104 protein-coding genes and 1 pseudogene (1 of these 105 only partly in view) are annotated in these 112715 nt (G+C 71.2%); 41 read left to right on the plus strand and 64 right to left on the minus strand.

What is annotated here, in order from left to right; genetic code table 11:
- Positions 1 to 146: 146 nt before the first annotated feature.
- Complete coding sequence (ggt, locus tag ACFWYM_RS01285; RefSeq protein ID WP_384828602.1) at positions 147 to 1961, minus strand: gamma-glutamyltransferase; 1815 nt, start codon at positions 1959 to 1961, stop codon at positions 147 to 149.
- 104 nt (positions 1962 to 2065) lie between these two features.
- On the opposite strand from ggt, the gene ACFWYM_RS01290 reads away from it, so the two are divergent.
- From ACFWYM_RS01290 to ACFWYM_RS01305, 4 genes are all read left to right on the plus strand, one after another.
- A complete protein-coding gene (locus ACFWYM_RS01290) occupies positions 2066 to 2827 on the plus strand; it encodes a hypothetical protein (protein ID WP_384828604.1) in 762 nt (253 codons plus the stop codon).
- A 248-nt stretch (positions 2828 to 3075) separates the two neighbouring features.
- Positions 3076 to 3669: a snapalysin family zinc-dependent metalloprotease gene (locus tag ACFWYM_RS01295; protein WP_384828605.1), complete on the plus strand. Its 594-nt coding sequence runs from the start codon at positions 3076 to 3078 to the stop codon at positions 3667 to 3669.
- 211 nt (positions 3670 to 3880) lie between these two features.
- Positions 3881 to 5074, plus strand: coding sequence for an Ig-like domain-containing protein (locus ACFWYM_RS01300; RefSeq protein ID WP_384828607.1), 1194 nt, complete (start codon positions 3881 to 3883; stop codon positions 5072 to 5074).
- Between the two features lie 113 nt (positions 5075 to 5187).
- Positions 5188 to 6816, plus strand: a complete 1629-nt coding sequence (locus ACFWYM_RS01305; RefSeq protein WP_384828829.1) for an alpha/beta fold hydrolase — start codon at positions 5188 to 5190, stop codon at positions 6814 to 6816.
- A 57-nt stretch (positions 6817 to 6873) separates the two neighbouring features.
- Here the strand turns inward: ACFWYM_RS01305 and ACFWYM_RS01310 are convergent, their stop codons facing one another.
- The 8 genes from ACFWYM_RS01310 to ACFWYM_RS01345 all read right to left on the minus strand — a co-directional run bounded on the left by ACFWYM_RS01310 (position 6874) and on the right by ACFWYM_RS01345 (position 12125).
- The gene (locus tag ACFWYM_RS01310) at positions 6874 to 7755 is read right to left on the minus strand and encodes an amino acid ABC transporter permease (RefSeq protein ID WP_384828609.1); all 882 of its coding nucleotides are present in this window, start codon (positions 7753 to 7755) and stop codon (positions 6874 to 6876) included.
- On the minus strand, positions 7752 to 8396 hold the full coding sequence (locus tag ACFWYM_RS01315) for an amino acid ABC transporter permease (RefSeq protein WP_384828611.1): 645 nt from the start codon (positions 8394 to 8396) through the stop codon (positions 7752 to 7754). The genes ACFWYM_RS01310 and ACFWYM_RS01315 overlap by 4 nt, the downstream gene beginning before the upstream one ends.
- 11 nt (positions 8397 to 8407) lie before the next feature.
- On the minus strand, positions 8408 to 9328 hold the full coding sequence (locus ACFWYM_RS01320; protein ID WP_384828613.1) for a glutamate ABC transporter substrate-binding protein: 921 nt from the start codon (positions 9326 to 9328) through the stop codon (positions 8408 to 8410).
- A 16-nt stretch (positions 9329 to 9344) separates the two neighbouring features.
- On the minus strand, positions 9345 to 10088 hold the full coding sequence (locus ACFWYM_RS01325) for an amino acid ABC transporter ATP-binding protein (protein ID WP_384828616.1): 744 nt from the start codon (positions 10086 to 10088) through the stop codon (positions 9345 to 9347).
- A 172-nt stretch (positions 10089 to 10260) separates the two neighbouring features.
- On the minus strand, positions 10261 to 10698 hold the full coding sequence (locus tag ACFWYM_RS01330) for a DUF6278 family protein (protein ID WP_384828618.1): 438 nt from the start codon (positions 10696 to 10698) through the stop codon (positions 10261 to 10263).
- Between the two features lie 437 nt (positions 10699 to 11135).
- On the minus strand, positions 11136 to 11570 hold the full coding sequence (locus ACFWYM_RS01335) for a VOC family protein (RefSeq protein ID WP_384828620.1): 435 nt from the start codon (positions 11568 to 11570) through the stop codon (positions 11136 to 11138).
- 17 nt (positions 11571 to 11587) lie between these two features.
- Positions 11588 to 11713 (minus strand): hypothetical protein, encoded by a 126-nt coding sequence (locus tag ACFWYM_RS01340; protein ID WP_384828622.1) that lies wholly within the window; start codon positions 11711 to 11713, stop codon positions 11588 to 11590.
- A gap of 145 nt (positions 11714 to 11858) precedes the next feature.
- A complete protein-coding gene (locus ACFWYM_RS01345; protein ID WP_384828623.1) occupies positions 11859 to 12125 on the minus strand; it encodes a hypothetical protein in 267 nt (88 codons plus the stop codon).
- A 233-nt stretch (positions 12126 to 12358) separates the two neighbouring features.
- Between ACFWYM_RS01345 and ACFWYM_RS01350 the strand changes: the two genes are divergently transcribed.
- Positions 12359 to 14158, plus strand: a complete 1800-nt coding sequence (locus ACFWYM_RS01350; RefSeq protein WP_384828625.1) for an SGNH/GDSL hydrolase family protein — start codon at positions 12359 to 12361, stop codon at positions 14156 to 14158.
- 78 nt (positions 14159 to 14236) lie between these two features.
- Positions 14237 to 14458, plus strand: coding sequence for a hypothetical protein (locus tag ACFWYM_RS01355; protein WP_384828627.1), 222 nt, complete (start codon positions 14237 to 14239; stop codon positions 14456 to 14458).
- 122 nt (positions 14459 to 14580) lie between these two features.
- On the opposite strand, the gene ACFWYM_RS01360 is transcribed toward ACFWYM_RS01355, so the two are convergent.
- Entirely contained in the window at positions 14581 to 15699 is a 1119-nt protein-coding gene (locus tag ACFWYM_RS01360) for a serine hydrolase domain-containing protein (protein WP_384828629.1), read from the minus strand.
- Between the two features lie 238 nt (positions 15700 to 15937).
- On the opposite strand from ACFWYM_RS01360, the gene ACFWYM_RS01365 reads away from it, so the two are divergent.
- Entirely contained in the window at positions 15938 to 16945 is a 1008-nt protein-coding gene (locus ACFWYM_RS01365; protein WP_384828631.1) for a helix-turn-helix domain-containing protein, read from the plus strand.
- 32 nt (positions 16946 to 16977) lie between these two features.
- Here the strand turns inward: ACFWYM_RS01365 and ACFWYM_RS01370 are convergent, their stop codons facing one another.
- From ACFWYM_RS01370 to ACFWYM_RS01395, 6 genes are all read right to left on the minus strand, one after another.
- Positions 16978 to 19401 (minus strand): PQQ-binding-like beta-propeller repeat protein, encoded by a 2424-nt coding sequence (locus ACFWYM_RS01370; RefSeq protein ID WP_384828633.1) that lies wholly within the window; start codon positions 19399 to 19401, stop codon positions 16978 to 16980.
- 202 nt (positions 19402 to 19603) lie between these two features.
- Entirely contained in the window at positions 19604 to 20629 is a 1026-nt protein-coding gene (locus ACFWYM_RS01375) for a helix-turn-helix domain-containing protein (protein WP_384828634.1), read from the minus strand.
- A gap of 183 nt (positions 20630 to 20812) precedes the next feature.
- Positions 20813 to 21592 carry an exodeoxyribonuclease III gene (locus ACFWYM_RS01380; RefSeq protein WP_384828636.1) on the minus strand — a complete coding sequence of 260 codons (780 nt, stop codon included), beginning with the start codon at positions 21590 to 21592 and terminating at the stop codon, positions 20813 to 20815.
- A 37-nt stretch (positions 21593 to 21629) separates the two neighbouring features.
- The gene (locus tag ACFWYM_RS01385) at positions 21630 to 22265 is read right to left on the minus strand and encodes an MBL fold metallo-hydrolase (RefSeq protein WP_384828831.1); all 636 of its coding nucleotides are present in this window, start codon (positions 22263 to 22265) and stop codon (positions 21630 to 21632) included.
- A 33-nt stretch (positions 22266 to 22298) separates the two neighbouring features.
- Complete coding sequence (pcaC, locus tag ACFWYM_RS01390; RefSeq protein WP_384828638.1) at positions 22299 to 23597, minus strand: 4-carboxymuconolactone decarboxylase; 1299 nt, start codon at positions 23595 to 23597, stop codon at positions 22299 to 22301.
- 57 nt (positions 23598 to 23654) lie between these two features.
- Positions 23655 to 24761, minus strand: a complete 1107-nt coding sequence (locus ACFWYM_RS01395; protein ID WP_384828640.1) for a PP2C family protein-serine/threonine phosphatase — start codon at positions 24759 to 24761, stop codon at positions 23655 to 23657.
- Between the two features lie 343 nt (positions 24762 to 25104).
- Here ACFWYM_RS01395 and ACFWYM_RS01400 point away from each other — a divergent pair, with 343 nt between their 5' ends.
- Positions 25105 to 27213, plus strand: a complete 2109-nt coding sequence (locus ACFWYM_RS01400; protein ID WP_384828642.1) for a TerD family protein — start codon at positions 25105 to 25107, stop codon at positions 27211 to 27213.
- A gap of 157 nt (positions 27214 to 27370) precedes the next feature.
- On the opposite strand, the gene ACFWYM_RS01405 is transcribed toward ACFWYM_RS01400, so the two are convergent.
- From ACFWYM_RS01405 to ACFWYM_RS01420, 4 genes are all read right to left on the minus strand, one after another.
- A complete protein-coding gene (locus ACFWYM_RS01405) occupies positions 27371 to 28315 on the minus strand; it encodes an endo-beta-N-acetylglucosaminidase H (protein WP_384828644.1) in 945 nt (314 codons plus the stop codon).
- A gap of 156 nt (positions 28316 to 28471) precedes the next feature.
- Entirely contained in the window at positions 28472 to 29515 is a 1044-nt protein-coding gene (locus ACFWYM_RS01410; RefSeq protein WP_384828647.1) for a HEAT repeat domain-containing protein, read from the minus strand.
- Complete coding sequence (locus ACFWYM_RS01415; RefSeq protein ID WP_384828648.1) at positions 29509 to 30294, minus strand: HEAT repeat domain-containing protein; 786 nt, start codon at positions 30292 to 30294, stop codon at positions 29509 to 29511. The genes ACFWYM_RS01410 and ACFWYM_RS01415 overlap by 7 nt, the downstream gene beginning before the upstream one ends.
- 49 nt (positions 30295 to 30343) lie before the next feature.
- The gene (locus tag ACFWYM_RS01420) at positions 30344 to 30766 is read right to left on the minus strand and encodes a DUF4345 domain-containing protein (RefSeq protein ID WP_384828650.1); all 423 of its coding nucleotides are present in this window, start codon (positions 30764 to 30766) and stop codon (positions 30344 to 30346) included.
- Between the two features lie 95 nt (positions 30767 to 30861).
- Here ACFWYM_RS01420 and ACFWYM_RS01425 point away from each other — a divergent pair, with 95 nt between their 5' ends.
- On the plus strand, positions 30862 to 31497 hold the full coding sequence (locus ACFWYM_RS01425; RefSeq protein WP_384828652.1) for a TetR/AcrR family transcriptional regulator: 636 nt from the start codon (positions 30862 to 30864) through the stop codon (positions 31495 to 31497).
- Here ACFWYM_RS01425 and ACFWYM_RS01430 read toward each other — a convergent pair.
- Both ACFWYM_RS01430 and ACFWYM_RS01435 read right to left on the minus strand, forming a co-directional pair.
- The gene (locus tag ACFWYM_RS01430) at positions 31454 to 31861 is read right to left on the minus strand and encodes an antibiotic biosynthesis monooxygenase family protein (RefSeq protein WP_384828654.1); all 408 of its coding nucleotides are present in this window, start codon (positions 31859 to 31861) and stop codon (positions 31454 to 31456) included. The genes ACFWYM_RS01425 and ACFWYM_RS01430 overlap by 44 nt on opposite strands.
- Complete coding sequence (locus tag ACFWYM_RS01435; RefSeq protein ID WP_384828656.1) at positions 31858 to 32298, minus strand: hypothetical protein; 441 nt, start codon at positions 32296 to 32298, stop codon at positions 31858 to 31860. The genes ACFWYM_RS01430 and ACFWYM_RS01435 overlap by 4 nt, the downstream gene beginning before the upstream one ends.
- 267 nt (positions 32299 to 32565) lie before the next feature.
- Between ACFWYM_RS01435 and ACFWYM_RS01440 the strand changes: the two genes are divergently transcribed.
- Together ACFWYM_RS01440 and ACFWYM_RS01445 are read left to right on the plus strand one after the other, a co-directional pair.
- On the plus strand, positions 32566 to 33339 hold the full coding sequence (locus ACFWYM_RS01440; RefSeq protein ID WP_384828657.1) for an alpha/beta hydrolase: 774 nt from the start codon (positions 32566 to 32568) through the stop codon (positions 33337 to 33339).
- Positions 33340 to 33433: 94 nt separating this feature from the next.
- Positions 33434 to 34477 carry an alcohol dehydrogenase catalytic domain-containing protein gene (locus tag ACFWYM_RS01445; RefSeq protein ID WP_384828659.1) on the plus strand — a complete coding sequence of 348 codons (1044 nt, stop codon included), beginning with the start codon at positions 33434 to 33436 and terminating at the stop codon, positions 34475 to 34477.
- Here ACFWYM_RS01445 and ACFWYM_RS01450 read toward each other — a convergent pair.
- A complete protein-coding gene (locus ACFWYM_RS01450) occupies positions 34455 to 35354 on the minus strand; it encodes a sigma-70 family RNA polymerase sigma factor (RefSeq protein ID WP_384828661.1) in 900 nt (299 codons plus the stop codon). The two genes, ACFWYM_RS01445 and ACFWYM_RS01450, sit on opposite strands and share 23 nt — an antisense overlap.
- Positions 35355 to 35448: 94 nt before the next feature.
- Here ACFWYM_RS01450 and ACFWYM_RS01455 point away from each other — a divergent pair, with 94 nt between their 5' ends.
- A complete protein-coding gene (locus ACFWYM_RS01455) occupies positions 35449 to 35895 on the plus strand; it encodes a carboxymuconolactone decarboxylase family protein (RefSeq protein ID WP_384828663.1) in 447 nt (148 codons plus the stop codon).
- A 56-nt stretch (positions 35896 to 35951) separates the two neighbouring features.
- Here the strand turns inward: ACFWYM_RS01455 and ACFWYM_RS01460 are convergent, their stop codons facing one another.
- On the minus strand, positions 35952 to 37514 hold the full coding sequence (locus ACFWYM_RS01460) for an MFS transporter (protein ID WP_384828665.1): 1563 nt from the start codon (positions 37512 to 37514) through the stop codon (positions 35952 to 35954).
- A 25-nt stretch (positions 37515 to 37539) separates the two neighbouring features.
- Positions 37540 to 38586, minus strand: a complete 1047-nt coding sequence (locus tag ACFWYM_RS01465) for a DMT family transporter (protein ID WP_384828667.1) — start codon at positions 38584 to 38586, stop codon at positions 37540 to 37542.
- 84 nt (positions 38587 to 38670) lie between these two features.
- On the opposite strand from ACFWYM_RS01465, the gene ACFWYM_RS01470 reads away from it, so the two are divergent.
- The 4 genes from ACFWYM_RS01470 (at position 38671) to ACFWYM_RS01485 (ending at position 44054) form a co-directional block, all read left to right on the plus strand.
- Entirely contained in the window at positions 38671 to 39564 is an 894-nt protein-coding gene (locus tag ACFWYM_RS01470; RefSeq protein WP_384828669.1) for a LysR family transcriptional regulator, read from the plus strand.
- A gap of 208 nt (positions 39565 to 39772) precedes the next feature.
- Positions 39773 to 42025, plus strand: a complete 2253-nt coding sequence (locus ACFWYM_RS01475) for an MMPL family transporter (RefSeq protein ID WP_384828671.1) — start codon at positions 39773 to 39775, stop codon at positions 42023 to 42025.
- Positions 42026 to 42033: 8 nt separating this feature from the next.
- Entirely contained in the window at positions 42034 to 43365 is a 1332-nt protein-coding gene (locus ACFWYM_RS01480; RefSeq protein WP_384828673.1) for a sensor histidine kinase, read from the plus strand.
- Positions 43362 to 44054 (plus strand): response regulator, encoded by a 693-nt coding sequence (locus ACFWYM_RS01485; protein ID WP_384828675.1) that lies wholly within the window; start codon positions 43362 to 43364, stop codon positions 44052 to 44054. The genes ACFWYM_RS01480 and ACFWYM_RS01485 overlap by 4 nt, the downstream gene beginning before the upstream one ends.
- 40 nt (positions 44055 to 44094) lie before the next feature.
- Here the strand turns inward: ACFWYM_RS01485 and ACFWYM_RS01490 are convergent, their stop codons facing one another.
- The 4 genes from ACFWYM_RS01490 to ACFWYM_RS01505 form a co-directional block, all read right to left on the minus strand.
- Entirely contained in the window at positions 44095 to 45144 is a 1050-nt protein-coding gene (locus tag ACFWYM_RS01490; protein WP_384828677.1) for an aldo/keto reductase, read from the minus strand.
- Positions 45145 to 45687: 543 nt separating this feature from the next.
- Positions 45688 to 46305, minus strand: a complete 618-nt coding sequence (locus ACFWYM_RS01495; RefSeq protein WP_384828679.1) for a chemotaxis protein CheB — start codon at positions 46303 to 46305, stop codon at positions 45688 to 45690.
- A 35-nt stretch (positions 46306 to 46340) separates the two neighbouring features.
- The gene (locus ACFWYM_RS01500; RefSeq protein ID WP_384828681.1) at positions 46341 to 46589 is read right to left on the minus strand and encodes a hypothetical protein; all 249 of its coding nucleotides are present in this window, start codon (positions 46587 to 46589) and stop codon (positions 46341 to 46343) included.
- A 106-nt stretch (positions 46590 to 46695) separates the two neighbouring features.
- A complete protein-coding gene (locus ACFWYM_RS01505; protein WP_384828683.1) occupies positions 46696 to 47607 on the minus strand; it encodes an NAD(P)-dependent oxidoreductase in 912 nt (303 codons plus the stop codon).
- A gap of 64 nt (positions 47608 to 47671) precedes the next feature.
- Between ACFWYM_RS01505 and ACFWYM_RS01510 the strand changes: the two genes are divergently transcribed.
- Positions 47672 to 48088, plus strand: coding sequence for a MerR family transcriptional regulator (locus ACFWYM_RS01510; protein ID WP_384828685.1), 417 nt, complete (start codon positions 47672 to 47674; stop codon positions 48086 to 48088).
- 39 nt (positions 48089 to 48127) lie between these two features.
- On the opposite strand, the gene ACFWYM_RS01515 is transcribed toward ACFWYM_RS01510, so the two are convergent.
- Positions 48128 to 48787 (minus strand): TetR/AcrR family transcriptional regulator, encoded by a 660-nt coding sequence (locus ACFWYM_RS01515; RefSeq protein ID WP_384828687.1) that lies wholly within the window; start codon positions 48785 to 48787, stop codon positions 48128 to 48130.
- Between the two features lie 133 nt (positions 48788 to 48920).
- On the opposite strand from ACFWYM_RS01515, the gene ACFWYM_RS01520 reads away from it, so the two are divergent.
- The 3 genes from ACFWYM_RS01520 to ACFWYM_RS01530 all read left to right on the plus strand — a co-directional run bounded on the left by ACFWYM_RS01520 (position 48921) and on the right by ACFWYM_RS01530 (position 51404).
- Entirely contained in the window at positions 48921 to 50039 is a 1119-nt protein-coding gene (locus ACFWYM_RS01520; protein WP_384828833.1) for a serine hydrolase domain-containing protein, read from the plus strand.
- A 13-nt stretch (positions 50040 to 50052) separates the two neighbouring features.
- The gene (locus ACFWYM_RS01525; RefSeq protein WP_384828689.1) at positions 50053 to 50268 is read left to right on the plus strand and encodes a hypothetical protein; all 216 of its coding nucleotides are present in this window, start codon (positions 50053 to 50055) and stop codon (positions 50266 to 50268) included.
- A 167-nt stretch (positions 50269 to 50435) separates the two neighbouring features.
- Positions 50436 to 51404, plus strand: coding sequence for an SMP-30/gluconolactonase/LRE family protein (locus ACFWYM_RS01530; RefSeq protein WP_384828691.1), 969 nt, complete (start codon positions 50436 to 50438; stop codon positions 51402 to 51404).
- Positions 51405 to 51480: 76 nt separating this feature from the next.
- Here the strand turns inward: ACFWYM_RS01530 and ACFWYM_RS01535 are convergent, their stop codons facing one another.
- Together ACFWYM_RS01535 and ACFWYM_RS01540 are read right to left on the minus strand one after the other, a co-directional pair.
- Positions 51481 to 52938, minus strand: coding sequence for a catalase (locus ACFWYM_RS01535; protein ID WP_384828693.1), 1458 nt, complete (start codon positions 52936 to 52938; stop codon positions 51481 to 51483).
- 220 nt (positions 52939 to 53158) lie between these two features.
- Positions 53159 to 53599 carry a PRC-barrel domain containing protein gene (locus ACFWYM_RS01540; protein ID WP_384828695.1) on the minus strand — a complete coding sequence of 147 codons (441 nt, stop codon included), beginning with the start codon at positions 53597 to 53599 and terminating at the stop codon, positions 53159 to 53161.
- Positions 53600 to 53828: 229 nt separating this feature from the next.
- Here ACFWYM_RS01540 and ACFWYM_RS01545 point away from each other — a divergent pair, with 229 nt between their 5' ends.
- Together ACFWYM_RS01545 and ACFWYM_RS01550 are read left to right on the plus strand one after the other, a co-directional pair.
- Positions 53829 to 54617 carry a hypothetical protein gene (locus ACFWYM_RS01545; RefSeq protein ID WP_384828697.1) on the plus strand — a complete coding sequence of 263 codons (789 nt, stop codon included), beginning with the start codon at positions 53829 to 53831 and terminating at the stop codon, positions 54615 to 54617.
- Positions 54614 to 56788 (plus strand): DNA methyltransferase, encoded by a 2175-nt coding sequence (locus ACFWYM_RS01550; protein ID WP_384828699.1) that lies wholly within the window; start codon positions 54614 to 54616, stop codon positions 56786 to 56788. The genes ACFWYM_RS01545 and ACFWYM_RS01550 overlap by 4 nt, the downstream gene beginning before the upstream one ends.
- Here the strand turns inward: ACFWYM_RS01550 and ACFWYM_RS01555 are convergent.
- Together ACFWYM_RS01555 and ACFWYM_RS01560 are read right to left on the minus strand one after the other, a co-directional pair.
- Entirely contained in the window at positions 56763 to 58208 is a 1446-nt protein-coding gene (locus tag ACFWYM_RS01555) for a glutamate decarboxylase (RefSeq protein ID WP_384828701.1), read from the minus strand. The two genes, ACFWYM_RS01550 and ACFWYM_RS01555, sit on opposite strands and share 26 nt — an antisense overlap.
- A gap of 181 nt (positions 58209 to 58389) precedes the next feature.
- Positions 58390 to 59001 carry a TetR/AcrR family transcriptional regulator gene (locus ACFWYM_RS01560; protein ID WP_384828703.1) on the minus strand — a complete coding sequence of 204 codons (612 nt, stop codon included), beginning with the start codon at positions 58999 to 59001 and terminating at the stop codon, positions 58390 to 58392.
- A 108-nt stretch (positions 59002 to 59109) separates the two neighbouring features.
- Here ACFWYM_RS01560 and ACFWYM_RS01565 point away from each other — a divergent pair, with 108 nt between their 5' ends.
- From ACFWYM_RS01565 to ACFWYM_RS01595, 7 genes are all read left to right on the plus strand, one after another.
- Positions 59110 to 60054, plus strand: a complete 945-nt coding sequence (locus tag ACFWYM_RS01565) for a beta-ketoacyl-ACP synthase III (protein WP_384828705.1) — start codon at positions 59110 to 59112, stop codon at positions 60052 to 60054.
- A gap of 321 nt (positions 60055 to 60375) precedes the next feature.
- Entirely contained in the window at positions 60376 to 60717 is a 342-nt protein-coding gene (locus tag ACFWYM_RS01570) for an Lsr2 family protein (RefSeq protein WP_384828707.1), read from the plus strand.
- 499 nt (positions 60718 to 61216) lie between these two features.
- Positions 61217 to 62812 (plus strand): hypothetical protein, encoded by a 1596-nt coding sequence (locus ACFWYM_RS01575; protein ID WP_384828709.1) that lies wholly within the window; start codon positions 61217 to 61219, stop codon positions 62810 to 62812.
- On the plus strand, positions 62809 to 63957 hold the full coding sequence (locus ACFWYM_RS01580; protein WP_384828711.1) for a hypothetical protein: 1149 nt from the start codon (positions 62809 to 62811) through the stop codon (positions 63955 to 63957). The genes ACFWYM_RS01575 and ACFWYM_RS01580 overlap by 4 nt, the downstream gene beginning before the upstream one ends.
- Before the next feature lie 182 nt (positions 63958 to 64139).
- The gene (locus ACFWYM_RS01585) at positions 64140 to 64499 is read left to right on the plus strand and encodes an NUDIX hydrolase (RefSeq protein WP_384828712.1); all 360 of its coding nucleotides are present in this window, start codon (positions 64140 to 64142) and stop codon (positions 64497 to 64499) included.
- Between the two features lie 14 nt (positions 64500 to 64513).
- The gene (locus ACFWYM_RS01590) at positions 64514 to 65743 is read left to right on the plus strand and encodes an NUDIX domain-containing protein (protein ID WP_384828714.1); all 1230 of its coding nucleotides are present in this window, start codon (positions 64514 to 64516) and stop codon (positions 65741 to 65743) included.
- A 176-nt stretch (positions 65744 to 65919) separates the two neighbouring features.
- The gene (locus tag ACFWYM_RS01595) at positions 65920 to 66885 is read left to right on the plus strand and encodes an ornithine cyclodeaminase family protein (RefSeq protein ID WP_384828716.1); all 966 of its coding nucleotides are present in this window, start codon (positions 65920 to 65922) and stop codon (positions 66883 to 66885) included.
- Positions 66886 to 66953: 68 nt separating this feature from the next.
- Here ACFWYM_RS01595 and ACFWYM_RS01600 read toward each other — a convergent pair whose 3' ends face one another.
- The 7 genes from ACFWYM_RS01600 to ACFWYM_RS01630 all read right to left on the minus strand — a co-directional run bounded on the left by ACFWYM_RS01600 (position 66954) and on the right by ACFWYM_RS01630 (position 74568).
- The gene (locus tag ACFWYM_RS01600; RefSeq protein ID WP_384828718.1) at positions 66954 to 68186 is read right to left on the minus strand and encodes a sulfite oxidase; all 1233 of its coding nucleotides are present in this window, start codon (positions 68184 to 68186) and stop codon (positions 66954 to 66956) included.
- Between the two features lie 192 nt (positions 68187 to 68378).
- Entirely contained in the window at positions 68379 to 68963 is a 585-nt protein-coding gene (locus ACFWYM_RS01605) for a sugar kinase (protein WP_384828720.1), read from the minus strand.
- A gap of 2 nt (positions 68964 to 68965) precedes the next feature.
- Positions 68966 to 70120, minus strand: coding sequence for an ROK family glucokinase (locus tag ACFWYM_RS01610; protein ID WP_384828722.1), 1155 nt, complete (start codon positions 70118 to 70120; stop codon positions 68966 to 68968).
- A gap of 317 nt (positions 70121 to 70437) precedes the next feature.
- Entirely contained in the window at positions 70438 to 71382 is a 945-nt protein-coding gene (locus ACFWYM_RS01615; RefSeq protein WP_384828724.1) for an ATP-binding cassette domain-containing protein, read from the minus strand.
- Entirely contained in the window at positions 71379 to 72446 is a 1068-nt protein-coding gene (locus ACFWYM_RS01620) for an ABC transporter permease (RefSeq protein WP_384828726.1), read from the minus strand. The genes ACFWYM_RS01615 and ACFWYM_RS01620 overlap by 4 nt, the downstream gene beginning before the upstream one ends.
- On the minus strand, positions 72443 to 73459 hold the full coding sequence (locus tag ACFWYM_RS01625; RefSeq protein WP_384828728.1) for a sugar ABC transporter substrate-binding protein: 1017 nt from the start codon (positions 73457 to 73459) through the stop codon (positions 72443 to 72445). The genes ACFWYM_RS01620 and ACFWYM_RS01625 overlap by 4 nt, the downstream gene beginning before the upstream one ends.
- Positions 73460 to 73554: 95 nt before the next feature.
- On the minus strand, positions 73555 to 74568 hold the full coding sequence (locus tag ACFWYM_RS01630; protein WP_384828730.1) for a sugar ABC transporter substrate-binding protein: 1014 nt from the start codon (positions 74566 to 74568) through the stop codon (positions 73555 to 73557).
- A gap of 175 nt (positions 74569 to 74743) precedes the next feature.
- On the opposite strand from ACFWYM_RS01630, the gene ACFWYM_RS01635 reads away from it, so the two are divergent.
- A complete protein-coding gene (locus ACFWYM_RS01635) occupies positions 74744 to 75832 on the plus strand; it encodes an ABC transporter substrate-binding protein (protein WP_384828732.1) in 1089 nt (362 codons plus the stop codon).
- 64 nt (positions 75833 to 75896) lie between these two features.
- Here the strand turns inward: ACFWYM_RS01635 and ACFWYM_RS01640 are convergent, their stop codons facing one another.
- Positions 75897 to 76646: a GntR family transcriptional regulator gene (locus tag ACFWYM_RS01640; RefSeq protein ID WP_384828835.1), complete on the minus strand. Its 750-nt coding sequence runs from the start codon at positions 76644 to 76646 to the stop codon at positions 75897 to 75899.
- 128 nt (positions 76647 to 76774) lie between these two features.
- Here ACFWYM_RS01640 and ACFWYM_RS01645 point away from each other — a divergent pair, with 128 nt between their 5' ends.
- A complete protein-coding gene (locus ACFWYM_RS01645; protein WP_384828734.1) occupies positions 76775 to 77791 on the plus strand; it encodes a Gfo/Idh/MocA family oxidoreductase in 1017 nt (338 codons plus the stop codon).
- 76 nt (positions 77792 to 77867) lie between these two features.
- On the opposite strand, the gene ACFWYM_RS01650 is transcribed toward ACFWYM_RS01645, so the two are convergent.
- Positions 77868 to 78254, minus strand: coding sequence for a hypothetical protein (locus tag ACFWYM_RS01650; protein ID WP_384828736.1), 387 nt, complete (start codon positions 78252 to 78254; stop codon positions 77868 to 77870).
- Between the two features lie 108 nt (positions 78255 to 78362).
- On the opposite strand from ACFWYM_RS01650, the gene ACFWYM_RS01655 reads away from it, so the two are divergent.
- Entirely contained in the window at positions 78363 to 78956 is a 594-nt protein-coding gene (locus ACFWYM_RS01655; protein ID WP_384828739.1) for an exonuclease domain-containing protein, read from the plus strand.
- A 15-nt stretch (positions 78957 to 78971) separates the two neighbouring features.
- Here the strand turns inward: ACFWYM_RS01655 and ACFWYM_RS01660 are convergent, their stop codons facing one another.
- From ACFWYM_RS01660 to ACFWYM_RS01715, 12 genes are all read right to left on the minus strand, one after another.
- Entirely contained in the window at positions 78972 to 82634 is a 3663-nt protein-coding gene (locus tag ACFWYM_RS01660; RefSeq protein ID WP_384828741.1) for a hypothetical protein, read from the minus strand.
- On the minus strand, positions 82631 to 84373 hold the full coding sequence (locus tag ACFWYM_RS01665; RefSeq protein WP_384828743.1) for a TIR domain-containing protein: 1743 nt from the start codon (positions 84371 to 84373) through the stop codon (positions 82631 to 82633). Before ACFWYM_RS01665 ends, ACFWYM_RS01660 begins: the two co-directional genes overlap by 4 nt.
- Positions 84374 to 84383: 10 nt before the next feature.
- A complete protein-coding gene (locus tag ACFWYM_RS01670) occupies positions 84384 to 86351 on the minus strand; it encodes a hypothetical protein (protein WP_384828745.1) in 1968 nt (655 codons plus the stop codon).
- 61 nt (positions 86352 to 86412) lie between these two features.
- Complete coding sequence (locus ACFWYM_RS01675; RefSeq protein ID WP_384828747.1) at positions 86413 to 86649, minus strand: hypothetical protein; 237 nt, start codon at positions 86647 to 86649, stop codon at positions 86413 to 86415.
- Entirely contained in the window at positions 86633 to 88228 is a 1596-nt protein-coding gene (locus tag ACFWYM_RS01680; protein WP_384828749.1) for a hypothetical protein, read from the minus strand. The genes ACFWYM_RS01675 and ACFWYM_RS01680 overlap by 17 nt, the downstream gene beginning before the upstream one ends.
- A complete protein-coding gene (locus ACFWYM_RS01685; protein ID WP_384828751.1) occupies positions 88225 to 89736 on the minus strand; it encodes a hypothetical protein in 1512 nt (503 codons plus the stop codon). The genes ACFWYM_RS01680 and ACFWYM_RS01685 overlap by 4 nt, the downstream gene beginning before the upstream one ends.
- Complete coding sequence (locus ACFWYM_RS01690; RefSeq protein ID WP_384828753.1) at positions 89717 to 91678, minus strand: Hsp70 family protein; 1962 nt, start codon at positions 91676 to 91678, stop codon at positions 89717 to 89719. Before ACFWYM_RS01690 ends, ACFWYM_RS01685 begins: the two co-directional genes overlap by 20 nt.
- Entirely contained in the window at positions 91675 to 92178 is a 504-nt protein-coding gene (locus tag ACFWYM_RS01695; protein ID WP_384828755.1) for a hypothetical protein, read from the minus strand. The genes ACFWYM_RS01690 and ACFWYM_RS01695 overlap by 4 nt, the downstream gene beginning before the upstream one ends.
- A 149-nt stretch (positions 92179 to 92327) precedes the next feature.
- Positions 92328 to 93011 (minus strand): response regulator, encoded by a 684-nt coding sequence (locus ACFWYM_RS01700; RefSeq protein ID WP_384828757.1) that lies wholly within the window; start codon positions 93009 to 93011, stop codon positions 92328 to 92330.
- 46 nt (positions 93012 to 93057) lie between these two features.
- Entirely contained in the window at positions 93058 to 94155 is a 1098-nt protein-coding gene (locus ACFWYM_RS01705; RefSeq protein WP_384828759.1) for a hypothetical protein, read from the minus strand.
- A gap of 170 nt (positions 94156 to 94325) precedes the next feature.
- Positions 94326 to 95456: a hypothetical protein gene (locus ACFWYM_RS01710; RefSeq protein WP_384828761.1), complete on the minus strand. Its 1131-nt coding sequence runs from the start codon at positions 95454 to 95456 to the stop codon at positions 94326 to 94328.
- Positions 95457 to 95547: 91 nt separating this feature from the next.
- Positions 95548 to 96858 carry a sensor histidine kinase gene (locus tag ACFWYM_RS01715; protein ID WP_384828763.1) on the minus strand — a complete coding sequence of 437 codons (1311 nt, stop codon included), beginning with the start codon at positions 96856 to 96858 and terminating at the stop codon, positions 95548 to 95550.
- Positions 96859 to 97015: 157 nt separating this feature from the next.
- On the opposite strand from ACFWYM_RS01715, the gene ACFWYM_RS01720 reads away from it, so the two are divergent.
- Positions 97016 to 97225, plus strand: coding sequence for a hypothetical protein (locus ACFWYM_RS01720; RefSeq protein WP_384828765.1), 210 nt, complete (start codon positions 97016 to 97018; stop codon positions 97223 to 97225).
- A gap of 93 nt (positions 97226 to 97318) precedes the next feature.
- Here ACFWYM_RS01720 and ACFWYM_RS01725 read toward each other — a convergent pair whose 3' ends face one another.
- Entirely contained in the window at positions 97319 to 97768 is a 450-nt protein-coding gene (locus tag ACFWYM_RS01725; protein WP_384828767.1) for a ribonuclease, read from the minus strand.
- A gap of 231 nt (positions 97769 to 97999) precedes the next feature.
- Between ACFWYM_RS01725 and ACFWYM_RS01730 the strand changes: the two genes are divergently transcribed.
- A complete protein-coding gene (locus tag ACFWYM_RS01730) occupies positions 98000 to 99076 on the plus strand; it encodes a hypothetical protein (protein ID WP_384828769.1) in 1077 nt (358 codons plus the stop codon).
- Positions 99077 to 99153: 77 nt separating this feature from the next.
- On the opposite strand, the gene ACFWYM_RS01735 is transcribed toward ACFWYM_RS01730, so the two are convergent.
- Entirely contained in the window at positions 99154 to 99726 is a 573-nt protein-coding gene (locus ACFWYM_RS01735; protein WP_384828771.1) for a helix-turn-helix domain-containing protein, read from the minus strand.
- A gap of 159 nt (positions 99727 to 99885) precedes the next feature.
- Here ACFWYM_RS01735 and ACFWYM_RS01740 point away from each other — a divergent pair, with 159 nt between their 5' ends.
- From ACFWYM_RS01740 to ACFWYM_RS01750, 3 genes are all read left to right on the plus strand, one after another.
- Positions 99886 to 101010 (plus strand): aryl-sulfate sulfotransferase, encoded by a 1125-nt coding sequence (locus tag ACFWYM_RS01740; RefSeq protein WP_384828774.1) that lies wholly within the window; start codon positions 99886 to 99888, stop codon positions 101008 to 101010.
- Positions 101007 to 102344: a uracil-xanthine permease family protein gene (locus ACFWYM_RS01745; protein ID WP_384828776.1), complete on the plus strand. Its 1338-nt coding sequence runs from the start codon at positions 101007 to 101009 to the stop codon at positions 102342 to 102344. Before ACFWYM_RS01740 ends, ACFWYM_RS01745 begins: the two co-directional genes overlap by 4 nt.
- Before the next feature lie 224 nt (positions 102345 to 102568).
- Positions 102569 to 103222 (plus strand): hypothetical protein, encoded by a 654-nt coding sequence (locus ACFWYM_RS01750; protein WP_384828777.1) that lies wholly within the window; start codon positions 102569 to 102571, stop codon positions 103220 to 103222.
- Positions 103223 to 103270: 48 nt separating this feature from the next.
- Here ACFWYM_RS01750 and ACFWYM_RS01755 read toward each other — a convergent pair whose 3' ends face one another.
- Both ACFWYM_RS01755 and ACFWYM_RS01760 read right to left on the minus strand, forming a co-directional pair.
- Positions 103271 to 104197 carry a DMT family transporter gene (locus ACFWYM_RS01755; RefSeq protein ID WP_384828836.1) on the minus strand — a complete coding sequence of 309 codons (927 nt, stop codon included), beginning with the start codon at positions 104195 to 104197 and terminating at the stop codon, positions 103271 to 103273.
- Positions 104198 to 104328: 131 nt separating this feature from the next.
- On the minus strand, positions 104329 to 104943 hold the full coding sequence (locus ACFWYM_RS01760) for a dihydrofolate reductase family protein (RefSeq protein ID WP_384828779.1): 615 nt from the start codon (positions 104941 to 104943) through the stop codon (positions 104329 to 104331).
- Positions 104944 to 105137: 194 nt separating this feature from the next.
- Here ACFWYM_RS01760 and ACFWYM_RS01765 point away from each other — a divergent pair, with 194 nt between their 5' ends.
- Positions 105138 to 105869, plus strand: a complete 732-nt coding sequence (locus ACFWYM_RS01765) for an SDR family NAD(P)-dependent oxidoreductase (RefSeq protein ID WP_384828782.1) — start codon at positions 105138 to 105140, stop codon at positions 105867 to 105869.
- A 97-nt stretch (positions 105870 to 105966) separates the two neighbouring features.
- On the opposite strand, the gene ACFWYM_RS01770 is transcribed toward ACFWYM_RS01765, so the two are convergent.
- Positions 105967 to 106314 carry a phosphotyrosine protein phosphatase gene (locus tag ACFWYM_RS01770; protein ID WP_384828838.1) on the minus strand — a complete coding sequence of 116 codons (348 nt, stop codon included), beginning with the start codon at positions 106312 to 106314 and terminating at the stop codon, positions 105967 to 105969.
- Between the two features lie 48 nt (positions 106315 to 106362).
- Positions 106363 to 106744 (minus strand): annotated as a pseudogene (locus ACFWYM_RS01775) (ArsR/SmtB family transcription factor); the annotation flags it as partial.
- 122 nt (positions 106745 to 106866) lie between these two features.
- On the opposite strand from ACFWYM_RS01775, the gene arsM reads away from it, so the two are divergent.
- Complete coding sequence (arsM, locus tag ACFWYM_RS01780) at positions 106867 to 107646, plus strand: arsenite methyltransferase (protein WP_384828784.1); 780 nt, start codon at positions 106867 to 106869, stop codon at positions 107644 to 107646.
- A gap of 16 nt (positions 107647 to 107662) precedes the next feature.
- Here the strand turns inward: arsM and ACFWYM_RS01785 are convergent, their stop codons facing one another.
- The gene (locus tag ACFWYM_RS01785) at positions 107663 to 108895 is read right to left on the minus strand and encodes a glutamate ABC transporter substrate-binding protein (RefSeq protein ID WP_384828786.1); all 1233 of its coding nucleotides are present in this window, start codon (positions 108893 to 108895) and stop codon (positions 107663 to 107665) included.
- A 41-nt stretch (positions 108896 to 108936) separates the two neighbouring features.
- Positions 108937 to 110181 (minus strand): alpha-hydroxyketone-type quorum-sensing autoinducer synthase, encoded by a 1245-nt coding sequence (gene cqsA / locus ACFWYM_RS01790; RefSeq protein ID WP_384828788.1) that lies wholly within the window; start codon positions 110179 to 110181, stop codon positions 108937 to 108939.
- 238 nt (positions 110182 to 110419) lie between these two features.
- Here cqsA and ACFWYM_RS01795 point away from each other — a divergent pair, with 238 nt between their 5' ends.
- Positions 110420 to 111733 carry an urea ABC transporter substrate-binding protein gene (locus ACFWYM_RS01795; protein ID WP_384828789.1) on the plus strand — a complete coding sequence of 438 codons (1314 nt, stop codon included), beginning with the start codon at positions 110420 to 110422 and terminating at the stop codon, positions 111731 to 111733.
- A 1-nt stretch (position 111734) separates the two neighbouring features.
- Positions 111735 to 112502, plus strand: coding sequence for a hypothetical protein (locus ACFWYM_RS01800; protein ID WP_384828791.1), 768 nt, complete (start codon positions 111735 to 111737; stop codon positions 112500 to 112502).
- Positions 112503 to 112561: 59 nt separating this feature from the next.
- Here ACFWYM_RS01800 and alc read toward each other — a convergent pair whose 3' ends face one another.
- On the minus strand, positions 112562 to 112715 hold the 3' end of the coding sequence (alc, locus tag ACFWYM_RS01805; RefSeq protein WP_384828793.1) for an allantoicase. It continues 968 nt past the right edge of the window; only the last 154 of its 1122 coding nucleotides appear in the window; its start codon lies off the right edge, out of view; its stop codon occupies positions 112562 to 112564.

Below are 112715 nucleotides of genomic sequence, written 5' to 3' on the forward strand. Positions count from 1 at the left end.
ATTTTTTGTGGTTGTGTTTTTTTTTTTTTTTTAAAACAAACCCCACCTTTTGCGCGGCCCCGCGGGGGGGGGGGGGCCCGCCCCCCCCCCCCCCCCCCCCCCCCCCCCGCCCCCCCCTCACAGCTGCCTACTCCCTCCCCCTCTCCTTACTTCCCCGGCGACACCACCATCGCCGACCCCCCGCCCCGCCGTGCCTTCTCCGCCGCCGCGAGCCACTTCCCGCCCGGAAGCCGCTGCACACCCGTCGCCGCCCCGATCTCCGGGTTCTGCTTGAAGGAGTGCCCGAGCTTCTCCAGCTCGGCCCTCAACGGGCTGTTCCACAGCCCCGGTTCAAGCTCCGTCTGCGCCGCGTTGCGCTGACTCGCGCGCGGCGCAGCGATCGCCTCCACCAGCGGCAGCCCGCGGTCGACAAACCCCGTCAGCGTCTGCAGGACCGTCGTGATGATGGTCGCCCCACCGGGCGACCCCAGCGCCACCACCGGCTTCTTGTGCTTGTCCAGCACGATGGTCGGCGCGATCGACGACCGCGGCCGCTTGCCGGGCCCCGGCAGGTTCGGGTCGTGCACGGCCGGGTTGGCGGGCGCGAAGGAGAAGTCGGTGAGTTCGTTGTTGAGCAGGAAGCCACGGCCGGGCACCGTGATGCCGCTGCCCCCCGTCGACTCGATGGTCAAGGTGTACGAGACGACGTTGCCCCACTTGTCGGCGGCCGTCAGATGCGTCGTGTTCTCGCCCTCGTACGTCGTCGGGGCAGCGGTCCCGCCGCCCCCGCACCCGGCTGGGTGCCGTGGGTCGCCCGGCGCCAGCGGACTGGTCAGCACCGCGTCGTCGCGGATCAGGCACGCGCGCGAGTCCGCGTACTTCTGCGTGAGCAGCTCCTTCGTCGGTACGTCCTCGAAGGCGGGGTCGCCCACCCAGCGCCCCCGGTCCGCGAAGGCGATGCGGCTCGCCTCGATGTAGCGGTGCAGATACTTCGCCTGCGTCGCCTTCGAAAGGTCGGTCCGCTCAAGGATGTTGAGGGCCTCACCGACCGACGTACCACCCGACGAGGAAGGCGCCATCGAGTAGACCCCGAGCCCGCGGTACGAGGTGCGGGTCGGCGCCTGCCGCTTCGCCTCGTACGCCTTCAAGTCCTTCAGCGACAGGTCGCCGGGGCGGGCGTTGCGGCCGGACGCCGGGTCCACGGGCGGCTTGTTCACCGTCCGTACGACGTCCCTGCCTATCCCGCCCCGATAGAGCGCACCGACACCCTTCTCCCCCAACTCCTTGTAGGTGCGCGCCAGATCAGGGTTCTTGAAGGTGGAGCCGACCACCGGGAGCTGCCCGCCCGGCAGGAACAGCTTCGCCGTGGCGGGGAAGTCCGCGAAGCGCTTCTGGTTGGTCTCGGTCTGCGCGCGGAACGTCTGGTCGACTGTGAAGCCGTCGCGGGCGAGGCGCTCGGCGGGCTTCAGCAGTGCGCCGAGGCGTCTGCTGCCCCAGGAGTCGAGCGCGGACTGCCAGGTGGCGGGCGTGCCAGGGGTGCCGACGCCCAGGCCGCTGGTGACGGCGTCCTCGAAGGGGAGCGGCTTGCCGTTCTCCAGGAAGAGGCCGGAGTCGGCGGTGAGCGGCGCGGTCTCGCGCCCGTCGAGCGTGTGGACCTTGCGGGCCTTGGCGTCGTAATAGACGAAGTAGCCGCCCCCTCCCACACCCGCCGAGTACGGCTCCGTCACACCGAGCGCGGCCGCCGTGGCGACCGCCGCGTCCACAGCGTTGCCGCCCTTCTTCAGGACCTCGATCCCCGCGGCGGAGGCATCGGCGTCGACGCTCGCGACGGCCCCGCCGTACCCGACGGCAACCGGCACCTTCTCCGGCGACGAGCCCGTTTCCGCTGAACGCGTAGACGAAGGGGGCGCGGCCGCACCGACCGACACCAATACCCCACCGACCGCCAATAGCGTCAGATTCCGTACGACAGCGTGGCGCATTCGTACCTCCAGTCAACAGGCGTCTGCGCAGCGTAACTTCGGGTTCCCACGCGCGTCAGGTCCCCCTCGAACACCGATCCCATGGCCCGCTAGCATGCGCCCCCATGACTGAAGACGTGCGCAATATCGTCCTCGGCCTGATCGCGGTCGGCCTCAGTGCCGTGCTGGGCTGGCTCGCCCGCACCTATCTGTGGAAACGAAGACTCCGCCGCAAACAGGCTTTCTTCGGCCTGCCCGACAACTCCGAATCGCTGCTCGTGGTCAACCGCGACAACGCGGGCGGACCGGAGCTCACCGTGGTGCGCCACGACGTGTCCGCGCTCCTGGAGCTCGCCGCGCTCATCAAGGACTGCGGCGCCCACGCCCAGCTCATCGCGCACGACGCCGCCCAGCAGAGCTTCGGCGAGCGCACCGAGTTCTGCGTCGGCAGCCCGGCGGCCAACCGGCGCATGGCCGCGCACATGCACTCGCTCCTGCCCGGCGTCCGCGTGAACACCGACCCGGAGCCGGGTCCGGACCGCGGCGCCTTCCAGATCGGCAGCGAGCGCTACCGCCTCGAGGGCGGCATAGCGGAGTACGTGCTCCTCGCCCGCCTCACGGCCGGACAGGGCACCGAGGCCCGCCCCGTCTTCCTCTTCTGCGGCCAGCGCGCGGTCACCAGCCAGGCCGCCACCCGCTATCTGGCCCGCCACCACGAACGCCTCTCCCGCAAGCACGGCAGCAACGCCTTCGTGCTGCTGCTGAAGGTGGTCAACTCCCAGGCGTACGGCCCGGATGTCGTCGAGCTGGTCGCGGACGTGACGCGCGCCGCCCAGACTCCGCCGCCGGTGGCCGCCAACGGCAAGGGTGCGCATCGCGCCAAGTGATGGCGCCGGTCCCTTCGGTGGAAGTGCCGCCTCCACGGCTCCCCCGGAGGTCGAAGCCCTGCCATCCCTGCGGGCGGCAGGGCTTCGACCTGTCTCCCAGCTACCCCCGGCCCGCACACCGGCCTGCGGTGCATTTTCAGTCGACCTCACAGCAGCCGGGGGCGAGCACCGCCACAAAGCTTGTCATGACCACGATGACCTCGTTTACTGCGGGCAACACCTGAGACTCACGGAGGCGCATCAGTCTCATGAGGAAGCGCATAGCCGTCCTGACGGCACTCATCCCCGCCCTGCTGAGCTCCACGGTCGGCGTCGCTGCTGCCGCGCACCCCGCGCCGCACGCCGCCCCGGCCGTGGTCACCCTGACCTATGACGCCAGCGCGGCCGGCCAGTGGGCGGGCCCGATCAAGCAGGCCGTGCAGAACTGGAACGAGGCGGTGCACAACGTACGCCTCGAACCGGCGCCCACCCCCGGCTCGGCCGACTTCGTCTACGAGGCGACCGGCGGCTGGCCGCAGGCCACGCTGGGGCCGATCTTCCCCGGTGGCAGCGGCGAGGTGCAGCTGGGCCAGCAAGCGGTGGACGAGGGCCACGACCCGACCCGGATCGCGGCGCACGAGACCGGCCACATCCTCGGGCTGCCCGACCACTACAGCGGCCCCTGCTCGGAGCTCATGTCCGGCCACGGCCCCGGCACATCCTGCAAGAACGCCAAGCCCAACGCGGCCGAGGCGGCACGGGTCGACGGCAACTACGCCGCCGGCGCCCCGATGACGCACCCGCAGCACCACCCCGTGGTGATCGACGTCTGGCCCGCCCGGGTTCCCGTCACCTCGCAGTGACCGGCTACCCACAACCAGAACTCAAAGGTCCGCGCCAAGATCCGCTCACATCGCCCCCCCGCCGCCACGACAGCAACCACTCCCAGCAATGACCCAGTCACGAGACGCAGCCAATCCATGACGAAGCTGTGAAAATCCGGGCAACAAGCAACCCAAGGGGACCTACCCCCCTCTCTCCGGGCAGATCACGTTCGCACGGAGGTACGTCCCCTTGAAGCACCACCGCTCTTCGAGCCGCCGCCCGCTGCACTCCCGGATACGCACCCGGCACGCGGTACTCGCGGGCACGGCCGCCGTGGCCGCCGCCGCCCTGACCGCCTGCTCGGGCGGCGGCTCGGCGGGGGCCGACATCGCGGACAAGGCGCAGATCTCCGTGAACCTCCAGGGCGACCAGGCCAAGGCCGGCCAGCCCGTCAAGGTCAGCGCCAAGAACGGCAAGCTGAAGAAGGTGACCGTCGCCGACGCCAAGGGCGGCAAGCTCGGGGGCAAGGTCTCCGCCGACGGCAAGACCTGGACCTCGGACCGCAAGGTCGCCCCGGGTACCGACTACAAGGTCGAGGCCGATACGGACAAGGGCCTCGCGAAGGCGTCGTTCAAGACGGCCGCCCCGGACAAGGTCAACAAGCTGACGCTCACCCCCGGCAAGGACAAGACCGTCGGCGTCGCCCAGCCGCTGTCGATCGTCTTCGACCACCCGGTCAAGAACAAGGCCGAGGTCGAGAAGCACCTCAAGGTCAGCACCTCGAACAACACCACCGGCTCCTGGGGCTGGATCAAGGACTACTCCGGCAAGGACCGCGTCGACTGGCGCCCCAAGGAGTACTGGAAGTCCGGTACGAAGGTGAAGCTGGACGCCGAGCTGAGCGGCATCGACTCGGGCGGCGACGGCGGCTGGTTCGTGCGCGACTACGACACCAACTTCACCATCGGCAAGAACCAGCTCGTCAAGGTCGACCTCGACAGCAAGCAGGCGACGCTCATGCGCGACGGGCAGACCGTGAAGACGGTGCCGATGTCGGCGGGCACCCCGGGCGGCGAGAAGGCGTCGTGGGGCGGCATCTCCGTCCTGATGGCCAAGGAGGGCACGATCAACATGCGCTCCGAGACGGTCGGCCTCGGGGACTCGTACAACAAGATGGTGGACTACTCGATGCGCCTGACCTGGTCGGGCATGTACGCGCACGCGGCCCCCTGGAACGCCTCGTACTTCGGCAACACCAACCACAGCTCGGGCTGCATCGGCATGAGCGACGCCAACGCCTCCTGGATGTACGGCCAGGTCCAGATCGGCGACCCCTTCGAGGTCACCGGCAGCGGCTCGAAGGGCGTCCCGGACCCGGGCAACGGCTACGGCGAGTGGAACATCAAGTGGGGCGACTGGCAGGCGAAGAGCGCCCTCAAGTAGCAACTATCGTTACCGGGGCGTAACTTACCGACGGGTTACCCCCGGTAAACAATCATGGTTACCGTCGAGTCACTTTGCACTTCAACGATGAGTGGGAGTGACCCGTGACACCCGTGAGACACCCGCACCGCACCGCGCGCACGACCGCCGTGGGCGGCGTCTCCGCGACCCTGATCGCGGGCGCCGCCTTCGGCCTGGCCCCCACAGCCCAGGCCGCGCCCGCCCAGAAACCCTCCACGGCAAGCTCAGCCGACGTCCGCTTCATCGACATCCCCGGCGACGGCGGCACCATCCTCAAAGCCAACGTCTTCACCCCGAAGGACGCAGCCAAGGGCGCGACAAGCACGAAGACGGGCACGAAGACGGCCACCAAGTACCCCGCCATCGTCCTCCCCACCAGCTGGGCCATGCCCCAGATCGAGTACGTCGCCCAGGCCCAGAAGCTCGCCGACTCCGGCTACGTAGTCGTGAGTTACAACTCGCGCGGCTTCTGGCAGTCGGGCGGGAAGATCGAGACCGCCGGGCCGAAGGACATCGCCGACGCCTCCAAGGTCATCGACTGGACCCTCGCGAACACCCCGGCCGACCCGCGGAAGGTCGGCATGGCGGGCGTCTCGTACGGCGCGGGCATCAGCCTCCTCGCAGCCGGACACGACAAGCGGGTCAAGACAGTTGCGGCCCTGAGCGGTTGGGGCGATCTGATCGACTCCATCTACAGCGGGCGCACCCAGCACCTCCAGGCCGCCGCCCTCCTCGATGGCGCGGGCTACCTCACCGGGCGCCCGAGCCCCGAACTCGAGCAGACCCTCAAGGACTTCCTCGGGTCGAAGCTCGACAAGGAGGACGAGATGATCGCGTGGGGCAAGAAGCGCTCCCCCGCGACCTACGTCGACCGGATCAACAAGAACGGCGCCGCCGTCATGCTGGGCAACGCATGGGGCGACACCCTCTTCAATCCCAATCAATACGCCGATTTCTACGGCAAGTTGACCGGTCCCAAGCGGCTCGAACTGCGTCCAGGTGACCACGCCACCGCCGAGGCCACCGGCCTGCTCGGGCTCCCCAACGACACCTGGACCAGCACCCGGCGCTGGTTCGACCACTACCTCAAGGGTGCGGACAACGGCATCGACCGCGAGCAGCCGGTCCAGCTCAAGTCCCGCTCCACGGGCGGATATGAGGGCTATCCGGACTGGAAGTCGGTGGGCGCCACGAAGAAGAAGATCGACCTGGGCGGCACCACCACCATCGGCGCCAACGTCGACTCGGGGGCCAACGGCGGCATCGCGATCCTCTCCAACGCCCTCGACCAGTTCCTGAAGATTCCCCCGATGGCGTCGATCCCACTGCTGCCCCGCAAGCACACCGCGGTCTGGCAGTCCGAGAGGTACGCAACCCCTCAACGCGTGCGCGGGACAACGACGTTGCACACCACGCTCACCCCCACCAAGGAGAGCGGCACCCTCGTCGCCCATCTCTACGACGTGGGCCCGCTCGGCCTTGGCAAGCTGGTCACCAACGCGCCGTACACCTTCCACGGGAAGACCCCGGGGAAGTCGTTCGGCGTGGACCTGGAGCTGTTCTCCACGGCCTACGACGTACCAGCCGGACACAAACTCGCCCTGGTCGTCGACACGGTCGACCCGCTCTACATCGAGCACAACCCGACCGGCGCACAGCTGACCTTCTCCTCGCCGAAGAACGACCCGTCATACGTGTCGATCCCCCTGCGCGAGCAGTGATCACCGGCTGCTGCCGGGCGGGCATGGCCCTACGTTGGCTACTGCTCCCCCAAGGTCTTAATGACCAGGGGGGACCCCCCTCGGCAGCAGCGTCCCTGGTTCGGCCGGGGCGACTTCCACGGCCTCGGTCTTGGGATTACGCCGCTGACGCTTGGACACCCACTGGGCGAACCACGACAGCAACATGCACATCCCGATGTAGATCGGCGAGATCACCATGACCACGGGGATGAAGGGCAAATCGTAGTCGAGGTTCGACGCGATCAGCTTCCCGGCATGGAGGAACTCCTCGTAGGTGATCAGATAGCCGAGTGACGTGTCCTTCAGGGCCACCACCAACTGGCTGATGATGGCGGGCAGCATGGCCCGCACGGCCTGCGGCACGAGGACGTGTGCCATGACCTGCGTCTTGCGCATCCCGAGCGCATACGCCGCCTCCCGCTGCCCCCGGTCGACGGAGTTGACGCCCGAGCGGAACACCTCCGCGAGCACGGAGCCGTTGTAGAGCGTCAGGCCGGCCACCAGGGCGGGCAGCGGCTGCACCTTCAGCGCCACGAAGACGAAGAAGATCATGACCAGGACGGGCATCGCGCGGAAGAACTCCACGATCAGCGTGGCCACCCAGCGCACCGGCCGGTGATCGGAGAGCCGGCCGACGGCGAGGACCGTCCCCAGGGCCAGCGAGAGGACCGCCGCGATCGCGAACGCCTTGAGCGTGTTGCCGAGCCCGCGCAGCAGCAGCTCCTGAATTCCCTTGTACTCGAAGGGAGTCCACTTGGTGGCGGTGAACTGGTCGGTGTCGAACAGGAGATAGAGGATCCAGGCCACCAGGCCGAGCACGACGATCGTGGAGAGCAGCCCGTACAGCTTGTGGCGGCGCTCCGTCTTGGGGCCGGGGATGTCGTAGAGCGCGGTGGCGCTGTGGTCGAGGGCTTTCATCGGGCGACTCCCCAGCGCTTCTCGAGGATGTTGAAGATCGCGCTGATGGCGAGGGTGATGATCAAGTACCCGACCGCGATCCAGACGAAGGTCCAGATGATGTTGTAGCCGAGCTCACTGAGCGTCTTGTACGTGCCGAGCAGCTCGGTGACGCTGAACGCGCCCGCGATCGCGGAGTTCTTGGCGAGCGCGATGAGCGTGGAGCCGACCGGCGGGATCACGGAGCGGAACGCCTGCGGCAGGATCACGTTCGTCAGGGTCTGCCCGAAGGTCATGCCGAGACTGCGCGCCGCCTCGCCCTGGCCCCGGGGCACGGTGTTGATGCCGGAGCGCAGCGCCTCGCAGATGAAGGCCGAGGTGTAGCAGCCGAGCGCGAGGACCGCGAACACCTTGAAGGGCAGCACGAGTCCGAAGCGCGGCAGGCCGAGCAGCACCGCGAAGAACAGCAGCGTCAGCGGGGTGTTGCGCAGGACCGTCACCCACGCCGTGCCGAAGACCCGGAAGGACCCGACGGGCGCCACCCGGAACGAGGCCATCAGGAAGCCGAGCACGAGCGCCAGGACCGAGGCGTACACGGTGAGCTCGACGGTGCCGACGAAGCCCTTGCCGAAGGTGGAGAAGTTGTCTGTCAGTACGTCCACGTGACGCCTCCTCAGCTCGCCGGGTAGCGGTCGATGGCGGGCGGCTGCGGCGCCGGGACGCCGGAGAGGCCGAGCGTCGCGTCGTACGCCTTCTTCCAGTCGCCGTCCTTCTCGCGGGCGGCGAGGGCGTCGTCGAGGGCGAACCGCAGGGCGTTGTCGCTCCTCGGGACCCCGATCCCGTAGGGCTCCTCGGAGAAGGGCTTGCCGACGACCTTGAGTTCGTCCGGGACCTTGGCGGCGTACCCGATGAGGATCGCGTCGTCGGTGGTGACGGCGTCCACCTGATAGGTGAGCAGGTTGTCCACACACACCGAGTACGTGTCGTACGCGACGAGGGTCGCCTTCGGGTAGTCCTTCTGGATGCGCTGGTACGGCGTCGATCCCGCCGCCGAGCACACCCTCTTCCCGTCCAGGTCCTGCGGCCCCTTGATGTCGTCCTCGTCGTGCCGCACCAGCAGCCCCTGCCCGGCCATGTAGTACGGGCCGCCGAACCCGACGAGCTTCTTGCGGTTGTCGTTGATGGTGTACGTGCCGACGTAGTAGTCGATCTGCCCGTTCTGCAGGGCCGTTTCCCGGTTCGCCGACGCGATGGTCTTGAACTGGATCCCCTTGGGGTCGAGCCCGAGCGAGGCCGACATCATCTTGGCGATCTCGATGTCGAAGCCGGAGTACTTCCCGGTGGCCGGGTCCTTCTCCCCGAGATACGGCTGGTCCTCCTTGGCACCGACGACGAAGTGCCCGCGCCGCTTGGCCTTCTTCCAGGTCCCGGACTGCGGCAGCTGGAAGTCCTGCGCCACCTGGTACTTGGGAAGCTGCTCCGGTTTGGGCCCCTTCACGGGCGGGCTGCCCGACTTGCCGCAGGAGGCGACGAGCGCGGTGAGCACCAGGGCCGCGAGGGTCCGCGCCGCACGGCGCGCAGTGGTCGTTCTCAAGAGCGGTTCACCCCCGTCAGTGCTTGAGGATCTTGGAGAGGAAGTCCCGGGCACGCTCGCTCTCCGGGGCGGTGAAGAAGTCCTCGGGGGCGCGGTCCTCGACGATGCGCCCGTCCGACATGAAGACCACGCGGTTGGCCGCGGACCGGGCGAAGCCCATCTCGTGGGTGACGACGACCATGGTCATCCCGTCATGCGCGAGCTGCTGCATGACCTCCAGGACCTCATTGATCATCTCCGGGTCGAGGGCCGAGGTCGGCTCGTCGAAGAGGAGGGCCTTGGGGTCCATGGCGAGGGCGCGGGCGATGGCCACGCGCTGCTGCTGGCCGCCGGAGAGCTGGGCCGGGAACTTCTCGGCGTGCGCGGCGAGCCCGACCCGCTCGAGGAGTTCGCGGGAGCGCTTGTCGGCCTCGTCCTTCTTGCGGCCGCGCACCTTCACCTGGGCGAGGGAGACGTTCTGGAGGACCGTCTTGTGGGCGAAGAGGTTGAAGGACTGGAAGACCATGCCCACTTCGGCGCGGAGCTTCGCGAGGGCCTTGCCCTCCTCGGGCAGCGGCTGGCCGTCCAGCTGGATGGACCCCGACTGGATCGTCTCCAGCCTGTTGATCGTCCGGCAGAGTGTTGATTTGCCCGACCCTGACGGGCCGATGACCACGACCACCTCCCCCTTGCCGACGGTGAGGTTGACGTCCTGGAGGACATGCAGCTCCCCGTAGTACTTGTTCACATCACGCAGCTCGATCAACGGATCGACGGCCATGGCACGACCTGCCCACTCTCTGCTGTGTACGTCCGCGCAAACTATCCACGCAAAAACGGGACTTATTGGACGACACGCACTTATGGGCATTAACCGTATTTGAGGCTACATAACGGGGAGGTTACTCGGCCTTACGCGACCCGGTACACGACCTGGTAGGCGACCGGGGCGGTCACACCTCGGAGGCTTCGGCGTGCACCTGGGAGAGCTCGGGCGCCCCGTGCACGGCCCAGTCGAGCCCCGCCTCGACGACCTGGATCTCCCGCCCGGAAGCAAGCCGTACGACGGGACTGCCACCCGGCCACACGTGCCAGTGGGCGCCGGGCACGGTGCGCACGATGACCGTGCCGAGGTAGAGCCCGGCGTCGTTGCCGAGCCAGGGCAGCACCTCGGGATCGTCGCGCCAGCGCGGCAGAAGCTGGTCGAGAGCGGCCAACGAGGCGGCGGAGTCGTCGAGTTCGAGCCCGGCGGCCCCCGCCTGGGAGCGCAACAGCTCACACTCGGAGAGCAGCTCGGCCACGCCGTCCGGGTCGTCCTCGAAGGCGGTGGCGAGGGCGGAGTCGGACTCGGTGTGGCGTTTGCGCCACCGGTCCAGGAAGGGGATGTTCATCGGCGACCTCTCCGTGATGCCTCTCCGGCCCAGCTACCCGTGTCATGAAATGCAACTTGGTTCAGTTCATCACGGAATCATCCAAATCCTGGGTCATGAACACGACTCTCCTGACGGAACGGCCGACAGCCGAGGCCGCCGGAGAGACGACTGGAGAGGTGAACTTCCGCACGGACCTGAGGTGTTGAGGAGGCTCCACGACACCCGGTCCCGTGCGGCAGGTGCGTCAGGGTGAGGGGATGAGGTCCCACTGCTGGTCGGAACGGTACTTCCACAGGGTCACCGGGGTGTTGTCCGCGGTGCTCGCCCCGGCGACGGTCAGGCACTGCCGCCGTGCCTGTTGACCACGCGGCGGCCCCGGCACACCCCACGCACCAGGAAGCCCGCCCGCACCCAGTCACGGGGGGGGCGTCAACGCGCCTGACCTGCGCGGACGTTCACGCTTGTGACTCACTGCCGGGACGCCGACGGCCCGAACCAAGCTCGGGTGGGTCGATCGCGACGAGTTCGATCTCGAAGCCGTCGTCGTTCTCCAGATAGGCGGCGTAGTGCTGTCCGCCACCGGCGTAGGGATGTTGCTCGGGGAACATCAGACGCCAGCCGTGCTGGGCGGCATCGGTCACCAACTTCTCGACCGCGGCGGAGTCTTCGACGTGGAAGGCCAGATGGTTCAAGCCCGGGCGGCGGCGGTCGTACTGTTCGGCGCTGAGGGCCGCAGACTGCTCGACGACCAGGTAGGTCGGCCCGAGCCGCCAGCTGCGGCCGCCGTCCCAGCTCTGGGAGAGGGCATAGCCCAGCGCTTCCAGTAACCAGCCGAGCGAGGCAAGCGCGCGGTGGAGGTCGGGCACCCACAGCTCGATGTGATGCAGCATGCCGTGCATTGGCCGGTTCATGCGGTGGCCGCCTCGGCACGCTCGACGAGGTGTCCGCGTCCGGAGCGGGCCCCGGCGCTGACGATCTCACCGATCGGGGCGCCGTTCGGGACGGTGCCGTCGCCGTTGACCATACTGAGCACGGGCGTGCCTTCCCGACCAGTGGTGCGAACACTGGCCTACTCGATGACCATCACTCGGTGACTCGATCACTCGGGAAGGTACGCCATCACTCGGGAAGGTACGCCCTGTCCCGTGGACAAGGGGGAAGCGGCTTCTCGATGTGGCTCAGGACTCCGGTCCCGTCACCGCGATCCGCCAGCCGTAGGTGAGCTCCTCGCCGTCCACGGTGGCGGCCTCGACCGTGCGTTCCTGCGGGTCGATGTCGACCTGGAGGCCGCCGCCCTCGTAGTGGGGGTAGCCGCTCTCGCCGAGCTGTCCGGTGAATTCCACGGTCTCGGAGCGCAGTGCGTGCGGCGGCTTGGCTGTCGTCGGGTCCTCGCCGACCGGGTTCGCGAAGAGGGAGACCTCGAAGCTGCGGGGCGCAGAGTTCATGACTCGACGGTAAGGGAGAGCCTGCGAACACGCCTGTCGGGCGCGGCCGTGGTGGCCTGTGGGCGTGTTCGCGTCCCGTTCACCCGCGGCTCACGCCCGACACATTGACGCGCCCCTGCCGCCTCCTTAGCTTCATGGCGCACCCGTTTACCTTCATGGCGCACCTGCCAGCACCCATCGCCACCCGTCAGCACACCCGCGCACCCCGCGTGCGCCCGTAGGAGGAGTCCGCCGTGCACCGACGCACCTGGGGAACGGCCCTCGTACTCGCCCTGTTCGCGGGCCTGTTGCCACTCGCCACCGCCGAAGCCGCAGCTGTACGAGGCGGTGCCCGCGAGGCGGCCAGACCCGGGCCGCTCCCCCTGGAGCGGCTCTTCGACAACCGGGCCGTCAGCGACGACGCCCACCCCGGCGCCGCCGACTTCGACGGCTCGGGCTCCTCGCTCTCCGCGCAGGACCTCTCCGCGGCGGGCTGGACCGCCGGGCGCACCCTGGCCGTCGACGGGGCGCGCCTGCGCATCCCGCGCACTGTCCCGGGCGCGCCCGACAACGTCCGCGCGGACGGCCAGCAGGTCCGGGTGCGCGGCCGTGGCGACGCGCTCGCCTTCCTCGTCGCGGGCACCGCGGGCGAGGCGGGCGAGGCGGGCGGCACCGGCACGGTCCGGTACGCCGACGGTGGCCGCGGCAGCTACCGCCTCATCGCCCCCGACTGGCGCTCCGGCCCCCTCGCCACCAAGGCCGTGGCGCTCCCCCACATCAACACCCCGACCGGCCAACTCACCGAGAAGGCCCGGCTGTACGTCGTCACGGTGCCCGTCTCCCGTACCCGCGAGGTCACCTCGGTCGACCTGCCCCGCGCCTCCGGTCTGCACGTCTTCGCCCTCTCGGTGCGGGCGGCCACCAAGGGGTGGACGGGGACGTGGTCCGCCTCGACCGCCGGGTACCCGGCCGTGGGGCCGTGGGCCGACCGGACCGTGCGGCTCGTCGTGCACACCAGCACCGGCGGCCCCCGCGTGCGCATCCGTCTCGACAACACCTTCGCGGGCAGCCCGGTGCGCATCGGGAGCGCCAGCGTCGCCGTGCAGGAGGCGGGCGCGGAGGCCCGGGGCGAGCCGGTGCCGCTGTCGTTCGGCGGGCGCGGCGCCACCGAGATCCCGGCGGGTGCCCAGTCCTTCAGCGATCCGCTCTCCTTCGACGTGCCCGCCGACGCGAACCTCCTCGTCAGCTTCCATCTCCCCGACACCGTCGCCGCGGCGCCCCTGCACCGCCTGGCCGTCCAGCGTTCGTACGTGAGTGAGCCCGGCGACCACGCGGCGGACGGCTCCGCCGCCTCGTTCACCTCGACGATCACCAGCTGGCCGCTGCTCACCGGCGTGGACGTGAGCGGCGGTCCGGGTTCTGTGGTGCTGCTCGGGGACTCGATCACCGACGGCGAGAAGTCGACGCAGGACGCGAACCTGCGCTGGCCGAACGTCCTGGCCAAGCGTCTGCTGGCGCAGGACGACGTGCCCCGCTACGGCGTCCTCAACCAGGGCATCTCCGCGAACCGTGTGACCTCCGACCGCTATCCCGGTGACGGGGTCTCCACCGACACCGGCGGCGTGAGCGCGCTCCACCGCCTCGACCGGGATGTGTTCGCGCAGACGTCCGCGCGTACGGTCGTCGTCTTCCAGGGCGTGAACGACGTCCGGTGGGGTGCGTCCGCCGGTCAAGTCATCGCCGGGCTGCGGGAGATCACACAGCGAGCGCATGCGCGCGGGCTGCGTGTCGTGGGCGCGACGATCACGCCGTGCGAGGGTGAATCGCTGTGCTCGGCGGCCGGCGTGGACGCGGCGCGGCAGGCCGTCAACGCGTATGTGCGGGACAGCGGTGGGGACTTCGACGCCGTGCTCGACTTCGACGCGGTGGTGCGGGATCCCGCGCATCCGGCGCGGATGCTGCCCTCGTACGACAGTGGGGATCATCTGCATCCGGGGGATGCCGGGTTGGCCGCGCTGGCGGAGTCCGTGGATCTCACGTCGCTGGTGCGGTAGCTCGGTTCACCTCCCCAGCTCCTGAGCCTGCCCAGTTCCGGTGGCCGCCCTCCCCGCCGAGCCCGTACGGTCGGTGGAATGACGCAGAGCACTGTGGACCCGGCGACGGTCACGGCCGAGATGGCCGCTCAGATCCGCATCTGGCGCGTAGATGAGGACCTCTCCTGGCGCTCCGTGGCCCAGGCCGCGACCGACCTGTGGGGCTCCGAGTGGGGCAGCAACCAGATCTACGGCCGTGACCTCTGCGTGGCGGCAGCGAAGGTGCTGGGTGAAGACCCCGACCAGGAACCCTGGAACTGACGCCTGGGGCGTGCCGCCCTGAGGGTCGCGGCGGCCGGCGGCCCGGTGGGCGCCCGGCCGCGCGCGGCCCCGATGTCCGAGAGGCGCGGCCGGGCCGGTCAGGTGAGACCGGACAGGACAGGTCAGGCCGCGTCCAGCTCGCGCAGCAGACCGATCGTGAGGGCGTCCACCGGGCGGGGAGCCGCCTCGGTTCCCTCGCTGTAGGTGTTCACCATCATCACCACCGCCGTCCCGCTCTCCCGGCTGAACGCCGCGCAGGTGCTGAATCCGCCGGTGCCGCCGTTGTGCCAGGTCATGGTCCGGCCGCTGGGCATGGGGCCCAGGTGCCAGCCGAGGCCGAGGCGCGTGTACCGGTCGACGGTGAAGCGGGGCTTCTGGGTCAGTTCGATGGCGGCGCGCAGTCGTGAACGACCTGGGTGGAGCTGGGCGTCGAGGAAGCGCACCATGTCGTCGGCGGTGCTGTACATCGAGGTGCCGGCCCCGCTGAGGACGCGGTCGTGCCAGTCGGGGACGGGCTTCTTGTCGGCGTGCCCGACGGCCTTGCGGGTTGCCATGTCCGGGCGCAGGGTCGTCGTCGTGTCCACCAGGCCGAGCGGGGCTGCCACTTGGCGCCGCAGCATCGCGTCCACGTCGTCGAAGGCCAGTGCCTGGCCGAGCAGCCCGAAGCCCAAGTTTGAGTAGGCATGGACCTTTCCAGGCTCGGTGCTCAGCTTTGTCTCGCGCAGTCCGGCGGCCAGGTCGTCCAGCGTGTAGTGCGCGTACGGGTCGAGCGGGTCCGCCTCGGCGAGCAGGTTCGGTGGGAGGGAGGGCAGGCCGGAGGTGTGGGTGGCCAGGTCGGCCAGGGTGATCCGGCGGGGTCCCTTGCGCGGGATGGGGAAGCGGGCGGGCAGGGTGAGCGGCGCGTCCAGGGGGACCGTGCCCGCGCACGCGGCGCGTGCGAGTGCCGTGGCCGTGAGGGTCTTGGTGATGGAGCCGAGCTGGAACACCGTCCTGCCGTCCGGCGCCGATCCGCCCACGGCCCTGCCCGCGCCCTGGACGTGGGTGCGTCGGCCTTGGATGACCCCGCAGATGACGCTCGGGCTGCCCGCGGCGAGCGCCTGGTCCAGGTACCTCCGCACCCGCGCGGGCAGTCCGTCGGGCTCGGCCTCGGCGGTGGCCGCTGTCGCGTTGCCCGGCAGCAGCGAGGCGCCCGTTCCCGCTGTCGCCGCCGTCGCCACGGCAAGGAACTTCCTTCGGTTCATGGGTGGCTCCCCCGTCTTTCGTCGTAACGCTGACTCGTCGATCACGACTCAGAGATTACGTCATTACGTAATCTCTGAGTCGGCCGGGGCCGTCGAACCGGCGGCAACAGCTCCCCGAGGCCCCGTCCCCCGGGGAACAATGGAGCCGTGGAGGGCGCCGAGCACCGAGCACCGAGCACCGACCGTCGTGCGCCTAGGGGAACCAGTGGCGATCAGGGGAATGCGGGGTGGATGCGGGATGTGGCAGACCGTGTCGAACGAGGATCTGCCCGCTGCGGACCAATGCCCCTTCTGGGGCGAGCTGGTGTCGCGTGAGCTGGCGCCGCTCACCCTCAACAGCGCATACGGAGCAGTCGACTTCCGCGCCTCGGCCTCGGTGCTCGACCTCGACTCCGTACGCGTGGCCGCCTTCAACAGCCCGCCCGCCTACCTGAAGCGCACCTGGGCCGACATCCGGCGGGCCGACCCGGGCACGTACCAGCTGCTCCTCGTCTCCGGCACTCCCCTCTGGATCAGCCAGCGGCGTCAGGACTCCGGGCTCGTGCTCGGCGACATGCTGCTCTTCGACGTCTCGTACCCGTTCGAGGGCGAGGTGCCGGACCGCGGGCTCAACACCCAGGTGGTCATCCTGCAGTTGCCGCGCGAGGCCGTGCCGCTGCCGTACGACAAGGTCCGCCGCCTGCTCGCCCAGCCCTTGTCGGCGCGGGGCGGGATGGGGGCGATCCTCGCCCGGTTCATCGACTCGCTCGACGCCTACGGGCCCGAGTGCGACCCGCGCGATCTGAGCCGATTAGGGGCGATGGCACTGGACTTGGCCGGCGCCTGCCTGGCCCAGCACCTCGGGGCCTACGACGACCTCCCGGCCGAGACCCGCCAACAGGCCCTGCTGGCCCGCGTCAACGCCTTCATCGACCACAACCTCGGTGAACCGGGCCTGACTCCGGCCGACATCGCCGCACACCATCACATCTCCCTGCGCTCCCTGCACCTGCTCTTCCGCCAGCAGGGCGAGACCGTGGCCGCCTCCATCCGCCGGCGCCGCCTGGAACGCTGCCACGCCGACCTCACCGACCCCCGGCTGCGGCAGCGGTCGATCGGCGCCGTCGCCGCCCGGTGGGGATACCTGCGCCCGGCGGAGTTCAGCCGGGCGTTCCGCGCCGCGTACGGCATGGCGCCGAGAGAGATCCGGCAGGCGGCGCTCCGCGGACTGCCGGTCGCCGGGCGGGCCGCACCCGACGACAAGTGACCCCTCCCCGCTCGTCCTGTCCGGTCGGTCGGTCATGGCTTGACGCAGAGCAGGCCGTCGGGGCCCGCGACCACCAGGCCGGCGGGGGTCGGCACCGGGGCGAACATGCTCGACACGGGGCGGATCGTCCAGCGGAAGCGTCCGGTGCGGGCGTCCACGCAGGCCAGGACATCGCCTGTGTCGGCGTACCCGTACAGGGCGCTGTCAGCGGCGATGGTCTTCTCGGAGCCGGCGGCGCCGCCGGAGTCCAGGACGGTCCGCCAGGCCACCGAGCCGTTGGACGCGCGTACGGCGATCAGCTCGGAGTACTCGTGGCCGAAGACCAACTCCGGTACGCGCGGGCAATGGAGCACGGATCGGCCCGGCCCTCGGCGGGCGTGCCAGAGCTTCTTGCCCGTGGCGAGGGAACACGCGTACAGGCCGGCCGCCGCCGCGTAGACGACGCCCCGCCGGACCGAGACGGGGCCCGTACCGCCGCCGGACGGCGTCTCGGTGCTCCAGCGCTTGCTGCCGCTGTACAGATCGAAGGCGGTGAGCTTCCCTTCGTCGTGGACGATCACGGTGTCGCCGCTCACGGCTGTTTCGGCGAGGGTCAGGCCGTCGGTGAGCTGTCGGTCCCAGCGCAGGGAGCCGTTCCGGAGCGACACCACGATGAGTCTGTTGCCGCCCCGTACCAGTACCGCGGTGTCATCCGTCGTGATCAAGGGGCCGGGTTTCAGGTTCGGGCCGCCGTAGTCGTGGTTCCAGAGCTGCGAACCGCCTGTGGTGACACAGCGGATGGCGTAGCCCGCGTCGTAGACCAGGTTGCCCCGCCAGACCCTTGGCGGGCTGTCGGCGCGTGGCGCGGTCCACAGGAGAGATCCGTCGCGTGCGCTGTGCACCGTCATGTCCGGCCGGCTGCCCATCACCGCGACGACGTCGCCGATCGCCACCAGCGCGAACTGGATGTGGGTCGAGCCGACCCGCTTCGACCAACGAACCGCTCCGGAGCGCGCCTTGAGGGCCCGCAGGCTGCCACTTGTGTCCCTGACATACAGCTCGGAGCCCGACAGGGAAGGGGCCGAGAGTCCGCCTTCGGCCTTCTGGTCCCATACGAGGCGCGACGAGAGGGGTACGGCGGCGGCCTTCACCGCTGCCTTGTGGCGGCGGGCGATCTCTTGGGCCCGCGCCCCTTCCTTGTCCTGCTCCGCCTGCCGCTTCTCGTCCTGCTCGCGGCTCTTGCGGCCGGTGTCCCGCAGTCCGTCGATGACGATGCCGCCCCCGACGACGGCCCCCACGGCCAGGGCGGCCCGCACGACGGTGCGTCGGCCGGGGAGGCGGCGAGGTGGTGGTGGCGGCTTGGGAGCCGCCTTGGTGGGCGACCGCTTCTCCGTACGTCCCTCCGTACGTCCCTCCGTAAGTCCCTTGTGGTCAGGGGGTGTTGATGTGCCTGCCTCGCCCGCCGGCGCGGGCTCGACGGTCGCACCGACAGTCGGCGCGTCGTGCGGTCCCGGCGCCGGGTACTCCGTCGGCCGGTGCGGGGCGGGCGCCCGTCCCACACCAGGCGCCCGGCCGGGCCCTCGCGCCGTCAGCGTCTCCGCGAGCAACGACCGCTGCCCGATGACGTCGAGCAGCGTCGCCGGGACCCAGAACCCGGTGGGCGCGCGCCCCTCGGCGGCAGCGGCACGTGCGAGGCCGTCCAGGGTGGGGCGGTCCGCCGGGTCCATGGCCAGGCAGCGGCGCAGGACGTCCGCGAACGCATCGTCCGCGATCCCCGACAGGTCCGGGTCCACGGCCAGCGGACGGGCCAGGACCACGGCGGCCGGACCCGTCCCGTAGGGGTGGCTGCCCCGGGCGGCGAACGCGAGGACCGCGCCGAGCGCGAACACGTCCGACCGGGCGTCCGCGTCCGCGCCGCGCAGCACCTCGGGGGCGATGTAGCCGGGCGTGCCGGGGATCTGGCCGGTGTGCGTGATGGCGCTGTCGTCGACCGCGCGGGCGATCCCGAAGTCGATGAGGCGGGCGCCGTCCGCGCCGAGCAGCACATTGGACGGCTTCAGGTCCCGGTGGACCAGTCCCTCTCCGTGGACGGAGCGGAGCGCGGCCACGAGGTGCCCCGCAAGGCGGCGGCACGCCGGGACGGGCAGGCTGCCGTGCTCGGCGATCGCCTCGGCGAGGGAGAGGCCGGGGATGAACTCCGTTGCCAGCCACGGGAGTTGCGCGTCGGCATCGGCGTCGAGGACGCGTGCCACGCCGGGCGCCCTGACGCGGGCGGCGGCGCGCACCTCGCGGCGGAAGCGGCGCCGGAACTCCTCGTCCTGTGCGTACGCGGGGTGGATGACCTTGAGCGCGAGGTGGCCGCCGCCTGCCTCCGCCGCCTGCGCCAGGTAGACACGGCCCATTCCGCCCTGCCCGAGACGCCCCAGGAGCCGGTAGCCGCCGACGGCTCTCGGGTCATCGCCCGTGAGATTCTCCATGTCCCCCTGCCCGTACGGAAGTCGGGCGCCCCGCACGGCCCACCGACGCCCCGGTGTGAGCACCGTAGCCGCCGAACGGGTTCCGGTGGCGGCGGGATACCCATCGGCACCGCCGCCACCGTCGCAGCACCCGGTGGCTCCCCCCTGATGGTCACCCGGAGTGGTGCCCTCCCACTGTGGTCCCTCCGGACCCGTGCGGTCATCAGCAGGGAGCGCAGACATTCTTGGCATCGCGTGCACGCGCCCGGACCTCGCTCGGGGCTGCCCCGTAGGCGTCGCGGAAGGCACGGCTGAGGTCCCCGGCGTGCCGGAACCCCCATCGCACGGCGATCTCGCCGATCGCGCACCGCGCCAGGCGGGGATCGGTCAGGTCCGCGTGGCAGTGCTCCAGGCGACGGCGACGGACGGTGGCGGCCACGGTCTCCGGCTCGTCGCGGAACAGCTGGTGCAGGGTGCGTACCGAGATGTGGTGGTGGGCCGCGATGGCCGCCGGGCGCAGCTCGGGGTCGCCGAGGTGCTGGTCGATGAAAGCGTTGATGCGGAACAGCAGAGCGGCGCGCCGGGTCTCGGGCGGCAGGCTGTCCTCCGCGCCGAGGCGCCCGGCGAGCGCCGTGGCCACCAGATCGAGCCCGATGGCTCCGAGGCGCGCCAGTTCCTGGGGACTGCTGGCACGCGCGGCGTCCTCAAGGCCCGCGAGATACGGCCCAAGGAGCGCCACGGGCCCCGAACGGGCGGGCCGCAGCGGCTCCGCGAGCAGCCGGTCCGCCCGGCCGCCCGGCAGCGGCAGGGCGGCGCGGGGCAGCCGCATCATCGTCAGCTTCGACTGCCTGCCGAGGTCATGGAACTTGCAGCTCAACGGGTACGACGAGGAGAACAGGACCATGTCACCGGCATCGAGGCACGCGACGTTTTGATGTTGCTCGAGGCGGATCGGGTTCTCCCGCGCGAGCATCAGGTAGAAGTCCTCGGGATCCTGGCGGCTGACCTGGCGTCCCGAGCGGCGCGCCCTCATCGGCGAGAACGTGAAGGTCGTCACCGGAGTCCGCGGCACCGTCACGGTCCTCGCCCAGCCGCGGAATCGCGGGGCGTGCTCGCAGCGGGTCGTCACCGGCATGACCTCGCGGTCGACCATCTCGGTCCACCAGGAGAACCTCTCCTGGTGCGGGATGCCGTCGGTGCTCACCCGCACCACGGGATCCTGGGCAGAGCTCTCGCTCACGTCGCGCATCTCGCGATCGTGGCAAGCGGACGCGGTGCTGAGAAGACGGCGTCAGGTCGACATCGTGGCGGACGCGCCCCCGGCGAGGGGCTCGCGGTGATCCACCGGCCACCGACCACCGGCCGGCTTCCGGCTTCCGGCTTCCGGCTTCCGGCTTCCGGCAACCGGTGCCCACCGCCCGGTCGACGAGCCCTAGACGTCCAGGTCCACCACAACCGGCGCATGGTCCGACGCGCCCTTGCCCTTGCGCTCCTCGCGGTCCACGTACGCGTCCGTCACCGCCTTCGCGAAGCTCTCGTTCCCGTACACGAGGTCGATGCGCATGCCCTTGTTCTTCGGGAAGCCGAGGGCGCGGTAGTCCCAGTACGTGAAGGGGTGGTCGTACTTCAGGGGGCGCGGGACGACGTCCTGGAGGCCCGCTTCGCGCAGGGACGCGAGGGCCGCGCGCTCGGCGGGGGTGACGTGCGTGGCGCCCTCGAAGACGGAGATGTCCCAGACGTCGTCGTCCGTCGGCGCGACGTTGTAGTCACCCATCACCGCGAAGGGGCGGGAGCCCGCCGCGTCCCCGGCGACCGCGGCCTTCAGGGCCTCGAACCACTGGAGCTTGTAGGCGTAGTGAGCGTGGTCCACCTCGCGGCCGTTCGGCACGTAGACCGACCAGACGCGGACCGGGCCGCACGTCGCGGAGACCGCGCGGGGCTCCTCGGCGCCGTCGTAACCGGGGTCGCCGGGGAGACCCTTGACGACGTCGTCGAGGCCGACGCGGGAGACCAGCGCCACCCCGTTCCACCGACCCGTCGCGTTCACCGCCGACTCGTAGCCGAGCTCGCGCAGCTCGTCCGCCGGGAACTGCTCCGCGGCGCACTTGGTCTCCTGGATGCACAGCACGTCCGTGCCGCTGTTCTCCAGCCAGGCCAGGAGGCGGGGGAGGCGGGCGGTGATCGAGTTCACGTTCCAAGTGGCGATGCGCATGTCTCACAACCTACCGGCCCCCACTGACAACCACCGCTCACAGGGTGGCGGACTCCCCCGGCGTCAGGCGCAGGTGCTCGGTGCCGCCCAGGGCGCCGATCTGGCTGTCGTAGATGGGGCGGGCCAGGTCGGTGAGGAGGGCGTCGTGGATGTCGTACGCGCGGGCCGGCTTGACCTCCCGTACGTAGTCGATGACCTCGGCGATCTTGTTCCAGGGGGCCATGACGGGGAGCATCAGGGTCTCCACGGCGTGGTCGGGGACGGTGAGGGCGTCGCCGGGGTGGAAGACCGCGCCGCCGTCGATCAGGTAGCCGACATTCGTGATGCGCGGGATGTCGGGGTGGATGACCGCGTGCAGCTCGCCGTGGACCTGGACGTCGAAGCCCGCGGCCTCGAAGGTGTCGCCGTGGCCGACCGTGTGGACGCGGCCGGGGAAGGCTGCCGAGATCTGGTCCGCGACGGAACGGAGGGTCCAGATCTCGGCGCCGGGGTTGGCCTCCAGGCCCGCCCGCAGCCGGTCCTCGTTGAAGTGGTCGATGTGCTCGTGCGTGACCAGGATGGCGTCGGCACCGACCGCGGCGTCCTCCTCACTGAAGGTGCCGGGGTCGATGACGAGGGTCCGCCCGTCCTTTTCGAGACGCACGCACGCGTGGGACTTCTTCGTCAGCTTCATGGGTGCAGGAGAAGTGGCCATGCCTCCATCCTGCTACTCCTGGGGCGTCGTTTCCTCGCGGATGACGGACTGAGCGATCTTGAAGGCCGCATTGGCGGCCGGGACCCCGCAGTACACGGCGGTCTGCAGGAGCACTTCCTTGATCTCGTCGGGGGTGAGGCCGTTGCGCAGGGCCGCGCGCGTGTGGAAGGCGAGCTCGTCCTGGTGGCCGCCCGCGATCAGGGCGGTGAGCGTGACGCAGCTGCGGGCGCGGCGGTCCAGGCCCGGGCGGGTCCAGATCTCGCCCCAGGCATAGCGGGTGATGAACTCCTGGAAGTCGCCGGAGAATTCGTCGGTGCCGGCGAGGGCCCGGTCCACGTGCGCGTCCCCGAGGACCTCGCGGCGGACCTTGAGGCCCGGCTCGTACGGGTCGGGGCGGCCGGAGCCCACGACCTGCTCGGGCTGTTCGAGGGGCGCGATCTCCGCGACCGGGGCGACGGGCGGGGGCGGCAGGACCGGCTTGACCGGGGGCGCCATGATCGCGTGCTGGCCGGTCGTCGGGTCGACGGCGGGCTGCCAGGCGGTGCTGAAGTGACGTACGAGAAGGTCCGTGACGGCGGCGGGCTGCTCGACCGGGGCGAGGTGCGAGGCGCCCGGCACGACGGCGAGGCGGGCATCGGGTATCCCGGCGACGAGCGTGCGGGCCTCACCGGGCCCGGTCACCTGGTCCTCGGAACCGACCAGGACGAGGGTCGGCACGCCGATCCGGCCGAGCTCGGCCCGCACATCAAAGGCCGCGAGGGCCTCGCAGGCGGCGATGTAGCAGCCGGGGTCGGTGGTCCTGACCATCTGCACGGCCCAGTCGGTGATCGCGGGCTGCGCGGCGGCGAAGCCGGGCGTGAACCAGCGCTCGGGCGAGGTGCGGGCGATCGGGTCGAGGCCGTTGCTGCGGACTATCACGCCGCGCTGGCGGAACTCGTCGGCCGAGCCGAACCGCGGCGAGGCGGAGATCAGCCCGAGCGAGGCGACGCGCTGCGGGTGGCGCAGGGCGAGCTCCGCGCCGATGGCGCCGCCCAGGGCGCAGCCCGCGTACCCGAAGCGCTGCACGCCGAGCTCGTCGAGCGTGCCGAGCAGCCGCGTGGCGAGCTCCGCGACCGACCCCGCCGGGTGCGCCGGGGCACCCCCGTGTCCGGGCAGGTCGAAGCGGAACACCCGCCACTGTTTGCTGAGCTCGGGCACCTGCCGGTCCCACATGTGCCACGTGGTGCCGAGGGAGGGCCCCAGGATCAGAACAGGGGCGTCTTCCGGGCCGTCGAAGCGGTACTGGAGGGCAGGGGTCTTCGTCTCACTCACCGTTCCACGCTAGCGGGCGGAGCTGACGCGGGAGTCAGAGGGGGCCGAAGGGGCACCTCACTGCCCCACGGCGGACGGGGCTTCCGGGTCTGCCGCGCCCTGCTCCTGGCGGGGTACGGGTGCCGGCTGCTGTGTGGGGGCGGGGGCCGCCTCGAGGAGGATCAGGGCGATGTCGTCGGCCGCCGTGGTGTGGCCGGTGTGCCGGTCCACCGCGTCCAGGACGGTGTCGAGGGCGTCCTCCAGGTCCGCTGCGGCGCAGAGGCGCGCGACCTTCCGGAGGTCGGGCATGGCGCCGGTCCGGTCGCGGGCCTCGGCCAGGCCGTCGGTGTAGAAGAGCAGCCGGTCCCCGTCCGTCAGGGGCGCCTCGTGGACGACGGGGGCGGGGCCCAGGCCGATGGGGGTGGCCGACAGGGGTGGCACCAGCAGGGTGGGGGCGCCGGTGCCCGGCACGAGCAGGGGCGGGTGGTGACCGCAGTTGACGAGGCGGACGTGGTCGGGGGCGACCTCGGCGATCAGCACGGTGATGAAGTCCTCCGGCCCCAGGTCCCCGGCGAGGCGGCCGTCCAACTCCCGTACGACGTCGAGCAGATCGGGCTGGGTGTAGGCGGCGTCGCGGAAGTGGCCGATGGCCGCGGCGGACAGATGGACGGTGGACAGGCCCTTGCCCCGTACGTCGCCGATCAGCAGCCGCAGCCCCATCGGGGTGTTCGCGAAGGCGTACAGGTCACCGCCGATGTGTGCCTGCGGGGCCGCCGAGCGGTAGCGGGCGCTGACTTCGAGGCCGGCGATACGGAAGTCGGTGGGCCGGATGATGGCGCGCTCGGCCACGGCCGCGATCCTCTTCAACTGCCGCTGGTGACGGGTGGACCGACGGGCGACCCCGGTCGCGTACGCGGAGGCGACGGCCAGGATCAGCAGCCGCACCGGGGTGTCGCCCCGGCCCAGGTCGTGCTCGGCGGCACTGACGCCCACGGCGAGCGCGAGGGTGGCGGCGGAGACGGTGGCGGTCACCCGGCCGCCCTGCTGCGCGGAGGCCACCATCGGGCAGACGAGCAGCAGTCCGATCAGGCTGGTGGCCGGGCCCATGGCCAGGTCGAGGGCGGCCAGGCCCGCACCGATGAGTGCGGTGAGCCAGAGCCAGACGGTGGACGAACCCTTGGGCATCCTCTTTCCCCTCGTTCACCTCGTTCGCCTTGTTCACCTTGTTCACCGTCGTGGCGGACTACCCACATATATCCAGGCGCTCGCGCCCGCGTCGGTACCTTTGCGCATCGGATCGCATGTGATCGCCACGGTGCCGCCTTGCGATCGGTCGGGGGTCAAGTGGCGGACAGCGGTTACACGTTGGGCATATACCCGCGACATGCAGGCAGAACGCGGGTCCAGACCCTTGTCAGGACCACCGATGTCGGCTCAAGCTCCTCTGTACAAGGGACATTCAACTTCTTTCGCCTGGAGGGCCGTTCGGCCTTCGCCCGCACGTCCTTCCCACCGCAGGGGGGCTCGCGTGCGCGAACTGGCCAAGGGTGAGAACACCGCACTTCCCGCGCTCGCCGACGAGGGCGGCTCCCTCATCGTGCGCCTCGGGTGGAGCAGCGCGAGCGGCGAGGAGGACGCCGACGTGTCCGTCCTCCTGCTCCGGGAGAACGGGAGAGTGGGCGGGAACGAGGACTTCTACTTCTACAACCACCCGGTCGCGCCCGACGGATCGGTCCAGCTGCTCGGCCAGACGCCCACCGCCAACGGCAGCGAGGACAGGATCAGGCTCGACCTGTCGGCCCTCCCCCAGGCGGTGCGGTGCGCGGTCATCGCCGCCAGCCGTTACCAGCGGGCCGGCTTCGGCGCACTGGAGGACCTCCGCCTCACGCTCACCAGCCGTACGGGCGAGGACGTCCTGGGCTTCACCATCACCGGGGCGACGGTGGAGAGCGCCTTCGTCTTCGGCGAGATCTACCGGCGGGCGGGCGAGTGGAAGTTCCGCGCGGTCGGGCAGGGTTACGAGACGGGGCTGGCCGGACTGGCCACGGACTACGGCATCGAGATCGACGAGGACGACGGTCAGGAGGGGGCCGCCTCAACCGGGACGGACGTTCCCCGAGCGGGCCTGCCGGCTCCGGGGGCCGTGGACCAGGCACCGGTCACGGACCAGGCACCGGTCACGGACCGGACACCGGTCGCGGACCGGACACCAGTCGCAGGTCGCGCGGGTCAGGTCCCGCTCACGGCGCAGGAAGCACCGCCCGTATCCGCACCGGGCCCCGGCCCCGCACCCGGCATCGGCCCGGCCCCCGCACCCGCCGGCTCCCGTCGTCCGCGCACCACCACGAAGAGGGCGGTACGGGTGCTGCCCCGGGCCGCCGCCAGGCCCTCCCTCGCGGAGAACGACGAGTGGAAGGCGGCCCGCCTCTTTCCCCTCTCCTCGCTCAAGAGCGACCGGGACCGCGAGGCACGGGCGACGTCCATCCTCTTGTCGGTGATGGCACAGGTACCGGAGTTCGGCCGCAGGCTCACGGCCGCGTACGGCGCACCGGCCGGCCGCATGGAGGTGTTCACGGAGGTGCCCCTGCCGAACGCGGACCGTCCGCGCCGCCCCGACGGCGTCATCCGCGTCGAACGCGCGGGCAAGCTGTGGACCGCCCTGATCGAGACCAAGACCAACGGCAACCCCCTCAAGGCCGAGCAGGTGCAGGACTATCTCGACATCGCCGCCCGGCGCGGCTACGAGGCGGTCATCACGCTCACCAACGACGTGGCCCTGGACGGGATCCCGCTCGTGGAGGTCAGAGCCGACGCCCGGCGCAAGCACAAGGTCGCCCTCTGGCACCTCTCCTGGGCCGAGGTGACGCACCGGGCCCAGGTGCTGCTCCACCACGAAGGCGTACGCCAGGAGCCGCACGCCTGGCTGCTGGAGGAACTCCTCCACTACCTCCAGCACGAGAACTCCGGCTGCCACGGCTTCCAGAACATGGGCCCCGACTGGGTCCGCGTACGCAACGGGATCGACGACGAGACACTCGTGCCGGGCGATCCGCGCGCGGTGCGCGTGGTGGAGAGCTGGGAGCGGCTGATCCGGCAGGTGTGCCTGCGGCTCGGCGGCGAACTCGGCAGGAAGGTCACGCCGGTCCAGCGCGCCGGCCGCGGCACGGATCCGCGGTCGCGCCGCACAGCCCACGCCAAGGAACTCTGCGAGGACGGCCGGCTGCACGCCGCGATCAGGATCGACGGCGCGCCCGGCACCCTGCACCTCACGGCCGATCTCCGCCTGAGCCGCCTCCGTACGTCGATGGAGGTGCCCGCGCCCGACCAGGGCTACCCCCTGGCCTGGGTGAAGCGCCTGATGAGGCAGCTGGCCGACGCACCGGCCGATCTGCATGTGCAGACCCTGCTGCGCGGTGAACTCCCGGGCCCGCGCGCCACGTTGGACAAGCTCCGCCCCGAACCGGCCGACCTGCTGCCGGGCCCGGGGAACGGCCTGCCCCGCGACATCACGGGCTTCCGGCTGTCGCTCTCGCGGACGCTGGGCAGCACGCGCGGCAACGCGGCGTCCGGCTTCATCCGCAGCGTCGACTCGGCGATCGATGTGTTCCATGGGGGTGTGGTCACGCGGGTGAGCTGAGGCGGGGGGGGACGGGGCCCTTCGAGGTGGCCGGGGAGGGGGCCGCGGAGGGAGGCGGACCACGGAGGGGGGCGGACCGCGCCCCCGACATCGTTGTCGAAGGCGCGGCCTGCACGGGTCCCGGGCTTACGGGATACGGAAAGCCGCTCCGCGGGAGCTACGGCTTGTAGACGGCGTCACTGCCGTACAACTCCCTGGTGAACGCGGAGACATCGGCACTGCGGTCGGCGCCGTCGAGGTTGTACGTCAGATAGACGCCGTAGCCCTCGCTCACGGTGCGGCGGGCGAGGTCGGCGGCCGTGCTCTGCGAGGTCCGGCCGATCTCGACGGCCGCCGGCGACAGCTTCGACTTGGGCAGGTCGATGCCGGGGACCTGCCAGGTGCCGTAGTACGGGTTCCAGGCGTAGTCGAACTTGGACGAGACGTCGACGCCGCCGTAGGAGAGGCGCGAGGCGGCCGGGCCGATGTTGTAGAGGCTGATGATCTTGCCCGGCATGTTCGCGCGCAGCGCCGTCACCAGGTGCACGAACGAGCTGTCGTTGGGCTGGCCGGTGCCGTTGTTGCCGTACTCGGCGTACTCGTCGTCGAAGTCGATGCCGTCGAGCCCGTACTTGGTCACGGTGTCCGAGAGTTGCTTCGCGAACGCCGAAGCCGCCTGCTGGGACGGGAAGTTGGCGAAGCCCGCGCCCTGGTGGTTGCCGAGCACCGAGAGGACGACCTTGATGCCCTTCTGCTGCAACGGCCGTATCTGCGTGGCGGCGTTGTCGAGGACGCGCTGCACGTTCTCGTTGAAGTACAGGTACGCCGACTTCTTGCTCGTGTCGTAGTTGATGTTCGCCGCGAAGATCACGGCGACGTCGAAGACGTTGCCGCCGCCGTTGGCGAGGGTGTACTTGCCGACGTTGAGCATGCTGTTGTCGTTCACCTCGACGTACGCCACCGAGGTCGGCCCCTGCTTCGCGGGAGCGGGGGCGGGGGCCGCCTTCTCGGGGGCGGGGGCCGCGGTCGCGCCGCTGGTCGCGGTCGCGCCGAAGGCAAGGGCCGCGACGGCCGAGAGCGCGAGCGCCACCGTCCGCGCCCTGCTCCGTAACAGACTGAACATGGTTGATCGGTCTCCCCTCGCATGGGTCGGCGCCCCGACCTGTTCGAAAGCGCCGAGTGAGCCCTCCGAGTTTTCCGCTCCTGTGACCAAGTCCCAAGAATCGTGCGTGAACTCTTCACGACTCTCACGCACGTCGTGTCACAACTCAGCGTGCCGTCAGGGGAGTTGGGTGTCGCGGACCTGGGCGTCGCGGCGGTGGAGGAGGTATGCGGCGGTCAGTGCTACGGCGCGGTCCTCGTCATCCGAGAGTTCTACGAGGGCACGGGCCGCCGTCGCCCCCGGGATGCCCGCCAGTGCTTGGGTCAGCCGTCCGCGTGCGGGGGCTTCCGCGTGCATGCCGTGGGCGAGGCGGTCGACGAGTCCGGCCGCGATCCGGTCGGCCGTCGCGGTGTCGGTGGCCAGCTCGCTCAGTGCGTCGGCCGCGTCGGTGTCGTTCCTGCCCTCCACGATCATGTCGATGAGCGTCGGGGCCACATCGGCCGCTCCCCGTGTCCCGAGCGCCAGCGCCGCACACCCGCGGACCGCGGCGTCGGGGTCCGTGAGCGCGTCCCGCACGTGCGCGGTCGCCTCGTCGCCGGGCAGCACGGCGAGGGACTGGACGGCGCGTTTCCGCACCGCGGCCACGGGTGAGCGGAGGCCCTCCGCCAGCAGTGCCGGGCCGCCGTCGCCGTCGCCCGCTCGCGCCAGAGCCCATCGGAGGGCACCGGCGACATTGGTGTCCGTCTCGCTCAACAGCGCCTCGACCAGGGCCTCCACCGGCACCGGAACCCCGTCGGCGGAAGAGGCCGAAGAGAGGGCCGCGCGCTGACGGGCGTCGGCGCTCGGCGACCTCAGCGCCTGGAGGAGCGCGACGACCTGGAGGACGTCCTCCCAGTCGGCGGGGTCCGCGGCGTCGATCCTGCGCAGCCGCGTGAGCAGCTCGGTCTCGGCCGCGATGCGGTCGCGCGTCTGACGGATGATGTCGCCGACGAGCTCCGCGGGCGTGAAGTCGGGATCGTCCAGCGCGCGCCCGATCTCACGCAGCGACAGGCCCAGCGACCGCAGGCTCTCGATGTGGAAGATCCGCCGGATGTCCCCCGGCGCGTACTCCCGATAACCGGAGCCCGTACGGCCCGAGGGCCGCACCAGGCCGATCGATTCGTAGTGCCGGAGCATGCGGGCACTGACCCCGGACCGTCTCGCCACCTCACCGATCAGCACGAGTCCAGTGTCCGTCCGGGGGTTCCGGTTGTCCCTGCCAGGGGCTCGGCTGCCCCTCCCGAGGGTTCGACTGCCCCTCCCGAGGGTTCGACTGTCCCTCCCGGGGCTCCGGCGAGGGCCATGACGCGCTTGGCCTCCTCGATCGCCGATTCGAATCCGGCGTCCGGGTCGCGCAGCAGCCGTCGGGTGGCCAGCGCGTGCACACGTACGCCCGGGTCAGCGGCCGTCGTCGGCGCGGCATGCAGAGCCGACGACAGCGCCGGGACGGCTGCCTCACCCAGTGCGACCAGGGCTCGGCTCAGACTCAGCTGCGTCTCCCGCCCGCCACGTCCGAGCTGCGACGTGAGCACCTCGGCCAGGGCGGGCTCCTCGCCTTCCGGGACGAGCACGACCGCGGCGCGCCAGGCGCTCCGCGCCACCTCGTCGTCGGCGTCGGACAGCAGGCTCCGCGTGAGGGACGGCCACGCCTTCCGGTCCCCGATCTTGGACAGCGTGTGCAGCGCCTGGCTGCGTGCCTGCGGACCCTCCGAACGGAGTTCGCGGAGCAGCGCGGGGAGCGTCATGGACACCGGGTGGCGGGTGAGTGCCCAGGTCAGCATGTCGCGGACGAAGAACTCGGGCTCGATCGCGCAGCGCTCGACGAGCTTGTCGACGAAGCGCGGGTCGGGTGCCGTGCCGACCGCCAGAGCGGCTCGCAGGCGTACGGACGCATCACCGCCCTCCAGGCCCTGGAGGGCGCGCACGGCCGCATCCGTGCTCTGGCTTCCCGTCATGGTCATCGGGACCACCTCCTTGGGAGGCAGTGAAGACCTTGTCACCGTGTCAAGGTCAAGCGAGGTCGCCGGCCCGATCAGGAGTCGCCGTGGGCGGAACGGTCTCATCGGCGTCGGCGAGCCAGAAGTACAGCGGCGGCAGGACGAGTTCGATGACCGTCAGCGGGATCTGGAACCAGTGCGGCCAGCCGTGGACGGCGGCGGACAGCAGGCGGCCCAGGCCGCCGATCAGCATGATCGCGGCGAGCCCGCGCACGAGCTGCGCCCGGATCGGGGCCTGCCTGACCACCCAGATCCAGGCCAGGCCGTACCCGAGGAAGATCGCGTTGTAGAACCGCTCCCGGCTGTCCACCGTGGCACCGGCCGAGGTCTCGCCCGGCACCGAGGCGATCCCGAGGACGAGGTGGTAGATCCCGATGGCGGCACAGGTGACGCCCATGGCCCAGCAGAGCACGGTGAGGAGTCTGAGTCTGGTCACGTCCGGGGCCCTCCGTCACATCACGTTAGTAGATCTGTGTCTACTAACGTGACGGTAGGGCGGTAAGTAGACACGCGTCAAGTACTTTGGGATGCGTGACCCCAGCTCGCCGCCGCCTCTCCCCCGACGCCCGGGCGCATCAACTCCTCGACGTGGGCGCGGAGTTGTTCGCCGAGAAGCCGTACGACGACGTCCTCATGGAGGAGGTCGCCGTACGGGCCGGTGTCTCGCGCGCCCTGCTCTACCGGCACTTCCCCGGCAAGCGCGAGCTGTTCGCCGCGGTCTACCGACAGGCCGCGGGCCGGCTGCTCGCCGCGACCGAGCTCGACCCCGGCACGCCCCCGTCCCAGTGGCTCAAGGCCGGGCTCGACGCCCACATCGACTACTTCGCCGCCAACCGCCACACCGTCCTCGCCGCGAACCGGGGCCTGGCGGGCGACCAGGTCATCCAGGGCATCATCAACGACGAGCTCGACGAACTGCGCCGCCGCGTCCTCGTCGCCATCGGCCTCGACGCCGGGCAACTGGACGCCGCCCGGCGGGAGATGGCGTCGGCCGCGGTGATGAGCTGGCTGGTCTTCGTACGCGCGCTGTGTGTGGACTGGCTCACCCACCACCCGCGCGGCTACACCCGCACCCGGCTGCGCGACATCGCGATCGGTGCGCTGACCGGGGCGCTCGGGCCCATCACCGGTGACGGGCCACCGGCGGCTCTTCAGCCCCCGCGATGACCTCGGCGGCCCCCGCGATGAACTCGGCGGCGATGTCGTACAGGCCCGGGCTCGAGGTGACGGGCGTGTGCGGGTCGGTGCGCGCGGCGTGCGTGCGTGCCCGGAATTCACTGTCCGCCGTGCCGGCCTCCCACGCCTCTTGGCTTTCCCAGTGGGAGACGTTGACGAGCTGGAACCGAGTCTGCGAGGAACGGGCCCGGTGCAGCCGGGAGTCGAGGAAGCCGGGCTTGGCGCTCATGAGCGCGGCGCGCCGCTCCCACTGGACGATGAACGCGTCGAGCTGGTCGGCGGCGATGTCGAAGACGTTGATGAACGTGACGGGCGCGCCGGACTCGCCTGACGCGCCGGATATGTCCTTGCTCATGAGGCACGCAGCCAGGTGATCTGCAGGACGGCGAACACGGCGACGGGGATCGTCTGCACGACGGTCCAGGCGACGCCGAGGCCATTGGGATCCCACCAGTCAAAGGCGAGAGAAGCAGCACTGACGGCCGCCCACGCGATGCCGACCGCGACGAACAACTTCACTGCCGCACGCGGGGGTTGAGGACAGCGGGCCAGCGCCGCGGCGCCCGCACCGATGGCGAGCATCAGGGCACCGGAGGTGAGCAGCAGTGCGTCGCTCACGCCCAGGAGACCGGCGAGAGGACCTGCCGCGACGACGTAGGCCAGTCCGAAGGCGAGCGTTCCGCCCGCGTCCAGGGCCAGGATCCGGCGCAGCGAGGCATACGCCGATGCGTCGGGTCTGACGGAGGCGGTAGCTGGAGTGGCTGCGGCAGCTACGACGTCATGACGATTCATGGGCATGCTCCTTGGCCTGGCCGGTGCTGTTGGTCTGGAGTCATGCTGACGGGATTACTTGACACCTTCCGTCAGGCTTTCGGTCGCAGAAATCCGTTTGGCGAACCACATCAGGCGCTGCTACTTTCCCGGAGGCCGTGCGAGAGAAAGAGGAGGTGGTACCCGTGAACGTATCGACGTGGGTGCTCTCCTCCGGGGTCACGGTCGGACGACGATAGGCAGGTCGTCCGGGAGCGCCGTTTCACAGCTCTCCCGAAAGGCACGACCATGCACCTCACTCCTGAGCACTTCACCTCTGAACAGCGTCTCGACGACGGCGTCCTCGAGCGCGCATTCACCCTCGGCGCTCCCGGCCCCCTCGGCGAGATCCCCGGCATCCTGTGGACACCCGCAACCGCGTCCGCAGCCGCACCGGCGCCGCTGATCCTGCTCGGCCACCCCCCGCTCGGACTGGACAAGATGTACCCCCGGCTGGTGGCGCGGGCCCGGCACGCCGCGGCGGACGGCTTCGCCGCGGCCACCATCGAGCTCCCTGGAAGCGGTGACCGGCCCCGTTGGCCCGAAGCCGAGCAGGCCCGTGCCGACCTGCGCCGGGCCATGGAGGCCGGTGAACCCGTCAGCGACGAGATCATCGACCGGCTCGTCCTGCCGATGGTCGACCAGGTGGTCCCGGAATGGCAGACCGCCCTGGATGCCCTCCTCGCGCTGCCCGAGCTCGGCGGCCCGGTCGGGTACTCGGGGGGAGTGATCTCCATCGGGACCCGGCTCGCGGTGGTCGAGCCGCGCATCTCGGCAGCCGTCCTGTTCGCCGGGAGCTTCGTGCCCCGCGCCATCTACGAGGAGGCCCGCCAGGTCACCATTCCGCTGCACGTCCTGCTGCAGTGGGACGACGAAGGGGGCCACCGGCAGGCCGCCCTGGACCTGTTCGACGCCTTCGGCAGCAAAGAGAAGACGCTGAACGCCAATATGGGCGGGCACGCCGGTGTCCCGCAGTTCGCGGGGGACGCCGCGGCCCAGTTCTTCACCCGGCACCTGAGGTAGCCGCACCGCTGACCCCGACCGCACCGCCGCACCGACCGCGTCGGTGGCGAAGCGGTCGGGGTCAGCGGTGGCCGGTCCGGGTAGGGGCGCGATCATGCAGGCAGTTGTGATCGACGACAGCGGTACATTCCGGCTCGCGCAGCGCCCCGACCCAGTCGCCGGGCCCGGACTGGTGGTGGTGCGGGTGCGCGCCGCGGGGCTCAACGCGGCCGATCTCCAGCAGGCCCGGGGCGACTACCCGGCGCCACCGGGCTGGCCCGCCGACATCCCCGGACTCGAAGTCGCCGGTGAGGTCGAGCAGGTCGGCGCGGGCGTCACGGAAGTGGGCGTCGGCAACCGGGTCATGGCCCTCGTGGGAGGCGGAGGGCACGCCGAACGGATCGTGGTGCCGGGCGAGTTGCTGCTGCCGGTGCCCGCGGAGCTGCCCTGGCCGGAGGCGGCGGGTTTCCCGGAGGCGTTCAGCACCGCCTGGGACGCCCTGGTGGTCCAGGCCGGGGTGCGCGCGGGCGACCGGGTCCTGGTCACCGGGGCCGCGGGCGGGGTCGGTACGGCCATGGTGCAGGTGGCCGCCGCTTCAGGCGCCCATGTGGTGGCGAGTGTGCGGCGGGCCGAACTGCACGACCGGGTAAGGGGACTTGTGCCCGGCGGGAACGGGAACGGGAACGGGAACGGGAACGGGAACGGGAGCGGGAACGGGAACGGGAACGGGAGCGGGAGCGGGAGCGGCGGCAGCGTGGACGTCGTGCTGCCCGGCCAGGAGGGGACCCGGGCCCCGTACGACATCGTCGTCGAACTGGTCGGCGGGGAGGACTGCTTACGGCGGGTCGAGCTGTTGCGTACGCGGGGGAAGATCCTCGTCGTGGGGGTCCAGGGCGGCACGGTGGCCCCCTTGCGCATGTTCGATCTGATGGTGGCGCGCGCCCAGTTGATCGGCACCACCATCCGTGGCCGCTCCCCCGCCGAGAAGGCCCTCCTCGCGGCCACGGTCCGCACGCACGTCCTCCCGCTCCTGGCCGAGGGGCGGATACGGGTCCCTGTCGACGCCGCCTTCCCTCTTGACCGGCACCGTGACGCGTACGCCCGGCTGGCCGGGCCGGGGAAGTTCGGCAAGGTGGTCATGGTGCCGGAAGCACCATGAGCGCCAGCTCGGCCGGGTCGACCACGGCGGTGATGTCGGTGATCCGGGCGTCGACGACGGTGAACGCGACGACCGCGAGCGGAGTGCCGTCCTCGTGCCGGGAGAGAACTCCGGGCAGGCCGTCGACGAGCACCGCCCGCCCCCGCGTCGCCGCACCCGCCGACAGCCGCGCACCGGCGGCGACCTCGGTGGCGCCGAGGGTGACGACCACGCCGTTCGGGGTGTGGACGGTCCGCCGCACCTCGGGGTCGAGCAGGCGCAGCAACTCCTCGAAGTCCCCGTCGCGGGCGGCCGCCAGGAACGCCTGGACCACCTCTCGCTGCTCGCGTCCGGCCGCTGCGGGCCGTTCGGTCGCGCGCACCTTCCGGCGGGCGCGGCTGGCGAGCATCTTGGTGGCGGCGGTGGACTTGCCGAGGATCTGGCCGATCTCGTCGAAGGGCACCGCGAACAGGTCGTGCAGCACGAACGCCAGCCGTTCGCCGGGCCGGAGCGATTCGAGGACGACGAGGAGCGCGAGGCCGACCGAGTCGGCGAGTATCGCGCCGTCCTCGGGGGCGGAGCCGTCGTCGGCCGTCACCACGTACGCGGGCGGCGGGTCCTCGTAGGGCGACTCGGGGTAGGGCGACTCGGGGCGGGCCTGGCGTGAGCGCAGGACGTCGAGGCTGAGCCGGCCGACGACCGTGGTCAGCCAGCCGGAGAGGTTCTGGATGGTGTCCGCGTCCTGGCGGGAGAGCCGCAGCCACGCCTCCTGGACCACGTCTTCGGCGTCGGCGTGCGATCCGAGCATGCGGTGCGCGACCGCGCGCAGCCGGTCGCGCTGGGACTCGAAGGCTTCGGCCAACGAGGCCGTGAGCTCCATGGGACTGGTGTCGGACATGTGGTTACCTTCCTCGGCTTCGCTCCGTCATGGGGATGACGGGCCCGGAGGGGCACAGGTAACCGATGAAGGAGCAGGACCGATGGAAGCACGTATGGCACGTATGAAGGGCGCCCCCAGCCCCGACCTGGTGACCGCGATCCAGCACCTCCACAAGGCGATTCACGCCGGGGGCGTCGACCAGCGCCTGCTGTCGCTGATCCACCTGCGGGCCAGCCAGATCAACGGCTGCAGCCCGTGCGTCTTCGCCTCGGTCGAGTCGGCAAGGAAGACGGGTGAGACCGACGAGCGGCTGCACAACGTGGTCGCGTGGCGCGAGACGCCCTTCTTCACCGAGGAGGAGCGGGCGGCCCTGGAGCTGACCGAGGCCGCCACCCGGATCCAGGACGGCGCGCCGGGCGTGACCGACGAGGTCTGGGACGCCGCCACCGGGCACTTCACCCAGGAGCAACTGGGCGCGATCGTCCTGGAGGTCGCGATGACCAACTTCTTCAACCGCATCAACCGCTCGACCCGGGAGCAGGCCGGCAAGAGCTGGTGAGCCGAGGGGGGAGGGGACGGCACCCGTCCCCTCCCGCACCCCAGCGCCTCAGCGCCTCAGTGCACCGTCTCCTCAGTAGGCCGCAGCCCGCGCGGCACCCACGCCCAAGCCGCCACCGCCGCGGCGACGCTGAGCGCCGCACCGACCAGGAGCGTCGGTCCCAGCGCGTGCGTGTACGCGCCCGACGCGGCGTCGAGCAGCGCGCGCCCGGTCGCGCCGCCGACGGACTCGGCGACATGGGCCGCCTCGCCCACCGACGCGTGCACCTTGTCGGCGATGGAGGCGTCAACTCCCAGCTGGGGCAGCTCACTTCGGTACAGCGCCGTCGCGAGGCTGCCCAGGATCGCCACGCCCATCGCCGCACCCAGCTCGTAGCAGGTCTCCTCGATCGCGGCCGCGCCGCCGACGTCCGACGCCGGGGTGGCCGCCATCAGCGTGACGGACGCGACCGTGGTCGCGACGCCGACTCCCAGGCCCAGGACGCCCAGAGAGACGGCGAGCTCCGGATAGCCGACGGCGCCGGAGCCGACGTTCTGGAACACCCAGGGGAGCGCGAGGCCCGCGGCCATCGTCACCAGGCCCGCACCCATCACGTGCCGGATCGGGAAGCGCTGCATCAGCGACGGCGTCAGCATCGACGTGACGATCAGGCCGAGCGGCGCGGGCAGCAGCCGGACACCCGCCTCCAGCGGCGAGTAGCCCTGCCCGTACTGGAACCACTGCGTGACGAGGAAGAGCACCGCGCCCATCCCGACCATGCCGAGGAAGATCGCCGCCGCGGCGATGCTGAAGGGCCGCCGGGTGAAGAGACGGACCTGCAACAGCGGCTGTTCGAGCCGGAGTTGACGGCGCACGAAGACGGTCAGGGCCACCGCCGCGAGCGCGAGCAGCGCCCACGGCAGCGGGTCCGTGAGGCCGCTCTTGCCGAGCTGCTTGATGCCGCCCGCGAGGGCGAGCATGCCGACGACGGACTGGCCGACGCCCCACCAGTCCCAGCTCCCGGTGCGCGGCGCGCGCGACTCGGGCAGGATGCGGGCGCCGAGCGCGATGATCAGCGCGGCCACGGGAATGTTGAGCAGGAACGCCGCGTGCCAGCCGTAGTCCTGCACGAGCAGTCCGCCGACCACCGGGCCGAGCGCCATGCCGCCGCCGAAGACGGCCGCCCACACCGCGTACGCGAAGGCGCGCTCCCGGGCGTCGGTGAACACGTCGCGCAGGATCGACAGCGTCGACGGCATGATCGTCGCGCCGCCCACGCCGAGGAGCGCCCGCGCCGCGATGACCTGCCAGGCCGCGGTGGCGAACACCGCGAGCAGCGACGCGAACGCGAAGATCGCGAACCCGGTGAGCAGCAGCCGCTTGCGTCCCCAGCGGTCCCCGAGCGCTCCGGCGGTCACGAGGAGCCCGGAGAGCGCGAGCGCGTAGATGTCGATGATCCACAGCTGCTCGACGGCGCCCGGCTGCAGATCGCCCACGAGGGAGGGGAACGCCACGTTCAGGATCGTGGTGTCCATGGCGATGAGCAGCAGGCTGCCGGAGAGCACCGCGAGCACGAGCCAGCGGTTGACGGTGGGGCGGCGCGTGGGCGCGGGGTCGAGGACGGGTGACGTGAGACGCATGCGTAAAGAATGACACATTGATGTCTCATATGCGCGTCGAGTGCTGCGCGGAGTGACCTGGATCACCCATGAGGTGGGGCTCAAGAGACGGCCGGGGCGCTGAAGGGCCCTGGAGTGCTGGAGGACTCTGGGGTGCTGGAGATCCCTGGGCGGCCGGAGATCCCTGGGCTGCTGGAGGTCCCTGCGGTGCCGGGGCGGTGCGGGCCCCGGCCCGGGTCGCCCCGACCCCCGCCATCACCACGAAGGCGACCCCCACCGCAGGCGCGAGGCCGGGTGTCTGACCGAGCACGAGCAGCCCGGCGAGCAGCGCGATGGCCGGCTCCAGGCTCATCAGAGTCCCGAAGGCGGAGGCCGTGAGGCGGCGCAGCGCGAGGAACTCAAGGACGAAGGGCAGCACGGCGCTCAGGGCGGCCAGCCCCAGCATGGCCGCGAGCAGCGGCCACGTGACGCGTTCCAGGTCGGAGGGCGCCGCGACGAGGAGACCGATGAGTCCGGCGACGGGCATGGAGACGGCCAGCCCGCCCAGCCCCGTCACGGAGTCGCCCACGCGCTGGGTCAGCAGGATGTAGGCCGCCCAGCAGGCCGCGGCGGCCAGCGCGAAGCCCGCGCCCGCGGCGTCGATGCCGCCGTGCCAGGGCTCGGTCAGCGCCGCGACGCCGAGGGCGGCCATGACGGTCCAGCGCTTGCGGCCGCGGCCCGGGCCGCAGAGGGATACGGCGAGCGGGCCGAGGAACTCCAGCGCGCTGGCCGTGCCGAGCGGCAGCCGCGTCACGGCCAGCATGAAGAACACCATCATCCCCGCGCTGACCGAGCCGAGCAGGGTGCACGCCAGCAGGTCACGGCCGGTGAAGTGGCGCAGGCGGGGCCGCACCAGGACCAGCAGGAGCACGCCCGCCCACGCGAGCCGCAGCCCTGTCGTGCCCAGCGCTCCGAGCCGGTCGACCAGCGGGACCGAGAGCGCGAGGCCGAGCTGGATGGTGGACATGGAGGCCACGGCCATCACGATTCCGCCGGTCCCGGCGGTGGTCATGGGGAGGCGCAGCCGTGCGGCGCGGTGGTGCGGCGAACTCATGGGGGCCAGTAGACGGGCCGCCGACCGTTCATGTCCACGTGCCGATCATGGATGGTCCGTTCGTGAAACATGGACAATGAAGGGATGGAGACCCGACGACTGCAGATGCTGGTGGAGCTGTCCCGTCTGGGGTCCATGCGCGCGGTGGCCGACCTGCTGAGCACGACCACCTCGACGGTCTCGCAGCAGATCGCCGCCCTGGCGGACGACATGGGCACCGCGCTGACCGAGCCGCACGGGCGCCTGGTCCGGCTGACGCCCGCGGGCCGCCGCCTCGCCGAGCACGCGGTGACGATCCTCTCCGCCGTCGAGACGGCGCGCCTCGACCTCGCCCCGGAAGGCGAGCCCAACGGCACCCTGCGCGTCGCGGGCTTCGCCACCGCCATCCGCACCCACCTGCTGCCCATCGTCACCGCCCTGGCCCCGAGCCACCCCCGCCTGCGCATCCTGGTCCGCGAACACGAACCCGCCGAGGCCCTGCAACTCCTGGCCGAGGACGCGACGGACCTGGCCCTGACCTACGACTACAACCTGGCCCCCGCGGCCGAGGACCCCGCGGTGAGCGCCACCGCCCTGTGGACCGCCCCCTGGGGCCTGGGCGTCCCCGCGCAGGCCGACGTCCGGGAGGGGACGACGCTGGAGGTCTTCGCCCGGTTCGCCGAGCACGACTGGATCGTCAACTCCCGCAACACCGCGGACGAGACCGTCATCCGCACCCTCGCCTCCATGGCGGGCTTCACCCCCCGCATCACCCACCAGGCCGACAGCCTCGACCTCGTACAGAGCATGATCACCGCCGGGCTCGGGGTGGGCCTGCTCCCCCTCGGGTCCGGCACGTTCCCCGCGGTGCGGCTCCTCCCGCTCACCGCCCCCGACGTGGCACTGCGCTCCTACGCCGTCGCCCGCCACGGCCGCCTGGACTGGCCTCCCCTCGCCCTGGTCACCGACCTCCTCGTCAGGCGGTCACGCCTCGTGTAGTGCGTACGCACCAGGACCCCTGCACGGCTGGTCCGGGCGCACCAGGGGAAGACGGCGACGGCGGACGATGCCCGGCAGGGACGCCGGAGGGAAGTGTGGGAGGCGCGTAAGAACCGCGCATCCGCGCATCCGCGCAGCGCGTAACGGACATCGCGCACACGCGCAGCGCGCCTTCCCCTTGCCTAGCGGCGTCTGGAGTGATCGACAGGTGGCGACATTTCTTTACCGGATCGGACGGTGGGCCTTCCGGCGGCGCCGGCTCGTGCTCGGCCTGTGGCTGGGTGGCCTGGTGCTGGCCGTCGCTGCCGCCGCCGTGGCGCCGGAGGGGGAGGACGAGGACCTCTCCATGCCCGGCACCGAGTCGCAGAAGGCGTTCGACCTGCTGGACGAGCGCTTCCCCGAGAGCAACTCCCAAGGCGCCGAGGCCCGTCTGGTGTTCCAGGCCCCGGACGGGCAGCGGGTGACGGCCAGGGAACACAAGGCGGCCGTCGAGGACACGCTCGGCTCCCTGGACAAGGGCGAGCAGGTCGCCTCGGTCACCGACCCCTATGAGACCGGCGCCGTCAGCAAGGACGGCACCATCGCCTACGCCACGGTCACCTACAGCGCGGACACCGCCGACCTGACCGCGTCGACGAAGAGCGCTCTCGAGGACGCCGCGGGCCAGGCCCGCGACGCGGGGCTGACCGTGGAGACCGGCGGCTCGGCCCTGGACTCGGAGGAGGAGCCGGGCGGTACGACGGAGATCATCGGCGTGGCGGTGGCGGCCGTGGTGCTCGTCCTCGCCCTCGGCTCGCTGGTCGCGGCCGGGCTGTCGCTGCTGACCGCCTTCGTGGGGGTGGCCATCGCCTTCGGCCTGGTCTCCGCGCTCACCGTGCCGCTGGGTCTGACGTCCACCGTCGCCATCCTGTCGCTGATGCTGGGCCTCGCGGTCGGCATCGACTACGCCCTCTTCATCACCTCCCGCTTCCGCGACGAGCGCGCCCAGGGCCGCGAGCCGGAGGAGGCCGCGGGCCGGGCGGTGGGCACCGCCGGATCCGCCGTCGTCTTCGCCGGTGCGACCGTCTTCATCGCCCTGGTCGGCCTCGGAGTCGTCGGCATCCCCGAACTCACCAAGATGGGCATGGGCGGCGCGGGCTCCGTGGCCCTCGCCGTACTCGTCGCGCTCACGCTGGTCCCCGCGCTGTTCGGCTTCTTCGGCCGCCGGGTGCTGTCCCGCGCCACCCGCAAGGCCACCCGGCCCGGAAGCGAGCACTCGGGGCCCACGGCCCGCAAGGTGGGGCTCGGCACCCGCTGGGCGCGGTTCGTGCTGCGCCGCCCCGTGCCCGTCCTGCTGGTCGCCGGACTCGGTCTCGGCACCGTCGCCCTGCCCGCGCTGAGCCTCGAACTCGGGCTGCCCGGGGACGAGTCCAAGTCGGTCAAGACCACCGAGCGCCGCGCCTACGACCTGCTGTCGGACGGCTTCGGCCCCGGCTTCAACGGCCCGTTGACCGTCGTCGTGGACACCTCGAAGTCCGGTGCCACCCGGGCCACCACGGACCAGGTCGTCACGACCGTACGAGGAGTGTACGGGGTCGCGTCGGTCGGTGACCCGGTCCTCAGCAAGGACAAGGACACGGCCGTCCTCACCGCCGTCCCGAAGACCGCGCCGAACAGCGGCGAGACCAAGGACCTGGTGCACGCGATCCGGGGCGCGGTCTCCGGCGTCGAGGCCGACACCGGCGCCGGCATCCTGGTGACCGGCACCACCGCGATGAACATCGACATCTCCGAAGCCATGTCCGACGCCCTCCTCCCCTATCTGGCCGTCGTCATCGGCCTGGCCGTGCTCCTGCTGATGGTGGTCTTCCGCTCGATCCTGGTACCGGTCAAGGCAGCGCTCGGCTTCCTGCTGTCGGTGGGTGCCGCCTTCGGCGTCCTCGTCGCCGTCTTCCAGTGGGGCTGGGGGGCGGACCTGATCGGCATCGAGCAGACCGGACCGGTCATGTCGCTGATGCCGATCCTCATCATCGGCATCGTGTTCGGCCTCGCCATGGACTATGAGGTCTTCCTCCTCTCCCGGATGCGGGAGGCATACGTCCACGGCGCGGCCCCCGGCGAGGCCATCGTGGGCGGATTCCGGCACAGCGGACGCGTGGTGGCCGCGGCGGCGATCATCATGGTCAGCGTGTTCGCCGGGTTCATCGGCATGAGCAGCCCGACCATCCAGACGATGGGCGTCGGCCTCGCCGCCGCCGTCGCCTTCGACGCCTTCGTGGTCCGGATGGCGATCGTGCCCGCCGTCCTCGCCCTGCTCGGCCACCGGGCCTGGTGGCTGCCTCGTATCCTGAGCCGTGTGCTGCCGAACGTGGACATCGAGGGCGAGAAGCTGACCAGGCACGTCCCGGCCCCCGCGGCCGCGCCGGACGCGGCCGTGCCGCCTCCGCCCCCGCCGCTCCCCGTCGGCCGGCACCGGCACTGAGGGCGGCCATGACGGACACAGGGGTCGGCGGCCCGCGACCACGCGGCAGGTGGTGGCGGGAGGCAGCGGTCACGGCGACGGCGTTCGCGCTCTGCCTGCTCGGCGGCGTGCTGCGCGACGACGACGGCCCGCTCTCACCGCCGTCCGTCGCCGCCTACGTCCTCGCCGTGGTGTCCAGTGCCGTGCTGCCGCTACGGCACCGGGCGCCCCTGGCCGTCATGGCGGTCACCACCGCGAGCGGCATGCTGGTGCCGCCCCTGGGCCTCCTGCTGAGCCCGCTCATCGTGGCCCCCGCCGTGATCACCGCGTACTCCTACGCGCGCACCGTGCGCAACGAACGGCGCGCGGCGATCGCGGTGTTGCTCATCTCCGCGGCGCTGCTCCTCGCCGCCACCCCCCTGTTCGGGGCCCTCTCGTGGAAGGACGCGAGCAGGGTCGGGGCGGTGGCGGCGTTCCCGCTGGTGGCCGGCGTGCTCGGTCGCTCGGTGCAGAACCGGCGGGCCTACCTGGCCGCCGTGGAGGAGCGGGCGCTGCGGGCCGAGGAGAGCCGGGACAGCGAGGCCCGCCGGAGAGTGGCCGAGGAACGGGTGCGCATCGCCCGCGAACTGCACGACCTCGTGGCCCACCAGATCACCCTGGCCAACGCGCAGGCCACCGTCGCCGCCCACCTCTTCGACACCCGCCCCGAACAGACCCGCAAGAGCTTGAAGGAACTCGTCGAGACCACCGGCGACGCACTCGACGACCTGCGGGCCACGGTCGGCCTGCTGCGCCAGACCGACGACGGCGACGCGGCCGGGCCCGCCGAACCGGCCCCCGGTCTCGCCCAACTGCCCACGCTCCTCGCGTCCTTCCGCCGCGCGGGCCTGGAGGTCTCGGTGCACCAGGAGGGCACGGCCAGGCCGCTGCCGCCGGGCGTGGACCTCACCGCGTACCGCATCGTCCAGGAGGCCCTGACCAACGTGACCAAGCACGCCGCCAGCGGCACCGCCCAGGTCCGCATCGACTGGGACCGCGACCGCGTCACCCTCACCATCGCCGACGACGGAGGGAGCGCCCGCACGGTGCCGGCCGCGGCCACGGAGAGCGGCCACGGAGACCGTGCGCCCGGTTACGGTCTGATCGGGATGCGGGAACGGGCCACCGCGATCGGAGGACACCTCTCCGCGGGCAGGCGCCCCGAGGGCGGCTTCCTCGTCTCCACCCAACTGCCGCTGCCGCCCGCCAAGGACGCGGCGCGCAGGGCTGACGACCGGGCAACACCCCTTGAGGGAAAGATGACTGACGGCGCGTCACGCAATGGAGGAACGGGCGACGGAGAGGCCGGGGATGCGTCGTGACGCTCCGCGTGCTGCTCGCCGACGACCAGGCCCTGCTGCGCAGCGCCTTCCGCATGCTCCTCGACTCCGCCGACGACATCACTGTGGTCGGTGAGGCCGGCGACGGCAGGGAGGCGGTGCGGCTCACCCGGGAGCTGCGCCCGGACGTGGTGATCATGGACATCCGTATGCCCGAGGTGGACGGTCTCACCGCCACGACGGAGATCTGCGCGGACCCGGAGCTGCGGGCCAGCCGCATCCTGATCCTCACCACGTACGAGACGGACGAGTACGTCGCCCAGGCGCTGCGCGCGGGAGCCGGGGGCTTCATCGGCAAGGGCATCGGGGCCGAGGACCTGCTGCACGCCGTGCGGACGATCGCAGACGGCGACACCCTCCTCTCCCCCGCCGCGACCCGCTCCCTGGTCACCCGCTTCCTCGCCACCCCGGACCCGGCCGCGCAGCAGGACCCCGGACAGCTCGCCTTACTCACCCCGCGCGAACGCGAGATGGTGGCCCTGGTCGCGACCGGCCTCTCCAACCAGGAGATCGCCGAGCGGATGTACCTCAGTCCCTTCACCGTCCGCGCCCATGTGCAGCGCGCCATGACGAAGCTGGAGGCCCGCGACCGGGCCCAACTCGTCGTCATCGCCTACCGGACGGGCCTGGCCCACGCCGCCCCCGACGGCGGCACCGACCGGCTGCCGTAGGTCGGGGTGCGGTGCCGCCGTGGACATGACGTCCACGGCGCTACGGACGAGCCGGGCCCGCGCCCGCGCCGGTGCGCACGATGGCCCCGGCGATCTCCGCCAGGTCGGCCTCGGTGAGGGCGAGCGACCCGGCGTCGACCCAGCCGTCGACCTGCCGCGGGCTGCGGGCGCCGACGATGGCACCGGTCAGACCGGGCCAGGCCAGGGCCCAGGCGATGGCCACCTCGGCGACGGACACCCGGTGGCGGGCGGCGACGGGACGCAGGGCCTCGGCCAGGGCGAGATTGGCGTCGAGGCCGGTGGTGAAGTCGGCGTGGCCCGAGCGCCAGTCGTCGGCGGTGAGCGCGGCGGCCCGCTCCTTGGTGAAGGCGCCGGTCAACAGGCCCGACTGCATCGGGGAGTAGACGATGACGCCGGTGTCATGGGCCTTGGCCCAGGCGATCTCGGCGGCCGCGGAGCGGTTGATCGCCGAGAAGGGCGGCTGGATGACGTCCACGTGGGCGACGGCCTCGGCGCGCTCCAGCTCGTCCGCCGAGTGGTTGGACAGACCGATCGCGCGCACCTTGCCCTCGGCCTTCAGATCGGCCATCACCTGCCAGTACTCCTCCAGCGGCGTGGCGTTGGGCGACACGGCGCCGAAGCCGCCACCGGCGTACTCCAACGATTCACCGGTGTCGGGATAGTGCACCTGGTACAGGTCGATGTGATCGACGCCAAGCCGCCGCAGCGAGTCCTCGACCTCGCGGCGTACGCTCGCGGGCTTCATGATCCGCCGGGGCGCGGCGGCCGGATTACGCGGGTCCCAGACCAGGCCGGCCTTGGTGAAGAGGTACGGGCGGTCCGCCTCGGGGAGGTCGGCGACGGCCTTGCCCACGAGTTCCTCGGAGTGCCCGAGCCCGTAGACGGCGGCGGTGTCGATCCAGTTGACGCCGGAGGTGACGGCGTGGCGGATCGCGGCGACGGACTCGGCGTCGTCGGTGGCGCCCCAGCTGAAGCGCCAGCCGGAACCGGCGACCGCCCAGGAGCCGAAGCCGACGCGGGTGATGTCCATGCCGGTGGTGCCGAGCGCGAGGGTGGGAAGGCTGCTCATGTTGGTTGCTTCTCCTGCGAGTTGAGGTCTCCGCGCCGTTGCCCCCCCGGCGCCGACCTCCATGTTTCGCCAGGCCGCGGGGGCTACCCAGCCCTCGGCCGAACGTAGTTCCAGCAGAAGCACCTTCGCGCCCGCGCACCCCTGCGACCGGACCGTGTGTGACCGGAACGGTCCCGGGCACCCGGCAAGGGCACGCCTCACCACGCTCGTCAGCAGGGAGACACCCCATGACCACCGCCCGCGACATCATGACGCCCGGGGCGCCCTCGTTGAAGCGCTGCCGTCCGACTGAAGCGGCCGTCCGGCCATCTGCCTGGATCGGCATGGTGAATGCGCGGCCACTTGACTCCCCGGAGCGTCGGGCGCTGAGCCGGATCGAGCAGGCTCTGTGCCAAGACCCCCATTTCGCCTCGGAGTTCGAGGCATTCGCACGCGTAGCTGCCCGCAAGCCCCCGCTGCGCGCGCTCGCCTCGATCGGCAGGGTGCTGTGGCCATGGCGAGGACGTGGGACACGGTGATCCGGCCCTGACCCTGGTCCCGCCATCAACTCTCCGGCCAACCTCGGCGCAGAACCCGCCCGATCACCGGGGCGATGTCGCCGAGAGGAAGGACGAAGTCGCAGTTGCCGGTCTCGACGGCGGCCTTGGGCATGCCCTGGAAGACCGCCGACATCGGGTCCTGCGCGATGACGATGCCGCCCTGCGCCTTGACCGAGCGCACGCCCCGGGCTCCGTCGCTGTCGGCGCCGGTGAGCACGCAGGCGATGATCCGTGGCCCGTGCGCCCGCGCGGCCGACTCGAAGAGCGGGTCGGCCGCCGGCCGCGCGAAGTTGACCGGGCCCGCCGCGCTCAGGCCCAGCACCCCGCCCGCGTTCACACACAGGTGCCGGTCCGGCGGCGCGATGTACACGGTGCCCGCCTGAGGGTCTTCTCCCTCCTGGGCCAGCTTGACGGGGAGCGGGGTGGAGCGCGACAGGACGGTGACGATCCGGGTCTCGCGTGCGCGCCTCAGGTGCTGGGCCACCAGTACGGGAACCGGCAGCGTCCCCTCAAGACCGCCCAGCAGCACCCCCAGGCTCTGCACGCCTCCGGCGGAGGCCGCCACCAGCACCGCGCCGCAGCCGCGGCCCGAACCGGCCCGTGACCGTGAGCCTGCGCTCATGCCTGTGCACATGAGGGAGGGCCCGCCCCCGTCCGTCAGGCCGGCGACGGGGCAACGGCCGGCCGGGGCGCGCCCGTCTCGGAGGTGCGGAGCACGACGGTCAGGCCGTCGCTCTCGACGTACCCCCAGAGGCTGCGGGCCGCATTGCTCGCCGCGAGCCGCAGGGAGGCGCGGTCCCAGGGGTCCTCGTCGGGCAGGGCCTGCTGGTCCGGCAAGTCCCGCGGTATCGGTGCGGTGTTCGGCTCGTCGCCATGGGCCGGTGTCTCCGGCCTGCCGTCAGTCACGCTGTCCTCCGCCTCAGCAGCCACGTGTCATGCCCCGGAGCCGGGGAATCCGCACGTCAGCCGCCGGACGAGTGCCCGCAGGGGCAAGCCCGAAACCGTACGGGAATCACCTGCCCTGCGTCGCCTTCTTGAAGACCTCGAAGACGGACAGGTAGTTCTGGTCGCCGTGACCGGCGGCGCGCGCCTGCTCGGCGAGCTCCTTCATCTGCCGGGGCTGGTCGGAGTGGACGCCCTGTTCCTGGCTGGTGCGGGCGATGTGTTCCAGCGCGTTCAGGTTCATGTCCAGGGTGCCGAGGTCGCCGGGATAGTGGGCCCGGTCCAGGTCGGGCGCCTGGGCGAGGAGCGTCGTGGGGTTCACGACTGCGGGCATGAACCAGCCGAGGGCGATCTCGGCGAAGTCCACCGCCGAGACGTTCGCCGAGCCGACCAGGGCCGTCGCATGGAGCCAGCCGTTCATGGTCGCGTACATCATTTCGAGCAGTGCCGTGTTGTGGAGGACCGCGAGGCCGGGGTCGGCGCCGAGGAAGCGGGGGTCGCCCAGACTCGCCAGCGCCGCCCGGTGCTTGTCGAAGACTTCCCGCGAACCGCTGTACAGGAAGACGGATTCGGGATGCCCGACGAGTGGCGGCGGCACCATGATCGCCCCGTCGAGGTACGCGAGGTCGTGGGCCTCGGCCCAGCTGACCGCCGCGTGAGCCTCCTTCGGCGTACCGGAGTTGAGGTTGACCAGGGTGCGGTGCGCCAGGGTGTCAGCGACCGGGTCGAAGATCCGGTACATGGCGTCGTAGTCCTTGAGGCACATCACCGTGACCGGGCTCGCGGACACCGCCTCGGCGAGGGTCGCCGCGCGGTGGGCCCCCTTGGCGACCAGGCCGTCGGCCTTCCCCGGAGTCCGGTTCCAGACCGTCAGGGGGTGTCCTTTGCCGAGGAGTGTCTCGGCGAGCGCCATGCCCATGGGGCCCAGGCCGACGACGGTAACGGGCGTGCTGAGGTGGGAATTTGAGCTCTGCGTTGTCATGAGCGGCACGTTAGGGTTTCACATCGGTGTGAGAGTCAACGAGTCACTGTGTGAGGGCGGTCACGTGCGCATAGGAGCCTTTTCCCGCAGGACCGGCGTCAGCCAGCGGCTGCTGCGCTACTACGAGGAACAGGGCCTGCTGGCACCGCGACGGCGGCCCAGCGGATACCGCGAGTACGAGGAAGGGGACGTCCGTACGGTGCAGAGCATCCGTACCCTCCTGGCCGCCGGCCTCAGCACCCGCACCATCGCCGAGCTGCTGCCCTGCACGGTCAACGACGGCCAGGTGCTGATGCCTGCCTGCTCCGGGATGCTCCCCGATCTGCACCGGGAGCGAGAGCGCATCGACCGCGCGATAGCGGATCTCGTAACCGCGCGCACCACGCTGGACACCGTCATTGCCGCTGCGCCGCCGTCCGGCGAGGACGTCGATGCGGATGCCTGCCTTGCTCCGGCTCTCGGGGAAGCCGTCACCCACTGAACCCGTCCCGCGGTCCGGTCGGCGCCGCGAGCCGGTCGGCTACCTGGGACCGATCTCGGCCTCGATCTGGGCGAGTTGAGCGGCGAGGATCTCCTCGAACGCGGCCTGTCGGTCCGCCCCGAGAGGGCGGACGTCGCGGGCGAAGTGGGCCAGGGCGGGGAAGCGTTCGGGGTCGGCGCCCAGTACGGCGACGCGGAACAGCTCCATGCCCTGTTCGTACTCCTCGGCGGTCATGATGCTGACCCCGGCCTCGGAGGCGATCAACGAGGCGATGAGCACGACGAGTCGGTGGTAGCGCGCCGGGATCTCCTCGTCGGGCAGCCCCGACTCCCGTAGCGCCTGCAGGACTTCCTCCATGACCAGCCGGGAACCGGCGCCGCCCGACGCGTAGCGCCCCCAGGCCGCGGCGAGTTGGGGCTGCTGCCCGAACGCCTCGCGCACCCGCAGCGCGAGGGCGGTGATGCGCTGCTTCCAGTCACCCTCGGGGCGGTAGCCGTCCATGGCGGCCACAAGGACCCGGTCCGCGACCGCCCGCAGCAGCTCCGTCTTGCTGCGGAAGTGCCGGTAGAGGCTGGAGGAGTCCGTCCCGAGCGTCGCGGCGAGCTTGCGCACGCTGAACGACTCGGCGTCGCTCGTGCGCAGCAGCTCCGCCGCCGCATCCAGGATCTCTTCGGTCGACCAGCGCCTGCGACCTGCCATTTCGCTCCTCTCTCCGGCCCTCAGCCTAACCTATGCACTTGCCGTTGCACGCACTGCGTGCATAATCGGGGCATCAGTGCGTGCCGGGGGCCCGCCCCGGGACTACGAGAGGACGCCTGCCGTGAGCCCTGCAGTGAGCAGCGAGTTGGATCCCGCACAGCTGAACGCCGCCCTGGAGAACGTCCACCAGGCCGGCATGCCCGGCCTGTTCGCCGAGGTGCGCGACGGCGACCAGGTCTGGCGCGGCGCCGCGGGCGTCGCCGACGTCACCACCGGCCGCCCCGTCACCGCCGACATGCGCCACCGCGTCGGCAGCGTCACCAAGCCCTTCACCGTCGCCGCGGTGCTGCAGCAGGCCGAGCGCGGCCGGATCGATCTGGACGCGCCGATCGGCACATACCTTCCCAAGCTGGTCCCCGGACCCCGCGGCGACGCGATCACGGTCCGGATGCTGATCAACCACACCAGCGGCCTCGCCGAGTACCTCCCGTACGCCTACCCCTCCCTCAAGGGGTTCCCGGTACCCGCGAAGACCGGGCCGCAGAGCCTGGACGACAGCCGGTTCACTCGGTTCGACCGCACCGAGCTGACCGCGATGGGCGTCGACGCACCTCCCGCCGGCGCCCCGGGCAGCACTCCCGGGGTGTACTCCAACACCAACTACCTGCTCCTGGCCGAACTCCTGGGAGAGGTGACCGGCACGACGGCCGAGCAGTGCATCACCGAGAACATCATCGAGCGCGCCGGGCTCCGCGACACCGAACTCCCCACCGGACCGCACATCGACGGACCGCACTCACAGATCTACGAGTCGTGGTTCGGGATGATCGACCCGCCGCGCGACTTCAGCGTCTACGACATGTCCTTCGTGGGACCGGCGGCCTCGCTGATATCGACCGTCGCGGACCTCAACCGCTTCTTCGGCATGCTGCTGGCCGGCGAGATCGTCAGCCCGTCGTCCCTCGCCCAGATGCAACACACCGTCCCGGTCGTCTCCCAGGAGGGCAAGCTCATCGAGTACGGCCTCGGCCTGTACCCGATGAAGTCGCCCGGCCGGCCCGCCTTCTGGGGCCACGGCGGCACGACCTGGGGCGCCGGCACCCTGGCCATGACCCGCGCCGACGGCGGGCGCCAACTGGCCGTCGCCGTGAACCTCCAGCGCTGGCACACCCTCGACTCCACGGGCAGGCCCCAGCCCCATCCCGTCGACGCCGCGCTGGAGGCGCTGTATCAGGTGGCGATGTACGGCTGACACGGGATCGCGTGTGCGAGCACGGCCGGCAGGCGCGGACGCGGCGTCCGGGCCGGGGGCGACGCGGACGGGCGGTCTCGACGGCCCGGTGTCCCTGACCGCGCAGGGCGCGCCCCATGACGTGACGACCGTCCGCGCGGCGCTCACGCATGCCTTCTCCGTCGAGGACACGGGGTCGGTGTCCGGGGACCAGGAACGCGAGAGCCAGTTCCGGCTCACTCCGCGCTGACGGCCGACCGCCGCTCCTCCCCAAGCAGCCGCCGCTGTCGGCCGGTTGCCTCGGTGCGATCGCCGCCAGGGTCTGACTGTGCGTCGCCCTCCCCCCTACGCTGAGCAGATGACCCGCTGCATACGGGCCCGCCGCGAGCGTGCCGCCGACGACCGGCAGGAGTGCCGATGACCCGAAGGAGCAGCAGGTCCGCCGACTTGCGGCTGCTGCCTCTCGGCGGGGAAGGGCCCGAACACGTCACCGGTGACGGCAGGGGCGGGCTCCTGACCGGTGTGGCGGACGGGCGCATCCTGTGCGTCGACCCCGCCACCGGCCGGGTGCGCGAGGTGGCCCACACCGGCGGACGCCCGCTGGGCCTGACGCTGCGGTCCGACGGCACGCTGCTCGTGTGCGACGCCGAGCGCGGGCTGCTGGCGGTCGACCTCGCCACGCGGACGGTACGCGTCCTGCTCACCGCCGCGCAGGGCGTCCCGCTGGGCCTGTGCAGCAACGTGGTGGAGGCCCGGGACGGGACCGTGTACGTGACCGATGCCAGTGCCCGCCACGGCCTGCCGGACTGGAAGCGCGACCTGCTGGAGCACATCGGCACCGGCCGGCTGATCCGCCTCTCCCCCGACGGTTCCGCCGAAGTCCTCCTCGACGGCCTCCAGTTCGCCAACGGCGTGGTCCTCACCGCGGACGAGTCGTACGCGGTGGTCGCCGAGACCGGCGCGTACCGCCTCGTCCGCGTCCGGCTCGACGGTGAGCGGGCCGGGGAGCACGACGTCCTGGCCGATGCGCTGCCCGGCTTCCCCGACAACCTCACGGTCGCGGACGACGGCCTGATCTGGGTCGCGCTCGCCGGACCGCGCGACCCGCTGGTCGAACTGCTGCACAGGGGCCCGGCGGCCCTGCGCCGGACGCTCGCGGCGCTGCCGCCGCGTCTGCTGCCGGGCCCGCGCCCTTCGGTCCGCGCACTCGCCCTCGCCCCGGACGGCCGCACGGTCCACGACGTCCGGCGGCGGCCCCGGGGCTTCCGCATCGCGACCAGCGCGTACCACGCCGGGGGACGGCTGTGGCTCGGCAGCCTGCGGGGCGGGGTGCTCGCGGCGACGGAGCTGCCACCGCCGCCCGCAAGGGAGACCGGGCCGGCCTGACCGACCCCGGACCGATCCCCGCCCGACCCCGGACCGACCCCGGTCCGAACCCCGACGCCCCCTTGCCGAGCAGGGATCACGCCTTGGCCCGCACCCCCCGCTCGATGCGCTCACCGATGGTCTTGTCGATGTTCGACCAGTACGCGAAGGCCCTCACCAGCACCGGTTCGCTCACCCCGTCGAGCAGGTGCCCGACGACGTTGTCCACGAGACGGTCGCGGGCGGCGTCGTCGAGGACCTCACGCACCAGGGTGCCCGGCTGCCCCCAGTCGTCGTCCTCGGCGTGCTCGACGTAGGCGGTGCGGGTGATGTCGCCGTCGGCGTACCAACTGGGCGGGGTGCCGTGGCGATCCGTGTCGGCCGCCGGGCCGCCCTTGGAGTTCGGCGCGTACACCGGGTCCTTGGTCTTGCGGTAGGCCATGGCGCCGTCTTTGGAGTAGGTGCGCACGGGCGCGACGGGGGCGTTGACCGGCAGCTGCTGGTAGTTGCCGCCGATGCGGTGGCGGTGCGCGTCGGCGTAGGAGAACAGCCGCGCCAGCAGCATCCGGTCGGGGCTCGGACCGATGCCAGGAACCAGGTTGTTCGGCTGGAACGCCGCCTGCTCGATCTCGGCGTGGTGGTCCGTCGGGTTGCGGTCCAGGGTCATCCTGCCGACCTCGACGAGCGGGTAGTCGGCGTGCGGCCACACCTTGGTCAGGTCGAACGGGTTGAAGCGGTAGGTGGCGGCATCGCCGTACGGCATGAGCTGCGCGAACAGCGTCCAGCTGGGGAAGTCGCCGTCGCGGATGTGCTCGAAGAGATCCCGGGTGTGGAAGTCGGTGTCCGCCGCGCACATCTGGTCGCCCTCGTGCTGGGTGAAGTACTCGATGCCCTGGTCGGTCTTGAAGTGGTACTTCACCCAGAACCGCTCGCCCTCGGCATTGATCCACATGTAGGTGTGCGAGGTGTAGCCATTCATGTGGCGCCAGGTACGCGGAATGCCGCGGTCCCCCATCAACCACGTGACCTGGTGCGCGGATTCGGGCGAGAGGGTCCAGAAGTCCCACTGCATGTCGTGATCGCGGAGGTTGTTGTCCGCCCGGCGCTTCTGGGACCGGATGAAGTGCTGGAACTTCATCGGGTCCTTCACGAAGAAGACCGGGGTGTTGTTCCCGACCATGTCGTAATTGCCCTCGGCGGTGTAGAACTTCACCGCGAAACCGCGTGGGTCACGCCAGGTGTCCGGGCTGCCGCGCTCCCCGGCGACGGTGGAGAACCGAGTCACCAGCTCGGTCCGGGTGCCCGGCTGGAAGAGCGCGGCCTTCGTGTAGGCACGGACGTCGCCCGTGACCTCGAAGTGACCGAAAGCGCCGCTGCCTTTGGCGTGCGGCTGCCGTTCGGGAATCCGTTCCCGGTTGAACTGCGCCATCTGCTCGATCAGATAGGAGTCCTGCAGCAGGATCGGCCCGCCGGCACCGACCGTGAGCGAGTGCTCATCGCTTTCGACCGGAACTCCGGCGTCCGTGGTGGTCGCTTCACCTGTGATGTCATTCATGGGCTGCGCACACCTTTCGATGGGTGTTTTCTCGCATACGGACGTACGGGTTTACGGGCATACGGGATAAACCGGCACTTAGTCCATCCTGCGGCTCCTTGCCCGACGCGGCCATTTGTCGGGGGGCGGGCCACGACCGGCCTGCGGGCATACGACGGGGCCGGGCCGCAGTGGCCACGGCCCGGCCCCGCCCCTCCCTCTGCCCTCACACGGCCGGCCGTCAGATCATGGGACGGCCGGGCGAGCCCGGAGCACCAGGAGTGCCCGGCGTACCCGGCGTACCCGGTGCGCCCGGCGTACCCGGTGTGCCCGGCGTACCCGGTGTGCCGTAATGCGAGCCGAGCTGCTCGTGATAGCCGGGGTCACCGAGGTGCTTTTCCTTGTCGAACTCCGGCGCGCCCTTGATCTCGGCCTTGGTCCGCGCCACGTGGATCGTCTCTGCCTCGACATCGATGCTCACGATGGTGCCCGCAGGCAGCAGGACCTCCTTGCCGAAGATCCACATGCCCGTGTCCACCACGATGTACTGCGAACCGACAGCGTTGGAATACTTGTCGACCTTGCCGATGTGCCCGTCGGTCGCCTCCACCCTGTACCCCGTCAGATCACAGGTCGGCGTGTGGCCGGCGCCGGCCGGGTAGTTCCACATGTTCTCGCTCATGGCGGTACCTCCGCCCATCAGCCGCTCCCGGTCAGGCGGTGCAGGGCTGCACCGTCCGTCCTGTCCGGCGGCCCCACCCGACTATCCGGAGAACCGACCCCTAAACAGACCGAGTCGGCCAGAGCCGGCGCCGAGTCGAGACCGGCGCAAGGTCGAGACGTATCGGCCCGGCTAGTGTTCCCGGCACACCAGTCGACAGCAGCAGCACCGGCCGCAAAAGGGATGAATCGTGACAGCGGTGACCGTGACCTCCTTGTTCCTCTCCTGCTTCGAGGCCATGCGGCGCGGGGAGTTGATCCACCGCAGAAGCAGGCGGGACAAGGAGTTCCACTTTCAGGACTGGGTGGGCGATCGTCTCGACCAGACGGGCTTCGGCTGGGAAGAGACGAAGAGGAACAAGTATCCGGACTACGTCGTCACCGATCACCTCGAGGGTTACGAGGTGAAGGGGCTCGAAGATCCGGGCCGACAGGCCGATTTCGACTGCAACAGCCAGCTCGCGACGGGTGTGCACGACGGACGGTCCATCTACTACGTCTTCGGCAGATATCCCAAGAGGCCCGAGGGAGATGAATTCCCCGTTCTCGATCTCGTCGTCTGTCATGGCGATTTCTTGAATGCCCACCACGACTACGAGCACAAGAACGACAGCTTTCGCGACTTCGGCTCCTACGGAGACATATTGGTGCGCGACCGCAAGATGTACGTCGCGCCAACTCCCTATGCGCTGGCGGACGGTCTGGTCGGAAACTGCACGCTGATCGCGCCCGAGAATGAGGAGCTCGACGAGCTCGACGCCCTGCAGTCGGTCGGCCGTCTGGTGCGGACCGATGCTGATAGAATCGCGGCGAAATACACCTTCGACTTCGACGACAACACGCTGCGCACGGAACTCGTAGAGAATCCAACAGCCGGGACCGCACGCAGCTTTGTGGCGTACAGGGCAGCAGGAGATCCAGCTGGCGCAGTTGTCATGAAGCCCGCCAGGCGAACCCCTCGCAAGTACTCAACCGGATGAGATCGATGAATAACCCGAGCGCCGACGACCTGGCCCTCTTCGATACGGAGTCCCAGTCTCACTCGCGCGTTCCGGCCTCGTCCGCACTTGAGTCCTCCTTCCCTGCGGTGGAACTCAGCAAGATTGCTGAGAACGAGTCGTGGCGCAAGGAAGTCCACCGCCCCGCGACCAGTACGCACAAGTGGTGGGCCAAGCGCCTGGGCAGTGTCTTTCGCGGCATTCTCGCCGCCGCCGTCACCGAGGCGGAGGGCGATGCTCTGCGTACCTACAGCAGTGCCGTCACCCTTCCCGGTGTGGTCGTCTTCGACCCCTTCGCGGGGTCCGGCACGACCGTTGTCGAAGCGGTGAAAATGGGCGCATCGGCGATCGGTTCGGACATCAATCCGGTCGCGACGCTCGTTCAGCGTCAGGCCGTGCAGCGGTGGGATCCCGCTGAATTGCGGGGCGCCTTCAAGGCCGTCGAGACCAGGTGCCGGGACGAGATCGACCGCGTCCACCGCACCGAAAGCGGAGAGACGGTCCTCTACTACTTCTGGGTCACGGCGGCACACTGCCCGCAATGCGACGCCAGGATCCGCCTCTTTTCCAGTCATGTGTACTCGCAGCACGCCTACCCGAAGCGAGTTCCCGAAGCCCAACTGGTCTGCCCTGAATGCCTGGATGTACAGACCGGCCGCTATGACTTCGATGCGGCGACGTGCCGCAATGGGCATCGCTTCGGCAAGGAAGGCGCCGTCAGCCGCAGTCAGGTCACCTGCCCCGGAGGCCATACGTCCAAGGTGCTCGATGCCCTGAAGGGGAGAGTTCCCGAGCGGGAGATGTTCGCGAAACTCGTTCTGGGCAACGACGGCAAGAAGCGGTACGAGCCCGTCGACGCGTTCGACAGGGCCCTGTACGCGGAGTGCGCGGACCTCCTCGCCACCGCCGAGCAGGAACTGGTGCTGCCGACCGGCCGGCTCGACCTCGGGGAGAACACGCGCCAGGCCATGCGGTGGGGGTTCACCGAGTGGCGCCAGTTCTTCAACGACCGGCAGCTCTACTCGCTGGGGCTCCTCGGCGCCGCGATCCGTGACCTGGACGTGGGCGAGGCCGAGCGGGAGGCGCTGGTCGCCCTGTTCTCCGGGACCCTCGAATTCAACAACATGTTCTGTTCCTTCAAGGGCGAAGGAACAGGAGCCGTCCGGCACATGTTCAGCCATCACATCCTGAAGCCCGAACGCACACCGCTGGAAGCCCACCCGTGGGGAACGCCCGCCTCGTCCGGCTCCTTCTCCACGTTGTTCCGTAGCCGCGTCCTCCGCGCCCACGACTACAAGAGCACCCCCTTCGACCAAGTGCTGGTCGACGGGCGCGTGCAGAGAGCGACGGGGTTGTCGGTTCCGTTCGACGGGCAACTCGTGGACGGCTGGCCCGAGAGCGGGCTCACAAAAGGCCACGACGTCTACATCCGAAACGGCGATTCATCCCGGACGGACATCCCTTCCGAATCCGTCGACCTCGTCATCACCGACCCCCCCTACATGGACAACGTCCACTACTCGGAACTCGCCGACTTCTTCCACGCCTGGCTCACCGGCATGAAGCCCTTCCCCGGCTACCCCGCCGAAGGGACGACCAGAAACACGGAGGAAGTGCAGAGCGCCGACCCGCCGCAGTTCAGGGACGCGATCTCGCGGGTCTGGAAGGAATGCGAACGGGTCCTGAAACCGGGCGGGTTGCTGGCCTTCACATATCACCAGGCGCGGCTCTCCGGCTGGGTGAGCATCGTGGAGGCCCTCGCCGACGCCGGTCTCGCCGTCACGGCCATCCAGCCGATCAAGGGCGAGATGAGCACCAGCGTCACGAAGGGCGGCAAGGAACCGTCGAACCTGGACTCCATCATCGTGTGCAGGAAGCGGGCCGAAGTCCCCTCCGGCGACAGCTCACCGGAAGCCGCGGCCCTGCGGGGCGAGCGGCTCCTCGGCGAACTGCGGGACGCCGGTGTTCAGGTGGGCGTCGGCGACGTCAAGTCCGTGATCCGGGGGCAGGTGCTGGCGCTGCACACGCTCGGCCGGAGCGGAGACAGAGACGGATACGGGGACGGGGACGGGGACGGGGGTATTTCCGGTCTCGCGGAGCTGGCGGATTCCCTCGCGGAAGCGAGCGTCACCAGGCTGTGCCGCGCGCCATGAGGGCTTCCGTGGTGCGCCTCAGGTCGTTGATGAAGAGGCGGGCGAGGTCCGGGGTGAAGCCCGTACGCAGGACCAGGCGCAGCACGGCGATGTGCTCGCAGTTCGCGGGGAAGGCGTAGGCGGGGAGCTGCCAGCCCCGGGCGCGCATGGCGTCCGAGACGTCGAAGACCGTGAAGTCGCCGGCGCCGGGAGCGGCGGGGCCGGCGGGGGCGAGTCGGAACGCCAGGGCGGGGAGTTCGGAGCCGTCGGTGATCAGCTCGTACGGGCCGAGGCGTTCGATCTCCAGGGCGAGGGAGCGGGCGGTGCGGCGGCTCTCGGCCGCGAGGCGCCGCAGGCCCGCGAAGCCGTACCGCAGAAAGCTGTAGTACTGCGCGACGACGTGCGACCCGGGCCGGGAGAAGTTGAGCGAGAAGGTGGGCGAACTGCCGCCCAGATAGTCGACGTTGAGGACGAGGTCGTCCGGGAGCGCGGCGCCGTCGCGCCACAGGGCCCAGCCGATACCGGGGAAGACATGGCCGTACTTGTGCCCCGAGGTGTTGATGGACGCGACGCGCGGGAGCTGGAAGTCCCAGCGCAGGTCCGGGTCGAGGAACGGCGCGACCAGGGCGCCCGAGGCCCCGTCCACGTGGACGGGGATGTCCGTTCCGGTGGCGGACTGGTGCCCGTCGAGGACCGCGCAGATCTCGGCGACCGGCTCGTAGGAGCCGTCGAACGTCGACCCGAGCACGGCGACGACGCCGATGGTGTTGTCGTCGCAGTAGGCGGTGAGGCCGTCGGCGGTCAGGTGGTGGCGGCCGGGCTCCATCGGGACGCAACGGGGCTCGACCTCGAAGTAGTTGGCGAACTTCTTCCAGCAGACCTGGACGTTCGCGCCCATCACGATGTTCGGCCGGGCCGTGTCCTTGCCCGCCGCGCGGCGGCGCGCCTGCCAGCGGCGCTTGAGGGCGAGCCCGCCGAGCATGGCCGCCTCGCTGGACCCGGTGGTGGAGCAGCCCCGCACGAGCTCGGGGCGCGGGGCGTGCCAGAGCCGCCCCAGCATCCGTACGCACCGCTCTTCCATGGCCGTGATCCGCGGGTACTCGGCCCGGTCCGCGAGGTTCTTCTCGGCCGTCTCCTGCATGAGCTGCCGGGCCTGCGGCTCCATCCACGTGGTGACGAACGTGGCGAGGTTCAGGCGTGCGTTGCCGTCCAGCATCAGCTCGTCGCGCACCCTGCGGCAGGCGTCGTCGGGCGACATCTCGGTGGCCGGGAGCTCGGTGGGGGTCCGCTCGACGACCAGGAGTTCGGCCTCGGACTGCGGCTCGGGCAGGGGCGGTCGGGCGGGAGAGACGGAAGGGGTGGGAGAAGCGGTAGGCAGAGGGCCGGCGATCAGGGAGTCGAACTCGGCGTCCGGGCGGACGTCGGTATCCGGGAGGGACATGGGGACCTTTCTGGTTCGGTCACGCACTCGCGTACAACCAGACGCTAGAGAGGCCAGGGGTCGGGCATCGCTGAGAATTGCCCCGATCTAGTGACCGATTTGCTCAACGATGAGATGAATTTTCCGGAAGCGAATCCTGATCATGAAGTCCGTATGACCTCATGCACCCACCGCACGCACCTCAGGGGTTCGCGAGCAGCCGGTCAAGGGCCCGGCGCGTGCGCACCGCGGCCACGTCGGGGGCGCCCAGAAGCTGGATCTCCTGGTTCAGGGCCAGATAGACGCCGACGATCTCGTACGCGATCTGCTCCGGCTCGGTCCCCGCAGGCAGCTCCCCCGCCGCGACAGCGGTGCGCACCTCGCCCGTCAGGCGCCGCCGCCAGAGCCTGACGAGGCGCGCCACCGCGTCCCGCAGCACCCCGTGCCGGGCGTCGAACTCGACGGCCGCCGTCGTGAACAGGCAGCCACCGGGGAAGACTTCGCGCTCCGCCTCCAGATACGAGAACCATGCCTCGCAGACCGCGCGCAGCCGCAGCAGACCGGGCCGTTCATGCTGCGCGCCCTCCCACACCACCCTGGAGAAGATCGCGGACGCCCCCTCGAGGGCGGCGAGTTGAAGGGCTTCCTTGGTGCCGAAGTGCCCGAGGATCCCGGCCTTGCTCATGCCGAGGTCGGTGGCGAGCCGCCCGATGGTCAGGCCCTCGAGTCCGTCGACCGAGGCGAGCGAGATGGCGCGGTCCACGATGCGCTCCCGCGTCCTGCGGGCCTCTGCGACGGACTTGCGGGGACTCATGTCGCCCATCGTAGCCAACGGCCCCCCATTTAACTTCCGACCGATCGGTTGCTATATTCCGGGCGTCGCAAGCCAGACCCTTCGCTTCGCCTCTCTCAGGAGTGCCTCATGTCCGGATCCCGCATCGCCGCCCTGGGCCACTACCAGCCCACCCGCGTCCTCACCAATGACGACCTGGCCGGCATGGTCGACACCAGCGACGAGTGGATCCGCCGCAGGACCGGGATCGCCACCCGCCGCATCGCCGCCCCCGACGAGTCGGTGACCGACATGGCGGCCGCCGCCGCGGGCAAGGCCCTCTCCGCCTCCGGCCTCCGGCCGTCCGACATCGGCATGGTCACGGTCGCGACCTGCACCGCCATCGACCGCTGCCCCTCCACCGCCGCCCAGGTCGCGGGCCGCCTCGGCATCCCGGCCGCCGTCGCCTACGACCTCAACAACGGCTGCGCCGGGTTCACCACCGCGCTCGCGGGCGCCGACCACGCCGTACGGGCCGGGGCCGCCCGGCACGCCCTCGTCATCGGCGCCGAGAAGATGTCCGACGTCACCGACTACACCGACCGCAGCACCTGCGTCCTCCTCGGCGACGGTGCGGGCGCGGCCGTCGTCAGCGCCCATGAGACGGCGGGCATCGGCCCGGTGGCCTGGGGTTCGGACCCCACTCGGGGCAGCGCCGTGCGCCTGCTCGACGACTGGCACCCGCACTTCGCGCAGGACGGCCAGACCGTCTTCCGCTGGGCCACCACCGCGCTGCCCGCCATAGCGCGCGACGCCTGCGACCGGGCCGGAATCGCCCTCACCGACCTCGCGGGCGTCGTCACCCACCAGGCCAATCTGCGGATCATCGAGGCCATCACCCGCGCGCTGGACCTCCCTGCCGACACGGTCGTCGCCACCGACGTCGTCGACTCCGGCAACACATCCGCCGCGTCGGTCCCGCTGGCCCTGTCCAAACTGACCGAACGCCGCACGGTCCCCGCAGGCGCCCCGGTACTGCTCCTCGCCTTCGGCGGCGGCCTGTCCTGGGCGGGCCAGGTCATCACCTGCCCCTGATTCCCCGCCAGGCACTGGAGCAAATCCGGGCAGAAGGAGCAGAGTTCAGCGCATTGCCCACTCGAACTCGCATGACGATCGACTGCGCGGCACGTTCCCTGCCCTTCCCGGACCACGAAGCCCGCTGAAGGGGCGCCCCATGTCGTTCACGGACTGGTTCGACCGGGGCTGCGTGGATTGGCCTGCCTGGTAAATGCGGTGGGCCTGAAGAAACGCAACACCTGTGCCGGTTAAGGCTGTTCTGCCGGGGCGATGGTATGAATTCCCACTCCGTGGTTAGATGGGACTTCCCCTCAGCCGCAGCAAACACAGGGAAGCACCGTGGCGCAAAAAATCGTTACCCTCTACATCGACGACCTCACCGGTGAGGAGTCCGAAGAGGCCGCAACGCACACGTTTTCTGTCGACGGCGTGGCCTACGAGATCGACCTCGGACCGGACAGCTACGAGCAGATGCTCGGCGCGTTCGGACCCTTTATCAAGGCCGCCCGTAAGACCGGGCGTACGAAGGGCCAGGGGGCGAAGCGCCAGTCCGCGACGGGCAGTAACAGCTCCGACACTGCGGCGATCCGCGCCTGGGCGAAGGACAACGGCTTCGAGGTCAATGACCGCGGCCGAGTCCCCGCGTCGATCCGTGAGGCTTACGAGAAGGCCAAGTCCTAGTAGACGAGCGCCGTTCTGATGCCCCCTCTCCATCTGGTGAGGGGGCATCGTGCTGCCGTGACTCGGACCGTCTGCACGGGCTGGTGCGTCCGCCTTTCTTTCTGAGAGATTGCTTTCTTCACGTCCTGGCCATGCTGCCGTATGTTCGAAAAGCGAAGAAGAGGACGCTGTTCTCTCCCTCGCTGCTTCATCGCCTCGCCGCCGCGCCGCTTCGCCGCCTCGCGGGAGGGGGCGCCTCAAGGTCGGGGCGCTCAGGGCCGGTCTGCTTGCTGTTGATCGTTCTCGGTGTTTGCGATTGCCGCTGTGCTCGCATTCGCACTCGGGGAACGTCTCCCTCCCCGCCGGGGAAAACCATGATGGGTCGCTCCTGCCCGAGTGTTACGTTCGAGGGGCCGGCCGCGGGACTTCGGTGCGACTTCCGACTCTTGCCTGTACAGCAATGCATTCGCAGTTCGTGCCCCCATTCCCCGGCCGGCGCCCACTCACCGACGGGGACACCATGGAGACGCACGCCGACCTGATCGCCGCCGAGGACGTGCTGCAGTTCGTGAACGCGGCCATCACCTCGAGCGGCCAGCGCGAGTTCCGCTCGGACGCGGCCGAGCAGCACATGTCCCTGGACTTCCTGCACGAGTACGTGCGCGTCAACTACCGCGAGCTGTACGCCGCGACCCTCGCCCTCGACATCAACGACCACAACGCCGCCCGGATCGTCGAGCGGCTCCTGGTCACCGCGAGCGAGGTCGGCGCCGGGCAGCGTCCCGCCGAGGGGCGGCTCATCGCCGCCCGGCTCGCCGCTCTGCCGCCGCAGCGCGTGTACCGGCTCTTCGGCGCGGTGCGCCGGGCGGGCGTCAACAACCGACGCACCCGCGCGATCATGCGCGACTGGATCGCGGCACGGCCCGATGCGGGCTTCGACGCCGTGAAGTACCGGAGCGGATTCAAGGCCGTGGCCCGGCATGTGCATCTGCCCTTCGACCGCGACCGCGACGGAGACAGCAAGGGCAGCGGTGATACGGGCTCCGCCGACAGCGGGCACCCCGCCGAACTCGGCGACTTCCTCTTCGCGCCGCACGCCCGCGTCCGCTACGACCACCCGCTCCTCGACACCTTCCGCCGCGCCCACTACGAGCAGGGCGCCCTCTACCAGCTGCCGTTCACGGTCGCCGAAGGGTTCGCCACCAGGCACGGCATCCCGCGCAAGGTGTTCCTGGAGCGGATCGCGCCGCGGATGACCCGCCTTGAGCGGCTGCGGCTGCAGGGTTCGGCGCAGGCCCACAAGGCCGAGGTGGCCGTGGACCTGGGCGCCATGCCGCTGACCCGGCTCGCCTCGTACGTCCTGTCGCTGGACCTGGACACTCGGGCCGCGCGACGCGGGGAGCTCACGGACGCTCTGCGGGCTGCCGCACGCCGCGTCGCCGGGCCGTACGCCGGGACATGGGGGCGGGTCGCGGCGGTCCTCGACGACAGCTTCTCGGCCTCGGGCTCCGGGCAGAAGCGCCGCCGCCCGCTGGCCGTCGCCCTCGCCTGCCACTTCCTGCTCGCCGAACTGGCCGAACGGGATGAGCGGGATGAACTGGCAACGGAATACGTGCCGTTGTGGGCCTCGGGCCGCACCGACCCGCTGCTCGCCTACCCGTACGGGCCGACCCCGCTCGGCATGCGCGTCCTGGACGCCCTCGACCACTCCCCCGACCGCCTGGTGATCGTCTCGGACGGCTGGGACAACGCGCCGCCCGGCCTGGCCGGTGAAGTGCTGAGGGTGTGGCGCACGCGGCTCGACCCCGACCGCCGTACCAGCGTCGTCCACCTCAACCCCGTATACGACGCTGCCGACTTCGACGTGCGCCGTCTCGCCCCGAGCGTGCCCACGGCCGGGGTCCGGGACGCGGAGGACCTGCCCGCGCTCGTGGAGCTCGCGCAGTTCGCGGAGGGGCGGACGGGGTTCGCGGAGCTGCGGGCCTACATGGACGACCGCGTGGCCGCCTTCACCGGCGCCGACCACGCCCAGACCACCGACACAGAGACCAACAGCACGCAGAGCGCCGACGCACGGACCGTCAGCACCTCCTCCGCAGAGAAGACCACGTCATGAACCGGCTCGACCTCACCGGACTCGCCACCCGCCCCGCCCAGGTGTGGGGCGGCATCCGCCTGGTGCCGCTGGTCCGCGAGGAGCCGATCACCGATCTGCGGCTGCGCCGCGAGCTGTTCGAGGACGCGCTCCTCGCCGTGGAGGCGGGCCGCGGGACCGTCTACACCTCGTACGTCCCGCACGGCTTCGTGGCCGACTGGGCGCGCGACGGCCGGTGGCAGGCGGCGTACGGCACCCAGCTGTGCCGGGACTACGACACCCCCGACGACGAGCCCGTGCACGCCGTCCCGCTGCGCCGCCTGGTCCAGCGCGCCGGCGCCCAGCGCCTCCGCTTCCTCCCGCTCCACCTGGCCATGGACGGCTACCTCGCCCTCCACTTCGGCGGCCCCTCCGTCCTGTGGGACGAGTGGTCGCAGCGGGCGCTGCGCCGGGGTCTGTCGCCGCGCGCCGAGATGGCGTACGCGGGCGCGGCCGTCGAGGGCCTCGACGACGCCCTGCGGATCTTCGAGATCCACCCGGGGCAGTGCGGCGTCATGGTGTACGCCGCCGACGCGCTCGCCGCCGCGTTCGTGGTGCCGCACCCCGACGACTACCGCGCCCTGCACGCCTCGCTGCTGCAGGACATGTACGGGGAGCTGGTGTACCAGCACGCGTACTACGGGCAGCCGGTGCCCGAGTTCACCGCGAGGATCACCGATGAAGGGCGGATCCGGTCGCTCGCGGACCTGCGCGCGGCCGCCCGCGGGCAGGAGCACGCCTGGGCCGAGGCGCATGACACGCAGATGGCGAACGGACTGCTCGACGAGGCGTACGAGTTCCGTCAGCTGCGGCGCATGGGCGGGTACCGGCTCGTGCGGTTCCTGCCGCCCTTCGAGCGGCAGCGCGAGCAGCACATCGGCGAGGCGATCACCGATCTCAAGGGCCGGGTCGCGTACCTGAAGACGATCCGCCTCGGCGAGAACCAGATCCGCCGCGGCCACCTGCTCTCCCAACTGTCGCGGCACGACTGGAACTTGGAGAACACCGCGGCCACGCTCGGGGCGTCCCCCGTGGAGCTGGTGCGCCGGATCCGGGCGGCCGGTTTCGACGGGCTGCTGAAGCGGCATGTGGTGGAGTCGGCTCAGCGGGGGCGTTGGGGCGACTGAGGGGCCGGGGAGACCGAGGAGAACGAGGCGGCCGCAATTCCCCAGTCGAGTGCCCCAGACCCACACTTGTCCCCCTCACGCACCCCCAGGAGCAGCCTTCCTGCGGGACGGGCGGCGGTGCGCGCTCGTCGACTTCGAGCGGGGCACGGCAGGGCCGAGCGGCTCATGAGAGGGGTCTTCGCGTGAGCGACGAGTCCCGGCCTCCACCCCACGCCCCCTGCCGGTACCGGCTGATCGCGGACGTGGTCCAGGTCCTGCTCCGCCCGAACGGCTTCGCCCTGTGCGTCCGCAGGACCGCCACATCCCCCGTCGCCCCGCTGCAACTCACCCTCGTGGGCGGCCACTTGGAACCAGGAGAGCCCCTGGACCAGGCGGCCCGAAGGGAGGCCCGCGAGGAGACCGGCGTCCACGTCGACGCGTCCCACCAGGAGTTCCGCGGTCTCGTGCACTACAACGACCCCCTCGGCGAGGACCGGATCACCGAGGGACCCTCGTATCTGGCGCTGAACTGGCCCTCCTGCGACGAGGAGGGCGTGTCGTGAAAGGAACCGTCCCGTTGGGATACACACAGCAGCACGAGTGGCACGAGCACTACAGCAGCGGCAAGGGCTTCCGCCCGCTCGTCGCGTCCGAACGCGCCCTGCTGGCCCGGACGGTGCGCCCGGACGGGCACCCGGCCCGGCACCCGGACGGCAGCGGTGCGGCTACCGCTCTCGACGTCGGCTGCGGGCTCGGCGAACTGGCCGTCTTCCTCCGGGACTTGGGGTATGCGGTCGATGCGGTGGACTACGCGGAGTCGGCGATCGAGGCCGCCGCGGCGGGGGCCGGTAGGGCGGGGGCGAGTGCAGCGGGGGCCGGTACGGCGAAGGCCAGTGCGGGCGACGGCTCCGCGACCGAGAGCGACACCGACACCGACACCGACACCGAGATCGCCGCGGGTGACGCCGACGCCGCCCGCGGCGCCCTTCGCTTCCTGCACCACGACATCGAGCGCGACGACCTCGCGGTCCTCCCCCACACCTCGTACGACCTGATCACCTTCCGGCTCTCGTACGCCTTCCTCCATGACCGCGTCCGCCTCATGCACCGCCTGCGCGAGCTGCTGAAGCCGGGCGGCACCGTCTGCGTCCTCACTCCGGTCGCCGACTCCGTGCCCGAGCACCGGCGGGACATCGCGCTCGACGAGGCGGAGATCACCGCGCTGGCCACCGGCTGGGAGACGGTGGAGCGGCACGACGCCGACGGCCTCGCGCTCCTGCTGCTGCGCGGCCCCTCGCCCGCGGCGGTCACCTACTCCAGCAAGGGACGGCCCACCCCGCACGCGCTCACCGGGGCTGGCGTCGTCGTCACGGACGCGGCGGGGCGGGTGCTGCTGGGCTGGTCGGTCGCCCGTGACGTGTGGGAGCTGCCCGGCGGGAAGAACGATGCGGACGAGGCGTTCGCGGTGACGGCGGTCAGGGAGCTGGAGGAAGAGACCGGTCTGCGGGCCGGGGCCGAGGACGCGCGGGTGCTCGGCATCCTCATGGACTCCGTCCACGGCATTCCCCGGGTGACCGCCGCCGTGCACGTCACCGCCTTCTCCGGCGAACCCCGGGTCAGGGAGCCGGACTTGATCCGGCGCTGGGAGTGGCACGAGGTGCGCGACCTTCCCCTCCTCGGCCAGTCCCTGTTCACACCGAGCGCGCATGTGCTCGACACGGTGTGGCCGGGGGTGCTGCCGGACTTGCCGGGCGTGCACCGGTACCAGGTCACGCAGCCGATCTCGCAGGAAGAGAGGGGGAGTTGAGCGACTCGTCCACCAATGAGGACAGCTGGGCCCACTACGGCCGGGCCCAGCTCGACCGCGGCTGCCTTCCGCCCGTCGTGCGTGACCAGCTTGCCGTGTCCGCGTCAGCCGCAACCTGCCTGCGCATGTACCAGGATCGGGTTTCTGACCACAACCGCCACGAAGAGGCAAGCCGCATGAACATGAACCAGCAGCAGCCCACCGCCCCCACTCCCGCCCCTGTCCCCTATCTCGACGCCGAGACGCTGACCCGTCTCGCCCCCATGTCCTCGGCGATCGAAGCGGTGGAAGCCGTCCTCAAGGGCGGCCTCGATCCGGAGGCGGAGCCCGCGCGCGGTGTCGTCGACGTGCCCGGTGGGCAGCTCCTGCTGATGCCGTCGTCCACCGCCTCGTACACGGGCGTGAAGGTCGCCAGCGTCACCCCAGGCAACCCCGGGCGCCAACTCCCCCGCATCCAGGGCCTGTACGTCCTCCTCGACGGCGTGACCCACACGCCCCTCGCCCTGCTCGACGCCATCGCCCTGACCTCGCTGCGCACCCCTGCCGTGTCCGGCGCGGCGATCGGACACCTCGCCGTCCCCGACGCCCGCCGCCTCCTCGTCTTCGGCACGGGGCCGCAGGCGTGGGGGCATGTCGAGGCCGTACGGGCCGTGCGGCCGAGCGTGGAGCGCGTGGACGTGGTCGGGCGGAACACCGCCCGCGTGGACGCCTTCGTCGAGCGGTGCCGGGCCGCGGGCCTGGCGGCCTCCCCCGCGTCCCCGGCGGACGTCGCCCACGCCGACGTGGTCTGCTGCTGCACCACGGCCCGCGCACCCCTCTTCGACAGTTCCCTGCTGCCCGACCACGCCACCGTCGCCGCGGTCGGCTCCCACGAACCGGACGCCCGTGAAGTGGATGAACACCTGGTGGGGCGGGCGTTGGTGGTCGCGGAGTCGCATGCCGTCGCGATGCGGGAGTGCGGTGACATCGTGCTGGCCGTGGGTGCGGGGGCCTTTGACGCCGCGCACGTGAAGACGTTGGACGCTCTGGTGCGTGGTGAGGTCGAAGTCCCGCACGGGCGGCCGCGGTTGTTCAAGTCCGCGGGGATGGCCTGGGAAGACCTCGCCGTGGCGGCGGCTGCCTACGAGGGGTGGGCCGCCTGAGCAGCTGAGAGCGACAGAGAGCGGCAGAGAGCGGCTGAGCAACCGCGCCGCCGAGCAACCGCCTCCCCTCACACCACCCGCACCTCATGCCGCACCACCGCGTCGAACAGATACCCCTGCGTGTTGTGCACCGTCGTGAGCGGCTGCCTGCGCCCCCTGGCGTCCGTCGCGCGGGCCAGCAGGCGGGTGGGACCCGAAGCCCCCGCCCCTGGGCGCCAACTCGCCGACCAGCGCGTCCAGTTGGCGGAGCGCGGCGTGTCGTGGAGGCGGGCCCGGCGCCACGTCGCACCGGAGTCCGTGCTCACGTCCACTCGGGCGATGGGGGCCGCGCCCGACCAGGAGCGGCCCGTGAGGCGGTGTGTCGTGCCCGCCCGCAGCTCCGCGTTCCAGGGGAGTTCGAAGGCCGACTTGAGGGTCTGGCGGGTGAGCGGGGCGCTCCCCTCCGCCGGGTAGGCGTCGCCGAAGAGGCGGTAGAAATCCGTGTTCCAGGGGGAGGACAGGGGCGCCGTGGACACCTCTATGTCGCCCAGCCACTTGATCGACGCTATGCCGATCCAGGATGGGACGATCAGGCGGACCGGGTGGCCGTGGTCCGGCGGCAGCGGGGCGCCGTTCATCTCGTACGCCACGATCACGTCGTCCATGGCCTTGGCCAGCGGGAGCGGGCGGCGGACCCGGCCGAGGTTGGCGCCGTCCGCGGTGACGTAGTCGGCGTCCAGGCCGCGCGGGAGGAGGTCCACCGCCCGCCTGGACACGCCGGCCAGGCGCAGGACGTCGGCCAGACGTGCGCCGCGCCAGCGGGCCGCGCCGATCGCGCCGAGGGTCCACGCCGTTCCCGCCACCTCCTCGCCCTGCTGCGTCGCGAAGAAGCTGCGCGCGTTGCCCGCGCACTCCACGACGGCCGCACGCGTCACCGACGGGAGCCGCTTGAGGTCGGCGAGGGTGAACTCCCTCGGGCCGGACGTCAGTCCGTCGCCCCACACCGTGAGCCGCCACGTCTCGGCGTCCAGGACGGGAGTCGTGGTGTGGTTGCGGACGAAGAAGTGCGAGACCGGGGTCAGGCGGCCCGTGCCCGCCAGGGACTCGAACTTCGTCTCGGCGTTCGTTCCCCGGACCGTGAAGCGGTCCGAGGGGAGCGGCTTGATGATGCCCGGTCCTGCTGCTCCTGCTGCTTCTGCTACTCCTGCTGCGGCGGCTGGGGCTGCTGCTCCTGCTGCGGCAGCCGGAGCCGCGCCCAGCGCCGTGGGCAGCGTCACCGCCGCCCCCGCCACCGCGCCCGCCGCCGCGGCCAGCCGCAGCACGTCCCTTCGGGAGGAGCCGCCAGGCGCGTCGGACTGATCCTGATCCTGAGTCTGATCCTGCTGCTGATGCTGCTGTACGTCTGTTCTCGGCACGCCGCGAGTCTAGGAACGCCACAGCGCCCCGGCCCAGGTCAACTCCCGTACTGCAATACGGCGTTCACACCGGACATGGCGCGTTCACGGAGCCGTCGTTCACGGAGTCGTCGTCGACACGATGTACACCATCGGGTGCTGCGGGTTGGAGCGGTTCACCACGATGTCCAGGGTGGGGACGGGGTCCTTCTGTTCGTGCGTGGTGCCGTACCAGGGGCCGGGGCCCGAGAAGTCCCAGCCGACGACCTTCTGGTCGCGCTTGCTGATGGTGAAGTCGTCCTTCTTCAGCTTGTCCTCGCTGGTGCCGGTCTCCTTGAGGAACTTGTCCAGGCCCTCGTTGCTCGTGAGGAACTGCACGTACAGGCGGCTGGTGCGCCAGTTGTTCGTCTCGTAGTAGGCGACCTCGGCCGACCACGGCGGGATCCACACGTCGTACAGGCGGCGCTGGACCCTGGAGGGCCAGCCCGCGGTGAGGCCCGTGGCGGAGTACTTGGCCTCCTTGTCGCGGCCGCTGTCGCGGGACTGGTTCGCGGAGATCACCAGGTAGCCGGCGGGGACGCCGATCAGCAGGACGATGATCGTCGCCGTGATCCACCGGCGGCGGATCATGTGGCGGCGGTCCTCAGGGGGGCGCTGGCCTTCGCCCGGGGAGTCCGGCGACGAGGGCTGGCGGGGCACGGTCATGGTTACTGGGTTCCCTGAGTGGTGCGGTTGGCGCGGAGTGCTTCGGCGTACCGCTCGTAGCGTTCGTAGCGCTCCACGCGCCGGCGGTTGGCGCGGCGGAAGCGACGGGCGACGAGTCGGGCCAGGTCGGCGGCGCCGACCATACCCGCTTCCGGGCCGAGCTGGGCGCGGGCGATGCGCGCCTCGGGGCGGTAGCCGCGGCCGGTGAGGTGGCGGCGGAAGGCGTCCCGGGCCGGGCCGATGAGGAGGTCGTCGGCCGCCGACACGCCCCCGCCGATCACGAAGCAGGAAGGGTCCAGGGCCGCCGCGAGGTTCGCGATGCCGACGCCCAGCCACTGGCCGATGTCCTGGAGCAGCTCCACACACATCGCGTCGCCCTCGCGGGCCAGCTCGGTGATGAGCGGGCCCGTGATGTCGGGGACGTTGCCCTGCACGCGCTCGATGATGTTGTACGCGACCGGGGAGTCCGCCGCGGCGAGCTCGCGCGCCTCGCGGACCAGGGCGTTGCCCGAGCTGTACTGCTCCCAGCAGCCGCGGTTGCCGCACGGGCAGCGGTGGCCGCCCGGGACCACCTGCATATGGCCGAATTCCCCGGCCACCCCGAATTTCCCGCGCTTGACCTGGCCGTCCTCGAGGATCGCGCCGCCGATCCCGGTACCGAGCGTGATCATGACCAGGTGGTCCTCGCCACGGCCCGCGCCGAAGCGCCACTCGGCCCAGGCGGCCGTGTTCGCGTCGTTGTCCACCATGACGGGGACGGCGAGGCGGCCGGAGATGCGGTCGCGGAGCGGCTCGTTGCGCCACGACAGGTGCGGGGCGAAGAGCACGCGGTTGCGCTCCGCGTCCACCCAGCCGGCCGCGCCGATGCCGACCGCGTGCACGTCGTGCCGGTCAGAGAGGTCGAGGACCAGCTCGACGATGGTGTCCTCGACGACCTTGGGGCTCTTCGACTTGTCCGGGGTCTCCGTGCGGAGGGTCTCCAGGATGTGCCCGTCGGCGTCGACGACGCCCGCCATCACCTTCGTACCGCCGATGTCGATGCCGACGGTGGGCACGCGTGGCGCCGTCAGATGGGAGCGGCGTTCGCGCGTGCCCACGGTCCGCAGGACGGTGGCACGTGCGGAGCCGCGGTGGGCCAGATCGCGGTAGGTGCTCATTGCGGCGATTCTGCCTCACCCGCGCGGGGGCGCGCACAACGGGGACCGGCGAGCGCCCCGCGCGGGGCCGGGCCCCGCATACCCCCCCCCTTTTGTGCGTACTGGGCAACGGGGGTCCCGCAGGTGAAGGCTGTTTCACGAGGCCGCACGAGGCCGCACGAGGCTGCAGGAGGCCGCAGGCGGCCACAGCAGGGACGTCTTCCCTTTACGAGGAGGCCGGCCGCCAGTGACCGGACCGTGGTGCACGTCCCCGACTGGTCCCGCAGCTGGAGGGGCCCCGAGAAGCCGCGACCACCGCGGTTCCTCGGGGCCGTCGGCTACTTCTCGGTCCCGTCCGCCGCGTGCCCGCCCACATGCGTGGGCTCCGGCGCCCGCTCCAGCTCGTGACGGAGGTCGTCCAGTTCGCTGCCGCCCGCCATCTGACGGGTGAGCTCGTCCAGGGTGATCTCGTCGCGCGTGTGGCTGCCGAACATCGTGCCGCGCTTGAGCAGCACGAAGCGGTCACCGACCAGATAGGCGTGGTGCGGGTTGTGGGTGATCAGCACGACGCCGAGGCCCGCGTCCCGCGCCGCCGCCACGTACTTGAGGACGACGCCGGACTGCTTGACGCCGAGCGCCGCGGTCGGCTCGTCGAGCACGAGGACCTTGGCGCCGAAGTAGACGGCGCGCGCGATCGCCACGCACTGGCGCTCACCGCCGGAGAGCGTGCCGATCGGCTGGTCCACGTCGCGCAGGTCGATGCCCATGCGCAGCAGCTCGGCGTGGGTCGTGCGGCGCATGAAGTCGATGTCCATGCGCTTGAACGGGCCCGCGCCCTTCGTCGGCTCGGAGCCGAGGAAGAAGTTGCGCCAGACCGGCATCAGCGGGACGACGGCCAGGTCCTGGTAGACCGTGGCGATGCCGCGGTCCAGGGCGTCGCGCGGGTTGGCGAGGCGGGTCTTCTCGCCCTCGATCCGGAAGGTGCCGGAGTCGTGCTGGTGCAGACCCGCGATGATCTTGATGAGGGTCGACTTGCCCGCTCCGTTGTCGCCCAGGACGCAGGAGATCTCGCCCGCGTGGACCTGGAGGGAGACGCCTTCCAGGGCACGGATGTTGCCGTAGTACTTACTGACGTCGTCGAGCTCGACGAGGGGGGTGCGGTCCGCCTCCTCCGGCTGGTCCGGCTGGTCCGCCTCCTCCGGCTGGTCCGGCTGGTCCGGCTGCGCGGGCTCTGTGGGCTCCGTGGACTCGGCGCCGTCGGCCTTCTTGTCGTCGGTCGTCATTTCGTCGCCTCCGCGCGCTTGCGGACCCAGTGGTTGAGCAGGGTGGCCAGGAGCAGCATCACGCCGAGGAAGAACTTGAACCAGTCCGAGTCCCACTCGGCGAACACGATGCCCTTGCTGACCATGCCGAAGATCAGGGCGCCGACGGCCGCACCGACCGCCGAGCCATAGCCGCCGGTGATCAGACAGCCGCCGATGACGGCCGCGACGATGTAGATCAGCTCGTTGCCGACGCCCTCGCCGGACTGCACGGTGTCGTACGAGAAGAGGAGGTGCTGGCCCGAGATCCAGGCGCCGAGACCGACGCCCATGTAGAGGCCGATCTTGGTCTTGTTGACCGGGACGCCGATGGCACGGGCCGCGTCCTCGTTGCCGCCGACCGCGAAGATCCAGTTGCCGACGCGGGTGCGCAGCAGGATCCAGGTGGCGACCGCGACGAGGGCGAGCCACCACACGATGGTGATCTTGTAGTCGACGCCGCCGATGGTGAGCGTCGAGGCGAAGAAGGACTTCGCGGAGGAGAAGCCCTCCATGTCGGAGATCGACTTGGTCTGGACGCCGTCCTGGATCAGCTTCGTGAAGCCGAGGTTCATGCCCGTCAGCATCAGGAACGTGCCGAGCGTGACGATGAAGCTCGGCATGTCGGTGCGGGTCAGCATGACGCCGTTGAAGACGCCGATCCCCAGGGTGACCAGGAGCGAGACGCCGACGCCCACCCAGACGTTGGCGGTCATCTGGTAGCTGAACATCGACGAGATCAGCGCGGACGAGGTGACCAGGACGCCCGCCGACAGGTCGAACTCACCGCCGATCATCAGCAGCGCGACCGGCACCGCCATGATGCCGAGCGTCGACGCCGCGTACAGGACCGTGGCGAGGCTCGGTGCCTCCAGGAAGCTGTCGGCGACGACGGAGAAGAACAGGAACACCGCGACCGCGCCGACGACCGAGCCGAGCTCGGGACGGCCCAGCACCTTCTTCAGCGGCGAACGCCTGATCAGCCGCTCGTCGCCGGCCTCGGGCTGCTTCGACTTCGATACGGGAGCCGGTGCCGGTGCCGTCATCGCGTCCCTCGCTTCGCGTAGTCCTCCAGCTCGGCCGCCTGGTCCTTGGTGATGATCTGCGGGCCGGTGAGGACCGGCTTGCCGCCACCGAGGACGTCGGCGTTGTACTTGTACAGCCACATCAGGTCCACGGCCTCGTACCCCTGGAGGTAGGGCTGCTGGTCGACGGCGAAGCCGAGGGCGTCGGACTTGAGGCCCGCCGCGACCTTCTCGTTCAGGTCGAAGGTGTCGATCTCGGCGTCACTGCCCGCGCCCTCCTTGGCCTTGACCGCGGTGTCGGCGAAGGGCGCGCCGAGCGTGACGACCGCGTCGACGGACGAGTCGGCCTGCAGCTTGGACTCGATGGACGCCTGTACGTCCGGCATGTTGGTGCCGGTCACGTAGAGGTTCTCCATCTTCCCGTCGAAGGTCTTCTTGGCGCCCGCGCAGCGCTGCTCGTGCCCGACGTTGCCCTGCTCGTGCAGGACGCAGATGGCCTTCTTCTTGCCGCGCTTGTTGAGCTCCTCGCCGACGGCCTCGCCCGCGATCGTCTCGTCCTGGCCGATGTGGGTGAGGGCGCCGAAGTCCTTGGACTCCTCGGAGCCGGAGTTCACCGTGATGACCGGGATGCCCTTCTTCTTGGCGCGGGCCAGGGCGTCCTTCATCGCGGCGGGCTTGGCCAGGCTGACGATGATCCCGTCGACGTCCTTGTCGATGTACGAGTCCACCAGCTGGGCCTGCTGCTGGGCCTGGTCGTCATTGGTGTACAGGAACTGGATGTTGTCCTTGTCGGCGGCCTGCTGGGCGCCGTTGCGGACGATGTCCCAGAAGCTGTCGCCCTTGCCCGCGTGGGTGACCATCGCGACCTTCCAGCGGGGCGTGTCGACGGCGGCCCGGCCGTTGGCGAGCCCCGCCTTGCGCGCGTCCTCCGCGCGCTTGCCCCCGGTGCTGCTGCACCCCGCCAGCGAGGTCACCCCGAGCACCGCTGCCAGCACGGCGCCCAGCGCGCGTACCCCTGTCTGAACCCTTGCCACGACGCCGTGCCCTTCTTGCTCTGCTCCTCGGTGCGGCCGGCGCGGATCTACGGCACCGGCCGCCCAAGTATCGACCACGACGATCGTCGATGTGGTCACCGGGTACCGCGCGCGGTGTACTTCTCCAGGCGCTGGAGCCGCTCGGTGTCGTCGGCGGAGACGATCTCGGGCCCGGTGAGGACCTGCTTGCCGCCGCCGAGCACATTGCTGTTCCACTTGTACAGCCACAGCAGGTCGACGGCCTCGTAGCCCTGGAGATAGGGCTGCTGGTCGACGGCGAACGCGAACTTCTTGCTCTTGAGGTTGTTCAGGACCTCACGGTTCAGGTCGAAGGTGGCGAGCTGCGCCGTGCTGCCGGTCTCCTGCTTGGCCTTGAGCGCGTACTCGGCGACGGGAGCACCGAGCGTCACCACGGCGTCGATGTCCTTGGTGGCCTGGAGCTTGGCGCTGATGGAGGACTGGGAGGCGGGGGCGTTCGTCCCTTCGACATTCAGATTCTCGATGGTCCCGTCGAAGGTCTTCTTCACCCCCGCACAGCGCGCCTCAAGAGAGACGTTGCCCTGCTCGTGGATGACGCAGATCGCCTTCTTGCGCTTCTCCTCATTGAGCTGCCGTCCCACGGCCTCACCGGCGACGGACTCGTCCTGCCCGATGTGGCTGAGCGCCCCGTTCCGCGCCGAGAACTCCCCACCGGAGTTGATGGTGATGACCGGGATGCCCGCCTTCTTGGCGTTGGCGAGGGGCTCCTTCATCGCCTCGGGCTTGGCGAGCGTGACGATGATCCCGTCGACCTTCTTGTCCACGTACGACTGGAGGGCCTGGGCCTGCCCCTTCGCCTCCTTGTCGTTGGCGTACAGGAACTGCACGTTGTCTTTCCCGGCAGCCTGCTGGGCCCCCTTGCGCACGATGTCCCAGAAGCTGTCGCCCTCGCCGGCATGGGTCACCATCGCGATCTTGAGCCGCGGCGTGGAGACTCCCTTGCCCCCACCCGCATCCCCGCCCCCGTCGTCCTCGCTGTCCTTGCCGCCGGAACTGCTGCAACCGGCGGCGGCGAGCGCTACGGCCGCGAGGAGCACGGCCGTGGTGCGGGCGTGCCGACGTATGCGCATGATGGGCCCCCTTCTCGCGCCGCAGGGTTGCGGCTGCCGGATTACGGCTGTCGGAGTTCTAGCGGGGGATGCGCGGCACCGTCAATGACTTTGTCATAACATTCTGACGACTCGCGGGTGCGGCCAGAGGATATTCGGTTGCCCGGCGGCGCGGGCGCCGGATGCAATGACCGGCATGATCCCCCTCCAGATCGGCGCCCTCGTTCCGCTGACCCGCCCCGGCTGGGCCGAGGCGGGCCAACACCTGCTCGCCGGGCTCGAGTTGGGCGTTCGTGACGTCAATGACGGCGGCGGGGTCGACGGGCGGCCGCTCGAGTTGCTGGTCCGGGACACCGCGGCTGATCCGCAGCGGGCCGCGGCGGCCGTCGACGAACTGGCCGGTCTGGGCGTGGCCGCCGTGGCCGGGGAGTACCACAGCGTCGTCGCGCGCGCCGCCGCCGCGCGGGCCGACGCGCTCGGTCTGCCGTTCCTGTGCTCGTCAGCGGTGCTCGACACGCTCACCGAACAGCCGACGGACCGGGTCGCGCGCCTCGCCCCACCGCAGTCCCGCGGCTGGCGGATCTACGCGGACTTCCTCCTCGGGGCGGGCCACCGCCGCACAGCCGTGGCAGCGCAGCCGAGCGTCTACTGGGCCGCCGGGACCCGTATCCTCCGGGACCACCTCGCCGCGCGCGACGCCACAGTCATCGACATCGAACTCGACGCGGGCGCACTCACCTCAACTGTGGTGTGCGACGCCCTCGTCGACAGCGGCGCAACCGCCCTGCTCCTCCTGGTCGGCCACCCGGAACCGGCCGTGCCGATCGTCCGGTCCGTGCGCGGCGACCGGCGCCTGGGCGAGATATTGATCGGCGCCCCGGCCGGGCAGCCGGAGTTCGCCGAGTGGGAGACGCTGCTGGGCGCCGACGGCGCGGGGGTCCCGTTCCTGCGCTACCTGCCCGAAGCCCTCGGCCCGCTGGGCGCACGCGTCGAGACGGCGCTGCGCGAGCGGCTGGCCCAGGCGCCCTCCTTCGTCGCCTTCGAGGGCTACGACACGGCGCTCGTACTCGCCGACGCACTGCGTTCCGGCGGTGCGGACCGGGCGCGCGAAAGGGCGCGCACGGCCGCCTCCTGGTCCGGCGTCGCGGTCGAGGGCACGCGCGGGAAGATCCAGTTCTCCCGTACGCCGGGCATCAGCGTGTGGCAATGGGACCGGACGCCGATCCAGGTCGTCGACCGGGACCCGGCGGAACCGGGCCGCTTCCGGATCCTGCACACCGAGTAGGGCCGTGGATCTCCCGGCTTCCGGGCTTCCGGGCTTCCGGGCTTCCGGGCAGGGCCCTACGCCCCTACGGCCGTACGAGGAGCTGGAACTCGAACGAATAGCGCGAGGCCCGGTAGGTGTGGGAGCCGAACTCGACGGCGCGGCCGGTGTCGTCGAAGGTCGTGCGGGTCATGGTGAGCAGCGGGGCGCCTTCAGGTTCGCCGAGGCGCTCGCCCTCCTCGGCGGTGGCGGCGCGGGCGCCGACGGACTGGCGCGCGCTGTGCAGGGTGATGCCCGCGGCGCGCATGAGCCGGTACAGCCCCGTGGCCTCGAGGCGCTCGGTCTCCAGGGACATGAGGCCCGCCGGAATCTGATTGCGCAGATACGCCATGGGCTCACCGTGCGCGAGCCGCAGCCGCTCCACCACGTGCACGTCACTGCCCTCCGCGACACCGAGGGCGGCGGCGACCTCGGGCCCGGCGGGCTCGACCGCGTTGTACAGGACCCGGGTCTGGGGGCGCTGGCCCGCCGCCTCCAGGTCGTCGTACAGGCTGCTGAGCTCCAGCGGGCGCTTGACCTGGCTGTGCACGACCTGGGTGCCGACGCCCCGGCGGCGCACCAGGAGGCCCTTGTCGACGAGGGACTGGATGGCCTGCCGGACGGTCGGCCGGGACAGACCGAGCCGCCCCGCCAGCTCGATCTCGTTCCCGAGCAGGCTGCCCGGGGTCAGCGCGCCGCGCTCGATCGCCGCCTCCAGCTGCTGCGCGAGCTGGAAGTAGAGCGGGACCGGGCTGGTGCGGTCGACGCCGAGCTGCAGGGCGGCGGTGGGATCCACGACGGGTCGCGCGGCTGATTTGGGCACGGAGCGAGCGTAGCCCCAGGAGATGATGACGGGAAGTTCGGAAGTTCTGTTGTCCGGACAAAGGATTGACAGGACGCGAGGGTCCTGGCGAGGGTGGACTCATGCGCATCGGACTGATCGGAACGGGACGGATCGGCACATTCCACGCGAGGGTCCTCGCCCGGCATCCGGAGGTGGAGAGCCTGGTCGTGGCGGACGCGGACGCTGCACGGGCGGTGGAGCTGGCGGAGGGGCTCGGCGGACCGGCGGCGGGCACTGCCTCCGTGGACGACCTCTTCACCGCCTCGGCGGGCATGGAAGCCGTCGTCGTCACGGCAGCCACCTCCGCGCACGCCGAGCTGATCGGCCGGGCCGCGCGTGCCGGACTGCCCGTGTTCTGCGAGAAGCCCATCGCGCTCGACCTGCCGGGCACGCTCGCGGCGCTCCACGAGGTCGAAGCGGCGGGCACGGTGCTGCAACTCGGTTTCCAGCGGCGCTTCGACGCCGGGTACGCGGCGGCACGGGAGGCCGTACGGGCCGGGCGGCTCGGCCGGCTCCACACCGTCCGGGCCATGACGTCCGACCCGGCCCCGCCGCCCGCCGCCTACCTCCCCCTGTCCGGTGGCCTCTACCGGGACTGCCTGGTCCACGACTTCGACATCCTGCGGTGGGTGACGGGGCGCGAGGTGACGGAGGTGTACGCGACGGGCTCGGACGCGGGTCCTGCGATGTTCCGCGAGGCGGGCGACGTCGACACGGCGGCGGCCGTCCTCACCCTGGACGACGGCACCCTCGCCACGGCGACGGCGACCCGGTGCAACGGCGCGGGCTACGACGTCCGCATGGAACTCGCGGGCGAGAGCGACCAGTTGGCGGTCGGCCTCGACGCCCGCACCCCCCTCACCTCCACCGAATCGGAGGGCCCGCCCGCCCCCGACAAGCCCTGGCCCGGCTTCCTCGAACGCTTCGCCCCCGCGTACGAGGCCGAGCTGGCCGCCTTCGTGGACGTCGTACGCGGCGTCCGCGCCAACCCCTGCGACGGCCGCGAGGCACTGCACGCGCTACGGATCGCGGAGGCGTGCGAGCTGTCGCGGGCGGAGCGGAGGGTGGTGCGGATGGAGGAGGTTCACGGGGGTTAGGGGACCTCGGCGAACGCGGAAGAATCCGCGAGATCGGTGAGATCGGTGAATCCGTGAGAGCGGTGATCTGCAGGGGTCACCGAGGGGCGCCTTCCAGGTTCTTCGCGGCGCGGCGCAGCTCGCGTACGACGGTCCCGACGTCGCCCTTGCCGTCGCGCAGGTACTGGCAGCCCAGGGAAATGGCGTCCTCCCGCAGCACGTTGTAGTCGCCCATGGCCGCCGAGGCGCCCTTGCACACTGCGGGCAGCCAGTCGGGCCCCGCGCCGTCGCGGTAGCCGCTCCCGTCGCGCTCGACGGCTCCGGCGCCGTGCGGGCTCTCGGCCGGACCCTCATCGTCGGCGGCCAGGGTGAACCCGGCCCCGAAGGCCGCGGCCGTGCAGGCGGCTCCCAGGGCGAGGGCGGCGCGGAGGCTGACGCGGCGCATGTGGCGTACGGGGCGCATGCCGGACGGTGTTGTGCTCATGTGGAGGGACCCTAGCCACAGGTCGGTCGCGGCAGTCCGGGTGCCGCTGCCCCGCGTACCGGCAGAGCCTGGACCGGCTGCGGTTGAAGGGATTGAGAGGATGCGGAGATGTCTACCTTCGTCGTGTTCGACCTGGAATTCACGTCGTGGCCGGGAGCACTTGAGCGGGACTGGGGCGAGCCGGGGCAGCTGCGCGAGATCGTGCAGATCGGCGCCCTGCGGCTGAGCGAGGACTTCACTGTCGTGGAGGAGTTCGAAGCGCTGCTCCGCCCCGTGGTGAATCCACACCTGTCCGCGTACTTCACCGAACTCACCGGCATCGACCAGGAGACAGTCGACCGGGAAGGAATCGCTCCGGCCGAAGCCCTGGGCGACTTCCTGGAGTTCTGCGAGGGCCAGACCGTGCTCTCGTACGGCAATGACATGGTGGTTCTCGGGGAGAACGTGGGCTGGGTCCGAGCGCGCGGCGAAGACCTCAAGAGCAGCTACCTGGACGCCGCCTTCGTGAATATCCGGCCCTGGCTCAATGCCCTGGCACCGACGACGGCGACGGTCAATGTGGGCCGCCTGTGGAGGGTGCTCGATCTGCCCGGACCCGCCTCCGGGCAGGAGCATTCAGCCCTCTTCGACTGCCATTCCTTCGCCGCGGCCCTGAGGCACGTGTGCGCCGGTGGCGCCCGCCTGCCCGAGGGGTGCCTTTAGCGCCTGTGCACAGAGCTATCTCCGCCGCTCGCCCAGCCGCTCGAGGATCGACTCGATCTTGTCTCGCCGCTTGTCGTCCCACAGCGCGTGTTCGTGGAGGGCATCGGCGTCGGAGGTCTCCACGAGCCCGGTGGCATGGGTGGCGCATTCAGTGCGTACGGTGATGAATTCGGCACGGAGGGCGGCACGGTCCGATCCGGTCGCACGGCGCACGTCCAGACGGAGGCCGAGGGCGCACCGGTAGAGGGCGAGCACGAGCTCGTAACGGGCGAAGGAGTTCTCCTCGTCGCCCTCCCACAACTGGCGCAAACCGTCCGCACGTTGCTTGTCCTGTGCGTCTCCCGGCCGCAGTTCGTGTTCGACGAGAGTGGCCTCGACCACGAGGGTGCGGGAGGCGAGGACGGCCTCGGGCTCGCTCCAGCGCGCGAGGTCGGACCGGATGTCCTCGACGGCCGGGAGCAGCCCTGCCGAGTCGGGGCCGCGTCGTGCGGAGCGGCCTCGGCGCCGGGCGGAGTGGATCCAGCGACGGTATGCCTCGGCCGTGAGGGTGCGCACCCGCTCTCCGTGCCGTCCACCGGCCGCATATTTCCGCAAGTGGGCGACGGCGTCGCTGAACATCTCAAGCCGGATCTCGTCGGTCACCTGTTCAAGGGAGACCGCGCCGCCCGCGAAGGCCGCGGCATTGGTGGCCTCGAACAGCTGCCTGGCCTTGTCCTCCCTGCCCAGGAGGTACAACAGGTTGGCCAGCACCCGGCCGGGGCCGGTGGCTCCGGGGAGTCTGCCGGTCCACCGTTCCATGATCGGAACGGCGGCCTCGACTGCGCGGATCTGGTCGGCGTTCAACCTGTCCCGGTCCTCGGACAGTACGGCGAGGGCCTTCTCGACCGAGGAGTGGTAGACCGGCTGAGGGTCGTCGAGGAGCTCCAGGTAGCGGTGGGGAACGGTGTTGCGCCACCAGGAGCGGCCGATGCGCCGGAACCGCTCGGGGAAGTCGGCGGAGGAGCCGGGAGGTTGCTGCGCGGCGTGGAAGATCCGCTCGAGGGCGACCTTGCAGGCATGGTCCGAGAGATTGTTGTGGCGCTCCAAGAAGAGGAACGGGTCCTCCTGGACGCCCAGTTGGCGGGCCGTACGCAACAGGGTCTGGTCCTGCGAGTCGAGGCGCAGGCCGTCCAGGAGGCGCAGTCCGGCGATGATGTCGCCGGAGGCCTCGGTCACCGGCCAGTCGGCATCGGCGGCCAGCTCCTGGGCGATGCTCACTTTCCAGAGGATGCGTTCACGGCCCCACGCCATGTGGGCCTCCTCCTCGGCCTCGTCGGTGGCCTTGCGGGTGCGCCCACTGGTCCGGGACGCGTCTTCGTGTGCCTCGTGGATCGCGGTGCGGCACAGCTCCTCGAAGGGTCCGCGCACCCTGGCCGGAAGCACCGCGCAGGCGGTCGTGACGAACTCCAGCCTGGCATCGCGGGCTTCGTCCAGCCGCTCCTGTCCGACGGAGCGGGGGACGCCGAGCCGAAGCACCGGACTGCGGTACGACAGCGCCTGGTTGAGGTCCGCGAGCCGCAGGTGGGCGAGCGCCAGGGTCACCTTCGCGGGGCTGGCCAACTCGGCAGGGAAGCCCCGGAGCCGCAGCTCGGACCGGTCGCCGTCGGCCCTGCGTCCGCACAACGTGGCGGTGCCGAACGAGCCCGCCAGGGTGCGGTGCACGTCTGCGCGGAACGCGGCACCGCGCCCGGGGGCACCCGCGAGCACCGACTGCGCGTACAGCGCCTCCAGATAGCGGCCCCACGCCTGGGCGGCGGGGGCCGTGTCGCCCGCGGACGTATGGGCCACCGCGAGGTTGTGCAGGACGGCGGGCTGCATCGGGCTCTCGGCCAGCATCGACTGCCAGTGCCGCCGTGCCACTGTGCGCTGCCCCATCCGGTGCCGGGTCTCGGCGACATGGCCGTTCAGATAGGAGCGCAGAAGGACCAGCGCAGTACGTCGCTGGAGGCGGGGCGGGTAGGCGCGCAGAGTCTCCCAGGCCGCGTCGACGTTACGGTCCAGAGCGAGTCGCACCTCTGCCACCGCGGCGGAGACCTGGTCGGCGGGGGTGCCTTCGGGAGGGGTCGGCTCGGGGAGCGTGACGGCTGCCGGAGGGCTCGGATCAGGCGCTGTCGCAGCCACGGCCGCCTGGAGGGCGAGGGCCCGCTCCGAAGGTGACGTCCGCGCCGGCTCCGCGGCCGGGAGCTCCGGGCGGTGCGTGCTCAGCCGCTTGGCGATCTTCTTGTGGAGGAGGTTCTTCACCGTGCCCAGCGGCGTTTGGAGTTGGCTCTCGCACTCGGCCACTCTCCCCATGAACTCCTCTCTCGGCATGCGCAGTCCGGCGGGCACGTTCGAGATGAAGGTCTGGAACTCCTTGAGCCGGATGGCCTTGACCTCTGCGATGCGGCGCACGGCCTCGGTCAGCACTGCGTGGTCGGCGCCGACTCGGCCGTGGCTCTCGGCGCTGCTCACGTCGGTGCGCCCGAGCTCCTTGGTCAGGTCATAGGCATCCTTGATCGCCCCGGAGATCCGGGCAGCCACGCGCTCGAATGCCTCAAGGCGTTCGTCAGGTCCGCTCGGCGCTTCGGGGGCGTCCTCCTCGGGAGCAGCCACATCGGCCAAGGCCGCGGCGGGCTCGGCCGAGAGGGCCCGCACGGCCCTCCGCATCGAGGCGAGATGGACCTCCGGCTCTCCCCCGGTGAACTGCCGCGCCGCCGTGTACGCGCCCAGGTCCGCGAGGTGCAACGGGCGTCGCATCAGCCGCCGTTGGTGGATGAGGGCGATGAGCACGTCAGGGAGTAGGCCCTCGTCGAGGCAGCCGGCCAGGCGTGCCGGCAGCCCGGCCTCGTCCGCCTCGAACAGCTCGCAGACCAGGTCGAGCAGGTTCCGGTCGGGGCCGTCCCGCGGTGGCAGGACGCGAGCCAGCCTGCGTGCGGTCGCGGGAGGATAGCCGCAGACCATCCACTGCACCGCCAGCACGGTGAACGAGGCGATCCCGCCCGGGCGTTCGGCGGCCAGGCCGGCGATCCGCTCCAGTTCCGCAGCGAGCGCGTCCCGCGTCCGCTCGGTCGTCCTGCCGCGCAGGCGGGACTCGACGGCCAGGTCACGGATGCCCGACCAGCGGCACTCGCCGGGGCGCAGCAGCGGCAACGGCGGCTCCGAGGGCGGGTCCTGGGCGGACACCCGTTCCAGCTCCGGTTCCGGTTTCAGGTCGTCCCGGCCCTCCCGGACGGCCTCGGCGATCGATTCGGCGCGCTCCTGGAGCTCCCCGGAGTAGCCGGAGTCACCGGCTCGGCGCTCGTGCAGGCCCTGGTGAACGAGGTAGATGTGGGCCCAGACCCGGTGGTTGGCGGGGGCCAGGTCCGCGGCGGTCGTCAGCCACTCCAGGGCGAGTTCGAGCCGCCCACGCTCGAGGTAGATCCTGCCGATGTGGTACGCGTGCTTGGGGTTGGCGGGGTCGGCACGCTGAGCACGGGCCAGCAGGGTCAGCGCGGCGACGGGATCCAGGTCCGGCTGCACGCCCAGCCGGAAGTGGGCCTCCGCCAGGGCGTCCAGCTCGCCCTCCGTGAGGGGGACGCCCTGCTCATGGCGTTCCCACAGGGCGTCGGCGCGGCGCCGTAGCACTTCGGGCCGGGTCTCCAAGCGGACGGGATCCGTCACGGTGAGCCGTCTTCCTCTGCGGGCGGGGCCGCCGACTTGTGCAGTTCCTCGGGCGGGAGCAGGACGATCCGCTTGCCGTCCGAGAAGGCGACGAGCCGTCCGTCCGGGGAGACCGCGAGCGGATGCGCCGAGGTGATGCTGATCCGGCCCTCGCGCATCAGGACGTGCGAGCCGTCAGGGCATTCGAGGACCACCAGACGTCCGTCCGCGGCCGCGCACACCGGCCGGGCGCCGGGGACGGTGTGAAAGCCGATGTGCACGCCGAGTTCGGCGTCGAAACAGATCCCGCGGCCCTCCGCCCCCAGGGCCACCGACAGCTCCGTGCCGGGCAGCGTCTCGGTGAGGGGCGCGACGGGCAGCGCGACTCCCAAGGGCCGCCCGGTCGTCAGGTCGAGGCGGTGCACGCGGTGTTCGCCGATGACCAGCACATAGCCCGGCCCGCAGACCATGCCGAGCAGCAGCGGCTCCAGTGGGTGTTCCGCCTGGAGGAGGCCGTTCTCGTACACGGCCAGCGTTCCGTCGAGGCCACCGACCAGGAGCCGTCCGCCGTCAACTGCCAGGAGCTGTACGCCCGCAGGGTGGCGGGCGAGCACGGTGGGTTGCTCGACGGAACGCGACAGGGACCAGATCGTGCCGTTCCACATGCCGACGTGCAGGGTGTCTCCGTCGAACGCCATCGCGCCCGGGACCGTCAGCCCCGTCGCGTCCGGCGGCTCCAGATCGGCCGTCCGTACGCTGCCGTCGGGGGCCAGCAGGACCACCCGCCCCGTCCAGTCGGCGGCTGCCAGGGACCGTGAGCCCCGTGCCCAGAGCCGCAGGCGGGAGCGGAGCCGGCCGGAGCCTGGCTGCGGCGCGCGTCCGGGGCCGTGCACCGTCAGCAGGTCGCCGTCGTGGATGGCCAGCGTGTGGCCGTCGGGAAAGAAGACGGGACGGCCGCTGGTGCGCACCGCCGTGCGCTCGTGCTCGGTGGCGGCGGGGCGTGGGGTCGGCGGGCGCACCTGGATCGGCGGAGTCGTGTCGGAGTCGCATCCCGGAGCCTGGGCCGCCAACCGGACCGACTCCAGGGGTGCGCGGAAGGAAAGGTCGGCGAAGACCGCCTCCCCTTGCGCGGCACGAACGGTGGTGGTGCCGCTCAGGCCGGGGTCCGGTGGCTGGGGGGTGATGGTGACGAACTCGCCCTCCCCCACGACCGGGGCGCCGTCGGGTCCGGCGATCGACACCCGGATCGCGGGCAGGGTGTGGTTGACCACGATGTCGGGAACGGCCGTCTCGAACCGCAGCCGCTTGCGGGCCGTGGCCGCACGCAGGCCGAGCGCCTCACGCAGCTCCTGGAACCAGGTCGGCCGGGTCACGGAGAGCCAGTGGATCTTGTTCGCGACCCAGGGGATCGCCTCCTTGGCCGCCGCCTCGGTCAGCACCGGGATGAGGCGGTTGCCGCCCGGGGCGTTGAGTTCAAGGGCGCGGTGCAGCTCCCACTGGCAGATGTCCTTGGAGAAGTAGCGCTGTGAGTACAGGGCGACGATGAACCGGCAGCGCGACAGGGTGCCTTCCAGATACTCGCGCCAGTCGGTGCCCACCGGGGTCCCGTTCCGGGAGACGTCAAGGAAGATCCGCGGACGGTTGCCCGCCGCGGTGGTGCACTGTTCCAGGGCATCGGCGAGATCTCTGGCTTGTTGGTACTCCTCGCGCGCGTAGCTGATGAAGACGTCCCACTCGGCGTCGGCTTCAGGCACGGCCATCGCTCTCCCCTCAACGCTGGAAACGGTCGATGGCCTGGAGCATCTGCCGGAGCAGCTGTTGCTCCCGCCGGCCCTTGACGGTCTGCTTCAGTCGCTGCGCCGTGCGGGCGATCTCCGCGAACTCCTGGCTGACCTCATGCGGGGAATACAGGTTCTGGAGAGCGTCGGGGGCGTTCCTGAGAAGGTCGTCGAGAGCGTCGGGGGCGTTCCTGAGAAGGTCGTGGAGAGCGTCGCGCTGCCCCGCGTGGAGGGTCTGCTGCCGCTCGGCTGCCCGGTTGAAACGCTGGACGAGTGCACCGACCTCCAGCGAGGCACGGACCTTCTTGATCTCCTCCAGGCGGCGGGAGACGTGCTTGACGAGTGCGTCCAGTGGCTTGGCCGCCTCCGGGCCGGTGAGCCGTCGACGCGTCGCTCCGGCCGTCGTGGCCAGCGCGTTGAGGCCCTGCGCAAGGACGGTGGCGTCGCTGAGGGTCCGTAGTCCGGACTGATGAGGGCGCATGAGCGCGTCGTACCGGTCGTAGAGATCACGTACGGCTGTGGCGTCCGCCACCGCCGCCAGCTGTCGGTCGATGGCCACGGCCAGCTGGTCCAAGACCTCGGCGCCGCGCCGCGAGAGGCTCTGCTGCCGCAGCCGGGCCAGGCGCGTGCGCAGCCGCTTCAGTCTCTCTTCGAGTGTGCCGATCTGTTCGGACGTGATCTCTCCGCGCACCGCCTCAAGCGCCTCGACGTACTCCGCCACCAGCGGGTTGATGGCGAGCGCCTCACGCATCTCACGGACGGCCTGCAACAGATCGCTCGCCTGGGTGAGGGACGGATCCCGCACGGCGATCTCCGCAGCGGCCACGGCCCGGTCCGGCTCGTGGCCCTGCAGGTAAAGGCTGTACGCATAAAGGAAGTTGAGCCACGCGAAGCGAGGCACGAGGTGCAGAGCCCTGGCCAGGCGCTGCTCGGCGGCCGCCAACTGGCCGTCACCGAGCAACTCGGCAGCCTGCCGCCCGTCGTCCTCGGCGATCAGCGAGTACAGATCCTCCGCCCGTTCCTCGGGCACACGCGGTGCGGGCAGTGGTCTGTTCACGTCGTGCCGACTGTTCAGCAGCCGGGTGAGGAAGGCATCGAAGTCCCGCAGGACGTCCGTCTCGCGCCATCTGGGGTCCAGGCTGCGCAGGCTGCGCCGGGCCCGCGCATAGCCCCCGTGACGCAGCGCGGCGACGGCCTCCGCCACGAGCGGGCGCATCACCCTCAAGCGCAGCTCGCGGGCGAACGCGCGCAGCGCCGAGCGGTCCCCCTCGGTCTCCTGCGCACCCGACTCGGCCACGCTCAACGCCTGTTCGAGCTCTCCCATCCGCGCCAGGGACTCCGCGAGGAGATAGGGAGGCGCCGGCTCCTCGGGGGCGAGCTCGATGTAGGCGCGTATCCGGCCGGCCGCCGCACGCGGGTCGCTCCGCTCGGCCGCGGCAAAGGCGTGCAGCTCGGCGGGCGTGAGCACGCGCCGCAGCTCGCTCCGGAGCTCGTCGACACTCGCGCGCAGCGCTCCGTCCAGTGGCTCGTCACGCAGCGGACGCAAGATCCGCAGCGCCTCCATCTGCCCGGCACCGCCCAGGCAGTAGTGGCAGTACGCCAGCAGGTATCGGGCCTCCGGATGATCGGGGCACGTGTCGAGGAACTCCTCCAACTGTGCGGCTGCCAGCGCGTAGTTGCCCTCGGCGATGTTCGCGCGGGCGTCCTCAAGAAGATCGTCGCCACTCTCGTCCAGGTCGAGCGAGGCATCAACGTCCGTCTCTACGAGGGTGGGTGGCCGCACCAGCGTGGGTGTGACGGCTTCCTGATCCGCCGCGCCCCCGGTGGTGTCCCACGACGGATCGCTCTCCGGCAGCTCTCGCTGCCGTCTGGTCAGGTCGAAGGAGATGACCGGCGTGCGCAGCATGGGCACGGGGTCGGCCTGTGTCTGGAATCCGGGGAAGCGGCCCTCGCTGGTCACCGGAGCTCCTTCCAGGGGGAGGGCGGGCATGCGGCAGGGCGGGGGCGGCGCGTGGCGGGCGTCATCCGGGCAGGTCGTCCGGTCCCGGCACCGAGCCGATGGCCCGCTCGGCCACCTCGCGGCAGAGCAGGTACTCGGCCTCCTGGTCGACCTTCAGCATCAGCAGCAGGGCATGGGCGAGGGAAGCCTCCTCGAAGAGTTCCTGCTCGTCGGCGCTGCGGCGGTACTCGACCGGGGGCAGCTGATCCAGCAGCGGTCCGCGGTCGAGTCGTGGACGCCGCCTAGGGATGATCCGCATTCTCCGTGCGTTCTGCGGCACTTTCCTCCTCCGTCTCCTCCTGCGGCAGCAGGAACTCTCCGGTGGCCGTGATCATCCTGTGTTCCGTGCGTTGCAGGACCTCGGCCTGCTCGGCGTACGACGTGGCGACCTCGTCGAGCTCGCCGAGCCGCTGTCTGAAGTCGCGGACCGCCGGGTCCTGATCGGGCAGGTCACGGATGCGGGGGTAGACGAGCCGCTCGATCCGATGGCGCAGGGTGCTCATCCGGCGGCCCAGGTCCTGCGCCGTGGGCCTGCGGTGCGGCTCTAGCCCCGCCTCGGCCCCGCCGTCGTCGGCGTAGAGCGCGAACCGGTCCCGCAGGCGGCGGTATTCGGTCCGGTGGTGCGCAGCGACGCCCGGATCGGCGAGCAGCTCGGACACCAGGTGCAGGAAGCGGGCGAGGGCACCGCCCTGGCCTCCCAACTCGCGCTCCTTCTCCACCAGTTCGATCACCTCGGGCACGAGGATGCCCTTGGCGGTGCCCATCCCCTCCTCCAGGGTGGTGAGCGCGGTCTCGCGCTCACCCTCGTGCAGAGCGAAGTAGTAGCCCAGCAGCCCTTCGATCAGATGGCTGTCACCCAGCTCGGGGTCCGCGGCGCGGACCGCACGCACCCGCCGTTCCAGCTCCTGGCGTTGGACGCCGTCCGGCCCGCCGGATCCGGGCGGGCGCCCCTTCCATTCCCGCAGGAGGACGATCAGGTGGAGCAATGCCACCGGCGGACGCAGCAGCTTGCGGTACTCGGCCTCGCTGTCTCCTGCGCCCTCGGCGGGCCGCACGAGTTCGGCGGACAGCCCTGCCAGGCGCTCGCCGAGCTCCCTCGGCGTTCCCTCCGCCCAGTCACAGGCCAGGAGGCCCAGGTCCGCTTCCACGGTCGACGTGCCCCGCTGCTCGGCGCGCTCGCGTCCCTTGCGGAAGGCGGCCCGTGCGTCTTCCGCCCGTTGGTCGAAGGTCGACTGAATGCCCTTGAGCACATGGAGATTCTGCGCCGCCTTCGGGATCTGGTCGGTGAGTTCGCCCATGTCGCGGACCCGGTCGAAGTGGTGCAGCGCCCCGTCCATCTCGCGCCGCCGCCAGTGCGCGCCCGCCAGGTGGAGATGGGACGCGGCGGCGATACGGCGGCTGCCGGGTCGTCCGGCGAGCAGCTCGGCGTGCTCCTGGTAGATCTCGATGACCTGTTCGTGGTGGTCCAGGCGGGACTGGAGCCACATGGCCAGGTACGCGGTGTCCCCGTCGTGGCCGCGGGCCACGGCGATCGCCTCGACCGAACTGGCAGCGCCCCAGTAGCGGTCGGGGTCGTGGGCGCCGAGCAGGGCGCGGACGAATGCCCGCGCGAAGCGCGCGTCGGCCAGGTCCCGCCCCCGCGGTCCCGCGTCCATGACCCGGCTGAGCAGCCGGTCGGTCGCCTCGAGGTCCTCCCGGTCCGTACGGTCGAGACGGTCGAGGGCCTGGCGCAGTGGTTCCCTCCACCGGCGCGGAACGACGACGAGGAAGTAGCCGGCGCCCAGCAGGCACACCACCAGAAGGGCCCCGCAGATCACCACGAGCACGGACGTCGTCATGCCGGTCCTCCCTCGCGTCGGAGCGCGTGCAGCTGGATCTCCAACTGGGCGAGTCCCAGACCGGCTTCATGGACCTTCGCCGGGTCCATCGAACGGTTCTCCCGGACGTGCCGCAGGCCCTTCTTGGTCTCGGCGGCGACGATTTCGGCCTGCTTGATGCGGCCGAGCAGCAGGAAGGTCAGGGCGTAGTCGAGCATGAGGTCGAACTGCCACCACATCAGCGTGCTGCCGTCGTGCAGCCACTGGTGCGCGAACGCGTTGGCCTCCTCGATCCTGCCCTGCCGGATGAGGTGACCGGCCATGGCGTGGGCGTGGTCACGCCGCCGGGACGGGGGCAGCCGGTGGAAGGCCGTACGGACGGTCGTGTCGAGCCGGCGGGTGAAGGAACCGTCGATGGCGTCGGTGAGCAGTCCCAGGACGGCGGTCCAGAAGTCGCCGATGACCGAGATCTGCTCCGCGTACGCCTCCGCACGCGCGGAATCGATCTGCACGGCGCGGTCCAGCAGGGAGAGCGCTTCCAACGGGTTGAGCAGGTCCTTGTGGGCGATGTTCGCGGCGAGCATCAGCACGTCGTAGCCGGGTTCGTCGACCAGTACGGCGCGGGCCAGGTCGAGGGCCTGGCCGAACTCGCCGGAGCTGCGCAGGGCACGCATCGCGGCCAGCGGGTCCATGGCGTCCCGGGCGCGGGAGAGACGGTCGGCGAGCTCCGACGCGGCGGTGTCGGACGCCCGTCTCGCGGCACCTTGGCCGACCAGCTCCCGTAAGTCGTCGAGGACTTCCCTGATCGGCTCCATGGACTGCATCCACGCCGGCAGGCGGCCCGCGGACCGCTCCCCGGCGGCGGCCGCGGAGCACGCGGCGCGGTGCAGCATCCGCTCCGAGGTGTCCTCGGGGAAGGCGTCGAAGCAGCGCAGCGCGGTGACCGCGAGGGCGAACACGTCTTCCGCCCGGCCCGCTTCGGTTCGTCCGCACACCAGGGCCGGAGCGAGGTAGGTGGCCCGCTCCGGCCGGTCGAAGAGTTCGGTGAGCGAGGGCACGCCCCAGGAGGGCAGCGGCAGGAGCACCGGCCCCGCCTCGGTGAGCACGATGTCGGCGGGCATCGGAAGCAGGCCGAACCCGAGGGCCTCCCACCAGCGCGGTGCGGTGCGCAGGGCGGCGACGACGGCCGCGACCCGCCGGGCCGGGTCCGGATCCGTCAGGGCGTCGGTCAAGCTGCGCTGCGCAGCGGATTCATAGCAAACGACTTGGTACCAGCTGCCGTTGAAGGCGCGCTGGTCACCGTCCCGGCCGCCGGGAACCACGGGGGCCACGGCGGCGCGGCGCGGGCGGTCCTGCAGCTGACGCAGCTGGGCGCGCTGGTCCGCACCGAGCTCCGCGCGCGGGATCAAGCGGTAGTACCGCTGTCGTCCCGGGGCGCGGTAGAGCGTGCCCCAAAGGCCGACTCCGGCGTACTCCGCACCGAGTTCCCGAGCGATCAGCCCGACCGGCTCACCGGCGGGCGCTGTCATACGCGTCCTCGAGGCGGTCAGCGAGCGACTCGAGCTCCGCGACGGGGAGGCCGAGGCGCACGGCGGCCTCGAACTCGTTCAGGGCAGCCGTGAGCTCCGCGGGCACCGGGCCGACGGAGACCCAGTCCCCCACCTTCCTGAACAGCCGCCGGAACTCGGCCGGTACGTCGTCGGGGTCGACCCGCAAGCCCGTCCCCACAGCGCCCACCGGCGGCGGAACGGCGCCCGGGATCGCCGGGCCGTCGGGGTCCGGGGCCCAGGTGTCCCCTCCTCCGGGCGAGCGCCTCCCGGTGTCCGGCTCCGGCCCGTACAGGCGCAGCAGCCGCGTGCGGCTCTCGGCCATCCGGTCGACCTTGCCGATGCTGGTGCTCTGCTGGAAGGTCGCGTGGTACTCGCGGTTGACGTTGACGTGCATCACCTTCACCTGGAGCAGGCCGTTGACGTCGAGGGCGAAGCTGAGGTCGAACTGGTGATACCCCTCCGGCTGGGGCTCCATCTCGTCCAGGACGATCGTGCCGACCAGGGTGTTCTCGTACACGACCGGCGCCTCGCCTTGGTAGATGTTCACCTCGATGTGCCGGGCCTGGGGCGGGTTCGTGTAGCGCTTCACCTCCCGGGCCGGGATCTTCGTGCCGCGCTTGATGAGGGCGTCCGACCGCCCGTCCTGGACGCCGACTCCCAGCGTGTGCTCGGTGATGAGCGTGATGGAGAACCCGTCACCGTCGTCCTCCCGCTCGGCGGTCGGGCGGCTGCTCAGGTCGAAGCCCACGGACGGCTCGAAGCGGTGGGCGACGACCGCGGCCCCCCGGGCCACCAGGGTGTCGGGGTTGGCGTCCGCGCGGACGAACGCGTCGTCCCTGTCGAAGTAGTCCAGAAGCATCTGGCGCACTCGGGGGATCCGGGTGGAGCCGCCCACGAGAAGTACCGCGTTGACGTCGTCGCGGTGCACCTCCTTGTCCTCGCCGGCGAACCTCAGCGCCTCCTCGACCTGCTGGAGCGAGCGGGCGAGGATCGGCTGGATGAGCGACTCGAACGTGGCTCGGTCCAGGTCGAACGGCTCCGTTCCGTCGGCGAGGTCGACGGTCGCCGTGCCGCGCAGCGACAGTTCGCGCTTGGCGGCCTCCGCGGCCGCCCGCCACCGCAGATGCTCGTCGGGGGTGGCCGGCTCCTTGGCGGTCTTGCCACGGATCCATTCCACGACCGCCTCGTCGAAGTCGCCGCCGCCCAGCCGCTGGTCTCCCGCCGTGGCGATGACCTCGATCTGGTTCTCCCGGGTCTCGATGATCGATACGTCGAAGGTGCCGCCGCCCAGGTCGAAGACGAGGAAGACCTCGCGCTCGTCACTCGCCTGGTCCACGCCGTACGCGATGGCCGCCGCCGTGGGCTCGGGGATGAGCTGGCGGGGGTGGAGGCCGGCCAGCAGAGCGGCCTCCTCGGTTGCCTTCTTCTGGCGCTCGGTGAAGTAGGCGGGGACCGTGATCACCGCGTCGTGGATCTCACCGCCGAGCCCTCGCTCGGCGATGCGCTTCATGTGCATGAGGATCAGCGCACTGACCTCCTGCGGCCGGAGCCATTCACCGTGCAGCCGGACATGTACGGGGTCGTTCTCGGCGTAGGTGCCGGCCGCCTCGAAGCGGGCGAGCGAGTCCTCGGTGAAGACCTCCCCCATCTCCCGCTTGATCTCGATGATCGTCTCGCCGGCCGCCTCCCGGGCGGTGATGGCGTCCTTCGCGGGGTGCCCCACCATGAACCGTCCGGTCACCGCGTCGATACGGACCACGGACGGAGCGGCGGCGGCCCTGACCCCTGCCAGCTCCGGGTCGGCGACGATTTCCGGCGCGGAGTCATCGGGGCGGTAGGCCGCGACGGCGGAGTACGTCGTGCCCAGGTCGATGCCGACGACCCGGTGAAGTGCGTCGTCATGGGGGGCTGCAGAGCTCACGCGGTCTCCATGTCGTCCGTGCCGTCGAGGTCGTCCGTGCCGTCGAGGTCGTCGAGCAGGCGGGTGCGGGTGAAGTCACCGGTGAAATCCGTACGCGTGGTGTCCACGGGGTGACGGACGAGTGCACCGGCGTGCTCGAGGAAGGCTTCGACTTCGCGCCGCAGCACGGCCAGGCCGGTGACCCGGTCCGTGAAGACCGGCTCCCAGGTCGGTTCGAGCCGCATCAGGGAGAGCGGAGGATGCTCGGCATCGTGAGCGGTTCTTGCCGCACCGTTCGCCAGATTGACGGCGTGCGCCTCCGCCATCTCCGCCGCCCCGGCTCCACGGTCCTTGAGCCGTTTGTCGAGCCCGGCGGCCGCGGCGCGGAGTTCCTCGGCTGTCGCCTCGGGCGGCACGCCCAGCCGGGTGTAGGAGGTGGTGTGGGGCAGCACGAGCGGCAGGGCGAACCATGACGCAGCCGGTCGGTCCGGCCCTTCGACCGCGGAAAGATCGTCCCCCATGAGCGGCTCCTGGTGAGCGGGTCCCCGTGTGGCCCGGCCACGCGGGGCGGCCGAACTCCCCCACAACCCTAGGGGCAGAATTCCCCAACTGGCGATCCCTTGGGGCACATTGACCACCGGGGCCGGGGGCGCCCGCCGGCGCGCACCCGCTACCCGGCCCGGTCCGTCTCGTCCAACAACCCCGCATCATGCGCCAACAACGCGATCTGCACCCGGTTGTTGAGGTCCAGCTTCGTCAGGATGCGGGACACATGGGCCTTCACCGTGGCCACGCTCAGGTACAGCTCCGACGCGATGTCCGCGTTGGAGCCGCCGCGGGCGACGGCCACGGCCACCGCGCGTTCACGGTCGGCGAGGGTTGCCAGCCGGTCCAACGCCCGCTGTTTACGGTCCTGTTGGGGGTCGATGCCGGTGACACGGGTGATGAGCTGCTGGGTCACCGTCGGGGACAGGACCGGCTCGCCCGCCGCCACCGCGCGCACCGCCGCGACGATCTCGGCGGGGGCGGTGTCCTTGAGGACGAATCCGGCCGCGCCCGCGCGGAGTGCGCGCAGCACCTGTTCGTCCGCGTGGAACGTGGTCAGGACGATGACCTCGGGGGCGTCCGCGCGGCGGCGCAGTTCCTCCGTCGCGGCCAGGCCGTCCATCTGGGGCATGCGGATGTCCATCAGGACGACGTCGGGTCGCACCTCGCCGACGAGGCCCGCGACTTCGGAGCCGTCGCCCGCCTCGCCGACGATCTCGATGTCGTCCGCGCCGCCCAGCATGAGCGCGAGGCCCTTGCGGACCAGCGGGTCGTCGTCGACGAGGAGCAGCCTGATGGGTCGGTTCATGGGGTCCACCGTAGCGAGGGGGCGGGAGAGGAACGTGTCGGAATGCTCATGCGGGGAGCCTGATCCGCAAGGGGCCGCAGCCCATGCGGTCCGCCTCCGCCGCCACGTAGCGGGGAAGCAGCACGCGGATGTCCGCTTCCGCCTTCTTGTCGCCGTCCTCCGTACGGACGAGGAAGGTGGCCTCGCCCGTCGGGCACATCGCCTGGAAGAGGCCGAGGTCGGGGCGGACGAAGCCGGAGCCCTCGCCGTCGCCGGCGCCGCGCACGCGGGTGCCGCCGGTGTAGGAGAGGCGCTTGTAGAGGGCGGAGAGGCGGGGGTCCTCGACCGTCATGAGGCGCAGTCGCGGGTGGTCGAAGAGCACGTGCCGGTCGCAGGTGCGCACGGGGCCGCGGCCGCGCGTCACCAACGGGCGGTCGTAGTGGTCGGCCTCGCGGCCGTCGCTCATGCGCAGGCCCTTGATGCCGCAGACCGCGTCCGCCTTCTCGTCCTCGAAGCGCGGCGGGGCGGGGAGGTCCGCGGACGGGTCCTCGACCGTGGCCGAGCAACCGCGGTCCGCCATATAGCCGTTGACGAGTTTCACGAGGGTTCGGGCCAGGCGGGCGCGGGCGCCGGTCTCGACCTCCTGGTCGTAGACCGTCCAGCCCGTCTCCATGTCCACGACCAGGGGGCCGTCGCCCCGACCCGGCTTGCCCACGCAGCCCTCGGGGACCGCGAGCCACGCGCGCGTGTCCGAGACCATGCCGAGCAACCCGTCGCCGAGCGGCGTCATGCGCGCGGACAGATACGCGTCGGCCCACTGGTCGCTCGCGCCGCCGAACCGGGAGTCGAGCTCGTGCACCCGGGCGGTGACGCGGCGGCCGCGCGGGGAGGTGAGGACGCACTCCCCGGAGGGACCGGACGCGCCGATCGAGTCCGAAGTCACCGGTATCTCGGAGGTCTTGATGTCCCGCTTGCCCTCGAAGAGGTCCGCCACGTCGTCCTCGCCGAGCACGCCCCAGCAGGAGCGGTCCGGCGCGAAGGGGCCCGCGTCCGTCTGCCAGGCCACCCCCAGCCCGCCGAGCAGCGCCCCGGCGACGGCGGCGCCGATCGCGGGGCGGAGCCGGCCGCGGGTCAGGCTGCGCCAGTGCCACCAGGGGCGGCGCACCACCTCGGACGACGGGGCGGTCCCAGGGGGCGCCGCCTCGCCGGCCGCGGTCCCGGACGGCGTCCCCTCAGCCGCGGAAGCCGGGGAAACCGGGGAAGCCGCGGAAGCCGCAGAAACCGGGGAAACCTCGGGAGCCGCGGAAGCCTCGGAGCTCGTCTCGTCCGTGCCGGTCATCGGTCAGCCCCCTCGGGTGCCACGGGCGCGCAACCCAGGCGCTGCGCAACGGAGTTGGTGAAGGCGGCGAGGTAGCGCGTCGAGTCGCGTCCGCCGCCGATGAGCAGGAACGTCGTCGGACGTCCCGCGCACTCGGCCCGCGCGATCTCATAGTCGTAGTCGCTGACGCCCGTGCCGCGCCAGCCGCGCGCGAGCGCCTTGTGGCCCGTCGTCCCGTCGAGGAGCGCGGCGAGCCGTGGGGCGCGGACCATCAGGGCGTCGAAGATCCGCTCCTCCGGCAGCCGTCGCGTCACGGAGCGGCCGATCCGCGCCGAGCAGGACTGGACGTCGCGGGTGACGGCGCCGACCTGGTACTCCAGACGCATCGATGTCGCCTTGTCGAAGTCGCCGGTGAGGTTCATGCCCTTGATGCGGCAGGCGGCGTCGCCCTCCGAGAAGAAGTCTTCCTCGTCCTCCGCGAGCGAGGGCAGGGCGGAGGGGCTGCGCAGGGGCTTCCCCGCGGCGCAACCGGCCTGCTCCATCCCCTTGTTGGCGACGGACACCAGCAGCTCGGCCGCCGCGTCGGCGCCGCCCAGGTGCACGGAGCCGCCCGTGTAGCTGTCGCTGCTGTCGTTCGTGGTGTCCAGGGTGACCGCCGTGGGCCGGCCGTCCTCGCTGTCGCACCGCTTCGGCAGCACGAGCATCCCGTGGGTGCCGTCGACGGCGCCCGGCAGCCCGTCGGGCAGCGGCATCGCGCGGTCGCCGAGGTAGTCGGTGAGCCACTCCAGGCGCTGTGCGGCGTCCCGGGGCGCCGTCCCGTAGGTGACCTTGACCGTGTTGCGCTGTCGGCTGGTACCGCCGTCGTAGGCCGTCCTGCTCGACTTCAGCGTGAGCGTGCACTGGCCTTCCGGCCGCTTCGGGGTCGGCGCGGACTCCTCCGTCGTACGGCTGCGCCCGTCCTCCCCCTCGAAGCCCTCCTCGCCGAGGAGGTCCGGTCCGCTGTCCTGCTCCCAGGCGCCCCAGCAGTAGTGGTCCTTGGCGCCGAAGGGCCAGGTGTCCGTGGCCCAGGTGCCGAGTCCGGCGCCCGCGAGGAGCACCGCCGCCGCGGTGACGGCGGCCCCGCGGCGGGTGCGTGTCCGGCTGCGCATCCAAGCTCGTACGCCGGTCGGCCGATTCGGCATGTCCTGATCACTCTCCCCCGTGTGGCGGCCGATCGTATCTGCCGCCCGCGGTGCGTGATCAGGCCCCCCACGGCAGCCAGGCATCGACCTGGAATCCACCGTTCCGTCCCGGCCCGTGCTCCAGCCGGCCGCCCGCGAGCATGGCCCGCTCGGTGAGCCCGATGAGGCCCTGGCCCGAGCCGGGCACCCTCGGGACGTCGCCGGGGGGCGCGGGGTTGCGGACGGAGACGGTCAGGCCCTCGCCCGGGGCACCCGTGACACGGACGGTGACCTCGGCGCCGGGTGCGTGCTTGCGCGCGTTGGTCAGGGCCTCCTGCGCGATGCGGTAGGCGGTGCGGCCGAGGGCGGCGGGGACGTCCTTGGGGTCGGCGACACGGTTGTCGAGGACGACCGTCATGCCCGCGTCCCGGGACTCGGCGACCAGCGCGTCCAGGGCGGCGAGCGTCGGCTGCGGCCGCCCCGAGGACTCCGGCCCGTCCGGCCCGTCCTCCCCGCCCTCCCCCTCCAGCCCCCCGCCGCCGCGCAGGACGCCGATGACCTGACGCAGATCCTGGAGCGCCTCGTGCGCGCTCTCCCGGATCACGCCCGCCGCCCGGACGATCTCGGCCTGGGGCGCGTCCGGCCGGAACTCCAGGGCGCCCGCGTGCACGCTGAGCAGGGTGAGGCGGTGGGCGAGCACGTCGTGCATCTCGCGCGCGATGGCCTCGCGGGCCAGGCGCTGGGCCTGCTGGGCGCGGAGCGCGGCCTCGTTCTCGGCGCGCTGGGCCCGGTCGCGCAGGGCGATCAGGAGCTGGCGCCGGGAGCGGACGAAGAGGCCCCAGCCGATCACTCCGACGGTGAGCATGGCCGTGAGGATCAGCGAGGCCGCGTACGGCAGTTCCGGGTCGGGCCGCAGCCAGAAGAACAGCGGCATGATCGCGACGGAGATGCCGCCGAGCCACGCCGAGTAGCGGAACGGGCGGTGCACGGCGAGCGTGAAGAAGGCCACGAGGGCCGCACCGCCCGCGGTGTTGGAGACGAGGCTGACGAGGATCATCGCCACGGTCAGGCCGACCGGCCAGCGGCGGCGCAGCCAGACGGTGGCGCAGGCGAGGGCGCCGATGACCTGGTCCCAGTCGGCGAGCGTCTGGGAGATCGTCGGGTCCCGGCTGACCGCGTCCGCGTTGAGCATGCCGATGACGACGGCCCCGAGGAACAGGGTGAAGTCGACGAGCCAGTCCCGCAGGGTCCGCTGGGAGCGGCCGGTGCGCCCGGCCGCTCGGTCCGGGTCGAGCTCGTCGGCGACGGCCGACGGCAGCAGCCACCGGTTGCCGACCGCGAGCCGCTGTTCACTGGCCGCCGGGACGCGCTCCGGCGAGTTTCCACCCATGGTCGACAAATCTACGCAGCGCTACGCCGGTGCGGAGGCTCCCGGCCCCGAACGTCGACCAAAGTCGCGTGCCCCGAGACTTTCGGCGCACGGTCCGGCCCCGATCCTCGCCCGGCGGCCGATGCGTGGGGGAAGGGCGCCGGGCGAGGCTCGGGGCATGAAGAAACTGCTTGAGGGAATCGGTGCGCTCCTGCTCATCCAGGGCGTGGCCGCCCTGGTGCACCGGTTCGTCGACTGGGCCTGGCTGGACGACTGGGGTGTCGTGCAACGCCTCGGCTTCCTCGACGGCTACGAGCTGTACGCGGGCATCGCCCTGGTCGTGCTCGCGTTCGCCTTGTTCGCAGCCTCCGAGAACGTCAAGTCGTAGGCCCCCTACGGATGTTCAGCCCGGCCGAGCCCGTACGGACGTGCAGTCGGCCGAGCCCGTACGGACGTGCAGCTCGCGGAGCCCGTACGGGACTCAGCAGCCGCGGTCGACGAGGTCGAACGACTCGTAGTGGTCGGCGGTGTAGTAGTCCTCTTGGCTCTTCTCACCCGTGACGATGCGGCGCGCGCCCCGGTCGGGCGAGCCGGGGGTCTTGACCGTGTACTCGTGGTAGTAGCCGGAGCTCTGCTGCGGCAGGATCCCCTCGCGGTTCGAGAAGACGGTGCCGTCCTGCGGGTACGGGTACGGGCCGCCCTTCTCGATCAGGTCGAGCGTGTCGTGCGCCTGGGACGGCAGCTTGGAGTAGCAGATGTCGCCGACCGCGGTGACGGAGATCCCGTCGGCGGAGACCTCGTTGACGGAGATCGAGTGCGCGGCCGTGGCGGGGGCCTGGGCCGGGCTCGCGGTGGCGGTCAGGGTCGGGCCGCCGATCAGCAGGGCGGCGGCGAGTGCGGTGACAGCGGCTATTCGTGGGGGGATTCGCATGGGTCCAGTGTGACGCGCGTAGAGGTTGCCATGTCAACGTCAAAGACGTTCAAGTACGAGGAATTTTCCGGGAGTTAACCGCGCCCGTCCGGGTGAGCCCCGGGCCTGCGTGGAGTGTGTCCGTCCCTGCGGCGGACCGTGGTTGGTATCCACAAGATCGTTCCTTGTGCCCGGTTCCGCCTCGCCGTTGGCGTGCGTCCCGGTGCGCATCCCGTCTCGTGGAGGTCACTCATGTCCGCTCGTCCGCTTCTTCCGCCCCTTGCGCCCCTTGCGCCCCTTCCGTCCACCGCACCCGACTGCCGCCCGGGGAGGGCACGTGCGCGCCGCGCCCTCGCGACGGCCGCCGCCCTGGCCGCCGGTCTCGCCGGTGGCCTGCTGCTGCCGGGCGCCGCGCACGCCGCGGAGGCCACCTGCACCGTCAACGGCAAGGCGGTGACGTCCGAACACATCATGGGCACGGACGGCGACGACGTCATCGAGTGCGGCCAGGGAGTGCCCGCCGGAGCGGTGATCCACGCGGGCGCCGGCAACGACACCATCACCGTCACCGGCCCCCGGGGACGCTCGGGCTACAGCCCGGAGAAGGGCGGCTCCGGCAACGACGGCGAGGTGCGCGGCGGCCCCGGCGACGACACCATCAAGGTCACCGGCGGAACGGGCGGCGACCTGCGTGTGCCGAGCCTCAGCCACTCGCACGCGACCGTCACCGCGGACGGCGGCACGGGGAGCACCGGCACCGTCCTCGGCGGCAACGGCAGGGACACCATCACGGTCACCGGGGGCGAGCACGGCAACCGGAGCCGGCCCCAGTTCCGCTTCGGTCAGGGCGGCGACGCCGTGCACGGGGACCACTCGAGCGTCGACGGCGGCGCGGGCGACGACAGCATCCGCCTCGACTCACCCGGTGGGACCGGACTGGTGGGCGGGAGCAAGGGGTTCGGTGCGACGGGCGGACAGATGCGCGGCGGGCCGGGCGACGACGCCATCGAGATCGAGGGGTTCAAGGCGACCCGGTCCGCGCTCGTCTCGGGCGGCGAGGGCGAGGACGTCATCGCGCTCCGGGGCGTGAACGGCCTCGCCTCGCGGCTCGACGGGGGTGCGGGCAACGACCGCATCACCGTGCACGGCCGCAGCTACGGCAACGGCTACGCCAGCGAGATGCTCGGCGGCCCCGGCGACGACTTCCTCGGCGCGAGCGGGCAGGTCGCCGCGAACGACGGCCGCATGGACGGCGGTCCCGGCGTCAACAGCTGCCTCCTGGACGGCAAGAACAGCGGCGACATCGTGAACTGCCCGCGGCACAACTAGCACCGCACCCGGCCGGGCCGACGGGGCGAGAGGCAGCCGCTCGTCGCGGCCGCCCGCACGCCCTGACGCGGCCGCCCTCACGCCCCGGCGCGGCCGCCCCCGACGTGGTCGGACACGGCGACGACGAGGACCCTGGTGCCGGGCGCAGCGGCCCGCCAGCGGTGGCGCACCCCGCCGACGAGATAGAGGGTGTCGCCCCGGCCGAGCCAATAGGCGCGCCCCTCCGCCTCGACCTCGGCGGCGCCGTCCGCCACATACATCAACTCGTCGTTGGGGTGCAGGAATTCACGGTCCGCGTCCCGCTCTCCGGTGAACTCCAGGGCGTGCATCTGGTGGCGGCCGCGCACCAGGGGGCGCACCCCGGCGCCCGGCGTCAGGCCCGCGTGGTCGGTGGCGCGGACGACGTCGACCGTGCGGTCGGTGGCGTCGGCGGCGGCGAGTATCTCGACCGCCGTGGTGTTCAGGGCATCGGCGAGGCGCTGGAGGGAACGCATGCTGGGCCGGGCCCGCTCGTTCTCGATCTGGCTGAGGAACGGCGCGGAGAGACCGCTGCGTTCGGCGACCGCCGCGAGGGTGAGGTCGAGGGCGCGGCGGCGTCGGCGCACGGCGGCGCCGAGGCGCGGCTGCGGCGGTTCGTCCTTGTCGGGCATCGGTGCGTCTCCCTCCCCTGCCCCACCCTATGCACCCGCCGAGCACGGCTTCGTACGCCCGTCACACCGCTGACACACAAGCCCCCTAGCTTCTAAGGAGTTTGAGGAAATCAAAGAAACTTTGACACGCGAACTCGCGAACTCGATGAAGGGGACCCCGTGTCCACAGTCGACCAGAACCAGCGCCGCCGCCGGGGCACCGGCCTCATCGCCCTCGACCCCGCCGCCGCCTCCCCCGGCTACACCCTCTTCGCCCCGCTGACCGGCGACGGCACCGTGTACCTGGTGGACCTGCACGGCACCACCGTGCACACCTGGCACTTCCCGTACCGGCCGGGGCGCCACGCCCGCCTCCTCTCCGACGGGACCCTCGCCTACAACGGGGTCCTGCCGGACGAACCCGCGCTCTTCCCGATGTGGCACAAGTACCGGGGCGGCGTGATGCTGCGGGCCGCCCCGGACGGCACCGTGCTCGCCGAGTACCGCGACCCCCTCCAGCACCACGATGCACACCACTTGGAGGACGGCGGCATCCTCTACACGGGGATCGAGCCGCTGCGGGGACGGGACGCGGCCGCCGTACGGGGCGGGGTGGCCGGGTCGGAGGCCGAGGGCGGGACCGTGTGGGCGGACACCATTCAGGAGGTCGACGCGGACGGGGCCGTGCGGTGGTCGTGGCGGGCCGCCGAGCACCTGGACCGGGCGGACTTCCCGCTCCACCCGGACTACGCGCGCGAGCACTGGCCGCTCGTCAACAGCGTGACGCCGCTCGCCGACGGCAACATCCTCGCCAGCCTGCGCAGCGTCTCCGCCGTCGTCGTCATCAGCCGCGCCACGGGCGAGGTGCTGTGGCGCACCGAGCCGGGCGCCGTCTCCCAGCAGCACCACCCCACCGAGCTCGACGGCGGGCGCTTCCTCGTCTTCGACAACGGGGTGTTCCGGCCGGGGCACGACGTCCCGTACTCCCGCGTCATCGAGATCGAGCGGGCCACCGGCGCGGTCGTGTGGGAGTACCACGACCCGGCGCGCGAGTCGTTCTTCGCGCCCTTCATGGGCTCGGCGCAGCGCCTGCCGGGCGGCAACACCCTCGTCACCGACTCCCCTGCGGGCCGCATCTTCGAGGTCACCGCCGAGGGCTATCTGTGCTGGGAGTACGTGGTGCCGCACTTCGGCGGCTACGAGGAGGCGGAGGTCAGGAAGCTCTTCCCGGCCGAGCCCAATGCCGTCTTCCGCGCCTACCGCTACGCGGCGTCCCAACTGCCGTGGCTGGGGGCGCAGTCGTGACCGCCGCGCCCGCGGAGGCCACGGCGGCCGACGAACGCGTGCCGCTGCGCCGCCTGGTCCCCCTCGCCCTCCAGCACGTCCTCGCCATGGTCGCGGCACCCGTCTCCACGGTCTTTCTCACGGCGGGCGCGCTGCGGCTGCCGCCGGACCGGACCGCCGCGCTGCTCAGCACGGTCCTCGTCCTGAGCGGCGCCGGGTCGCTCCTCCAGTCCCTCGGGGTGTGGAAGTTCGGGGCCCGGCTGCCCTTCGTGATGCTGCCCGGCGGGGCGGCCGCCGCGCTGTTCCTGCAGATCGCGCACGACCACGGCCCGGCCGTCGCCACCGGCTCCGTCCTCCTGGCCGCCGCCCTGCTGCTGGCCGTGGTGCCGCTGTACGCCCGGGTCGTACGGCTCTTCCCGCCCCTGGTGATGGGCGTGACCGTGCTGCTGATCGGCGTCTCGATGATCCGGGTGGCGGCGCAGCTCATCACGGGTCCCGACGGATCGGCCGCCCCGAGCGAGGTGGCCCTCGCCGGCCTGACGGTCGCCGTGACCGTCGTCGCGTACCAGCTGCTGCGCGGGGTCTGGCGGCAGTCGTCGGTGCTGATCGGGCTCGCCGCGGGCACGGTGATCGCCGCGGTGACGGGGCTCGGCGAGTTCTCCCCGGCGGCGGGCTCCGGCTACGCGCTGCCGCACCTACTCCCTTACGGGGCCCCGGAGTTCGACCTGCTGGCCGCCCTTCCCCTGCTCCTCTTCTCCCTCACCACGCTGGCCGAGATCACCGGCCAGACCGTCCTCAACAGCGAGACCGTGGGCCGTGCACCGCAACCCGGCCGCGATGTGCCGCGGGTGGCCCGCGCGGACGCCCTCACCTCCGTCGTCGGCGGCTTCTTCGGTACGTCCCTGATGGTGACCAGCGCGGAGAACATCGGCATCATCCGCCTCACCGGCGTACGCAGCCGCTACGTCACGGCGGCAGCGGGCGCCCTGCTGGTGACCCTCGGACTGCTCTCACCGCTCTCCCGCCTGGTGGCGGGGCTGCCCCCGGCCGTGGTCGGCGGCTCGGCCCTCGTGGTCTACGCGGTGATCGCCGTCATGGGCGTGGAGATGCTGGCGCGAGCCGGGCTCGCGGACGGCCCGAACTCGATGGTCGCCGCGCTCGCCCTGGCGGCGGGCCTGCTCCCGGTGGTCTCGCCCGGCCTGTACTCGGGGCTTCCCGGGTGGGTGCGGACGGTGCTCGGGAGCGGGGTGGTGGCCGGGACGCTGGTGGCCGTGGTGCTGCATGCCGTGCTCAGGGCGGCGGATCGTGGCGCCCCTGGCGTCGGACTTCCGCACCGTGAAGTCCGACGCCCGTGACCGGTGTCCGGGGGTGGGGCCGGCACCCTTGGGGGCCCCCGGGGCACGTACACGTACGGAACGGACGGGGAGACCTTCGCTGCCGGGTACAGCACGCGTCAACGCCCGCGTGCCGGCCGTCGGTTCGGGGGCAAGGTCGGGAAAGCACCGCGGGCGCGTACCCGCCCCGGCAGAGTGGCTCTCCCCGACACGCCACGCACCGCCACATCATGGAGAGTCCACCGTTGACCACGACGCCCTCGCCTTCGTCCGACGACGCGGCCCCGTCCGGTGACCAGACCGTACCCGCCGACGATCGGGAAGCCTCCCGTGCGGCGGCGCCCCGGCGCCGGTTCGATCCGACAGTGGTGGTCGCTCTGATCACGGCCGCAGCGAGCGTCCTGGTCGCCGTGATCACCATCGCCTCCCAGGGGGGCGGCAGCACCGGCGGGAGCAGTGGCGGGAGCAGTGGTGACGCGAAGGCGGTGGCCACCGAGCGGAGGGACCCGGTCAGGCCGGTCAGCGCCGACCCGTACGCACAGGGCTGCGGCAAGGACTCCAAGCCCGTAGGTGGACCTGCCCAGTTGGACGGGGTCGGCACGGCCCGGGTGTATCGCTCCCCGGCGTGCGCCACGGAGTGGGCCGTGCTCACTGCCGGGGAGGCATCGGTGACGTTCTTCCTGGAGAAGAGGGGACAGTCCACAGCGAGTCAGCGGGTGTGGGGCACGGTCGACGGGGTCCGGCACACGTATCCGCCCAACGACCCCGTACCCGCCCACGCCGTCGACGCACTGCACACTCCGATGGTCCCCGCCACGGAAGACGTCACGGCGTGCGTGGCCACCAAGGGGTACACCCTGAGTTCCGACGGCAAGAAGGCATGCACCGGCTACCAGTGAGCCCGGCCGGTGACTGAGGGCCTGACCCGGCCGGTCCGGGCCCGGCCCTCAGTCACCGGCCGGGCTGAACCGCCGCCCCCAGGCCGTCCCTGCCAGCACCAGCACTCCGCCCAACACCCCGACCACGCCCAGCCGTTCACCACCGAGCGCGATGCCCGCCACCGCCGCCCAGAGCGGTTCCGTACCCAGCAGGAGACTCACCCGGGACGGGGACGTCCTGCGTACCGCCCACATCTGCACGAAGAACGCGAAGAGCGTGCAGAAGACGGCGAGGAAGGCCAGGCCCGCCCACTCCGCCGCCCCGAAGTCCGCCGCCGCCGACCACGGCGGCGCACCGGTCCCACCGGCCGAGAGAAGCCCGAACACCACGACGGCGGCGCCGAGTTGGACCGTGGTGAGGGACAGCGCGTCGGCGCCCCGCACACTCCGCAGCCGCGCCATCGCCAGCACATGCACCGTGCGCGCGAGCGCGGCCAGGAGGATCAGCAGGTCGCCCGAGGAGGGCCTGGTGAATCCCGCGCCCTGGGTCAGGAGGACCACCCCGGCGACCGAGAGCCCGGCCGCCGCCAGGAAGGCCCGCGACGGGCGCTCCCTGCGCACCGCCGCCTCCGCAAGGGGCGTGAAGATCATGGTGAGGCTGATGATGAGGCCCGCGTTAGTCGCGGAGGTGTGCACCACCCCGTATGTCTCCAGGAGGAAGATCCCGCTCAGGACCAGCCCGAGCAGCCCCGCACCGCGCCACTGCGCCGCACTCAGGCCCCGCAGCCCCCGCCACCCCGCCGCGAGCAGCACGGGCAGGATCAGCCCGAAGCGCAGGATCAGGACGGCGATGACGGTGTGCGCGGTGGTGACGCCCTTGGCGGCGAGATAGCTGCCGCCCCAGGCCACGGCGACCAGAAGCACCGGCAGATCGGCGAGCCAGGCACGGCGGGGCGCGAGGGCCCCGGAGGCACCGGGTGCCGCGAGCGTCGACACGAGAGGGGTCTCCAACCGGTCGTGCGGTGTGGAGACTTCGGCGGCTCGCACGGGGAGCGATCACCGTAGCGGGACGTGATCGCCCCCGGCCAGAGCCGTCTCACAGGGCGGGCCGCCGCCGCCCCGCGCCGTCACGCGTCGGGCCCGTAGTTCCCGTACGTGGGACGGCCCGCGCTCTCGTACGACGTGATGACCACGCCCGAGGACGTCAGCCGGGACGCGGTGGTCCGGAACGCGGTGGGCAGGCCGCCCTCGCCGAACAGGCGCAGTCCGCTGCCGAGGACGACCGGGAAGGTCACGACGTGCAGCGTGTCGACCAGGTCGTGGGCGAGGAGGTGGCGGGCGACCTCGCCGCTGCCGTGGATCTGGAGTTCGCGGCCGGGCTGCTCCTTGAGCGCGGCGACGTCCTTGGCGAGGTCCTCGCGGCCGATGACGCTCGTGCCGTCCCACGAGGGGGTGGCGAGGGTGGTCGAGGCGACGTACTTGGGGCGGGAGTTGAAGCGGTCGGAGATCGGGTCGCCGCTGACCTTGGGCCAGTACCCGGCGAAGATCTCGTACGTACGGCGGCCGAGCAGGAGACCGTCGAGGCGCCCGACGAGCTCGTGCACGAAGCCGAGGAACTCCTCGTCCCCGTACGGCACCGACCAGCCGCCGTGGGCGAAGCCGCCCCTGTTGTCCTCGTCGCGACCGCCGAGGCCCTGATAGACGCCGTCGAGGGTGAGCTGGGTGATGAGGGTGAGCTTCATGATGTGTGCCCTTCTTTCTGTCCACCTGCGGAGTGACCTGCCGTAGTACCGACTCCGCCCGGGCCCGGAACTCATCGCGATCTCGGTGTCCGTTTCCCGCCAGCGCCGCTGTCGCCCCGCCGCTGTACTTGAACTCACAACAGCAAGAGAGCAACACGGCAGTTCAACGCAGCAACGCACCACAGGGAGAAGACATGAACGGCAAGGTCGCACTCGTCACCGGTGGCAGCCGCGGCATGGGCAAGGCGATCGCGCTGCGCCTGGCCCAGGAGGGCGCCGACGTGGCGATCACCTACGTCAACAGTGAGGACGCCGCCCGCGAGGTCGTCGCGAAGGTCGAGTCGATGGGGCGTCGCGCCCTGGCGATCCGCGCCGACGCGGCGGACGCCGGGGACGCGGCAGGCGCCGTGGAGCGCGCCGCCGACGACCTCGGCCGCCTGGACGTCCTGGTGAACAACGCGGGCATCGGCGTGCTCGGCCCCATCGACAGCCTGACGCTCGCCGACGTGAACCGGGTGCTCGACGTCAATATCCGCGCGGTCTTCCTGGCCTCGCAGGCCGCGGCCGGGCGCCTCGCGGACGGCGGCCGGATCATCTCCACCGGCAGCGCGCTCGCCAAGTACGCGGGCGGGCCCGGCGGTTCGCTGTACTCGCTGAGCAAGTCGGCGCTCATTGGCATGACCAAGGCCCTGGCCCGGGAGCTCGGCGGACGCGGCATCACCGTGAACCTGGTCCACCCCGGCGCGATCGACACGGACCTGAACCCGGCCGACGGCCCGTACGCGGAGCCCCAGAAGGCGGCCACGGCGCTGGGCCGCTTCGGCTCGGTGGACGAGGTGGCGTCCCTGGTCGCGTACCTGGCGGGCGAGGAGGCCGGGTACATCACGGGCGCGGAGCTGGTGATCGACGGGGGCCACTCCGCGTAACTCACCCGGCGGCAGGGGCGATCCGGCCGCCGGTCTCGGATCCACAGGCCCGGTGCTGATCTCTCAGCACCGGGCCTGACCTGTTGCCGCGTCGGCGCTATCGGGGCGCGATCTCAGCGATCAAGGCTTCGACCCTTCGCCTGATGTCGTCGCGGATCGGACGGACGGCCTCGACGCCCTTGCCCGCGGGGTCGTCGAGCTGCCAGTCGAGGTACGTCCTGCCCGGGAAGACGGGGCAGGCGTCGCCGCAGCCCATCGTGATGACGCAGTCGGACGCCTGGACGGCCTCGGCGGTCAGGACCTTGGGAGTGGCGGTGGCGATGTCGACGCCGACTTCCCGCATGGCCTCGATGGCGGCCGGGTTGACCTCGTCGGCGGGCAGGGACCCGGCGGAGCGGACCTCGACGCGGTCGCCTGCGAGGTGGGTGAGGAATCCGGCGGCCATCTGGGAGCGTCCGGCGTTGTGGACGCAGACGAACAGGACCGAGGGCCTGGCGGGTTCAGGCACGGGCGGAGCCTCCCGGGCGGGTCAGGATCCCGGCGAGCTTGTCGGTCGTCTCCGGGAGCAGCCAGTAGTAGACCCAGGTGCCGCGCCGTTCACAGTCGATGAGTCCGGCCTGGCGGAGCAGCTTGAGGTGGTGGGAGATCGTCGGCTGGGAGAGGCCGAAGGCCGGGGTGAGGTCGCAGACGCAGATCTCACCGCCCTTGCGCGAGGCGATCATCGACAGCAGCCGGAGCCGCACCGGGTCGCCGAGCGCCTTGAACACCTTGGCCAGCTCGACCGCCTGCTCCTCGCCCAGCGGCTCGGTCAGCAGACCCGGGCAGCAGCCCCCGGCGGCGTCCTGACCGAGCACCACCAGCTCTTGTTTCGACATTCCTCTATGTTGACGAACTTCGATCCAAGACGCAAGCTTGCATCGAGAGTCATCGATACAGGCCGATCAAGCCACTTCAGACCGTCCGCCCTTCCCGCCCTTACCAGTCCAGGAGGCATGCCATGCCCGACCAGTCCACTGACCTGCGCGCGAACGACCTGCGCGAGACCGTCCGCGAGCGCTACGCCGCAGCCGCCGTCCAGGTCTCCGAGGGCGGCACCGCCTGTTGCGGCCCCCAGGCCATCGAGATCGACGACACCTTCGGCTCGACCTTCTACGCGGCCGACGAGCGGAACGCCCTGCCCGCCGAGGCGGTCGCCGCCTCCCTGGGCTGCGGCAACCCGACCGCCGTCGCCGACCTCCACGAAGGCGAGCGCGTCCTGGACCTCGGCTCCGGCGGCGGCATCGACGTCCTGCTCTCGGCCCGCCGCGTCGGCCCGACCGGCAAGGCGTACGGCCTCGACATGACCGAGGAGATGCTCCAACTCGCCCTGGCCAGCCAGAAGAAGGCGGGCGCCACGAATGTCGAGTTCCTCAAGGGCACCATCGAGGCGATCCCGCTCCCGGCGAACACGATCGACGTCGTCATCTCCAACTGCGTGATCAACCTGTCCACCGACAAGTCCGCGGTGTTCGCCGAGATGTTCCGCGTCCTGACGCCCGGCGGCCGCATCAGCATCTCGGACGTCGTCGCCGACGACGAACTCGCCCCGGCCCAGCGGGCCGAGCGCGGGGACTACGCCGGCTGCATCGCGGGCGCCCTGTCGTTCGCCGAATACCGGGACGGCTTGGGCGCGGCCGGGTTCACGGACATCGAACTCGCCCCGACCCACGCCGTTGCCGACGGCATGCACTCCGCCGTCGTCCGCGCCACCAAGCCCGGCGGATCCTCGCCCCGCTGAACCGCGAAACGGACGCTCAGCCTTCCTGGAAGTCCGCGGCCAGGGCGCACAGCTTCCAGCCGTCCTTGGTCTTCGTCATGGTGCCGTTGTAGTCGATGTCCTTGACGTAGTTGCGGTACTTGGCGGGTACGCCCGTGAACGACTCGTGGACGAGCATCGTGGCGCTGGTGGGACTGGTCTGGGCGATCCCGACGACGGTGTTGTGGAAGCGCACCTTCTTCTTCCAGGGGCCCAGGTTCGGGTCGTAGGCGGGGGTGAACTCGGAGACGAGCTTGTCCACGTCGCCCTTGATGCGGTCGCAGATGAGGGCGTCGACCTCGTCCCACTTCTCGGCGTTGGCGCCGTCGATCAGCCGGTGGGTGGCCTGGACCAGGGCGGGGTCGGCGCTGCCGGACGACGGTGTGCCGACGGGGGCGTCCGGGGCGTTGAACACCGGTGGCGGTGCGGGCAGTTCGTACCCGGCGGGCACGTGCCGCTTGAGGGAGCGGCGCCAGCTGCCGTCCTTGATCATCTGCTGGATCGCGGTCGTGATCCTCTGCTGGAGGGCGGCGTCGCCCTTCTTCAGGCCGACGCCGTAGCGCTCGCGCGTGAAGCGGTGGCCGACCACGCGCAGCTCGCCCGGGTGCTGGGCCGCGTATCCGGCGAGGATGATGTCGTCTGTGGTGACCGCGTCCGCCTTGTGGCGGAGCAGCGCGTCGACGCACGCCGAGTAGGTCTCACGGCTGATCAGGCGCGTCTTCGCGGCGAAGTCCCGCTTGATCTTCGCCGCCGAGGTGGAGCCGGTGGCGGTGCACACCGTGCGGCCGTTGAGGGAGTCGGGCCCGGTGATACCGCGGGTGCCGGCGCGCACCAGCAGGTCCTGGCCGGTGGTGAGGTACGGCCCGGCGAAGGTGACGCGCTGCTTGCGCTCGGCGGTGATCGAGTAGCTGGCGACCGCGAAGTCGACGGCGCCGCTCTCGATCATCTCCTCGCGGCGGTCGGACGGGGCCTGCTTCCACGTGATGTGGTCCGGCGTGACCCCGAGGGACTTGGCGATGTAGGTGGCCACGTCCACGTCGAAGCCTTCGGGCGTCCTGCCCGGACGGTGCACCGCGAGTCCGGGCTGGTCGTACTTGATGCCGATGGTCAGGTGCGCGGGAGCCGGGGCGGCGGCCGGGACAGCGGCCGGGGCGGCTCCCGTGTTCAGGGTGAGGCACGCGGCGGCGGCGAGGCCGAGCGCGGCAGCGGTCAGGGGCATGCGGGATCTCATGAGGGCTCCGTGAGGTGAGGGTCCTGGTCGGCGGGGCGGGGCTACGCCGTCAGGCCCTTGGGCCAGATGGTGGCGTAGGTGTCGCGGATGTCGCGGCAGGCGTCGACGAGCCGGGTGACGTCGTCGTCGGTGAGCGCGGAATGCAGCGAGAAGCGCACGAGGGTGCGGTTGTTGGGGACGGCCGGGGCGAAGAACATCGAGCCGAAGACGCCGCGCTCCTCCAGGAGGTCGCGGACCTGGATGCCGCCGCGGTCGGGGCCGGTCTGCAGGGAGACGATCTGGCTGTCGGAACCCTGCAGTTCGTAGCCGAGCCCGCCGATCTCGTCGCGTACGCGCGTGGAGATCTCGCGCAGCCGGGTGCGCCGCCAGTCGTCGGTGCGGACGGCTTCCAGGGCGGTGGCGAGCCCGGCCACGTCGTGCGGGAGCAGCGTGGAGCTGAAGATCGCCGGGTACGACTCGAAGCGGAAGTAGTCCACGAACTCCGGGTCGCAGCAGGCCACGAACCCGGCCCGGCCCGCGAACGCCTTGGACAGACTGGCGACCTGGAAGTGCACCCGGTGGGCGAGACCGAGCCCGGCCGTCAGACCCTCGCCGTGTGCGCCGTGGGTGCCCAGGGAGTGGGACTCGTCGACGACGAGGACGGAGCCGCTCTCCTCGGCGACGTCGCAGATCTCCCCGAGCGGGCAGAGGCTGCCGTTGGAGCTGTAGACCGAGTCGACGCAGATCACTCCGGGCCCGTGCTCGGCGGTCTTCCGCCGCAGGTGTGCGGGGTCGTTGTGCCGGAACCCGTACACGGGCGCCCCCGCGTCGCGTGCGCCCTGCCACAGCGACATGTGGGCGATCAGGTCGATGTAGACGGGGGTGGTGCGGTCGGCGACGGACTGCAGCAGCCCGAGGTTGGCGTCCCAGCCCGACTGGCACAGGATCCCGGCGGGCATGCCCAGGTGCGCGGCGAGGCCCTGCTCCAGCAGGAGTTGAGGGTGGTCACCGTGGAGCAGCACGCCGGAGGCGAGGACGCCGGTGCCGACATCGGCGAGGCAGTCGCCCATCGACTTGGCGATGCGCGGGTCGGCGGCGAGCGCCAGATAGTCGTTGCTGGTGAGCAGGACGGACTCCGGACCGGGCGCCCTGCCGCGCGTGATGATCCCGCCGCCCCACGTGCCGCGCACACGCTCCTGGTGAAAGCGCATGACGCGCTCGCGCAGGGCGGCGGGCAGTACGGAAGCCGGGGGCGAATCGGAGCTGAGCAGTGCGGCGAGGGCACCTGAGTGTGCGGCCGGGACCATGGGCAGGAGGCTAGGTCGGGCCTCGGCAGAAAGGTCCCTGCGCGCTGACACGTCAGGGTGATCCGCGAGGCGCCGAAGCGACGCGCCGATGGGAAAACCGGCAGGTCGGCTGATGCGGTCACCGGCCGATGGCGCTGCGCGGGTGGAACCCGTGGCCGCCGTGCCAGGCAGGCCGTGAACCGGGCTGTCCGATGTGAGAGAACGTCACGGTTCCCGCCCCCTCGGAGAGGCACAGCACGTGCACAGGCCCACGCGCCGGACGTACACCATCGTGGCGGCCGGTGCTCTCGTCGTGGCGCTCGCGGCCTGCGCGCTGCTGTGGGCGCACCGGCCGCAGCAGGCGCGGGCGGACGACCCGATCAAGGTGGGGGTGCTGCACTCGCTGACCGGAAGCGTGGCCATCGCCGAGCGGCCCATCAACGACGCGACGCTGCTGGCCATCGACGAACTCAACGAACGCGGCGGCCTGTTGGGCCGCAGGGTGCAGCCGGTCATCGTGGACGGCCGCTCCGACTGGCCCGCCTTCGGCGCGGGCGCCGAACGCCTGCTCACCCGGGACGGGGTCAGCGCGGTCTTCGGCTGCTACACCTCGGCCAGCCGCAAACAGGTCGTCCCGATCTTCGAGAAGCACCACGGCGTGCTCTTCTATCCCACCTTCTACGAGGGGATCGAGTCCTCCCCGAACGTGGTCTACACGGGGGCCGCCCCGAACCAGTCGAGCATCCCCGCAGTGAAGTGGTTCCTGGAGAACCGTGGCCGCAAGGTCTTCCTCGTCGGCTCCGACTACATCTACCCACGCGCCACGAACGCCGTGCTCAGGGCCCAGATCGCCTACCTCGGCGGGAAGGTGCTCGGCGAGCGCTACGTCCCGCTCGGCTCGTCCGACACCGCCGACGCCGTCCGCGCCATCGCCGCGGCCAAGCCCGACGTCATCGTGAGCACCATGGTCGGGGACAGCAACATCCCCTTCTTCAAGGAGTTGCGCGCCGCCGGGATCACCCCGCGCTCCGCCCCCGTCCTCAACCTGGTGATCGGGGAGGTGGAGCTGCAGTCGCTCAGCTCCCGCACCATGGCCGGCGACTACATCGCGCTCAACTACTTCCAGAGCCTCGACCATCCCGCCAACCGCCGGTTCGTGGCCGCTTTCAAGAAGCGGTACGGGGCGCACCGGGCGATCGCCGACTCGATGGAGGCCGCCTATACGAGCGTCCATCTGTGGGCGCAGGCCGTCCGCGAAGCCGGGTCAGCCGATGCGGCGGCCGTCCTCGAGGCGGTGCCCGGCCAGTCGTACGACGCCCCCGAAGGACAGGTCTACGTCGACGAGCACAATCTGCACACCTGGAAGACCGCCCGCATCGGCCAGATCCGCCCCGACGGCCAGGTCACCGTCGTGTGGGCCTCCGAGGCCCTGATCCACCCCATGCCGTACAGCATCTTCCGGACCAGGCGGCACTGGGAGGAGCTGGTGTCCTCGCTCTACACCCGCTGGGGCCACAGCTGGCAGGCGCCGCCGCCGAAGAGCCCCAACCCGCCGACACCCAAGGGTGGTTGACGTGCCCCTCTGGTTCCAGGGACTGCTCACGGTGGGCCTCGCGGTCGCTCTCGCGCACCTCGCCCTGTTCGCGACGGGGCGCCTCTTCCCCGCCGACGACAAGCGCTCCGTGGACAACACCATCATCAGCGCCGCGCTCGGCACGATCGGCGGCGCCTACGCCCTGCTCCTCTCCTTCACGATCTCCGTGGTCTGGCACAACTACGCCGACACCCAGGCGATCGTGGCCCGCGAGGCCAACGCGGTGGCCGACCTGGAGCGGATGTCCCGCGGCTTCTCGCTGCCGGTCCAGCGGGAGGTCCAGGACGCCTCCCGTACGTACATGAGGCTCACCGTCGACGAGGAGTGGGAGCTGCTCGCCGAGGGCCGCTCCAGCGTCCGCGCGGACGCCAGCCTGGTCGAACTCTGGCACGTCTACACGGAGATGCCGCCCGCCGACCGGTCCTCGTCCCTGTACTCGCAGTCACTGACGCGCCTCAACGAGATCGGCGACAACCGCCGCATGCGCCTGCTCACCGCCACCGAGTCCATCCCGACGGTGATCGTGTTCCTGCTGTACGCGGGCGCGGCCGTGACGATGACGCTGACCTGCCTCTACGCGATGAAGAGCAGACGCCTGCACCGCGTCCTGCTCACCTTCCTGGCCGCGATCCTCTCCTTCGGCCTGTTCCTGATCAGCTCCCTGGACCAGCCCTTCGGCACCAAGCTCCCGATCTCCCCGGAACCGCTCAGGTACGTGCTCGCGCACATGCAGCAACTGGAGTACTGACAACGGAAAATGGGGCACACCGGGGCTGTCCTCCCGGTGTGCCCCAAGGGCGGGTGTCGTCAGCCGCCCAGCTCCTGGTGGCGGGCTGCCAGCTTGGCCGTGCCGGTCTCCGTCAGGGAGCCGAAGAGGCGCAGGCGGGAGAAGCCGCCGTCCGGGAAGATGTCGATGCGGACGTGGGTGCCGACCGCAGGGGTGTCCAGGACGAAACGGTGG

Source organism: Streptomyces sp. NPDC059009 (assembly GCF_042740175.1).
Classification (GTDB): Bacteria; Actinomycetota; Actinomycetes; order Streptomycetales; family Streptomycetaceae; genus Streptomyces.

Excerpts from the sequence above, each read along its gene's own strand:
- ACFWYM_RS01770 (WP_384828838.1), bottom strand. The coding sequence starts at position 106,314 with ATGGCCGCCGGATTCCTCACCCACCTCGCAGGCGACCGCGTCGAGGTC.
- ACFWYM_RS01445 (WP_384828659.1), top strand. The coding sequence starts at position 33,434 with ATGCAGGCAGTTGTGATCGACGACAGCGGTACATTCCGGCTCGCGCAG.
- ACFWYM_RS01310 (WP_384828609.1), bottom strand. The coding sequence starts at position 7,755 with ATGAAAGCCCTCGACCACAGCGCCACCGCGCTCTACGACATCCCCGGC.
- ACFWYM_RS01330 (WP_384828618.1), bottom strand. The coding sequence starts at position 10,698 with ATGAACATCCCCTTCCTGGACCGGTGGCGCAAACGCCACACCGAGTCC.
- ACFWYM_RS01720 (WP_384828765.1), top strand. The coding sequence starts at position 97,016 with ATGAAGAAACTGCTTGAGGGAATCGGTGCGCTCCTGCTCATCCAGGGC.
- ACFWYM_RS01615 (WP_384828724.1), bottom strand. The coding sequence starts at position 71,382 with ATGACGACCGACGACAAGAAGGCCGACGGCGCCGAGTCCACGGAGCCC.
- ACFWYM_RS01295 (WP_384828605.1), top strand. The coding sequence starts at position 3,076 with ATGAGGAAGCGCATAGCCGTCCTGACGGCACTCATCCCCGCCCTGCTG.
- ACFWYM_RS01440 (WP_384828657.1), top strand. The coding sequence starts at position 32,566 with ATGCACCTCACTCCTGAGCACTTCACCTCTGAACAGCGTCTCGACGAC.
- ACFWYM_RS01715 (WP_384828763.1), bottom strand. The coding sequence starts at position 96,858 with ATGGGTGGAAACTCGCCGGAGCGCGTCCCGGCGGCCAGTGAACAGCGG.
- cqsA (WP_384828788.1), bottom strand. The coding sequence starts at position 110,181 with ATGGTCCCGGCCGCACACTCAGGTGCCCTCGCCGCACTGCTCAGCTCC.
- ACFWYM_RS01725 (WP_384828767.1), bottom strand. The coding sequence starts at position 97,768 with ATGCGAATCCCCCCACGAATAGCCGCTGTCACCGCACTCGCCGCCGCC.
- ACFWYM_RS01430 (WP_384828654.1), bottom strand. The coding sequence starts at position 31,861 with ATGAGCAAGGACATATCCGGCGCGTCAGGCGAGTCCGGCGCGCCCGTC.
- ACFWYM_RS01455 (WP_384828663.1), top strand. The coding sequence starts at position 35,449 with ATGGCACGTATGAAGGGCGCCCCCAGCCCCGACCTGGTGACCGCGATC.
- ACFWYM_RS01630 (WP_384828730.1), bottom strand. The coding sequence starts at position 74,568 with ATGCGCATACGTCGGCACGCCCGCACCACGGCCGTGCTCCTCGCGGCC.
- ACFWYM_RS01575 (WP_384828709.1), top strand. The coding sequence starts at position 61,217 with ATGGAGACGCACGCCGACCTGATCGCCGCCGAGGACGTGCTGCAGTTC.
- ACFWYM_RS01355 (WP_384828627.1), top strand. The coding sequence starts at position 14,237 with ATGACGCAGAGCACTGTGGACCCGGCGACGGTCACGGCCGAGATGGCC.
- ACFWYM_RS01700 (WP_384828757.1), bottom strand. The coding sequence starts at position 93,011 with ATGAACCGACCCATCAGGCTGCTCCTCGTCGACGACGACCCGCTGGTC.
- ACFWYM_RS01530 (WP_384828691.1), top strand. The coding sequence starts at position 50,436 with ATGACCCGAAGGAGCAGCAGGTCCGCCGACTTGCGGCTGCTGCCTCTC.
- ACFWYM_RS01515 (WP_384828687.1), bottom strand. The coding sequence starts at position 48,787 with ATGGCAGGTCGCAGGCGCTGGTCGACCGAAGAGATCCTGGATGCGGCG.
- ACFWYM_RS01710 (WP_384828761.1), bottom strand. The coding sequence starts at position 95,456 with ATGCGCAGCCGGACACGCACCCGCCGCGGGGCCGCCGTCACCGCGGCG.
- ACFWYM_RS01290 (WP_384828604.1), top strand. The coding sequence starts at position 2,066 with ATGACTGAAGACGTGCGCAATATCGTCCTCGGCCTGATCGCGGTCGGC.
- ACFWYM_RS01325 (WP_384828616.1), bottom strand. The coding sequence starts at position 10,088 with ATGGCCGTCGATCCGTTGATCGAGCTGCGTGATGTGAACAAGTACTAC.
- ACFWYM_RS01565 (WP_384828705.1), top strand. The coding sequence starts at position 59,110 with ATGTCCGGATCCCGCATCGCCGCCCTGGGCCACTACCAGCCCACCCGC.
- ACFWYM_RS01380 (WP_384828636.1), bottom strand. The coding sequence starts at position 21,592 with ATGCGCATCGCCACTTGGAACGTGAACTCGATCACCGCCCGCCTCCCC.
- ACFWYM_RS01730 (WP_384828769.1), top strand. The coding sequence starts at position 98,000 with ATGTCCGCTCGTCCGCTTCTTCCGCCCCTTGCGCCCCTTGCGCCCCTT.
- ACFWYM_RS01370 (WP_384828633.1), bottom strand. The coding sequence starts at position 19,401 with ATGGAGAATCTCACGGGCGATGACCCGAGAGCCGTCGGCGGCTACCGG.
- ACFWYM_RS01540 (WP_384828695.1), bottom strand. The coding sequence starts at position 53,599 with ATGAGCGAGAACATGTGGAACTACCCGGCCGGCGCCGGCCACACGCCG.
- ACFWYM_RS01595 (WP_384828716.1), top strand. The coding sequence starts at position 65,920 with ATGAACATGAACCAGCAGCAGCCCACCGCCCCCACTCCCGCCCCTGTC.
- ACFWYM_RS01680 (WP_384828749.1), bottom strand. The coding sequence starts at position 88,228 with ATGACGACGTCCGTGCTCGTGGTGATCTGCGGGGCCCTTCTGGTGGTG.
- ACFWYM_RS01560 (WP_384828703.1), bottom strand. The coding sequence starts at position 59,001 with ATGAGTCCCCGCAAGTCCGTCGCAGAGGCCCGCAGGACGCGGGAGCGC.
- ACFWYM_RS01620 (WP_384828726.1), bottom strand. The coding sequence starts at position 72,446 with ATGACGGCACCGGCACCGGCTCCCGTATCGAAGTCGAAGCAGCCCGAG.
- ACFWYM_RS01785 (WP_384828786.1), bottom strand. The coding sequence starts at position 108,895 with ATGAGATCCCGCATGCCCCTGACCGCTGCCGCGCTCGGCCTCGCCGCC.
- ACFWYM_RS01470 (WP_384828669.1), top strand. The coding sequence starts at position 38,671 with ATGGAGACCCGACGACTGCAGATGCTGGTGGAGCTGTCCCGTCTGGGG.
- arsM (WP_384828784.1), top strand. The coding sequence starts at position 106,867 with ATGCCCGACCAGTCCACTGACCTGCGCGCGAACGACCTGCGCGAGACC.
- ggt (WP_384828602.1), bottom strand. The coding sequence starts at position 1,961 with ATGCGCCACGCTGTCGTACGGAATCTGACGCTATTGGCGGTCGGTGGG.
- ACFWYM_RS01760 (WP_384828779.1), bottom strand. The coding sequence starts at position 104,943 with ATGAAGCTCACCCTCATCACCCAGCTCACCCTCGACGGCGTCTATCAG.
- ACFWYM_RS01405 (WP_384828644.1), bottom strand. The coding sequence starts at position 28,315 with ATGTTCAGTCTGTTACGGAGCAGGGCGCGGACGGTGGCGCTCGCGCTC.
- ACFWYM_RS01480 (WP_384828673.1), top strand. The coding sequence starts at position 42,034 with ATGACGGACACAGGGGTCGGCGGCCCGCGACCACGCGGCAGGTGGTGG.
- ACFWYM_RS01610 (WP_384828722.1), bottom strand. The coding sequence starts at position 70,120 with ATGAGCACCTACCGCGATCTGGCCCACCGCGGCTCCGCACGTGCCACC.
- ACFWYM_RS01490 (WP_384828677.1), bottom strand. The coding sequence starts at position 45,144 with ATGAGCAGCCTTCCCACCCTCGCGCTCGGCACCACCGGCATGGACATC.
- ACFWYM_RS01735 (WP_384828771.1), bottom strand. The coding sequence starts at position 99,726 with ATGCCCGACAAGGACGAACCGCCGCAGCCGCGCCTCGGCGCCGCCGTG.
- ACFWYM_RS01605 (WP_384828720.1), bottom strand. The coding sequence starts at position 68,963 with ATGACCGTGCCCCGCCAGCCCTCGTCGCCGGACTCCCCGGGCGAAGGC.
- ACFWYM_RS01495 (WP_384828679.1), bottom strand. The coding sequence starts at position 46,305 with ATGAGCGCAGGCTCACGGTCACGGGCCGGTTCGGGCCGCGGCTGCGGC.
- ACFWYM_RS01580 (WP_384828711.1), top strand. The coding sequence starts at position 62,809 with ATGAACCGGCTCGACCTCACCGGACTCGCCACCCGCCCCGCCCAGGTG.
- ACFWYM_RS01385 (WP_384828831.1), bottom strand. The coding sequence starts at position 22,265 with ATGAAGCTGACGAAGAAGTCCCACGCGTGCGTGCGTCTCGAAAAGGAC.
- ACFWYM_RS01505 (WP_384828683.1), bottom strand. The coding sequence starts at position 47,607 with ATGACAACGCAGAGCTCAAATTCCCACCTCAGCACGCCCGTTACCGTC.
- ACFWYM_RS01415 (WP_384828648.1), bottom strand. The coding sequence starts at position 30,294 with ATGACCATGACGGGAAGCCAGAGCACGGATGCGGCCGTGCGCGCCCTC.
- ACFWYM_RS01655 (WP_384828739.1), top strand. The coding sequence starts at position 78,363 with ATGTCTACCTTCGTCGTGTTCGACCTGGAATTCACGTCGTGGCCGGGA.
- ACFWYM_RS01665 (WP_384828743.1), bottom strand. The coding sequence starts at position 84,373 with ATGGCCGTGCCTGAAGCCGACGCCGAGTGGGACGTCTTCATCAGCTAC.
- ACFWYM_RS01365 (WP_384828631.1), top strand. The coding sequence starts at position 15,938 with ATGTGGCAGACCGTGTCGAACGAGGATCTGCCCGCTGCGGACCAATGC.
- ACFWYM_RS01435 (WP_384828656.1), bottom strand. The coding sequence starts at position 32,298 with ATGAATCGTCATGACGTCGTAGCTGCCGCAGCCACTCCAGCTACCGCC.
- ACFWYM_RS01335 (WP_384828620.1), bottom strand. The coding sequence starts at position 11,570 with ATGCTGCATCACATCGAGCTGTGGGTGCCCGACCTCCACCGCGCGCTT.
- ACFWYM_RS01635 (WP_384828732.1), top strand. The coding sequence starts at position 74,744 with ATGATCCCCCTCCAGATCGGCGCCCTCGTTCCGCTGACCCGCCCCGGC.
- ACFWYM_RS01535 (WP_384828693.1), bottom strand. The coding sequence starts at position 52,938 with ATGAATGACATCACAGGTGAAGCGACCACCACGGACGCCGGAGTTCCG.
- ACFWYM_RS01645 (WP_384828734.1), top strand. The coding sequence starts at position 76,775 with ATGCGCATCGGACTGATCGGAACGGGACGGATCGGCACATTCCACGCG.
- ACFWYM_RS01395 (WP_384828640.1), bottom strand. The coding sequence starts at position 24,761 with ATGCCCAAGGGTTCGTCCACCGTCTGGCTCTGGCTCACCGCACTCATC.
- ACFWYM_RS01685 (WP_384828751.1), bottom strand. The coding sequence starts at position 89,736 with ATGACAGCGCCCGCCGGTGAGCCGGTCGGGCTGATCGCTCGGGAACTC.
- ACFWYM_RS01550 (WP_384828699.1), top strand. The coding sequence starts at position 54,614 with ATGAGATCGATGAATAACCCGAGCGCCGACGACCTGGCCCTCTTCGAT.
- ACFWYM_RS01465 (WP_384828667.1), bottom strand. The coding sequence starts at position 38,586 with ATGAGTTCGCCGCACCACCGCGCCGCACGGCTGCGCCTCCCCATGACC.
- ACFWYM_RS01695 (WP_384828755.1), bottom strand. The coding sequence starts at position 92,178 with ATGGGGGACGATCTTTCCGCGGTCGAAGGGCCGGACCGACCGGCTGCG.
- ACFWYM_RS01375 (WP_384828634.1), bottom strand. The coding sequence starts at position 20,629 with ATGCGCGACGTGAGCGAGAGCTCTGCCCAGGATCCCGTGGTGCGGGTG.
- ACFWYM_RS01360 (WP_384828629.1), bottom strand. The coding sequence starts at position 15,699 with ATGAACCGAAGGAAGTTCCTTGCCGTGGCGACGGCGGCGACAGCGGGA.
- ACFWYM_RS01460 (WP_384828665.1), bottom strand. The coding sequence starts at position 37,514 with ATGCGTCTCACGTCACCCGTCCTCGACCCCGCGCCCACGCGCCGCCCC.
- ACFWYM_RS01345 (WP_384828623.1), bottom strand. The coding sequence starts at position 12,125 with ATGAACTCTGCGCCCCGCAGCTTCGAGGTCTCCCTCTTCGCGAACCCG.
- ACFWYM_RS01765 (WP_384828782.1), top strand. The coding sequence starts at position 105,138 with ATGAACGGCAAGGTCGCACTCGTCACCGGTGGCAGCCGCGGCATGGGC.
- ACFWYM_RS01650 (WP_384828736.1), bottom strand. The coding sequence starts at position 78,254 with ATGAGCACAACACCGTCCGGCATGCGCCCCGTACGCCACATGCGCCGC.
- ACFWYM_RS01675 (WP_384828747.1), bottom strand. The coding sequence starts at position 86,649 with ATGCGGATCATCCCTAGGCGGCGTCCACGACTCGACCGCGGACCGCTG.
- ACFWYM_RS01555 (WP_384828701.1), bottom strand. The coding sequence starts at position 58,208 with ATGTCCCTCCCGGATACCGACGTCCGCCCGGACGCCGAGTTCGACTCC.
- ACFWYM_RS01450 (WP_384828661.1), bottom strand. The coding sequence starts at position 35,354 with ATGTCCGACACCAGTCCCATGGAGCTCACGGCCTCGTTGGCCGAAGCC.